Genomic DNA, 111648 nt, shown 5'->3' on the forward strand with positions numbered 1-111648 from the left:
CCGCCCAGCACACCCGGGCGGGCCCGGGGCCGGCCCCCGCCGTGGCCAGCTGGCGCTCCGCCTCGGCCGCGGCCCGCCGGCAGGCGCCCTCGGCGCCGGCCGCCCCGTGCGCCCTGGCCAGCCGGGAGGCGGCCAGCGCGCGGACCTGCGGGGGAGCGCCGCCCGCCGCCCGTACGGCCGCCTCCGCGGCGGCCACCGCGTCCTGCGGCCGGCCGGCGAGCACCGACTGGAGCGCGAGCCCGCTCCAGGCCGCGACCGCGAGCGGCCGGTCGCCTGCGCTGTGCGCCAGCCGAAGGGCCGTCAGATAGTGCCGCTGGGCGGCCCCGTGGCGTCCGGCGTCGGTGGCGGCCCAGCCGCCGAGCTGCGCCAGGTCGGCGGCCACCCGCAGCAGCCGCCGCTCGGTGCCGCGCCCGCCGCGCCCGGGCTGCCCGCGCCGCAACAGCCCGCTGACCAGCCGCAGATCGGCCTCCACCCGGTGCCGTACGGCCGCCCCGCCGAGCCGGTCGTCCAGCTGCCGCAGGCCGGTCACGCCGGCCTCCAGCCAGTCGAGCACCGGCCCGTCCACGCCGCACGAGCCGGGGGCGGGCTGCGCCGGGACCTGCTCGCGGGCGCCCGCGCCGCGGAACCTGGAGTCCTCCGCACCTGCCGCGTCCCAGTCGGCGATGGCGTCGAGCAGCGCCTGCCCGTCGGCGATCGGGAAGCCGCGGGGGTCGGCCGCCGCGTCGTCGAGCACCGACGACAGCGCGGTCAGGCTGCCCTCGGTGGTCCAGGGCAGCCCGTCGGGCATGCCGCCGTGCGCGGGCAGCCAGCGCGGCCACGGGCGGGCGTCGACCTCGCGCGCGGGTATGCCCAGTGCGCGGGCCAGCGCCCGCTGGCTGTCGGCCTCGGGGACGACACCCCAGTGCTCCCAGCGCCACACCTTCTCCCGCCGGGCGGCCATCGGCACCCCGAGCGCCCGCGCGTGCTCGGCTATCACCCGGGCGACGTCCTGGTAGCTCCAGCCGTGTCTGCGCCGCACGTAGGCCAGCGGATGTGTCGACGCGGCGGAGTCCTCGCGTGCCACGTTTGTGCCGTCCATTCACCGGTCCCTGCCGCGCCGCCCACGCCGGCGCCACGTCGTAGCGGAATCGCCTATTCGAATACCAGTCCGGAGGCCGTCCGCGCAGCGAATCCCCCGGATCCGCGGGTTTCGCGTTCCAAACCGACGCCACCCTACGGGACTACAGCAAGACAACAGGGCCGCACTTGTCCCCGACGGCCGCCAACCGATTGGCTATTGGCGATCACATGACGTAACGCGCGCCGTGGAGGGCTGCCCGCGGATGACCCCACCGCCGCCACCCTTCCGCCTTTCGCGTGGCAAGGACGACGTGGCCTTCGATACCGCTCTCGGCGACGAGGAGCTGGTCGCCGTTCGTGCTGCCCTGGGACAGGGCCGCTGGACGGAGGTCCGCGCGCTGCTCGCGCGGACCGGTGACGACTGGGACCTGCGCGGCCACCGGCTGGTCGTCCTGGGCGAGGGCCGCTCCGCGGCCGCCTGGGCCGACGAGTGGCGGCTCGCGGAACCCGAGAGCGCCGACGCCGCCGCGCTGTACGCGACCGCCGCCGTCTTCCGGGCCGTCGCCGGGCGGCAGAGCCCGGAGTCCGCCCGCGACGCCTGCCTGCACGCGGCCCGTATGACACCCGCCGACCCCTCGCCGTGGCTCGGCCTGCTCATCCTGGCCCGCCAGACCGGCACCGACGACGAGCAGGTCCGCGCCTTCGACCAGGTACGCGGCCGGCACCGCGGCCACCACCACGGCCACTACCTGATGACCCGCTGCCTGGCGGAGCGTCAGAAGACCGACGGCGACGACCCCTTCCACGAGGTGTACGAGTTCGCCGAGTGGGCCGCGGACGAGGCGGGACACGGCTCCGTGCTGGGCGCGCTGCCGCTGGTCGCCCTCGTCGAGCGCTACCACGCGCTGGCCGCCGCGGGCGCGCTGCCCCGCGACCCGACCCGGCTGCCGTACTGGACCAGCCCGCGGGCCAGGGCGAGCCTGCGCACCGCCTTCGACTGGTGGCTCGACTGGGACGGGCGCAGCCACCCGCGGCTGCTGCTCGACATCAACCACCTGGCCTTCGTGCACGTCCACGCCGGCGACATGGTGGCCGCAGCCGCGCTGTTCAACCGGATCGGTCGGGACGCGACCCGCGTCCCCTGGTCGTACTTCGACCGCGACCCCAAGAAGTCGTTCCGTGCCGCGCGCAACGCCGCGCTCGGCTTCGGTTCGTCGTAGGACCCGCTACTCCCCAGGCATCACCACCCACGGAAGAAGGACCCAGAGCCATGCTGACGGGCAGTACGACCGGCATCAGCACATACAAGGGAGAGCAGCGAGCGCTGCGCGCGGATCGGATCGGTGCGCCGGCCCTGCTGCTCTCGGTACTCGCGGCCACCGCGCCGCTGTTGGTGGTGGCGGGCGTCATCCCCACCACCTTCGCCACGATGGGCATCGTCGGGGTGCCGCTGCTGTTCGTCATCGTCGGCGTCGTGCTCATCCTGTTCAGCTTCGGCTACGCCGAGATGAGCCGGCACGTGCACAACGCCGGCGCGCTGTACGCCTACATATCCCGCGGGCTCGGCGGCACCGTCGGGGCCGGCGCCTCGTACGTGGCGCTGTTCGCGTACAGCCTCATGCAGTGCGGCAGCTACGGGCTCTTCGGCTTCGAGATCTCCAGCCAGATCGCCGTGCACTGGCACCACAACGTCGCCTGGTGGATACCGGCGCTCGGCGGCGTCGCGATCACCGCGGTCTTCGGCGCGCTGAAGATCGACCTCAACGCCAAGACGCTCGGTGTGCTGCTGCTGATCGAGACCCTGATGATCGTGGTGTTCGACATCGGCTTCCTCAACGACCCGGGCGCGCAGGGCGTCTCCACGCACGCCTTCGACCCGAGCACGCTCAGCGGTGCGGGACTGGGCACCGCGCTGTGCTTCACCATCGCCGGCTTCCTCGGCTTCGAGCAGGCGCCGGTCTACGCCGAGGAGACCAGCGACCCGCAGCGCGTGGTGTCGAAGGTGATGTTCCTGGCCGTCGGCTTCGCCACCGTCTTCTTCGCCCTGAGCGCCTGGGCGATCACCGTGGCCACCGGCCCGGGCGGTGTCATCAAGGGAGCGCAGGAGCAGGGCCCCAACCTGATCTTCGCGCTCACCCAGGACCGGTTGGGCACCGCCTTCACCGACGTGCTCAACGTCTTCTTCATCACCGGCATCTTCGCCTCGATGCTGAGCTTCCACAACGTGGTGGCCCGGTACGCCTTCGCCATGGGCCGCGACGGGCTGCTGCCCGCGGCGGTCGGCCGTACCTCGAAGTCCAGCGGCGCCCCGGCCATCGGCTCGTACCTGCAGTCCGCCGTCGCGCTGATCGTCGTCGTCATCTTCGCCGTCACCGACCACAAGCCGGTCGGCGACCCGACGGCGCCGGTGCTGCGGCTGTTCACCTGGCTGGGCAACGTCGGCGCGCTCGGCGTGGTCCTGCTGATGTGCACCGCCGCGGTCGCGGTGATCTCCTTCTTCGTCAAGCGCGGTGCCGCCCGCGTCCAGGGCTGGCGGCTGGTCACCTCCGCGCTCGCCGCCCTCGCGCTCGGGGCGATCTTCGTCTACTCGGTGAAGGACTTCTCGGTGCTGCTCGGCGCCAACCCCGGCCACGGGCTGCGCTGGCTCCTGCCCGGCATCATCGCGCTGGCCGCCGTCATCGGGCTCGTCTACGGCGCGGTGCTGCGCAGCAGGCAGCCCGAGGTGCACGCCAGGATCGGCCAGGGCAACGAGGCCTTCCAGCTGGAGAAGGCGGCCGCCGCGGAGGCGGGCGCCTGACCGCAAGGACCGCGCAGCGGCCCGCCCCGCCCGCCCGGGTGCGGCGGGCCGCTGCCGTTCCCCATCCCGTCCACCGTCGTCAGGAACCGCCATGACCAGCTGCCCAACGGACGCCGAGACCGCACCTGCCGCCGCCCCGCACCCGCTGGACCCGCTGACCGCCGCCGAGATCGAGGCCGCCCGTGCGGTACTCGAAGCCGAGGGCAAGGTCACCGGGACCACCCGCTTCCCGCTGGTGCTGCCCGACGAGCCCGACCGGCACGCGGTGCTCGCCCACCGCCCCGGCGACCCCGTCGGCCGCCGGATCAGGGCCACCCTGCTCGACACCGCCACCGGCCGCTCGGCCGAGGCGCTGGTGGACGTCACCGACGCCACCGCCGGTGTGCTGCTCTCCTACCGCGACCTCGACCCGGCGGCCGACGGCCAGCCGCCGCTGCTGTTCGAGGAGTACGAGACCTGCGACGAGATCGTCAAGGCCGACGCCGGCTGGCGCAAGGCGATGGCCGAACGCGGCGTCACCGACCTTTCGCTGGTCATCGCCGCCCCGCTGGCGGCGGGCAACTTCGGCGTCGCCTCGGAGGCCGGCCGGCGGATGCTGCGCTCGCTGACCTTCCTGCGCTGCACCGAGAGCGACAACCCGTTCGCCCACCCGGTCGGCGGCCTGGTCGCCGACGTGGACCTCACCGCCCGCCGGGTGGTGCGGCTGATCGACACCGGCGCCGTACCCGTACCGGCCGAATGCGGGCGCTACGACGCCGAGTCCACCGGGCCGGCCCGCACCGACCTGCGCCCGCTGGAGATCACCCAGCCGGAGGGGCCGTCGTTCGCGCTCGACGGGCCGGTGCTGCGCTGGCAGAACTGGCGGCTGCGGTTGGACTTCAACGCCCGCGAGGGCCTGGTGCTGCACGAGATCACCCACCGCGACGCCGGCCGCGACCGGCCGGTGCTGCACCGCGCCTCGATCGCCGAGATGGCCGTGCCCTACGCCGAGCCCGACCCGGCCCGCAACTGGGTCTGCTACCTGGACTCCGGCGAGTACCTGCTCGGCAGGAACGCCAACGCGCTGCGCCTGGGCTGCGACTGCCTCGGCGAGATCGCCTACGTCGACGCGGTCCTCGCCGACGACCACGGCCGCCCCGAGACGCTGCCCAACGCGATCTGCGTCCACGAGGAGGACATCGGCCTGCTCTGGAAGCACACCAACATCTTCGACGGCCTCTCGGTGGACTCCCGCCGCGCCCGCCGCCTGGTGATCTCCTACATCGCCACCCTCGGCAACTACGACTACGGCTTCTACTGGTATCTCCACCAGGACGGCACGATCGCCTTCGAGGCGAAGGCCACCGGCCTGCTGCAGACCTCCGCGGGGCAGCCGGGTGACGGGTCGCCGTACGCCACCGAGGTCGCCCCCGGCCTGCTGGCGCCCTTCCACCAGCACCTGTTCTGCGCCCGGCTCGACGTGACCGTGGACGGCCCCGGCAACACCGTCGAGGAGGTGGACGTCGTCCGGCTGCCGACCGGCCCCGACAACCCCAACGGCAACGCCTTCACCACCCGGGCCACCCCGGTCGCGGACAGCGGCCAGGCCGGGCGGGTCGCCGACCCGTCGGTGGGCCGGCGCTGGCGGATCGTCAACCCGGGTGCGCGCAACCGGATGGGGGCACCGGTGGCGTACACCCTGGTGCCGGACAGCGGGCCGCTGCTGCTCGCGCAGCCCGGCTCCTCGGTCGCCGAGCGGGTCGCGTACGCCACCCGGCACCTGTGGGTGACCCGCTACCGGCCGGAGCGGCGCTACCCCGACGGCGACTACCCCAACCAGCACGCGGGCGGCGCCGGGGTGGCCGCGTGGTCGCAGCCCGGCGAGGCGCTGGAGGACACCGATCTGACGGTGTGGCACTCCTTCGGCCCGACCCATCTGCCGCGCCTGGAGGACTGGCCGGTGATGCCGGTCGACGTCTGCGGCTTCAGCCTGCGGCCGACCGGCTTCTTCGACCGCAACCCGGCGCTCGACCTGCCCAAGGAGACCGGCGGCGCGTCCGGCGGGCACTGCCACGCCTGACACACCTGGGCCGTCGCCCGTGCGGGGCAACCGCTAAGCGGTTGCTCAGCCGGGGCCTTGCGGAAACTGGAACACGTTTCTACTATCACGAGTGTGACATCACCGCTGTCAAACCGGCCGCCGCAGGCTCCGGCCGCACCCGGCCCGCTGGCCGGTGTGCGGGTGGTCGAACTGGCCGGGATCGGTCCTGGACCGTTCGCGGCGATGCTGCTCGCCGACCTCGGCGCCGACGTCGTACGCGTCGACCGGCCGGACGGCCAGGGGCTGGGCGTCGAGCCGGCCGCCGACCTGACCAACCGCAACAAGCGGTCCGTGCTGGTCGACCTCAAGTCGCCGCAAGGACCCGCGGCGGTGCTCGACCTGGTGGAACGCGCCGACATCCTCATCGAGGGCTACCGCCCGGGCGTCGCCGAACGCCTCGGCGTCGGCCCGGCGGAGTGCCTGGCCCGCAACCCGCGGCTGGTCTACGGCCGGATGACCGGCTGGGGCCAGGAAGGGCCACTGGCGGCGAGCGCGGGGCACGACATCGGCTACATCGCGGTCACCGGCGCGCTCGGCCTGGCAGGACCCGCGGACGGCGACCCCGCCGCCCCCGCCAACCTACTCGGCGACTATGCCGGCGGCTCGCTCTACCTGGTCACCGGCGTCCTCGCCGCCCTGCACCACGCCCGCGAGCACGGCGCGGGCCAGGTCGTGGACGCCGCCATCGTGGACGGCACCGCCCACCTGAGCACGATGCTGCACGGCCTGCTCGCCGCCGGCGCCTGGCAGGACCGCCGCGCCGCCAACCTGCTGGACGGCGGGGCGCCCTTCTACGGCGTCTACCCGACCGCCGACGGCTCCCACATGGCCGTCGGCGCCCTGGAACAGCGCTTCTACGACACCTTCGCCGCGCTCCTGGGCCTGTCCGCGGACCAGGCCGCGCTGCGCGACGACCCCGCCCGCTGGCCGGAGTTGCGCGCCGCCGTCGCCGCCCGCTTCCTGACCCGCACCAGGGAGGAGTGGACCGCGGTCTTCGCCGGCACCGACGCATGCGTGGCGCCCGTCCTGTCGCTGGCCGAGGCGCCGCGGCACCCCCATCTGGCGGCCCGCGGCACCTTCACCGAGGCGCACGGCACCGTCCAACCGGCCCCCGCGCCCCGATTCTCCGCGACGCCCACCGCGCTGCGCCGCCCGCCCGCGCTGCCGGGCGCGCACACTGCTGAGGTGGCCCGCGACTGGGACACCCCCGCCCTGACCCGGGCGGAAGGCCCGGCCGACAGAAAGGCATGACGTTGAGCACCGAGGCCTACGTCTACGACGCCGTCCGCACCCCGCGAGGGCGCGGAAAGGCCAACGGATCCCTGCACGGCACCAAGCCGATCGACCTGGTCGTCGGCCTCATCCACGAACTGCGCGACCGCTTCCCCGGCCTCGACCCGGCGGCGATCGACGACATCGTGCTGGGCGTCGTCAGCCCCATCGGCGACCAGGGGTCCGACATCGCCCGTATCGCGGCGGTCGCCGCCGGACTGCCGGACACGGTGGCCGGCGTCCAGGAGAACCGCTTCTGCGCCTCGGGCCTGGAAGCGGTCAACATGGCCGCTGCCAAGGTGCGTTCCGGCTGGGAGGACCTGGTCCTGGCCGGCGGCGTCGAGTCGATGTCCCGGGTCGCGATGGGCTCCGACGGCGGCGCCTGGGCGATGGACCCGATGACCAGCTTCGAGGTCGGCTTCGCGCCGCAGGGCATCGGCGCCGACCTGATCGCCACTCTCGGCGGCTACTCCCGCCACGACGTGGACTCCTACGCGGCCATGTCGCAGGAGCGCGCCGCCGAGGCCTGGAAGGACGGCCGCTTCGCCCGCTCGGTGGTGCCGGTGCGGGACCGCAACGGGCTGGTCGTCCTCGACCGCGACGAGCACCTGCGCCCCGGCACCACTCCCGAGACGCTCGCCTCCCTCAAGCCGTCCTTCGCCGACATCGGCGACCTCGGCGGCTTCGACGCGGTCGTGCTGCAGAAGTACCACTGGGTCGAGAAGATCGACCACGTCCACCACGCCGGCAACTCCTCCGGCATCGTGGACGGCGCCGCCCTGGTGGCGATCGGCAGCCGGGAGGTCGGCGAGCGCTACGGCCTCACCCCGCGCGCCCGTATCGTCTCGGCAGCCGTCTCCGGCTCCGAGCCGACCATCATGCTCACCGGACCCGCCCCGGCCAGCCGCAAGGCGCTGGCCAAGGCCGGCCTGTCCATCGGCGACATCGACCTGATCGAGATGAACGAGGCCTTCGCCGCCGTCGTCCTGCGCTTCGCCGCGGACATGGGCGTCAGCCTTGACAAGGTCAACGTCAACGGCGGCGCCATCGCCATGGGCCACCCGCTCGGCGCCACCGGCGCGATGCTGCTCGGCACGCTCATCGACGAGTTGGAGCGCCGCGACCTGCGCTACGGGCTCGCCACGCTGTGCGTCGGCGGCGGAATGGGCGTCGCCACCGTCGTCGAACGCCTCTGACCCGCCCCGCCCCCGCCCCCACCCGCCGCTAACGGAGCCAACCCGACATGAGCGAGCCCACCACCATCCGCTGGGAGCAGGACGCGGACGGCGTCGTCACCCTCGTCCTGGACGACCCTGCACAGTCGGCCAACACCATGAACGCCGCCTTCGCCGCCTCCTTCGACGCCGTGCTCGACCGGCTGGAAGCCGGCGCCGACGCCATCCGCGGTGTGGTCATCACGTCCGCCAAGAAGACCTTCTTCGCCGGCGGCGACCTCCGCGACCTGATCCGCGCCACCCCCGAGGACGCCGAGCAGGTCTTCGCCGGGAGCATGCGCGTCAAGCGCGCGCTGCGCCGCCTGGAGACCCTCGGCAAGCCCGTCGTCGCCGCCGTCAACGGCGCCGCGCTCGGCGGCGGTTACGAGATCGCCCTGGCCTGCCACCACCGCGTCGCCCTCGACACCCCGGGGACGAAGATCGGGCTGCCCGAGGTCACCCTCGGCCTGCTGCCCGGCGGCGGCGGTGTGGTCAGGACCGTACGGCTGCTCGGCGTCGCCGACGCCCTGCTCAAGGTGCTGCTGCGGGGCACCCAGTACTCCGCGCCGCGCGCCCTGGCCGCCGGCCTGGTCCACGAGGTCGCCGCCGACCGCGACGCCATGCTCGCCGCCGCCCGCGCCTTCATCGACGCCAACCCGCAGGCCCGGCAGCCCTGGGACGTCCCCGGGTACAAGATCCCCGGCGGCACCCCCAAGAGCCCCGCCTTCGCCGCCAACCTGCCGGCCTTCCCCGCCAACCTGCGCAAGCAGCTGGCCGGCGCCCCCTACCCGGCGCCGCGCAACATCCTGGCGGCCGCAGTCGAGGGCACCCAGGTGGACTTCGAGACGGCCTCGGTGATCGAGGCCCGCTACTTCACCGAGCTGGCCTGCGGCCCGATCTCGAAGAACATGATCCAGGCGTTCTTCTTCGACATGCAGGCCGTCAACTCGGGCGCCGGCCGCCCCGCGGACGTCCCCGCCCGCCAGGTCACCCGGGTCGCCGTGCTCGGCGCCGGCATGATGGGCGCCGGCATCGCCTACTCCTGCGCCAGGGCCGGTATCGACGTCGTCCTCAAGGACGTCACCCTTGAAGCGGCCGAGCGCGGCAAGGCCTACTCCGCCGGACTGCTGGACAAGGCGCTGGCCAAGGGGCGTACGACCGCGGAGAAGCGGGACGCGCTGCTGGCCAGGATCACTCCCACCGCGGAACCCGCAGACCTGGCCGGCTGCGACGCCGTCATCGAGGCGGTGTTCGAGGACGCCGCCCTCAAGCACAAGGTCTTCCAGGAGATCGAGCACATCGTCGCGCCCGACGCGCTGCTGTGCTCCAACACCTCCACGCTGCCCATCACCCAGCTGGCCGAAGGCGTCGAGCGCGGCGCCGACTTCATCGGCCTGCACTTCTTCTCGCCGGTCGACCGGATGCCGCTGGTGGAGATCATCAAGGGCGAGCGGACCGCGGAGGGGACCCTGGCCCGCGCCTTCGACCTGGTGCGGCAGATCCGCAAGACGCCCATCGTGGTGAACGACTCGCGCGGCTTCTTCACCTCCCGGGTGATCAGCAACTTCATCAACGAGGGCGTCGCGATGATCGCCGAGGGCGTCCCCGCCGCCTCCGTCGAGCAGGCGGCCGCCCAGGCCGGATACCCGGCCAAGGTGCTGTCGCTGCTCGACGAGCTGACCCTGACGCTGTTCGTCCGGATCAGCCGGGAGACCCGCGCCGCGGTCGAGGCGGCCGGCGGTGCCTGGCGCACCCACCCGGCGGAGGCCGTCATCGACCGGATGGTCGACGAGTTCGGCCGCACCGGCCGCAGCGGCGGCGCCGGCTTCTACGACTACGCCGACGGCCGCAGGACGGGCCTGTGGCCGGGGCTCGCCGAGCACTTCGGCAAGCCGGACGTCGAGATCCCGTTCGCCGACCTGAAGGAGCGGATGCTCTTCTCCGAGTCGCTGGACACCGTGCGGCTGCTGGAGGAGGGCGTGCTCACCTCGGTCGCCGACGCCAACGTCGGCTCGGTACTGGGCATCGGCTTCCCCGCCTGGACCGGCGGCGTCCTGCAGTACGTCAACGGCTACCCGGGCGGCGTCGCCGGCTTCACCGCCAGGGCGCGGGAGCTCGCCGCGGCCTACGGCGAGCGCTTCACCCCGCCGGCGCTGCTGGAGGCGATGGCCGAACGCGGCGAGACCTTCACCGACCGCAGGGCCGGCTGACCGACCCGCACCCCGCAGCCGGGCAGCCCCACCTCAGGACTGCCCGGCGGCGGGCGCCGGCCAGGCCCACAGCTGCTCGTTCAGCGACCGCTGGAAGGTCGTCACCAGCGCCTGCACCACCAGCGGCTGCATCTGCGCCGACAGCGAGCGCATCGCCGCGTCCGGCTCGCCGTCCTGCGCCGGCTCCCACACCGTCTCGCGGAAGATCCGGCTGACCGAGGCCGCCGCCGCCCGCGCGTGCCGCTGCATCGCCTCCCTGGCCGCCACGATCGCCTCCAGCGGGATCGGCATGTCCAGCAGCCGCACCCCCAGGTGCAGGGTGCCGGGGTCGACCACGAAGACGTCGGGGTCCTCGGTCGGCTCCAGCACGTTCATCGCCGCCAGCCGCTCCACGTCCGCCTCGCCCAGCGGGCGGCCCGCCCGCTGCTCCAGTTGCTCGCGGCCGAGCCGCGCGCTGCCCTCCGGCAGCCAGGACGCCACCAGCGCCCGGTGGATCGCCAGGTCGTGCTCGCTGATCGCCTCGGGCAGCTGCGCGAGGTAGCGCTCGATGGCCGCCAGGGTGAGGCCGTGCTGCTGCAGCTCCTCGATCAGCGCCAGCCGCGACAGGTGCTCGGCGCCGTACCGCCCGACCCTGCGCGGGCCGATGTCCGGCGGCGGCAGCAGGCCGCGGGCGCTGTAGAAGCGGACGGTGCGGACGGTCACCCCGGCGCGGGCGGCCAGCTCGTCGACGGTCAGAGCGGTCTGCGGCACCGCAACAGTATTGCTGTGCCACCGGCACTGTGAAAGACGCCGCCGCCGCCCACCTTCCGCGCGCGACCCCGCGCCACCTCGTACGCTGGCCCGCGTGCCCCTGCGCAGAACCGCCCAGCGCGCCGCCCCGCGGCTGCTGCCGGCCTGCCTGGCCGGCGCCGTGCTGGCAGGCCTGCTGTCCTGCTCCGGCGGCAGCACGCCCCCTGCGGGCGCCCCCGGCGCGGGCGACCGGCTCTTCCCCGCGGCGGGCAACGGCGGCTACGACGTCACGCACTACGGCCTCGACCTGTCCTACGACCCCGTGTCCGGGCGCCTGGCCGGCACCGCGGCCATCACCGCCACCGCGGAAGCGGACCTGAGCCGCTTCAACCTCGACCTCGCGGGGCTGACCGTCTCCCGGGTCGGCGTCGACGGGCGTACGGCCCGGGTGGCCCGCTCCGGCACCGAGCTGACCGTACGGCCGGCCCGCGCACTGCGGCGGGGCGCCCGCTTCGAGACCACCGTGGCCTACGCCGGGGTGCCCCGGCTGCTCACCGACCCCGACGGCTCGCACGAGGGCTGGTTCCGCACGGACGACGGCGCCCTGGCACTCGGCGAACCCGTCGGCTCGATGGCCTGGTTCCCCGGCAACGACCACCCCTCGGACAAGGCCTCCTTCGACCTGACCATGTCGGTGCCCGCGGGACTGACCGCCGTGTCCAACGGCGATCTGGCCGGCACCCGTACCGCCGCGGGCCGCACCGCCTTCCACTGGCACAGCACCGCGCCCATGGCCACGTATCTGGCCACCGTCGGCATCGGCCACTACACCGTCACCCGCTCCCGCACCCCCGGCGGAGTGCCGCTGTACGTCGCGGTGGACCCGCGCTCCGACGACGCGCAGACCGCGGCGGCACTGCGCCGGCTGCCGGACATCGTGGACTGGGAGAGCGGGCTGTTCGGCCGCTACCCCTTCGGCTCCGCGGGCGCCGTCGTCGACCACCTGCCGGCCGGCCGGGTCGGCTACGCGCTGGAGACCCAGAACCGGCCGGTCTTCCCCGGCGACGGCGATGGACCCGCGGTCGACGTGCCGACGCTCGTGCACGAGCTGTCCCACCAGTGGTTCGGCGACTCCGTCACCCCGAGCAGCTGGCAGGACATGTGGCTCAACGAGGGCTTCGCGACGTACGCGACGTGGATGTGGCAGGAGCAGCAGGACGGTGTCCCGCTCTCCCGCAGCGCCGCGACCGCCTTCGCCGACCCCGCCGCCTGGGCCTTCCCGCCGGCCAGGCCGCCCACCGCCGCCGACGTCTCCGCGCAGCCCGTCTACGACCGCGGCGCGCTGGTCCTCTACGAGCTGCACAAGGCCCTCGGGGACACCGCCTTCGCCAAGCTGCTCCGCGGCTGGCCTGCCGCGCATTCCCACGCGAACGCCTCCACCGCCGACTTCACCGCCTACTGCGCGGGACTGACCAGCCGTGACCTGGCGCCGCTCTTTGCGACCTGGCTGTACGGGACCGCCAAACCCGCCCGGCTGTGACGGCCCCCCGCGCCGGTCGGCTCAGCGCAGCGGAGCGCCGACCGCGTGCATATGGCCGAGCGCCTGCGCATAGGAGTCGACGAGTCCCGTCTCGGTGTAGGGCACGCCGATGCGGGCGCAGTGCGCGCGCACCAGCGGACGCGCGAGCCGCAGGTGCGGGCGCGGCAGGCTCGGGAAGAGGTGGTGCTCGATCTGGTAGTTGAGCCCGCCGAGAAGGAAGTCCACCACCGGATTGCCGCGTACATTGCGCGAGGTGAGCACCTGGCGCCGCAAGTGCCCCCAGCGCGCCCCCTCCTCCGGCATCTCCATGCCCTTGTGGTTCGGGGCGAAGGCGCAGCCCAGGTGCAGGCCGAACAGAGCGTGGTGCAGCGCCGCGAAGGCGACCGCCTGCGGCAGCGGCAGCGCGGTCAGCAGCAGCGCCGCGTAACCCGCCACATGCGCCACCAGCAGCGAGCCCTCGACCAGCCGCCCCGCGCGGTCGAGGCGGCGCAGGTCGCGGAAGCTGGCCACCTTCAGCGCCAGCCCTTCGAGCAGCAGCATCGGGAAGAACAGCCGCGCCTGGTGCCGGGTCAGGAAGCGGGCGAAGCCCTGCCTCTCGACCGCCTGCGCCCGCGTCCACACCAGCGCGCCCACCTCCACGTCCGGGTCCTTGCCCACGTGGTTGGGGTTCGCGTGGTGCCGGTTGTGCTTGTCGCTCCACCAGGCCGCGCCCATGCCCAGCAGCAGATTGCCGTGGAAGAGCGCGATGGCGCGGTTGGTACGGCGGCCCGCAGCGATCTGCTGGTGCCCGGCGTCATGCCCGACGAAGCCGCTGCGCGCGGAGAGCACCGCGGCCGGCAGCGCCAGCGCCAGCACCCACCACGACCCCGTGCCGCCGGCCAGCACCACCGCCGTCCACACCGCGGCCAGCAGCAGCAGGTTCACCGCTATCGACACCGCGTAGTGCCCGCGGCGCCGCCGCAGCAGCCCGGCGTCGCGTACAGCTCGCAGCAGCGGCGTGAACTCGCTTGCCCCGGTGTCCCCTGTCCGCTCGGGGGGTTGGACGGTGGTCGCGACGGTCGGCATGGGCGCTCCTGGGTGACGGGCGGTGTCCGCGGTACGACCCGCACCGGGCCGTACTACGACGCTACGAACCACCGCCCGCCTCGGACCATGGCGCCATCACCCGGCTTCGCGGGGTGCCAGACCCCCGGAAAACGGGGGGATATCCCCACCTCGGTGCTGCGAGGATGGGTCGTATGACCACGGACGATCTCCGCACGGCCAGCTGGACGGCCGCGCCCCTGCCGGTCTCGCATCCGGACTCCGTCGCGCTGATCCGCCGCTATTACGGCGAGTTGATCGCTCGCTACTACGGGCGGCCGACCGACGAGGCCGAGATCTCCGAGGTGATCGCGGAGGAGCCGAGCGACGACCTGGTCCCGCCCACCGGCGCCTTCGTCGTGGCCAGGATCGGCGGCGCCGCGGTGGGATGCCTGGGGCTGCGGGTGCTGGACGCCGGGACGGCGGAGCTGACCCGGATGTTCGTCGGCGCCGAGGCCCGCAGGCAGGGTGTGGCGGCCGGTCTGATCGCGGTGGTGGAGGACCTCGCGCGCAGCACCTTCGGCACCCGGGTGATCCGCCTCGACACCCGCACGGACCTGGTCGAGGCCCGTGCGCTGTACGCCCGGCAGGGGTACCACGAGATCGAGCGCTACAACGACAGCCCGTACGCCGGCCACTGGTTCGAGAAGACACTGGCCTGACCGCCGGGCGACGACCCGCGGCCGCCTTGCCGCATGCCGCCGCCCGGCGGCGTCTACGATGCTGGCAACCGCCAAGCGTCACGCGTCTTGGCCCGGGTCTGAGGAGCGGCATCATCAGCGGCAACGTTTCGGTCGAACGCAGGATCGCCGAGGAGTTGGGCGTACGCGAAGGTCAGGTGCGGGCGGCCGTCGATCTGCTCGACGGCGGAGCCACCGTGCCGTTCATCGCGCGCTACCGCAAGGAGGCCACCGGCACCCTCGACGACGAGCAGCTGCGCAACCTGGAGGAGCGGCTGCGCTACCTGCGGGAGCTGGACGAGCGGCGGACCGCCGTCCTGGAGTCCATCGACGCGCAGGGCAAGCTCGACGACGCCCTCAGGGCGCAGATCATGGCCGCGGACTCCAAGGCCCGCCTTGAGGACATCTACCTGCCGTACAAGCCCAAGCGGCGCACCAAGGCGCAGATCGCCCGCGAGGCCGGCCTCGAACCGCTCGCCGACGCCCTGCTCGCCGACCCCGCACTGGACCCGCAGGCCGCCGCTTCGGCGTACGTGTCCGCGGACAGCGGGGTGGAGGACGCGGCGGCCGCCCTGGAGGGCGCGCGCGCCATCCTCACCGAGCGCTTCTCCGAGGACGCCGACCTGGTCGGCGAGCTGCGCACCCGGATGTGGAGCCGCGGCCGGCTGATGGCCAAGGTGCGCGAGGGCAAGGAGGAGGCCGGGGCGAAGTTCTCCGACTACTTCGACTTCGCCGAGCCTTTCACCAAGCTCCCCTCGCACCGGGTGCTGGCGATGCTGCGCGGCGAGAAGGAGGAGGTCCTCGACCTCACGCTGGAGCCCGAGGAGCCCGCCGAGGGCCCGACGAGCTTCGAGCGGCGCATCGCCCAGCAGTTCGGCATCGCCGACCGCGGCCGCCCGGGCGACAAGTGGCTCGGCGACACCGTCCGCTGGGCCTGGCGCACCCGCTTCCTGGTCAGGCTCGGCATCGACCTGCGGGTCAGGCTGCGCCAGGAGGCCGAGGACGAGGCCGTACGGGTCTTCGCCACCAACCTGCGCGACCTGCTGCTGGCCGCGCCGGCCGGCACCCGGGCCACCATGGGCCTCGACCCGGGCCTGCGCACCGGCGTGAAGGTCGCCGTCGTCGACGCCACCGGCAAGGTGGTCGCCACCGACACGATCTACCCGCACGTGCCGCGCAACCGCTGGGACGAGTCGCTGGCGACGCTGGCCCGCCTCGCCGCCGCCCACCGGGTGGACCTCATCGCGATCGGCAACGGCACCGCGTCACGCGAGACCGACAAGCTCGCCGCCGACCTGATCAAGGCGCACCCCGAGCTGGACCTGACCAAGGCCGTGGTCTCCGAGGCGGGCGCCTCGGTCTACTCCGCGTCGGCCTACGCCTCGGCGGAGCTGCCCGAGCTGGACGTGTCGCTGCGCGGCGCGGTGTCCATCGCCCGCCGGCTCCAGGACCCGCTGGCGGAACTGGTCAAGATCGACCCGCGGTCCATCGGCGTCGGGCAGTACCAGCACGACCTGTCCGAGGTGAAGCTGTCCCGCTCGCTCGACGCGGTCGTCGAGGACTGCGTCAACGGCGTCGGGGTCGACGTGAACACCGCGTCGGTGCCGCTGCTGCGCCGGGTCTCCGGCATCACCGAGGGCCTCGCGGCCAATATCGTCACCCACCGTGACGCCAACGGGCCCTTCCGCACCCGCAAGGACCTCAAGGACGTCGCCAGGCTCGGCCCGAAGGCGTACGAGCAGTGCGCGGGCTTCCTGCGCATCCTCGGCGGCGACGACCCGCTGGACGCCTCCGCGGTGCACCCCGAGGCGTACCCGGTGGTCCGCAGGATCGGCACGACCGCGGGCACCGGCATCGCCGAGCTGATCGGCAACGGCACGGTGCTGCGCAAGCTGCGCCCGCAGGACTTCGTCGACGACTCCTTCGGCCTGCCGACCGTCACCGACATCCTCGCCGAGCTGGAGAAGCCCGGGCGCGACCCGCGCCCCGCGTTCAAGACCGCGGCCTTCAAGGAGGGCGTGGAGGAGATGAAGGACCTGCGGCCGGGGATGCTGCTCGAAGGCGTCGTCACCAACGTGGCGGCCTTCGGCGCGTTCGTGGACGTCGGCGTCCACCAGGACGGCCTGGTGCACGTGTCGGCGCTGTCCCGCACGTACGTGTCGGACCCGCGGGACGTGGTGAAGTCCGGCGACATCGTGCGGGTCAAGGTGCTCGACGTGGACCTGCCGCGCAAGCGGATCTCGCTGACGCTGCGGCTGGACGACGAGCCCAAGGCGGCCGGGGCGGCCGGCGGCTCAGGGGCCGGCGCAGGCGGCGGCGAGCGCCGCGGCAAGGCGCCGCGGCAGGGCGGCAGGCAGGGCCAGGGCGACCGGCGCGGCGGCGGTTCCGCGCAGCCGCCGGCGAGCGGCGCGATGGCCGACGCGCTGCGCCGGGCGGGACTGACCGGCGGCAGGTGAAACGGGAACCGGGACGGCCTACGGCGCGTTGTGGTGGGTAGGCGATAAGCAGACAGTGAGCGGCGTCCGGCCGCCGGACGCCGTGAACGGAGGCGGGGACAATGTCGAATCGTACGAAGGTCGCCATCGGCGGTGTGGTGGTCGGGCTGATCCTGCTCCACTGGATTCCGCTGTGGCTGTTCTTCCTGATCATCGTCGGGATCCCGGTCGCCGGGTATCTGGCCCTCGACTCCTCGCAGCGCCGCAGGCTGCGCCGGGCGGGCCGGCGGCAAATCGGTCGCTGACCTGGTCGTTCCCTCGGTAGGGTGAGTCATCGGGTCAGGGCATCCGATCGAGGGGAAGACCATCCGATGAGTCACGCCACCATCACCGCGGTCAGCAGCGACACGGATCACCGGTTCAGCAAGCCCAACCGCACCACCGTCCGGCTGCTCGCCGGCCTCGGCGTGGAGGGTGACGCCCACCTCGGCGTCACCGTCCAGCACCTGTCCCGTGTCGCGCAGGACCCCACGCAGCCCAACCTGCGCCAGGTCCATCTGATCCACTCCGAGCTGTTCGACGAGCTGCGCGAGGCCGGCTACGCCGTCGCCCCCGGCGACCTGGGCGAGAACGTCACGACCCGCGGTATCGACCTGCTCGCCCTGCCGACCGGCACCCGGCTGCGGCTGGGAGCCGACGCGGTCGTGGAGATCACCGGCCTCCGCAATCCCTGCCTCCAGATCGACCGCTTCCGCACCGGCCTGCTCAAGCAGGTCGTCGGCCGGGACGCAGCCGGCGACGTGGTCCGCAAGGCCGGCGTGATGGCAGTGGTGCTGTCCGGCGGCACCCTGCGGCCCGGCGACCCGATCACCGCGGAACTCCCCGCCCTCCCGCACCGCCCCCTGGAAAGGGTCTGACCTGATGTCCCACCCCTCGTCCGGCGTTCGCTCGGTGGACGCACTGATCGCGTACGCCGCCGACGGCCGCCGGGTGAAGTACCTGCACTTCTGGGGCCACCGCCCGCAGCGGGACGGCAGCACCGGCGCCGGCTGCCTCAGCCAGTGGTGGCCCGCCCCCTTCACCGTGGACGGCGTCACCTACGCCACCGCCGAGCACTGGATGATGGCCGGCAAGGCGCGGCTGTTCGGCGACCATGACGCCGAGCAGCGCGCCCTGGCGGCCGGCCACCCCAAGGCGGCCAAGACCGTCGGCCGCACGGTGCGCGGCTTCGACGACGCCGTCTGGGAGCGGGAGCGCTTCGCCCTGGTCGCCGAGGGCAGCAGGCACAAGTTCGGGCAGCATCCGGACCTTCGGCGGTTCCTGCTGGCGACCGCGGAAAGGGTGCTGGTGGAGGCGAGCCCGCTGGACCGGGTGTGGGGCATCGGCCTGGCGGCCGACGACGAGCGGGCCGACGATCCGGCGCGCTGGCGCGGGCTGAATCTGCTGGGCTTCGCCCTGATGGAGGCCAGGGAGCAGCTCGCCGTCGGGAGCGATCCGGTGGCGTGACCGCCCGGCCCCCCGCTTGGCGGGGGACCTGGCGGCCGGCCCGCTACTTGAGGTAGGGGCCGTCCGTGCCGACCTTCCCCGGCGCGGCGTTGCTGCCGCCGAGGTCGAGCACGTACACGCGCATGTCACCCTTGCCGGGCGCGGCAATGGACAGCGTCCCGCCGGTGACGGTCCGCACGTCGCCGCTGACGGCGTCCACGTAGCGGCCGTTGGGAATCCCGCTGAAGGTCGCCGCGTCGGTCACCGTCACCAGGGCGAAGCTGTCCACCCCTGACGCGGCGTCGGTGTAGCGGCGCTTGAACGACATCCCGCCGCCGCTGACGCCTTCGGTGCTGTACTGCCCCGTCTGCAGCGCCGGGACGGCCCGCCGGATCTGGTTCAGCCGCTGGAGGTGTTTGACCAGCGGCTGCGCAAGAGTGGTGGCCACCGGACCCGACGCACTTGCGACGGTTCCGAAGTCCGACGCGGTGACCGTGCCCTCCACATGGTCGCCATAGTAGGCGCGACCGGTGGTCGCCAGCGGGCAGCTCGGCCCGCAGTCGATGGTCTTTCCTGCCTGGAACTGGATCTCCGAGCCGTAGTAGAGCGTCGGAATGCCGCGGAAGGTCCACATCAGGGCCATGTTCTCGGCCCAGGCGTCCTGCCCTCCGGTGTAGCGCACCGACGACTTGTTGGGGCCGTAGTCGTGGCTGTCGACGTAGACGACGTTGTAAGTGGCGTCGTTCGTCGAGTCGTCGGAGTCCTTGCCGTTGTTGAAGGCGTTGTGCGCGTCACCGAAATTCATGTGCATGCGCATGTCGATAATATTCATCCCGGAGAATCTGCTGTGGTCCGGGGTGTGGTAGGCGTTGCCTTCGAGGAAGGCGTTGGTGGACGTCGGCTGGTTGCCGGTGCCCAGCTGCTCCTCGTAGTTGTACTGCTCGATGGCCGCGGTCGCGTCGTCCGGGCTGTATTCCTTGCGTTCCTTCCACGTGTAGAACTGCGCCGAATGGTTGACCGACCCGCGGTTCCACTTGTCGTTGACGAAGGCGCCGACCTCGCCGAAGACGAAGAAGTTCTGCGCCTTGTCCTGGCCCCAGTCCTGCAGGACGCGCTGCTGGATCGCGGGCAGGAAGCGGCGGTTCCAGGTGACCCGCGGGATATGTACCGCGGTGTCGATCCGGAAACCGTCGACACCCATGTCGATGTACTTGTTGTAGGCGCCGATCAGGTAGTTCTGCACCGTCGGGTTCTCGGTGTTGAAGTCGGCCAGGTCGTCGGCGAGCCAGCAGGAACGCGAGTCCTCGCCCTCCCAGTTGCCGATCCAGCACTGGTGGTAGAGCGACGCGGGGAACATCCCCGAGGTGGGGCTCGGCCACTGGCAGTTGTAGAGCGTGTAGCCCTCAGGGCTCTTCTGGCCGGTGGGCTTGCCCCAGTTCAGGCAGGTGTTGCCGGACGGCTCCGCAGTCGACCACAGATCGCCGTTGTAGTAGGACTTACCGGTCTTCGGGTCGATCGTCAGGCCGTCGTACTCGAAGCCCGGCTCCTTCTCGTCGTAGTACCACGACCACTGCGCGTCCCTGACGCCGTAGACCGTGGGCACGTACAGGCCCTTGGCGCCCCACCGGGAGCTGTGGTTGTAGACCACGTCCTGGTAGATCTTGATCCCCTTGGCGTGGGCCGCGTTGATCAGGTCCTGGTACGACGCCCCCGCTGACTCCAGGCGCGGGTCGACCCGGTAGAAGTCCCAGCCGTGGTAGCCGTGGTAGTCGTAGTCGCTGCGGTTCAGCACCACCGGGGTGATCCAGATGGCCGAGAAGCCGAGTGCCTTGACGTAGTCGAGCTTCTGGACCAGGCCCTTGAAGTCGCCGCGGAACATCGGGTCGTTGTTCGCCGCGTTGCCGGAGGCCACGTTCTGGTTGCCGCCGCGGTCGTTGCCGGTGTCGCCGTCGTAGAAGCGGGCGGTCAGCACGAAGTAGATCGGGTCCTTGCGCGGGTCGGTGCCGATCATCTGGCCGGGCGTGGCCGGCGGCGGGGCGTGCCCCGTGGTGGCGGTGGCCGCGGCGGAGGCCGTCGAGGCGTTGCCCGCCGCGTCCAGGGCCACGACGGTGTAGGTGTAGGCGGTCTCCGCCTCCAGGCCGGAGTCCGAGAAGACCGTGGAGCCCGCGCTGGTCACCACGGTGCCCTTCGTCCCGCCGCTGCGGGTCACCCGGTAGCCCGTCACCGCGGTGTCGTCGGTGGACGGGTCCCAGGTCAGCACCACCGAGGTGTCGGTGGCGACGGCCTTCACCGCGGTGGGCACGGTGGGCGGCGTGGTGTCGGGGACGACGGCCGCGCAGGGGTCGGCGGCGTTCAGGGTGACCTTGGTGTCCTTGACGGTGCTGACACCGGATGACAGTGCGTAGTTGGCGCCGTTGTTGTTGTCCCAGGTGCCGTTCCCGTTGTTGAAGGTGGCGGCGAGGCCGGTCGCCCCCTGCAGGTCCACGGTCTTCTTCACCCAGCCGGTGCAGGCCGCCTCCATTCCGACGCCCGGGACGGTCGTCCAGGCCTTGCCGGTCGGTGCGTAGTGCAGGTCGACGGTGGTCCAGCCGACCGTGGCGGTGGAGTAGAAGACCGTCGCCGAGGTGCCGGGAGGCGGGTCGGTGGTGCCGCCCGCGCACGGGTCGCTGTGCGCGATGGCACCGTTCTTGACGGTGATGGTGCCGGTGCCCAGGGCGTAGTTCTTGCCGCCGTTGTTGTCCCAGGTGCCCTGGCCGTTGGTGAAGGTGGCCTGCCACCCGGTGGCCGTGCCCAGGTCGACGGTCTTCTTCACCCAGCCGGTGCAGGCCGCGTCCATGGCGACGCCCGGCACGGTGGTCCAGCTGCCGCCGTCCGGCGCCCAGTGCAGGTCGTAGGCCGACCAGTCGGACGCCGTGGTCGAGTAGTAGACGGTGGCGGTGTTGCCGGTGGCGGCCGCCGCGGGTGCGGCGCCGGTGGACAGGGCCGGCAGCAGGGCGGCCAGCAGCCCGGTGACGACGGCGAGTGCCGCCGCCAGCGGACCTGGCCCGGTTCTGCGGTGATGGCGCGGGAGAGCTCTCATCTCGGGCTCCTCGGACGGGGCCGCAACCGCGGCCGATGTCGGGGATGCCGTCTCCTCCGCGCGCCACGGAACGAACGGCCGGCTTTCTTGCGCAAGTTGCTGCAAGAACCTTCGTGAGGTTACTGGGACATGTGAGTGACGTAAAGAGGTGGGTACGGGTCGGCCGCCCCGTCGCACGTAAGGTGCTGTTCGGGTGCGGTGGTTGCATCCGATCGCACCGTTCGCAGAGGGGTGGCACGGCACATGACGGAGCGTCTGGTGGTCATCGGCGGGGACGCCGCTGGTATGTCCGCCGCGTCCCAGGCGCGGCGCCGCCGTGCGGCCGGCGACCTGGAGATCGTCGCCTTCGAACGCGGGCAGCACACCTCGTACTCCGCCTGCGGCATCCCGTACTGGATCGCCGGCGACGCGCAGGGTCCCGACGCGCTGGTCGCCAGGACCGCGGAGGAGCACCGCGCCCGCGCCATCGATCTGCGGCTCGGCACCGAGGTCACCGATATCGACCCGGAGCGCGGCCGGGTCCGCAGCCGGGACGCCGACGGCGCCGAGCAGTGGACCGGCTACGACCACCTGGTCATCGCCACCGGCGCGGAGCCCGTACGCCCGCCGCTGCCCGGCATCCAGGCGCAGGGTGTGTACGGCGTGCAGACCCTGGACGACGGCGAGGCCGTGCTGCGCGGCCTGGACCGCGCCGGGGTCCGCCGCGCCGTGGTGGTGGGCGGCGGCTACATCGGCGTGGAGATGGCCGAGGCGATGCTGCGGCACGGTCTGGAGGTGACGCTGATCGACCGGAACGAGCAGCCGATGACGACCCTCGACCCCGACATGGGGCAGCTGGTGCGCGCGGCCCTCGAAGGCCTCGGTGTGCCGGTGGTCTCCGGTACCCCGGTCCGCGCGGTGCTCACCGGCGCCGACGGCCGGGTCAGGGCCGTCGCCACCGACGACGCGGAGCACCCCGCGGACCTGGTGGTCCTCGGCCTCGGCGTACGCCCGCAGACCGGCCTGGCCGCGGCGGCGGGGCTGCCGCTGGGGGAGCACGGCGGACTGCTCACGGACCGCGCGATGCGGGTGCGCGGCACCGGGAACATCTGGGCGGGCGGCGACTGCGTCGAAGTGCTCAACCTGGTCTCCGGCGCCCTCCAGCACATCGCGCTCGGCACCCACGCCAACAAGCACGGCAGGATCATCGGCATCAACATCGGCGGCGGCTACGCCACCTTCCCCGGCGTGGTCGGCACCGCGGTGAGCAAGGTCTGCGACGTCGAGATCGCCCGCACGGGGCTGAAGGAGTCGCAGGCGCGCGCCGCAGGGCTGCAGTACGTGACCGCGGTCATCGAGTCCACCAGCCGCGCCGGCTACTACCCCGGCGCGGCCCCGATGACCGTCAAGATCCTCGCGGAACGCCGCACCGGGCGGCTGCTCGGCCTGCAGATCGTCGGCCGCGAGGGGGCGGCGAAGCGGGTCGACATCGGGGCGGTCGCCCTGACCGCGGGCATGACCGTCGAGCAGATGATCGGCCTCGACCTGGGCTACGCCCCGCCCTTCTCGCCGGTGTGGGACCCGGTCCTGGTCGCGGCGCGCAAGGCGGCCGACGCGGTGGCGGCGGCCGACGCGGCGGGCTGACGACCCGGAGGCGGTCCGCCGGTCAGGACTGCTGCGCCGCCAGCTTGTCGAGGGCTTCGAGCAGCGGCGGCAGCGAGGGGCCGCGGCCGACGGGCAGCACCTGGCCCGGGGCCTCGTCGAGCAGGACGAAGGCGACGTCGTCGGCCCTGGCGACCAGGGACCAGCCGGGACCGTCGGCCCGCAGCGAGCCGCCGGTGGTGCGGACCCGGCCGGGCGGCGGGGGAGTGCGGAGGTATTCCTCGGCATCTTGCAGAGCGCGGCGTACACCGCCGTGGGAGACGGGGTGTTCGGCCGCCTGCTCCTCGGCACCGGTGGGCGCCTCGGCCGGTGTCTCGGCCGGGTCCGCGGGCGCTTCCGGCGCTGGTTCGGCAGCCGCTTCCGCCGCTGGTTCGGCGGCCGCTTTCCCCGCGTCCGCATCCGGTGCGCCTGCTTCCGGAGCGGATTCCGTGTCCGCTCCGGATTCCGCGTCGGGTGCGTCCGCCGGATCCAGCTGGTCGCGCCACTCGTACCAGTGGACGGCGATCTCGTCGGCGCCCAGCCGCCGCTGCGCGGGTCCCCACACCGAGACGTCCGGCGGTGCGAGTGCGGGTCCGGCCTCCTCGTCCGCGGGATCGTGCGGGGCCGGGACACCGGGGGCCGAGACGGCCACCGGCAGGGGCCAGCCGGGCAGTGACGCGGCCAGGGTGCCCTCGTCCGGCGCGACTTCGTACTCGAGCCCGCAGTCCCAGGCGGCCAGCGCGCACGCGACCATGGCGGCGTCGGTGGTCGCCACGGTCCAGCGGGCGCCGCCGCCGTCCTGGCCGAACATCAGGCCGTAGCCGTCCGGCAGCGGGGGCAGGCCGAGGTGCGCGCACGCGGCCGGGTAGTCGTCGCCAAGCACCCCGGGGAAGCGCTCCGGCGTCAGCATCGCGGCCGTCAGCACGAACAGCTCGTCGTCGTCCTGCGTGCGGTCCGCCGCGGTCATGGCGCACTCCCTCTCGGTTCCGGTCCGCGCACCTTAACCAGCCGGTAACGTCCGCGTCGAGGGGTGGGGCGCCCGTGCCGGGCGAGGCGCGGGGGCAGGGCGGCGCACATTGCCGGCGCCGGGACGGCCCTCACCCTTGCGCGGTGTCGGGGCTGCCGCTCATCCGGCGGCGTCGAGCGCGGCCAACGTGCTGCGCAGCCAGCCGAGTTCGGCGCGGCTGGTGGCCCGGGCGATGACCAGCACGCCCCGCCGGAAGGGATCGTCCACCTCTTCCGCGCTCACCGGGCGCTCGTCGGCGTAGAAGAAGCTCGACGGCTCTTCCAGGAAGGCCAGCCGGCGGCGCAGCACCACGGCCTGCGCGGCGGGGTCGGCCAGATGCCGCAGGAAGGCGAGCACGGTGAACCAGCGGTTCTCGTTGCTGATGTCCAGCGGGTCCGGATCGGCGAGCCGTCGCATCAGCTCGGCCCGGCCCTCGTCCGTCAGGCTGAGGACGTGCCGCGGCGCGGCCACCGCGCCGGGCTGCGGGTCGCGGCGCAGCCAGCCCGCCTTCTCCATCCTCTTGATCGCCGGATAGAGCGTGCTCTCCGCGATCGGCTTGATGTGCCCGGTCAGAGCGGCGACGCGTTTGCGCAGCTCGTAGCCGTGCAGCGGCGCCTCGTGGAGGAAACCCAGGATCGGCAGTTCCAGCATGCCCGCCATTCTCCCACGCATCCGTAGTACAGCGTTGACGTCATACATCGGCACCGATGTATAGTCCGGATGCCGTGGGAGCACGGCACGGACACGGAGAGAGGCGGCAGTCATGCAGCAGACGGAGTTCGGCCCCGAGGGCGCGTACATCCGGTGGACCGAGTCGGAGGGCGTGGGACCGGCCCGCGTCCATGTGCACGGCCTGGGTGCGGCCTCGGGTCCCTACACGGCCCACCTGTCCGCGTATCCCGAACTCGCCGGGCGGCGCACGCTCTACGTCGACCTGCCCGGCTTCGGCATCAGCGACCGCCCGGCCGACTTCGGCTACTCCCTCGAGGACCACGCTTCGGCGCTTGCGGCGGTCCTGGACGCTGCCGGGGTGGACGGGGCCGAGGTGGTCGGGCACAGCATGGGCGGCTCGGTGGCGATCGTGCTGGCCTACCGCAGGCCCGACCTGGTCTCCCGGCTCGTCCTGGCGGAGGCGAACCTCGATCCGGTGCCGGCGCCGGGCATCACGAGCAGCGGGGTGGCCGGCTGGTCGGAGGAGGAGTTCGTGCACGGCGGCGGCTTCGCGGCCACGCTCGAACGGGTGGGCTGGCTGTGGCGCTCGACGATGCGCCTGGCCGACCCGCTGGCCCTGCACCGCAGTGCGTGCGGGCTGATCCGCGGCACCGAGCCGACGATGCGCGCCATGCTGACCGGCCTCGGCATCCCGCGCACCTACCTGGTGGGGGAGGTCGGCGACGGGATCGACGACCTGGACGGCCTGGCCGCTGCGGGCGTCCGGGTGGTCCGGGTGCCGGACTCGGGGCACTGCATCATGTTCGACAACCCGCGGGCCTACGCGGCGGCGATCAGCGCGGCCGCCTGACCGTGGACAGCGAGCAGGGGGCAGGGGAACGCGAACAGGGGACCGCGGACAGGGACCGCGGACCCCGCTCCCGTGAGCCGTCGGGCGGCTACCGCTCCCGGCCGCCGCACACCGGGCGGCGAGAAAAGCCAGGGGCCGTTCGCCTCCGATACTGGCCATGCATCATGGGGGCATGATCACCCTGCGTTCCGTTGCCCTCTTCGTGCTCGCCGCCGTACTGGAGATCGGCGGCGCCTGGCTAATCTGGCAGGGGGTGCGCGAGCACCGCGGCATCGGGTGGATGGGCGCGGGCGTTGTGGCCCTGGGCCTCTACGGATTCGTCGCGACCCGCCAGCCGGACGCCGACTTCGGCCGCATCCTGGCCGCCTACGGCGGCGTCTTCGTGGCGGGCTCCCTCCTGTGGGGCGTCGTCGCCGACGGTTACCGGCCGGACCGGTTCGACATCGCCGGAGCGGTGATCTGCCTGGTCGGGGTGGGCGTCATCATGTACGCGCCGCGCGGCGGCTGAATTCCGCCGTTTCCGTGCCCTGCGCGGTACTTCGGGCAGTGCGGCGGGCAGAGGCGGGGTTGCCGAAGTGCGCCCGGCGCGACAGGCTCTAGGGCAGGGGAGACGGAAGGCAGGGGCGATGACGGTGAGCAACAGGCTCGCATGGCTGCTCGATGACCTGACGCAGCGCGTGCCGCATGTGAAGCACGCGCTCGTCCTGTCCAACGACGGCCTGGTCACGGGCGCCAGCGGCGGTCTCGACCGGCAGGCGGCCGAGCACCTGGCCGCCGTCTCGTCCGGCTTCCACAGCCTCGCGAAAGGTGCGGGCCGGCAGTTCGGCACCGGCGGGGTCAGGCAGACCATGGTCGAGTTCGACGAGGGCTACCTCTTCGTGACCGCGGCGGGCGACGGCAGTTGCCTCTCGGTGCTCAGCGGCATGGAGGCCGATGTCGGCCGGGTCGCCTACGAGATGACGCTGCTGGTGCACCGGGTCGGGGAGCACCTGGGCGTTGCGGCCCGCGGGCCGGGCTCGCCGTTCTGACCCGGCGTCCGACCGTGCGGCCGAGCGGCCGTTGAAGTGTTCCCGCAGCCGTTGTCGGCATCGCTGAGCTGCGGGAACGGGAGTTATCCACAGGGCTGGGAACGCGTGTTCGCCGTGCGCGCTAGAGTCGTCACTGTCAGTAGTTGAGCGATGCGGGGAGTGACGACAGTGGTGACGACGAAGACGGGCGGGGCGGGCAGGCCGGGCGTGTCCGGGACGGCAGGCACAACAGGCGTGGCTGGCAGGGCGCGCAGGGCGACCGAGGTGGCCGGCGCGCGCCGGACCCGCGCGGCCGGGCTGCGCGGTGCGGCTCCTGGCGGGCCGCGGACCCTCACCCTCAACCGGGCGCGCGAGGAACTGGGCCTGGAATTCCCGGATTTCGAGCTGGCCGTGCAGCTCGGCGAGATCGTGACGGTCGGTGGCGGCACGGATCGGCCGCGGGTGACCGAGGAGGAGATCGCCAGGCTGCGGGACACCGGGGGCGGGACGCAGGCCCTGCTGGCGAGGATCCGGCTGGTCAACACCACAGAAGGCGCCGAGTTCCTGGGGATCAGCCGTGATCGGCTGCTCCGGCTGACCAGAGCCGGCTGTGTCCGCCCGGTGCGCTGGTACGTGAACCGCTATCGCGCCCTGGTCTGGCTCTATCTGGCCTGCGAGCTGCGGGACTTCGCGGCGGACAGTCCCGCGCTACTGGCCGGGCGGCTGCCCGCGGCGGTGCGCGAGTCGGCAGACGGGGAGGACTGTCGGCCGCGCGGTTGGCGGTCCCGCCGGGTCGCCCAACTGGCGAGGGACGCGTGGGACCCCTGGGAGGAGGCCGCGGTGTGGGCCGCACTGCTCGGCCCGGAGATGACCGAGTCGGCGGTGCCCGATCCGTACGAGCGCTCGCGGCTGCGCGGGATCCACCAGGTGCTGCCGCCCGGCCGGCCCGGGCCGCTGGCGGACGCCGCGCTGATCGGGCGGCTCGCCACGGCCGACCATCCGGACGAGATCGCGCTGGGCCTGGTCGCGCTGGCCGACGCGCTGGGCCGGGCCAGGGACCGGGACCCGGTGCCGCGACCGGCCTCTGCGGCTCCCGCGGCACCGCCCGTGCGGGCGGCGCAGTCGGGGCCGGTGCCCGCACCGGTGGACCCGCCCGCCCACGTGTCCACGTCCGGCCCCGCGCTCTGGCTGGCCGAGGACCGGCCGCGGCGGAGTCTGCGCAGGCTGCTGCGGGGCCGCAGGCAGGTCACCGACGGGTGAGCCCCGTGCGGGGCGGCCGGGCGCACGGGGTGCCGAGCGGGCTCCTGCCCGGCGTCCTCACAGCTCGCCGACGCCGGTGAGCCTGATCACCGCCCGGCCCTCCTCGTCGGAGGCCGCCAGGTCCACCTCGGCCGAAATGCCCCAGCCGTGGTCGCCGTTGGGGTCGGCGAAGGTCTGGCGCACCCGCCACAGGCCGTGCTCCGGCTGCTCCTCGATCTGCAGCAGTTTCGGGCCGCGGGCGTCGGGGCCGGTGCCCAGGTCGTCGTACTCGTCCCAGTAGGCGTCCATCGCGTCCGCCCAGGTGTCGGCGTCCCAGCCGGACTCCGCGTCCAACTCGCCGAGCTGGTGGTACTTCTCCAGCGCCGCCAGCTCCACCCGGCGGAAGAGCGCGTTGCGCACCAGCACCCGGAAGGCGCGGGCGTTCGCGGTGACCGGCTTGACCTGGTCGGCGCGTTCCGCGGCCTCCTCCGCGCTCTCCTCCTCGGGGTTGGCCAACTGCTCCCACTCGTCCAGCAGGCTGGAGTCGACCTGCCGGACCAGCTCACCGAGCCAGGCGGTCAGATCCTGGAAGTCCTCGGACTTGAGGTCGTCGGGCACGGTGTGCTCCAGCGCCTTGTAGGCACCGGCCAGATAGCGCAGCACGATGCCCTCGGTCCTGGCCAGCTCGTAGTACGAGGTGAACTCGGAGAACGTCATGGCGCGCTCGTACATGTCGCGCACCACGGATTTGGGGGACAGCGGATGATCACCGACCCACGGGTGGCTCTTGCGGTACACGCCGTAGGCGTGCAGCAGGATCTCCTCCATCGGCTTGGGGTACGACACGTCCTGCAGGCGCTCCATGCGCTCCTCGTACTCGACGCCGTCGGCCTTCATCGCCGCCACCGCGTCGCCCCTGGCCTTGTTCTGCTGGGCGGCCAGGATCTGCCGCGGGTCGTCGAGCGTCGACTCCACGACGGACACCATGTCCAGGGCGTAGGAGGGGGAGTCGGGGTCGAGCAGTTCGAAGGAGGCCAGCGCGAAGGTCGAGAGCGGCTGGTTCAGCGCGAAGTCCTGCTGCAGGTCGACCGTCAGCCGGACGATCCTGCCTTCCGCGTCCGGCTCGGCGAGCCGCTCCACGACACCGCCGGCCAGCAGCGAGCGGTAGATGGCGATGGCCCGCCGGATGTGCCGCAGCTGCGCGCGGCGGTCCTCGTGGTTGTCCTCCAGCAGGCTGCGCATCGCGTCGAAGGCGTTGCCCGGGCGGGCGATCACCGACAGCAGCATTGCGTGGGTGACCCGGAAGCGCGACGTCAGCGGCTCCGGGTCGGAGCCGATGAGCTTCTCGAAGGTGGCCTGCGACCAGCCGACGAAGCCCTCGGGTGCCTTCTTGCGGACCACCTTGCGGCGCTTCTTCGGGTCGTCGCCGGCCTTCGCGAGCGCCTTCTCGTTCTCGATGACGTACTCGGGCGCCTGCGCCTCGACGAAGCCCGCGGTGTCGAAGCCGGCCCGCCCGGCGCGGCCGGCGATCTGGTGGAACTCCCGGGCGCGCAGCACGCGCACCCGCTGCCCGTCGTATTTGGTGAGCGCGGTGAAGAGCACCGTGCGGATCGGTACGTTGACGCCCACGCCGAGGGTGTCCGTCCCGCAGATCACCTTGAGCAGCCCGGCCTGCGCCAGCTTCTCCACCAGGCGGCGGTACTTGGGCAGCATCCCCGCGTGGTGCACACCGATGCCGTGCCGGACGTAGCGCGACAGATTGCGGCCGAAGGCCGTGGTGAAGCGGAAGTTGCCGATCAGGTCGGCGATCGCGTCCTTCTCCGCCCGGGTGCACATGTTGATGCTCATCAGCGCCTGCGCCCGCTCGACGGCCGCGGCCTGGGTGAAGTGCACGATGTAGACCGGCGACTGACGGGTCTCCAGCAGTTCGGTCAGCGTCTCGGTCAGCGGGGTGCTGCGGTACTCGTAGCTCAGCGGCACCGGACGGATCGCCGAGCGCACCACCGCGGTCTGCCGGCCGGTGCGGCGGGTCAGGTCCCCCTCGAAGCGGGAGACGTCACCGAGAGTGGCCGACATCAGCAGGAACTGCGCCTGCGGGAGTTCCAGCAGCGGGATCTGCCAGGCCCAGCCGCGGTCCGGCTCGGCGTAGAAGTGGAACTCGTCCATGACCACCTGGCCGACGTCGGCGTCCTTGCCGTCCCGCAGCGCGATCGAGGCCAGAACCTCGGCCGTGCAGCAGATCACCGGGGCGTCGGGGTTGACCGAGGCGTCACCGGTCAGCATCCCGACGTTCTCGGTGCCGAAGAGCTTGCAGAGGTCGAAGAACTTCTCCGAGACCAGCGCCTTGATCGGCGCGGTGTAGAAGGTGACCTCGTCGCGGGCCAGTGCCGCGAAGTGCGCACCCGCCGCGACCAGGCTCTTTCCGGAACCGGTCGGGGTGGAGAGGATCACGTTCGCACCCGAGACCACCTCGATCAGCGCCTCCTCCTGGGCAGGGTAGAGCGAGATGCCCTCCCCCTGCGCCCACGTCGAGAACGCTTCGAAGAGGGCGTCGGGGTCGGCATCGGACGGCAGCTGATCGATAAGGGTCACCCCACCATCTTGCCTGTCCCAGCCGTCACACGAGGAACCGGAGGCGGCGGCCGTGATCATCGGCGATAGGGTGTGCCGTCGACCACGCGTCAACTCCGCCTCCGGGCGGCACTTCTGGGGGACGGAGCAGCACCATGATGGGACCAGCGCACTCACTGTCCGGAGCGGCGGCCTGGCTGGGCGTCGGGGCGATCGCGGCGGGCCTCGGCCACCCGATGCCCTGGCCGACCGTGCTGGTGGGCGCGCTGATCTGCGCGGGTGCCGCACTCGCCCCCGACCTGGACCACCAGGCGGCGACGATCTCCCGGGCCTTCGGCCCGCTGTCCCGGGCGCTGTGCAAGATCGTGGACGGGCTGGCGCACGCCACCTACAAGGCGACCCGCAAGAAGGGCGACCCGCGGCGGGCCGGCGGCCACCGCACCCTGACCCACACCTGGCTGTGGGCGGTACTGGTCGGCGGCGGCTTCTCGGCGGCCGCGGTCTACGGGGGCCGCTGGGCGGTACTGGTCATCCTCTTCATCCACATGGTGCTCGCGGTGGAGGGCCTGCTGTGGCGGCAGGCCAGGATGTCGAGCGACGTACTGGTGTGGCTGCTCGGGGCGACCAGCGCCTGGATGCTCGCCGACGTGCTGGACGACCCGGGCAACGGCAAGGACTGGCTGTTCACGCAGCCGGGCCAGCACTACCTGTGGATCGGCCTGCCGATCGTGCTGGGTTCGCTGGTGCACTGCATCGGCGACGCGCTGACCGTGTCCGGCTGCCCGGTCCTGTGGCCGATACCGATCGGCCGCCGCCGCTGGTACCCGGTCGGCCCGCCGAAGTTCATGCGCTTCCGGGCCGGGAGCTGGGTGGAGATCAAGGTCCTCACCCCGGTCTTCTTCGTCGTCGGCGGCGGCTGCGCCCTTGGCGCCCTGGGCATCATCGGCTGACCGCCCGCCCGGCGCACCCGCCCGGTGGGCGGGCGGCCGGCGGCGGGTCAGCCGTGCCAGGACCGCCACAGGGCCGCGTAGGCCCCGTCGGCCTCCACCAGCTGGTGGTGGCTGCCCAGCTCGCTGATCCGGCCGTCCTCGACCACCGCGATCACGTCCGCGTCGTGGGCGGTGTGCAACCGGTGCGCGATGGCGACGACCGTACGGCCGTCCAGGACCCGGGACAGCGAGCGCTCCAGATGGCGGGCGGCCCGCGGGTCGAGCAGCGAGGTGGCCTCGTCGAGCACCAGGGTGTGCGGGTCGGCCAGCACCAGACGGGCCAGCGCGAGTTGCTGGGCCTGCGCGGGGGTGAGCACGGCGCCCCCGGAGCCGACCTCGGTGTCCAGGCCGTCGGACAGCGACCGCGCCCAGTCCTCGGCGTCCACCGCGCGCAGCGCCTCCCAGATGTCCTCGTCCACCGCGGCCGCCCTGGCGAGCTGCAGGTTGTCGCGGAGGGTGCCGACGAAGACGTGGTGCTCCTGGTTGACCAGCGCCACGTGCTCGCGGACCCGCTCGGCCGGCATCCTGGCCAGCTCGGCGCCGCCGAGGGTGACCTCGCCGCTGCGCGGTGCGTAGATCCCCGCCAGCAGCCGGCCGAGGGTGGACTTGCCCGCCCCGGACGGTCCGACCAGCGCCACCCGGGTGCCGGGCGGCACGCTGAGGCTGATGCCGTGCAGGACGTCGGCGCCCTTGCGGTAGCCGAAGCGCACCTCGTCGGCGGCGACCTCGCGGCCCTGCGGGGAGATCTCCTCGTCCCCGGCCGACTCCTCGACCTCGCGCACCCCGACCAGCCGGGCCAGCGAGACCTGGGCGACCTGCAGCTCGTCGTACCAGCGCAGGATGAGGTTGACCGGGTCCACCAGCATCTGGGCGTAGAGCGCACCGGTGGTCAGTTCGCCCGCCGACACCCACCCGTTCAGGGCGAAGGCACCGCCGATCATCAGCACCGCGGTGAGGATCAGCGTGTGGGTGGCGTTGATCACCGGGAAAAGGACGGTGCGCAGCCACATCGTGTAGCGCTCCCACGCCACCCACTGGCCGATCCGCTGCCGCGACAGCTCCTCCCGGCGGCCGCCCAGGCCGTGCGCCTCGATGGTGCGGCCGGCGTCGACGGACTCGGCGAGCACCGCGGCGACCGCCGCGTATCCGGCGGCCTCGGAGCGGTAGGCCTGCGGGGCGCGGCGGAAGTACCAGCGCACACCCACCAGCAGTACCGGCAGGGCGACCAGCACGGACAGCGCGAGCGGCGGCGAGGTCACGGCGAGGGCGCCCAGCAGCAGTCCCGCCCAGACCACGGCGATGGCCAGTTCGGGCACCGCCTCGCGCATCGCGTTGGCCAGCCGGTCGATGTCGGTGGTGATCCGGGAGAGCAGGTCGCCGGTGCCCGCGCGCTCCAGGACGCCCGGCGGCAGCGACACCGACCGCACCAGGAAGTCCTCCCGCAGGTCGGCCAGCATCAGCTCGCCGAGGATCGCGCCCCGCAGCCTGACCAGCCGGACGAAATACGCCTGCACTGCCAGCGCGGTCAGGAAGAAGGCCACTGTCCGGCCCAGGTGGACGTCGTCCCGCCTGCCGTCGGACATGTCCTGCACCAGCCCGCCGAGCAGGTAGGGACCCACCATCGAGGCCAGCACGGCCACCGTGTTGACGCCCACCAGCAGGGCGAAGTCACCGCGGTGCCGCCTGGCCAGCTCGCGGACGTAGGCGCGCACCGTCGCGGGCGAGCCCACCGGCAGGGTGTTGCTCTGCTGCGGCGCGGCCGGGTCGTACTCCGGCGGTCGCACGCCGATCATGCGGTTTCCTCCATCGTTGCGGTGGCGCCCGGGGCGCCGAGGGGCGCGGGGACCGGCCCGGCGGCGGGGTCGGGCTCCCTGGTGACGACAGCGCGGTAGCGCGGGTCGGTGCGCAGCAGGTCGAGGTGGCTGCCCGCGGCCGTCGCAGTGCCCTCGTCGACGAAGACCACCCGGTCGGCCCGGTCGAGCACCAGCGGGCTGGAGGTGAGGACGACGGTCGTGCGGCCGGCCCTGACCGCGCCGAGGGCGCGGGCGACACGGGCCTCGGTGTGGGCGTCGACCGCCGACGTCGGCTCGTCGAGCACCAGCACCTCGGGGTCGGCGACCAGCGAGCGGGCCAGCGCGAGACGCTGCCGCTGCCCGCCGGACAGCGAGCGGCCGCGCTCGGTGATCCGGGCGCGCATGGGATCGGCAGCTTCCGCGGACTTCCCCGGGTCGGCCAGCGACTGGGCCAGCGCGTCCAGCACGTCGCCGCACTGGGCCGCGGCCAGCGCCTCGCCGGGCGTGACGCGGCCCGTCGACGGCACTGCGAGCAGTTCGGCCAGCGTGCCCGACAGCAGCACCGGGTCCTTGTCCTGGACCAGCACCGCGGTCCTGACCGCGGCCAGCGGCAGTGCGTCGAGCCGGTGGCCGCCGAGCGTCGCCGAGGGCTCGTCGCCGGTGCCGGAGGGGCTGTGGCCGCCCAGCCGGTCCGCCAGCCGCCCCGCCGCGTCCGGGTCGCCGCACACCACGGCGGTCAGCTGACCGGGCACGGCGCGCAGCCCGGTCAGCGGGTCGTGCAGCTCACCGGTCAGCTCGGGCAGGTCGGCGGCGTCCGCGGCGCCGTCCGCCGCCGGCGGCACACCGTCGTCCTGGCTGCGGCGCAGCGCCAGCACACGGGCCGCGCGCTTGGCCGAGGGCCGCGAGAAGGACCAGGCCATGGCGATCTCCTCGAAGTTCCGCAGCGGCATCATCAGGAAGGCCACCGAGCCGTAGACGGTGACCAGTTCGCCCACCGAGATCCGCCCGTCCAGCGCGAGCCTGGCGCCGTACCAGGCGACGGCCACCAGCAGCAGGCCGGGCAGCAGCACCTGGACCGCGCTGATCAGCGCCCACATCCGGGCGCTGTGCACCGCCGCGGTCCGCACCTGCTGCGAGGCGCGGCGGTAGCGGTCGAGGAAGAGGTCCTCGCCGCCGATGCCGCGCAGCACCCGCAGTCCCGCGACCGTGTCGGAGGCCAGCTCCGTGGCCTTGCCGGCCTTCTCCCGCTGGAGGTCGGCCCGCCGGGTCGCCGCGGGCAGCAGCGGCAGCACCGCGAGGGCGAGCACCGGCACGGAGGCGGCGACCACCACGCCCAGCTCGGGCTGGTAGACCAGCAGGGCGACGGCCACTCCGACGGTGGCGAGCAGCGCAGAGGTGAAGCGGGCCAGCGCCTCGACGAACCAGCCGATCTTCTCGACGTCGCCGGTGCTGACGGCCACCACCTCGCCCGCCGCCACCCGCCGGGTGAGTACCGCGCCCAGCTCGACGGTCTTGCCCGCGAGGAGCTGCTGCACGCGGGCCGCGGCGCTGATCCAGTTGGTCACCGCCGTGCGGTGCAGCATCGTGTCGCCGAGCGCGGTGAGCAGCCCGAGCAGCAGCATCAGGGCGCCGGCCAGCGCCAGGTGCTTGCCTGAGCCGTCCACCACGGCCTGTACGGCCAGGCCCACCGCGGCGGGGAAGGAGGCGACCGCGGCCATGTGCAGGAGGCCCCAGGCGGCGGCGAGCACCTGGCCGCGCCACTGCCGGATCTCCAGCCAGAGCAGCAGGCGCAGGCCCGATCTGGCGTCGGGCACACCGGGGTCGGACAGCGGAAGGTCGCGTAGGGACGTCATGGTGTCCTGGGGTCGGAGCGGTCGACTGGGGAGCGGAAGGACCTGCCGGACGGAATGGGAGAAACTGCGCCAAGTGCAGTCCTGAACCGTGCAACCCTCGCGAATTCGACGGCGCCCGGTCAACCCGTTTTTCCACCGCCGCCCGACTCGACGGCAACAACTTGCAGTAAGGCGACGAAAGTTCTTCCGTCAACGTCTTGACGTGTACGCACCGGCGGCGGGAAGCTCCTGGGCGGAACCCGAGGGACCGGTGTTCCGGTCACTCCCCCCACCCGGCGGCCAGGCGCGTGGCTGCCTTCGCAGGGGCACCGCTGTGCCCGCTCTCCGAAGGAGCCGCCCATGAGATCCCGTGCCCTGAACGGCCTGCTGGCCGCCGCCGTCGCGGCGGCAGGACTGTTCGCCGCCTCCGTCCCGCAGGCGCAGGCGACCCCGCCAGGCAGCAAGGACGTCACGGCGACGCTCTTCCAGTGGCGCTACGACTCGGTCGCCAAGGCGTGCACCGACCAGCTCGGCCCGGCCGGCTACGGCTACGTCGAGGTCTCGCCCGCCACCGAGAACATCCAGGGCGACCAGTGGTGGACCTCCTACCAGCCGGTCAGCTACAAGCTGCAGAACCGGCTGGGCAACGAGTCGTCGTTCGCCGGCATGGTGAGCACCTGCCACGCCGCCGGCGTGAAGGTCGTCGCCGACGCGGTCATCAACCACATGTCGGCAGGCTCGGGGACCGGCACCGGCGGCACCGTCTACAGCAAGTACAACTACCCCGGCTACTACCAGGACCAGGACTTCCACACCTGCCGGACGAACATCACCAACTACCAGGACCGCTCCAACGTCCAGAACTGCGAGCTGGTCGGCCTCGCCGACCTCGACACCGGCAGCGACTACGTGCGCAGCACCATCGCGGGCTACCTGAACCACCTGCTCTCGCTGGGCGTGGACGGCTTCCGCGTCGACGCCGCCAAGCACATGGCGGAGACCGACCTCGCGGCGATCAAGTCCAAGCTCAGCAACCCGAACGTCTACTGGGCGCAGGAGGCGATCTACGGCGCAGGCGAGGCCGTGCAGCCCGGCGAGTACGTCAACACCGGCGACGTGGACGCCTTCCAGGGCGCCTTCGACCTCAAGCGGATCTTCAGCGGGCAGCAGCTGGCCTCGCTGAAGACCTGGGGCGCGTCCTGGGGCGCCGGCTACGTCTCCAGCGACAAGGCCAGGACCTTCGTCGACAACTGGGACACCGAGCGCAACGGCTCGACGCTGAGCTACAAGGACAACGCCACCTACACCCTGGCCAACGTCTACCTGCTGGCCTGGCCCTACGGCTCGCCGAACGTCTACTCCGGCTACGAGTTCTCCAGCAACGACGCCGGCCCGCCCAACGGCGGCACCGTCAACGCCTGCTACAGCGACGGCTGGAAGTGCCAGCACGCCTGGCCGCAGATCTCCGGCATGGTCGGCTTCCGCAACGCCGTCGCCGGCACCGCGGTCACCAACTGGTGGGACAATGGCAACAACGCCATCGCCTTCGGCCGCGGCAGCAAGGGCTTCGTCGCGATCAACCACGAGGGCGGCGCGCTCACCCAGACCTTCACCACCTCGCTGCCCGCCGGCACCTACTGCGACGTGCAGCACGGCGGCGCCACCTACTCCGTCGGCTCAGACGGCAGGTTCACCGCCACCATCGGGGCGAACGACGCGGTCGCCCTCTACGCCGGCGGGCCGTGCGGCTCCACCGGCGGCACCACCGGCGGCACGACCGGCGGCGGCACCACCGACCCCGCGGCGGGCGCGTCCTTCGCGGTGAACGCCAGCACGGTCTTCGGCCAGAACATCTACGTCGTCGGTGACAACGCCACCCTGGGCAACTGGAGCACCGGCAGCGCCCTGTTGCTGTCCTCGGCGAGCTACCCGGTGTGGAAGCTGGACGTCACCATGGCCGCCGGCACCGCCTTCCAGTACAAGTACATCCGGAAGGACGGCAGCGGAAACGTGACCTGGGAGTCCGGCGCCAACCGGACGGCCACCGTCCCGGCGAGCGGCAAGGTCGTACTGAACGACACCTGGCGGAACTGACCGCCGGGGCGCTCACCGCACCGCCGATTCACCCCTCTGTGGCAGGACCCGGCACACTGTGGTCTTCCACTGATCTTGACCACAGAGGGGACCCCCACCCATGAAGGGCTTCCGCACCTTCCTGCTGCGCGGCAACGTCGTCGAACTCGCGGTCGGTATCGTCATCGGCGCCGCCTTCACCGCCCTGGTGAACGGCTTCGTCAAGGCGTTCCTGACCCCGATCGTCGGCCTGGTCAGCGGCGCCACCGGTGACTTCAGCGCCAGGACCTTCCACGCCTCGGGTGTCACCTTCCCGTACGGCATATTCATCGACGCGACGATCAGCTTCGTGATCGTCGCGGCGGTGATCTACTTCCTGGTCGTGATGCCGATGAACCGGATGCAGGAGAAGTTCTTCCCGAAGGCCACCGGCGCCCCGATGCGCGAGTGCCCGGAGTGCCTGACCGCGATCCCGGCGGCGGCCAAGCGGTGCAGCGCCTGCACGGCGCCCATAGCGCCGACCACCGTGGTCCCGCAGGGCGGCCCCGCCGACAAGTAACCGCCGCCGGTCAGCGGCAGGCGACAGGGCCGGTCCCGGGGCACAGAGCCCCTGGCCCGGCCCTTCCTTCTGCGGTACGGCCGGACGCCTCAGCAGCGGCGCGGCTCCGCCGCCTCGTCCCGGTCGAGCGCGGCGAGCAGGTCGGTCAGTGCCGCCCGGCTGCCCTCGTCCAGCGGCGCCAGGATCTCCGCGGCCGCGGTCCGTCTGGCGTGCCGCAGATCGGCCAGCGCCCGGCGGCCCCCGTCGCGCAGCTCGATCCTGATCACCCGGCGGTTGTGCGGATCGGGCACCCGGCGCAGCAGCTCCTGCTCCTCCAGCGCGTCCACCAGCGTCGTCACCGCCCGCGGCACCACCTCGAGGCGCTGGGCCAGATCGGCCATCCGCGGCGGCTCCTCGCAGTGCGCCAGGGTACGCAGCAGCCGGGCCTGCGCCGGCGTGATGCCCAGCGGTTCGAGCAGCCGGCGCTGGGCGCGGTGGAGCCGCCGGCTCAGCCGTATCAGCTGATCGGCGAGCCGGCCGGTGACCTCGTCAGCAGGCCCGTCCGTAGGACCGTTCGCAGGTGCTTCCGCGCGTGTTTCCGCGGAGGCGGCGGCCGGAGCGTGCTCGATGGTGCGGGTGTCCATGGAATACAGCGTAGCAGGAGGTAGTTCATTGTGAGCATAGGTAACAATGACCTACACTCTCCGTCGAGAGTCACGTACACCTGACCGTGCCGCCCCGTGCCGCCCCGTGCCGTCCTGTCCCGAGGAGTCCTTTGCGCCCCGAAAACGATCTCGCGTCCCGGTGGTCCCCACCGAAGAAGAAACCCACGGAACCCACCGACGTCCGCCGCATCATGCGGCTCTTCCGCCCCTACCGCGGCCGGCTGGCCGTCGTGGGCGTCCTGGTGGCCCTGTCCTCGCTGGTCTCCGTCGCCTCGCCGTTCCTGCTGCGGGCCATCCTGGACACCGCGATCCCGCAGGGCCGCACCGGCCTGCTGAGCGTGCTCGCGCTCGGCATGATCGCCACCGCCGTCGCCACCGGCGTCTTCGGCGTCCTGCAGACCCTGATCTCCACCACCGTCGGCCAGCGCGTCATGCACGACCTGCGGACCTCCGTCTACGAGCGCCTGCAGCGCATGTCGCTGGCCTTCTTCACCCGCACCCGCACCGGTGAGGTGCAGTCCAGGATCGCCAACGACATCGGCGGCATGCAGGCCACCGTCACCTCCACCGCGACCTCGCTGGTCTCCAACGCCACCGCCGTGATCGCCTCGGTCGTGGCGATGGCGGCGCTGGACTGGCGGCTGACCATCGTCTCCCTGCTGCTGCTTCCGGTGTTCGTCTGGATCGCCAGGCGGGTCGGCCGCGAGCGCAAGAAGATCGCCACCGAGCGCCAGAAGCAGATGGCGTCGATGTCCGCGATCGTCACCGAGTCGCTGTCGGTCAGCGGCATCCTGCTCGGCCGCACCATGGGCCGCGCCGACTCGCTCACCCGTGACTTCTCCACCGAGTCCGAGCGCCTGGTCGACCTCGAAGTGCGCTCCAACATGCAGGGCCGCTGGCGGATGGCCGTCATCGGCATCGTGATGTCCGCGATGCCCGCGCTGCTTTACTGGGCCGCAGGGCTGACCACGGGCCACGGCGGCTCCGCCATCTCCATCGGCACCCTGGTCGCCTTCGTATCGCTCCAGCAGGGCCTCTTCCGGCCCACCGTCTCGCTGCTCGCCACCGGCGTGCAGGTGCAGACCTCGCTGGCGCTCTTCCAGCGCATCTTCGAGTACCTCGACCTGCCACTGGACATCACCGAGCGGCCCGGCGCGCAGAGCCTGGGGACCGTACGCGGCGACGTCGCCTTCGAGGGCGTGGACTTCGCCTACGAGCCCGAGTCCGGCGCCCCGACGCTGAGCGGCGTCGACGTCGCGGTGCCCGCAGGCGGCAGCCTGGCCGTCGTCGGCGCGACCGGTTCCGGCAAGAGCACGCTGAGCTACCTGGTGCCGCGGCTGTACGACGTGACCGCGGGCCGGGTCACCATCGACGGCACCGACGTGCGCGACCTGACCTTCGACACGCTGGCCGCGGCCGTCGGCGTGGTCTCCCAGGAGACCTACCTCTTCCACGCCTCGGTCGCGGAGAACCTGCGCTTCGCCAAGCCGGACGCGACCGACGAGGAGATCCACGCCGCCGCCCGGGCCGCCCAGATCCACGACCACATCACCGGCCTGCCCGACGGGTACGACACGCTGGTCGGTGAGCGCGGCTACCGCTTCTCCGGCGGCGAGAAGCAGCGGCTGGCCATCGCCCGCACGATCCTGCGCAACCCGCCGGTGCTCATCCTCGACGAGGCCACCAGTGCCCTGGACACCAGGACCGAGCAGGCCGTCCAGGACGCCATCGACACCCTGTCGGCCGGGCGCACCACCATCACCATCGCCCACCGGCTGTCCACCATCCGCGACGCCGACCAGATCGTGGTCCTCGACGCGGGGCGGATCATCGAACGCGGTACCCACGACGAACTCCTCGCCGCGGGCGGCCGCTACGCGGCCCTGGTGCGGCGGGACACGCAACTGGCCACCAGCGCGCCGTGATCCGGGCGTCCGGGCCTTGCGGCCCGTAGGTTACCGGAGAGTAGGGTGTGGGACCGGCGGGATGTGCCCGCCGGTCAGGAGGTACGCCCCGGTGCCCGCACGTTCCGCCCACCTGCTCGCCGGCCTGCTGGCCGGCGCAGCCGTCACCCACTTCGCGCGCCCCGAGCCCTACGACGCCCTGGTGCCGTCCGCGCTCCCCGGCAGCGCCCGCGCCTGGACGCAGGCCAGCGGGGCGGTGGAGGCCGCGCTCGCCGCGGCCGTCGCCCTGCCCGCCACCCGCCGCGCCGGCGCCCTGCTCACCGCGGGCTTCTTCGTCGCCGTCTTCCCGGCCAACGTCAAGATGGCCTACGACTGGCGCCACCGCCGCACCCCCTACAAGGCCGCCGCCTACGCCCGGCTCCCCGTCCAGGTGCCGCTGGTGCTCTGGGCGCTGAAGGTCAGCCGCTCCGCGGTGGCGAACTCACCAGGATGACGTCGAGCGTGCGGGGGCCGTGGACGCCTTCGACGCGGTCGAGCTCGATGTCGCTGGTCGCGGAAGGTCCGGAGATCCACGTCATCGGGCGCCGGGGGTCGAGCCGGGGAAGTGCCCGGGGCAGCGAGCTGACGACCTGCTCGGGCGCGTGCACGACGCAGATGTGGTGGTCGGGAACGAGGCTGAGGACGCGCCTGCCCTGGTCCGGTCCCGCGTCGAGCACGACGGTGCCGGTTTCCGCGACGGCCAGCGCGCAACCGGTGATGACGCTGTCGACGGCGTCGAGCCGCTGGGCGGTCAGGGTGCCGTCGTCGTCGATCACTTCCGTGCCCGCGATCGCGCCGAGCCACGGCCGGGGCAGCCCCGGCGGTGTGACGGCGGCACGGGCGCCGCGCTCGGCCAGCAGCCGGGCGATCGTCGCCGCGAGGTCCTCCGGCGTGCACCGGTGGACCCCCGCGCGGTAGTCGGCCAGGTTCTCCGCCAGCAGGTCCAGGACCACCGCGGGGTCGTCGGGGACGTGCGTGTCGCGGTAGGTGCGGAGGGCGGGGTCGAGCCGCGGCACCTCACCTGCCGGGGCGTCGCCGATGGCGGCACGGATGCGGCCGAGCACCTGCTCGCGTGAGCTGCCTGCGGCGGAGGCCTTGTCGGCGGCGGTCATCGGGTCGTGTCCTCTCGTGCGGGCCGCCCGTGCGGAGCTTCGCCGGCGGGGCGGTCCTTCCACCAGGTGCGGAAGGACCGGCCTGGAAATCTGGGGAGGTCGCGGGCGTTGCTCCAGGCCTTCGCCGGGGTGGGGGCGGGGAGTTCGGTGGGGTGGAGGTGCCGGGTGCGGGTGGCGGTCTGCCGGGCGAGGGCGTAGGCGCTGGGGTGGTCGAGGACCCAGGTTGCGGCTTTCATCACCGCGCGTTCGAGGGCGTGGCCTCGGCGCTGCTCGGTGATGCGTTCGCGGAGGTGGACGAGGATGTCGGGGATGTCGATGGCGACGGGGCAGACGTCGTAGCAGGCGCCGCAGAGGGTGGAGGCGTAGGGGAGCGAGGCGTCGAGTTCGGTGGTGGTGCCGCGGAGCTGGGGGGTGAGGATGGCGCCGATGGGGCCGGGGTAGGGGGAGCCGTAGGCGTGGCCGCCGGCGCGTTCGTAGACGGGGCAGACGTTGAGGCAGGCGGAGCAGCGGATGCAGCGCAGGGCCTGGCGTCCGAGGCTGTCGGCCAGGGTGTCGGTGCGGCCGTTGTCGAGCAGGACGAGGTGGAAGTCTGTGGGGCCGTCGCCGTCGGTGGTGCCGGTCCAGGTGGTGGTGTAGGGGTTCATGCGCTCCGCTGTGGAGGAGCGGGGCAGGGTCTGCAGGAAGACCTCCAGGTCCTGCCAGGTGGGGATGAGTTTCTCGATGCCGACGACCGAGATCAGGGTCTCGGGCAGCGTCAGGCACATGCGTCCGTTGCCTTCGGACTCCAGGACGACGAGGGTGCCGGTTTCGGCGATCATGAAGTTGGCGCCGGAGATGGCGACCTTGGCCCGGAGGAATTTCTCGCGGAGGTGGAGCCGGGCGGCTTCGGCGAGGTCGGCGGGGGTGTCGGTGAGGTTGTCGGGGGCGGGGCGGCCCCAGGCGGCCATCTGCCGGCTGAAGATGTCGCGGATCTGGTGGCGGTTCTTGTGGATGGCCGGGACGAGGATGTGCGAGGGCCGGTCGTCGCCCAACTGCACGATGAGTTCGGCGAGGTCGGTCTCGTACGCGTGGATGCCCTCGGCGGCCAGCGCCTCGTTGAGGCCGATCTCCTGGGTGGCCATGGACTTGACCTTGACGACCTCGGTCTCGCCGGTGGCCTTCACCAGGCCGGCGACGATGCGGTTGGCGTCGTCGGCGTCGACGGCCCAGTGGACCGTGCCGCCCGCCGCGGTGACCGCGGCCTCCAGCTGGAGAAGGTAGTGGTCGAGGTGGGCCAGGGTGTGGTCCTTGATCGCCGCACCCGCTGCCCGCAGTTCGGGCCAGTCGGTGAGTTCGCTGATCGCGGTGGCGCGTTTGGCGCGGATGGTGTGGGTGGCGTGCCGCAGGTTCGCCCGCAACTGCTCGTCACGGGTCGACTCGGCCGCGGCCACCGGAAACGACGGCAACCCCAGATATGTACTGCTCATCGGATCTTTCCTGTCGTTTCCGCTGCCATATAGGGGCGTTCCTCGGTCGAGGCGAGAATCTCCGCCAGGTGCAGGGCCTTCAGCGGGGCGTCCTGGCGGCGCAGCATGCCGTCGAGGTGCATCAGGCAGGAGTTGTCGGCCCCGCACAGCACGCCGGCTCCGGTGCTCAGCGCGTTGTCGATCTTGTCTTGGCCCATGGCGGCGGACACGTCGGGATTCTTGACGGCGAAGGTGCCGCCGAAGCCGCAGCACTCCTCGGCGCCCGGCAGTTCCCGCAACTCCAGTCCGCGGACGGCCTGGAGCAGCCGGCGTGGGCGTTCGCCCAGGCCGAGCATCCGCAGCCCGTGGCAGGAGGGGTGGTAGGTGACGGTGTGCGGGAAGTACGCGCCGACATCGGTCACACCCAGCACGTCGACCAGGAACTCCGTCAGCTCGTACGTCTTCGGCACCGCTGCCGCCGCGGCGCCGGCGAGTCCTTCGTCGCGGCCCTCGTCGGCGGCGCGTGCGGCGATCCGGGGGTAGTTGTCGCGGACCATGGCGACGCAGGACCCGGAGGGGGTGACCACGTGGTCGTACCCGTCGAAGACCTCGGCGTAGCGGCGCACCAGCGGCTCTGCCTGCCGCCGGTAACCGGTGTTGTACTGGGCCTGCCCGCAACACGTCTGCCCGGCGGGGAAGTCCACCTCCACGCCCAGCCGCTCCAGCAGCCGCACCACCGCCCGCCCCGTCTGCGGGTAGAGCATGTCGTTCACACACGTCAGGAAAAGGGCTACGCGCATGGGGCCTCCGTGCCGCCCCGGCGACGGCCGGGCTGATCTCGATCACGCATGCGCTCATACTGCCGCAGTCCCCTTCCTCAGGGAAGAAGACCTCCGATGTTTGTTGATCGCGGCGCGGCAAAGGCCGCGTTCAGCGCACGCGCTCCAGCGGCCGCTCGCTCACCGGTGTGGCGGAGTGCGCCGGATCGGCGGGGGCGCCGGACAGCAGTGCCCGGATGTCGCGTACGGCGGTGCGGCCCGCGCGGTTGGCGCCGATGGTGCTCGCGGACGGCCCGTAGCCGACCAGGTGGATGCGCGGGTCCTTGAGCACCCGGGTGCCGTCCACCGCGATGCCGCCGCCGGGCTCGCGCAGCCGCAGCGGGGCGAGGTGGTCCAGGGCGGCCCGGAACCCGGTCGCCCACAAGATGACGTCGGCGTCCAGGGTGCGCCCGTCGTTCCAGGCCACGCCGTGCGGGGTGATCCGGTCGAACATGTCCTGCCGCCGCAGTATGCCGCGCGCCTCGGCCCGCTGCACGGCCTCGGTAGCGGCCAGTCCGGTCACGCTCACCACGCTCTGCGGCGGGAGCCCCTGCCTTACCCGCCGCTCGACCGTCGCGACCGCCTCGCGTCCCCACTCCTCGTTGAAGGGTCCGCTGCGGAACACCGGCGGGCGCCGGGTCACCCAGGTGGTCCGTGCCACCTCCGCCAGCTCCATCAGCAACTGCACCGCCGAGGTGCCGCCGCCCACCACGATCACGTGCCGGCCGGAGAATTCGGCGGCGCCGCGGTAGCCGGCGGTGTGCAACTGGCGGCCGAGGAAGGTCTCCTGGCCCGGGTAGTACGGCAGAAAGGGCCGGTCCCAGGTGCCGGTCGCGTTGATCAGCGCCCGCGCCGACCAGACGCCCGCGCCGGTCTCGACGCGCAGCCGCCCGCCGTCCCCCTCGCGCACCGCCGCCACGTCCACCGGGCGGTGCACCCGCAGGTCGAACTCGCGCTCGTAGCGGGCGAAGTAGTCGGCCACCACCTCGGCCGACGGCCGGTCGGGATCGGCGTCGCCCAACGGCATGCCGGGCAGTTCGTGCACCCGGTGCGCCTTGCCGTAGGTCAGCGACGGCCAGCGGTACTGCCAGGCGCCACCCGGGCCGGGGGAGTGGTCGAGCAGGGCGAAGCCGCTGTCGGGGGCCAGGCCCGCGCGGCGCAGGAAATACCCGGCCGACAGGCCCGCCTGACCCGCGCCGACGACGGCCACCTCGACCTCACGCACCGCATCGTTCATGCCTGTGCCAACCGCGGAGCAGGGGGAATGCTTCCCCGCCCGCCGTCAGCCCGCGCTCACTGCCAGCCCGCGCCCGGCGTCAGCTGGTGCCCGCGGTCGGTGCCGGCTCCGCGGGCATCCGCGGCTCGCAGGCCCAGCGGCGCAGTCGCGCGACCCGCTCCGCCGCCTCCTCCAGCCGCCACTGCGGCAGGTCGCCGTCGGCCACCGCGCGCGCCGCCGCCGCATGGATCGCGTCCCGCACGCCGGCGCCGCTGGACGGGCCGAGCCGTACGAGGTCCACGCCGGCGATCCAGGCCAGCACCGCGGCTCCCGGTACGCCCCAGCCGTCGACGATCGAGGGTGCGTCGAGCGTGTCACTCAGCACGACGCCGCCGTATCCCAGTTCGCCGCGCAACACGCCGGTGACCGCACGGGCGCTGAGCATCGCCGGCAACTGCTCGTCGTCCGGCACCGGGGTGTGCCCGGCGGTGATCGCCCGTACGCCCGCGGCGGCGCCCTCGGCGAACGGCCGCAGGCTGCCTCCTGCGGTGAAGGGGCCGAGTGCGGCGGCCACGCCGTGCATCTGGAGGTCGGTGACGAAGACGCGGGTCTCGTCGGCGCGGAGTCCTGGGCGGACGGCCAGATGGAGGTTCGCGCCCGCCGCGACGAGGCCGGCCGCCGCGGCGTTGCCGCCGCCGTCCGCGTGGTGCCGTGCCGGGGCGCCGGGGTGCCCGGTGAGCGCGTCGGGCAGCGTGGCCCGCAGCGCGTCGGCCGTCGCCCGTGCCTCGACGGCTGCGCCTGGCGTGCCGTTCTCCAGGCCGCGCAGAACCCACTCGGGGAGGCGGCCGTGGCGGCCGCGTACGGTGGGCAGCAGGCAGGAGTCGACCAGTGCGGTGAGCCGGCGCATGACGTTCACCCCCTCCGGGATGCGGCCAGAGCGGACGCGTCGCTGAATGGTACAGACCAATCGCCTCCGGCGGCAATGACCGCACTTCCCGTCCCGGGTCGGTCCTGGAGACTGCCACTTGCGGTGGCGCTGCGTGCTTCCCGCCGTCGTGGCTCGGCTCGCGGTTCCGCCCCCAGAGCTTCGCCTGGAGGTACCCCCAGCGCCCCCGGGCGACGGCCCCTTGCGGCGGGCGGGCACCCTTCGGTGGGTCATGGCTGCGCGGGGCCGACCGCAGATCAGGTGCGGCACCGCGCCCCTGAAAGACGCTCACCCTCTCCGCAGAGGGCAACCCCCGCCACGCGGCTGGGGGGAGCAGGGGCCTGGGTGCCCGGGGGGAGAATGGGGGTATGGCTGATCGCTATCGTTCGCGCGTCATCGACGTCTCCACCGGCTCGGCGGAGAACGTGTACGACCTCACCGCGGAGTGCGCGGACTTCCTCAGGGAGGCGGCCGCCGGCGGCGACGGCCTGCTCAACGTCTTCGTGCCGCACGCCACCGCGGGCGTGGCCGTCATCGAGACGGGCGCGGGCAGCGACGACGACCTGCTGGCCGCCCTGCGGGAGTTGCTGCCCGCCGACGAACGGTGGCGGCACCGGCACGGCAGCCCGGGGCACGGCCGCGACCACGTCCTGCCGGCGCTCGTGCCGCCGCACGCCACGCTGCCCGTCGTCCACGGCAGGCTGGAGCTGGGCACCTGGCAGTCCGTGGTGCTGGTGGACACCAACCGCGACAACCCCCGCCGCCAGGTGCGGCTCAGCTTCCTCGGCTGACAGCCGGCCCGTCAGCTCCGCTCCGCCGACAGGAAGTCCGCCAGGTCGTAGCCGACCGGCTCCTCCAGTTGCGCGTACGTGCACTGCCCGGGTTCCCGGTCCGGCCGCCACCGGCGGAACTGCGCGGTGTGGCGGAAGCGGTCGCCCTGCATGTGGTCGTAGGCGACCTCCAGGACCCGCTCGGGGCGCAGCGGCAGCCAGGACAGATCCTTCTTGCCGGTCCACCGGCTGGGGCCGCCCGGGAGCCGTCCCGAGGCCTGTGCCTCCTCGCTGGCCCACTCCTGCCAGGGGTGGCCGGCCACCGAGTCCATCCGCAGCGGGGCCAGCTCCTCCATCAGCTCGGCGCGGCGCCGCATCGGGAAGGAGGCGCAGACGCCGACGTGCTGGAGGCGCCCCTCGCCGTCGTAGAGGCCGAGCAGCAGGGAGCCGACCACCGGCCCGCTCTTGTGCACGCGCAGGCCCGCGACGACGCAGTCGGCGGTGCGCTCGTGCTTGACCTTCACCAGCACGCGCTCGCCCGGCCGGTAGCCCAGGTCCGGCGGTTTGGCGACGACCCCGTCGAGCCCGGCGCCCTCGAAGCGGTCGAACCAGTCCGCCGCGAGCGCCGCGTCGTCCGTGGCGGGGGCGATGTACACCGGCGCCGACGCGTCCCGCAGCGCCTCGGTCAGCGCCGCCCTGCGGTCCCGCTGCGGCGCCGCCATCAGCGACCTGTCGCCGAGCGCGAGCAGGTCGAAGGCGACGAAGCTCGCCGGCGTCACCGCCGCCAGATGGCGTACCCGCGAGTCGGCCGGGTGGATGCGTTCCAGCAGAGCGTCGAAGTCCAGCCGCCCGTCCCGCGCGATGACGATCTCGCCGTCGACCACGCAGCGCGGCGGCAGGCGGGTGCGCAGCGCCTCCACCACCTCGGGGAAGTAGCGGGTGAGCGGCTTGGTGGAGCGGCTGCCCAGCTCGATCTCGTCGCCGTCGCGGAAGACGATCGCGCGAAAGCCGTCCCACTTGGCCTCGTACTGCATGCCGGCCGGGATGGCCTTCGCGGCCTTGGCCAGCATCGGCTGCACTGGGGGCATCACCGGCAAGTCCATGCTCCGATTGTGCGCGCCCGCCGCGCACAGGGCGCGCGGGCGGAGCGTCCGGCCTAGCGTGGGGTCATGGCAGAGACGCTGGAGCTGACCGTCGGCGAACGCACCGTGAAGGTGTCGCATCCTGACAAGGTCTACTTCCCGCGGCGCGGCCTGACCAAGGCCGACCTGGTGCGCTACTACCTGAGCGTCGGCGACGGAATCCTGCGGGCGCTCAGGGACCGGCCCACCACGCTGGAGCGCTACATCAGCGGGGTGGAGGGCGACTCGTTCTTCCAGAAGCGCGCGCCGAAGAACCTGCCCGACTGGATCCCGACCGGCCGCATCTCCTTCCCCAGCGGCCGCTACGCCGACGAGATCTGCCCGACGGAGACCGCGGCCGTGCTGTGGGCGGCCAACCTCGGCACCTTCACCTTCCACCCCTGGCCGGTCCGCCGCGGCGACACCGAGCACCCCGACGAGCTGCGGATCGACCTCGACCCGCAGCCCGGTACCGACTTCTCCGACGCGGTGCGCGCCGCGCAGGAGTTGCGCGACGTCCTGGACGGGCTCGGCCTGACCGGCTGGCCGAAGACCTCGGGCGGCCGGGGCCTGCACGTCTTCGTGCCGATCGCGCCCGAGTGGACCTTCACCCAGGTGCGGCGCTCGGCCATCGCGGTGGCGCGCGAGCTGGAGCGGCGCGCGCCGGAGCGGATCACCACGGCCTGGTGGAAGGAGGAGCGCGGCGAGAAGATCTTCGTGGACTACAACCAGACCGCCCGCGACCGTACGATCGCCAGCGCCTATTCCGTACGCCCCTTCCCGCACGCGCCAGTCTCGGCCCCGCTGCGCTGGGAGGAGCTGACCGAGGTGGCGCCCGCGGACTTCGACCTGGTCACCATGCCCGAGCGGTACGCCGAAGTGGGCGACCTGCACGCCGATATGGACGAGCACGCCTTCCGGCTCGACGCGGCGCTCGACCTGGCCGACCGGGACGAGAGCGAGCACGGCCTCGGCGACCTGCCGTACCCGCCGGAGCACCCGAAGATGAAGGGTGAGCCGAAGCGGGTCCAGCCGAGCCGGGCCAGGAAGACCGGAGAGGACTGAGCCGGGCAGGGCTCAGTCGAAGGTCTCGACGTACTCCTGCGGCGGTCCGAGCTCTGGGCGGTCGCGCAACTCGATCCGGTCGCCGAAGCGTTCGAGCTCCAGCACCGTCACCGTGTTGCGGCCCGCGGCCAGCAGCGGCGCGGGCACGTAGAGGGTGGTCTGCGGGCCGACCTCCCAGTGGCGGCCGAGCAGTGTCCCGTTGACCCAGACGAAGCCCTTGCCGAAGCCCGGCAGGGCCAGGAAGGTGTCGGCCGGGGTGCCGACGTCGAGGCGGGCGGTCGCGAAGCCGCAGCCACCCGCGGGCGGCGCCACTCCGGGGGCGCGTTCGACCTCGGCCTGCGGCCATTCGTCCAGCGGCAGCCCGTGCACCGACCAGCCGTGCACCAGGCGCGGCCCGATCCGCACCCCGCCCAGGATGCCCTTGCCCTGGCCGAGCAGCGGGCCGTAGTTGATCCTGCCCTGGTTCTCCACCAGCAGGTCGAGCGCGATCCTCCGCCCGGTGCCGGTCAGCGGCAGGGCGCCGGACTCCCGGTCGAGCACGCCGAGCGGTACACCGTCGGCGAAGACCTGGGCGCGGTCGTGCAGCCCGTGCACGGTCAGCTCGTGCGTGCCGGCGGGCACCAGCGGGTGGGCGCGGTAGAGCACCAGCCCCGACGCCTGGCCCAGTTCCTCGAAGCTCGGCGGGTGCGGCCAGTCCGTGGCCGGTGCCAGCGCGGTCAGCCCTTCGAGGAGGCCCGCGCCCGGCACCGGCAGCAGCGTACGAGGCGTCAGCATCGGCGGGTCGGGCGGCAGCGGCCGGGGATCGGCGCCGGTCGCGGCGAGCAGCAGCTCGCGGAAGCGGTGGAACTTCGGGCGCAGGGCGCCGTTCTCGGCGACCGGGGCGTCGGAGTCGTAGCTGGTCACGGTCGGCTGGAGCCGTACGCCGTCGTGGTTGGCGCCGGAGCCGAGGCCGACGTTGGTGCCGCCGTGCGCCATGTAGACGCTCACCGAGCCGCCGGCGTCCAGGATGCCGGCGAGGGCGGCTGCCGCGCTGTCCACCGACCGTACGTGGTGCGGCTCGCCCCAGTGGTCGAACCAGCCGTTCCAGAACTCGGCGCACAGGAACGGCTCCCCGGCCCGCCGCGCCCGCAGCAGCGCGGCGGCCGCCGCCGGCTCTGAGCCGAAGGTGGCCGTGGCAAGGGTGCCCGGCAGGCTGCCGCCGTCCTGCATCAGCTCGGTCGGCCCGTCGGCGGTGTAGAGCAGCTCGCCGACGCCCCGGCCGGTCAGCGCGTCGCGCAACCACTCCAGGTAGCCGCGGTCGTCGCCGTAGCTGCCGTACTCGTTCTCGACCTGCACCGCGACCACCGGCCCGCCGTACGCCGCCTGCGCGGCGGTGATCCGCGGCATCAGGATGTCGAGCCAGCGGGCCACCTCGTCGAGGTAGGGGCGGTACGACGAGCGCGGCCGCATCCCGGGCATCCCGGTCAGCCAGGCGGGCAGCCCGCCGTTGTCCCACTCCGCGCAGATGTAGGGACCCGGCCGGACGATCACGTCGAGGCCCGCGTCCTGGGCGAGGTCGAAGAAGCGCCCGAGGTCGCGGCCGCCGTCGAAGCGGACCTGCCCGCGGTGCGGCTCGTGGACATTCCACGCGACGTAGGTGTCCACGGTGTTCAGGCCCATCGCCGCGAGCCGCCCCAGGCGGTCCGCCCACTGCGCCGGATGGACCCGGAAGTAGTGCAGCGACCCGGCCAGGACACGGTGCGGGCGGCCGCCGCGCAGCAGTTCGCCCTGCGGGTACGACAGCAGGGCCGGCGCCGAAGGCTGCGCAATGTGCCGCGGATCCGTCCCCGGCTCGGACGGCGCCACGCCCATGGCCACGCCGCGGAAGGACACCGAGACCTGCTCGCCGGCTGACGGCTCCACTCCCACGACCTCCCGCTCGCCCCACCCCACGCCTCCGCGCGGCCTGGTGGAACTCTGGCAGAGAGATGTTATCGATGCCAAGAGCCTTCTGTCGCAATATGGCCTGGTGATGAGATCTCATCTGCTCGGTGTATGCGATCGGTATCACCTGCCGAGCGCCGTGTGCGACCCGCCCGGCCACGGCAGCAGAGTGGCGGGAATCGTCATAAGCCTGTCCTTGCCGCCATCACGCGCCGCGCCGACGATGAACGCATGACCAGCCGACGAATCGTCTTCGCCGTCTTCCCTGGCTTCCAGCTGCTCGACCTCGCAGGCCCCAACGAGGTCTTCGTGCAGGCCGCACGCGTGACGGCGCGGGCGGGGAAGGGGACCGACGTCGTCATCGACACGGTGGCCGCGACGCCCGGTCCCGTGGTCAGCAGCGGTGGCCTCGCGGTCTCCCCGACCCTGACGACCGGTGAGGTCACAGGACCGGTGGACACCCTCGTCGCCGTCGGCGGCGGGGGCGTCCACCAGGCGTGCCAGGACGCCGCGTTCGTGGACTGGTTCGCCCGCACGTCCCGCCGGGCGCGCCGCACCGCCTCGGTGTGCAGCGGCACCTTCCTGCTCGGCGCGGCCGGACTGCTCGACGGGCGGCGGGTGGTCACCCACTGGTCGAAGTGCGAGCGGCTGGCCGCCCTCTATCCCGGAGTCGCCGTCGACCGCGACCCGATCTTCGTCCGCGACGGCGACCTGTGGACGTCGGCGGGTGTCACCGCCGGAATAGACCTCGCCCTCGCCATGGTCGAGGCGGACGACGGCCCCGAGGTGTCCAGGGCCGTCGCCAGGCAACTGGTGATGTTCGTCCAGCGCCCCGGCGGCCAGGCGCAGTTCAGCGCACAGCTGGCAGCCCAGCGGCCCGAGCGGCAGTCGCTGCGCGACGTCCTCGACTGGATCGCCGACCACCTGGCCGGCGACCTCAGCGTGCCGGCGCTCGCGGCCAGGGCCGGTATGAGCGAGCGCCACTTCACCCGGGTCTTCCGCGCCGAGACCGGCCGCACCCCGGGCGCGTACGTCGAGAGCGCCCGGGTGGAGGCCGCCCGCCGGCTGCTGGAGTCCACCGCCACCACCGTGGAGGCGGTGGCCCGCGCCTGCGGCTACGGCACCCGCGAGACCCTGCAGCGCAGCTTCAAGCGAGCCGTGCAGGTCACGCCGGGGGAGTACCGCAGGCGTTTCGCGCCGCACTCCGCCCTGCTCTCCGCCCCGCCCGCCGCCGCGCGCTGAGCCGGCGCGTCACGTATCCCGGCCGGGTGCCCGGCCAGAAAGGCCCACCGCCATGCGCATCGTCTTCCCGGTCTTCGAAGGGCTCACCGCCCTCGACGCCGTCGGCCCCTACGAGGTCCTGCGGATGCTGCCGGACGCCGACGTCGTCTTCGCCGCCGCCGAGCCCGGGCCGGTCACCGACGGGGCCGGCATGCTCACCCTGACCGCCACCGCGGCCCTCGCGGACGTCACCGAGGCCGACGTCCTGGTCGTACCCGGCGGCCCGGGCGCCCGTGCGAACGTCGGCAACGAGGAGCTGCTCGAATGGATCAGGCGGATCGCCGCCACTGCCGGCTGGACCACGTCGGTCTGCACCGGCTCGCTGCTGCTGGGCGCGGCGGGGCTGCTCGACGGCCTCAGGGCCACCACCCACTGGAGCGCCACCGACCTGCTGGAGGCGTACGGCGCGCGGTACACCGAGCAGCGGGTGGTCGAGCAGGGCCGGGTCATCACCGCCGCGGGCGTGTCGTCCGGGATCGACATGGCGCTGCGGCTGGCCGAGCTGATCGCCGGTCCGGTCGCGGCCCAGGCCTTCCAGCTGGCCATCGAGTACGACCCGCAGCCGCCCTTCGACGCCGGGTCGTACAGCAAGGCGCCGCAGGCCGCGAAGGACTACCTGGCGTCGCGCTGAGCGCCGTCGCCGTCCCCGCCGCGGCCCACGTCGTCCCCGTCCCCGTCGTCCCCGCCTTCGCCGCCGTCCCCGCCTCCGCCGTCCAGCGGGCCGGTGCCCGCCGCGGCCGCCGGTTCGGTTTCGGGACCGGGGCTCAGCGACTCGACCAGCGGCAGGACCCGATGCGGTACGCGCTCGCTCAGCGCTATCTCGGTACGCATGCGCACCACGCCGGGCAGCCGGCCGAGCCGCTGGATGACCCCCTCCAGATGCGCGTTGTCCCGGGCGACGACCCGGGTCAGCAAGTCGCCGCCGCTGCCGGTGATGGAGAAGGCCTCGACGATCTCCGGCACCGCCGCGAGCGCGTCCCCCACGTCGTCCAGATGGCCGTGCGCGACCTCGATCCGCACGAAGGCCAGCACCGGGTGCCCCAGGGCGACCGGCGACACCCTGGGACCTGCCATGACGATGACCCCGTCGCGCTCCAGCCGCTCCAGCCGCGCCTGGAGGGTGCCGCGGGCGACGCCCAGGATGCGGGCGTACTCGCGGACGCTGGTACGCGGCCGGTCGAGCAGCAGCCGCAGTATGCGGGCGTCCAGGGCGTCCAAGGGCATGGGAGCGCGGCCTCCTCGCCGTCGTCGGGATGTCATGATCACCGTACTGATGGCCCGGGCCTGACCGACTACTTTGAGCCATCACCGCAGCAAGTACCCGCCCGCGGTACCCAACGGCCCCGGACGACCGCCGCATCGACGGGCCACTGGCGGACCCGGGGGCGAGTGCCCGAGCGTCAGGTACTACTCTCAGCCGCCGTACAGACATCAGGCGGAAGAGGTACGGCAGTGGCCGGGCACGTTTACATCGGGTCGTTCACTTCGGCGGGTGGGCGCGGGCTCACCACGGCCACCGTCGACCCGGACACGGGAGCGCTGGTCGCGCTCGGGGACACCGCCGACGTGCCCAACCCGTCCTTCCTCACCGCGTCCCCCGACGGCAGGACGCTCTACACCGTCAGCGAGACCGAACCCGAGGGCGCCGCGGCCGCGTTCTCGCTCGCCGACCCGGCGGCCCCCAAGCTGCTGGGCGCCCCCGTCGCCGTGCACGGCGGTTCCCCCACCCATCTCACCGTCCACCGCGGGCACCTGCTGACCGCCAACTACGCCGAGCCCGGCAGCGTCAGCGTGCTGGCGATCGCTGCCGACGGCAGCCTGGGCGCCCTGCGCTCGCTGCTGGAGCACGAGGGCGACGGACCGAACCAGGAGCGCCAGCGGGGACCGCACGCGCACGCCGTGCTGACCGACCCCAGCGGCCGCTGGGCGGTCAGCGTGGACCTGGGCACGGACTCGGTCCGGGTCTGCGAACTCGACCCGGCCACCGGCGAGCTGGAGATCGAGCGGGAACTGGGCCTGCGCTCCGGCATCGGCCCGCGCCACCTGGCCTTCCACCCGGCGGGCGGCCACGCCTACGTGATGAACGAGCTGGACTCCGTCGTCACCGTCTGCACCTGGGACCCCGAGCGCGGCAGCCTGCGCCCGGTGGCCGAGACCCGGGTGCTGCCCCAGGGCGTGGAAGGCGAGAACTACCCCTCGGAGCTGGTGGTCTCGCACGACGGCCGGTTCGCGTGGGCGGCCAACCGCGGCCACAACAGCATCGCGGTGCTCGGCCTCGGCGCCGGCGGCGAGAGCCTGGAGCTGCTGGAGACCGTCCCCTGCGGCGGCGACTGGCCGCGGGACCTGACCCTCGACCCCTCGGGCACCCGGCTCTACGCGGCCAACGAGCGCTCCGGCGACGTCACCTGGTTCGACGTCGACCCGGCCACCGGCGTCCCCAAGCAGGCCGGCTCGCTGGACGTGCCCGCCGCGTCCTGCGTGCTCTTCGTCTGACGGGCACACCTGAAGGCACCCCTCCCGGGCGGCGGTCCCGGGGTCCCGGGCGACACGGCGGCGGGCGGCCCCTCCAGGAGGGACCGCCCGCCGCTTTGCCGCCCTGCGCCGTCAGTGGATGGGCGCCCCGTGCTGCTGCAGCGAAAGGCCCAGCGCGGCCGCGTACTGCGTGACCACCAGCTTGCCGACCGCCGGGTAGGGGCCCAGGGCGTCGGCGCCCGAGCAGCCCGCCTCGGCCGCGGCGGTGTGCAGCAGCTGGGGGGCGATCTCCGGGCCGATCAGGCAGGGCGCGAGGGCCAGCGTGCCGGACCCGGAGGACCGCAGCTGCTCGGCGGCCTGCGCGATGGCGCCGTCCTCGTCGAGCGCCGCCGCCAGCACCGGCACCGCGAGCCTGGCGGCCAGCAGCAGCCCGGTCACGCCCGCGGCCTGCGCGGCCTCCTCGCCGCCGACGGTGGCCAGGATGATGCCGTCGGCCGCCGTCGCCACCGTGAACAGCCGCGCCCGGTCGGCGCGGGCCAGGCCCGCCTCGGACAGCCTGACGTGCAGTGCCTCGGCGAGCAGCGGGTGCGGGCCGAGCACCTCGGTCAGCTCGACCTGCGCCTTGCTGTCGGCCACGGCCTGCCGGACGCGGCGCAGCACCGACGCCTCGGGGCCGGCCAGCAGCGGCACCACGACCGCCGCGGTGTCCTCGCCCGCACGCTCGCCCGCGACCTTGTCCAGCACGCTGCGCAGGGACGGGAACTCGCTGTCCTGGTCGCCGTCGCCGTCCACGAAGCCGATCCGCGGGTCGAGTCCGGACAGCTCCGAGCGGGCGATGCTGACGACCTCCTCGGCCAGGCTGAGCGCCGCGCTTGAGGGGGTGCCGGGGACGGCCAGGACCAGCACCGGGGCGCCCTCGGGCGCGGCCAGCGCCTCCGGTCGGCGGTGGCGTCCGGTCTGGCGCGGGCGCGGCATGCGAACGGGGAGGCCGGAGGCGGGGTCGCCTGTGGTAGTGCTCATGGCGACGCATGCTAACGCCTTGCGGCGCGGTCCTGCTCAGCCGGGTACGAGACAGGTCAGACCTGTCCAGAAGTGTCCGTTTCCCCGATGACGTTCGGTCACCCGTTCACTATCGTATGCGTCTGAGCAGCGGCTATCGCCGAACGGCGTGCAGCATCGCACCGTCGACCGGCAGCGCCAGCGCGCCGCGGTGCAGTGCCCGCGCGATCAGCAGGGCGCCGTCCAGCGGGTCGCCGGCGGCGGGCACCAGGACCGCGTCGGGCAGCAGCCACTCGGCCTGGTCCCGCAGCGGGCCGAGCAGCGGCTCGCCCATCTTGAACAGCCCGCCGGCCAGGCCAACCTCGATCTCGCCCGGCTGCTGCGGCCGGGCCGCGGCGGCCGACTCCAGGATGTGCTGGGCCGCCTGCCGCAGGATCTCCGAGGCCACCGGGTCCTGTGCGGCGCACCTGGCCACGTCGGGCGCGAATGACGCCAGTACGGCGGGCCGGTCGGTGCGCGGGTAGAGCACCGAGGGCATCGCGCCCGCCGGGCCGAACCGCTCCTGCGCGCAGGCCAGCAGCGCCGCGGAGCCGCCCGCCCTGCCGTCGTACGCGCGCATGGCGGCGTCGAGGCCGGCCCGGCCGATCCAGGCGCCGCCGCCCGCGTCGCCCAGCAGATGGCCCCAGCCGTCGGCTCGCCGCCAGACCTCCCCCGAGGTGCCCAGCGCGATCAGGCCCGTGCCCGCCGCGACCACGACACCGGGGCGCAGCCCCAGCGCGCCCGCGTAGGCGGTGACGGCGTCACCGGCCAGGGCGAGCGCCCGTACGCCGAAGGCGTCCTCCAGCGCCGCGGGCAGTCTCGCGCGCAGGTCGTCGCCGAGGGTCGCCATGCCTGCCGCGCCGACGCAGGCCGCGGCCAGCGAGCCGGCCGACACCTCGCGCAGCAGCCCCGCCGCCCGCGGCAGCACCCGGTCGAGCAGGCTCGCCGCGTCGATGCCGTGCGCGCCGGTCGCCACCGGCCGGTCGTCGGCGACCGGGCCGGGGCCGCCGGAACCGTCGGCCCGGGTGACGGCCACCCGCACCCCGGAGCCGCCGGAGTCGACGCCGAGCACCCACTGCGTTGTGCCGGGCACGGCTCAGCCGAGCCCGCGGGAGTCCTGCTTGAGGGCGGTGTCCACCGTCAGGGCGGAGGCGACGACCATGCTCAGCAGCGGATCGGCGAGCTGCCGGTGGATCTGCAGCACGTAGTTGTCCGCGGTGGTGAACATCGTCTTGGCCAGGCCCTCCCAGGTCTTGGTGATCCGGGCGATCTCGGTGTCGGTGTGGTCGACGATGGCGAAGTTCCAGGCCCGCCAGTTCTCCGCCTTGATCGCGCCGATCTGCTGGCCGTTGTACATGAAGCCGAACTTGATCTTGCCGAAGGCGTTCTGCTGGACGATCTCGCCGAGCGGCTCACCGTTCGCCCGGTGCACGAGCACCTTGGACTTGATGAACTTCGCCGGCCGGGTCAGCACCAGGTGCGGCTGCCCCTGGGCGTCCCTGACCTCCAGCTTGTGGGTGAGGAACTGGTCGACGCTGGAGACGAAGCGCAGCACCTTCTTCGCGGTGCTCTGCCCGACCTCGACGACCGAACCCAGGGTGCGGCCCTGCTGGTCGAAGACGCTGTACTCGTTGACCAGCTCGATCAGCTTGGCCTTCTGGTTGACCACCAGGACCGGCTCGGTGAACAGCGTCCCGCCGCCGTACGCCGTCGGCGACACGCCCGCCTGCTGCTGCACCTGCTGCTGCACCTTGGCCGGGTCGGGGGTGCGGCTGACGTTCAGCTCCCAGGCGCTGCCCCCGCCCTGCTGCTGCTGCGGCACCTGACCGGGGTTGGTGTGCTCGGTCCACTGGGAGCCGTCCCAGTACCGGAGCAGGTTCGGAGTGCCTTGCGGGTCCGCGTACCAGCCCGCCGGGGTATTCGAATGCGTTGTCACCCGGGCAGAGTACCGTCAAGCGCCGGTCAGCGGAGGTCTCCGTTTCACGGGCTGGGCGCCGGTCCGCGGCCGTCCCCGCGCGGTCGTGGGCGGACGCGCCGGGCCGGTAGGGTGATCGGCCGTGGCAGCACGAGAGTTGAGCGAACTTGTCGAGCCGGGATGGGCCGAGGCGCTGCGCCCGGTGGCCGGGCGGGTGGCGGCGATGGGGGACTTCCTGCGCGCCGAGATCGCGGCGGGCCGCACCTACCTGCCGGCCGGTGCGAACGTCCTGCGGGCGTTCCAGCAGCCCTTCGACGAGGTGCGGGTGCTGATCGTCGGCCAGGACCCGTACCCGACCCCGGGCATGGCCGTCGGCCTCAGCTTCTCCGTGGCGCCCGAGGTGCGCCAGCTGCCGGGCAGCCTGGAGAACATCTTCCGCGAGCTTTCCACGGACCTGGGCCTGGCCAGGCCCTCCAACGGCGACCTGACCCCGTGGACCCGGCAGGGAGTTCTGCTGCTGAACCGGGCGCTGACCACCGCCCCGCGCAAGCCCGCCGCCCATCGCGGCAAGGGCTGGGAAGAGGTCACCGAGCAGGCGATCCGCGCACTGGCCGCGCGCGGCAAGCCGCTGGTGTCCGTGCTGTGGGGGCGCGACGCCCGCAACCTGCGGCCCTCCCTCGACGGCTACCCGGCGATCGAGTCGGCGCACCCCTCACCCATGTCGGCCGACCGCGGCTTCTTCGGCTCCCGCCCCTTCAGCCGCGCCAACGACCTGCTGATCCGCCAGGGCGCCCAGCCGGTGGACTGGCGCCTGCCGTAGCGCGCCGTTCCCGGCGTCAGGAGCCGAGCTTGCGCAGCGCCACGCCGTAGAGGCGGTCGGCGGAGAAGTAGCCGGCGCGGCGCGAGTCGTGCGAGCGCGCCGGGTTGTCGCCCAGCACCACCAGCCGCCCCGCCGGTACGCGCGTACCCGGTTCGGAACGCAGCGCGGGCACGGCGTCCCGCGGGATCGGGTCGCCGGGCACCGCGGTGACGCGCTTGATGATCCAGGGGGCGTGCACCGTCCTGTCCTGGTCCGCCATTCCGGGCGGAAGCGCCGCATGCGGCGGTGCCTGGTGCCCGCTGAGCACGACCACCTGTCCCGCGCGCAGCGCGTCGGCAGGCGTCCGCCGCACGAGCACCCGCTCGCCGGGCCGGTACGTCGGCAGCATGCTCTCGCCGTGCACGGTCACCACCAGGTAGCGCCCGCGCAGCCACAGGGCCGCCAGCACGGCGGCGGCGACGAGAACAGCGAGTACCGCCAGGACGTCGGTCACTGCAGGGCTCCCGTCGGCTCCATGTCGTCGTCGCGGTAGCCGGCCGCCTGGCGGGCGAAGAGCCGGGCGTACACGCCGCCGTCGGCCAGCAGCGCGGTGTGCCCGCCCTCCTCCGCGACGACACCGTCGGTCAGCACCACGATCCGGTCGACGTCCCGGATCGCGCCGAGCCGGTGCGAGATCATCACGCTGGTACGCCCCGACCGCAGCTTCCTCAACTGGCGGTGCACCTCGTACTCGGCCTCCGGATCCAGGCCGGAGCTGGGCTCGTCGAGGATCATCAGGTCGCGGTCGCGACGCAGGAAGCCGCGGGCGAGCGCGAGCCGCTGCCACTGCCCGCCGGACAGCAGCACCCCGTCCGCGTCCTCGTCCTGCTCGGAGGCGAATCCGCGGCTCAGCAGGGTGCGGTAGCCGTGCGGCAGGGTCGTGAGGGTGTCGTGGATGTCGGCCTCCCGCGCCGCCCGCACGACGCGCTCTTCGTCACCGGCGAGCGCGAGGTCGCCCACCGCGATGTTCTCCGCCGCGGTCAGCTCGTAGGACACGAAGTCCTGGAAGACCGCGCTGATACGGTGGCGCAGCGCCTGCGGCGGTACGTCGCGGATGTCCACGCCGTCCCACAGGATCGCCCCGCGGGTCGGGTCGTAGAAGCGGCACAGCAGCTTCGCCAGGGTGCTCTTGCCCGCCCCGTTGCGCCCGACCAGGGCGACCGTCTGGCCGTGCGGGACGAACAGGTCGACCCCGCGCAGGATCCACGGGTGGTCGTCGCTGTAGCGGAACCAGACGTCGCGCAGCTCGATGCCCCGGCGCAGGGGCGGCAGGTCCCGGTCGGTGCCGGGCAGCGGTAGGTCGGGGCCTGCGGCCACGATCGAGACCTCGTGCTGGAAGTTCAGCAGGTGCTCATAGGCCATCACGCCGGCCGCCACGACGACGTTCAGCGCCCCCTGCACCCCGGCGATCGCCGCCACGAACATCGACACGTCGCCGATGCCGAGCCGTCCGTCGCCGGCCGCGAGGATCGCCCAGACGAGTCCGGCTCCTGCGACACCGGCGGAGGCGGCCGCCAGGCCCGACTGGATGAGCAGCTCCTGCCGGTCCACCCGGCGGCGGGCCGCGTTGGCGGTGCGCAGCTCGGCGAGCATCCGAAGGCGCAGGAAGTCGCCGAGCGCGAACAGCCGGATCTCCTTCGCGGCACTCGCGGTCGACATCAACTGCGCGTAGAAGGCCTCGCGGCGCTCGGCCGGACCGATCCGCCAGAGCATCGCGGTGCGCCGCCGCGACAGCCGCATCTCGATGAGCAGCGCCGGCAGTGCCGCCAGCAGGACCAGGACGGTGAAGGTGGGACTGATCAGCGCGAGCGAGCCGACGAAGCCGACGACGGTCACCAGGCCGCTGGCCGCCGACATGGTGGTGTCCACCAGCCGGCCGGGGTGGCTCGCGCTCTGCTGGGCCAGGCGGAGGCGGTCGAGGAAGGCCGGGTTCTCGAAGGCGGCGAGCCCCGTGGAGCGGGAGACCGCCGCGAACAGCTCGTCCTTCGCGGACGTCGCCGTCCGCCTGTCCACCTCGGCCCGCAGGTACTGCCCGGCGTGCGAGGCCACCGCGACGGCCGTGGTGACCGCGGTGATCGCCAGCGCCAGGCCGAGCAGCGAGCCCGTCCTGTGCTGCGCGACATGGTCGAGCACGGCCCTGGTCAGCCACGCCACCGTGATCGGCGCCGCGGAACCCACCAACGCCACTGCCAGATAACCCAGAAGGTGCGCCGGCGCGGACCGCCACACCCGCGACATGGTGCGTACCGCGCTGCGCAGCAGTTCCCGCCGCGTCGGCGTGATCCGCAGCCCGTCGTCGGTCACGCCGGCGACCCCACGGGCAGCCGGGAGATCTTGCCCTCCACCGCGAGCAGCCGGCCTTCCCCGGAGACTTGGTAGAAGGTCGGGAACACCTTGAGGCCGAAGGCATTGCCCATCGTGAGGTCATCCTCCACGATCACCTGCGCGACCGGCGACAGCGCCGTGACCAGCTCCTCGGGGTCGCCGGAACTGGAGTCGAGCACCGCCACCACCTGACGCCGGTCCTGGCCCGCGGCCCAGGAGGCGATCTCGGGGAGCTGCGCGCGGCACCCTGCGCAGTTGGCGGACAGGAACGCCACCACCGCGCCCTCGGGAAGCAGCTCCCGCGTCACCTGGTCTCCGTCCAGCGTCGTGGCGGCGAAGTCACCGACCAACTCACCCTTGTCCAACGATGCGAGGCTCGTGGCAGGTCCGGCGCCCATCAGGTCGACGGCCTCGTACAGCGCGTCCATCAGCTTCGTGTGTTCGCGGAGCCGGCGGATCACCCCCAGGGTCAGCACCAAGGTCAGCAGGCAGAGGACACCGAGGAGGGACACGACGGCAATCAAGAGGGGCATGAAGTACTCCGTGTGAAAGGGAAGGATCAGCCGTGCCCGGCGGTCGGGCGGGCCGCCGGGCACCTGTCACCGCGAGGACCGGGCCTGGCTGCCGTACGAGCCCTCGCCAGCGAGCGCGGTCACCTAGCTGCAGGCAATCTGGCGCGAGCAAGCACCGCAGCTGGTGTGGCCGTTCGGGTAGTAGCAGCAGAGTGCACCGGCGGGCCTCGGGCCGCAGCCGGCAGCGGCTCCGCACGTGATGTCGCAGTCGGCGGCCCGCGCCACGGTGTGCGGCGCAACCATCTCGAGCAGCCGGTCGGCAATCTTGTTCATGAGGCGCATGGAATCTTCCCTTCGGTCACGGGGCCGGGCGGGTTCCCGCCCCGTACGGTGCGGGTGCGCCGGATCGCGCCGTCGCCCCACCGCTCGGGGCAGCGTGGGCCAGGGCTGTGATCGGTTTCTCAATGAATTCTCAACGGCCCGCCGTTCGCCTCGCCCCGACCGCCTGGGGCGCCCGAAGCGCGGCGACGCGGACGCGGACGCGGTCGGCCTGGGCGTCGCCGAGGGCCTCGTGGAAGTCGGCGGCCCGCTGCCAGGCGGCGGCCGCGGCGGCCGGGTCACCGGCCCGCACATGGGTCTCGCCCAGCCGCACCAGGGTCTCCGCGGCCGGGTGCAGGTCGTCGCAGCCGTGGAAGAGCTCCGCCGCCCGCTCGAAGCCCGCAACCGCCCCCGCGGTGTCGCCCCGGGCGTCCAGGATGTAGGCGATGCTGTCCCACGCATGCCCTTCGCCGTCCGGGCACTTGAGGTCGGCCAGGATGCGCTGCGCCCGCCGGCACGCGTCGAGCGCCGCCTCGTACTCGCCCTCGTGCGCCCGCAGCCACCCCGCGTTGTTGAGCGCCCGCGCCGCCGCGACGCTGTCGCCCGCCTGCAGGAACAGCTCGCGCGCCCGGAGCGTCGGCCCCAGCGCCCGGCTCGGCCGCTCCCTGCTCAGCGGACCTGCCAGGCCCAGCAGGACGTACGCCTGCAGCGCCGGCTCCCCGAGGTCCTCGTACAGCTCGATCGCCCGCTCGAACTGCTCGACCGCCTCACGGTCGCGGCCGAGCCTGACCAGCGCGCGGGCGGTGTTGTTGCGGCAGTGGGCCTCGCCCAGGCTGTCACCGAGCCGCTGTGCGGCCGGCAGCGCCACCGCGTGCACCCGCAGCGTCTCCTCCCACAGCCCGCGCCGCTGCATGAACTCCGCGAAGGAGCAGGCCAGCTGCCACGCGTGCCGGTCGAGCCCGGCCCCCGTCGCCATCGCGAGCAGGGCGGGCACCGCCACCGACTCGTCCGCGTACCACCGCAGCGCCTCGGCATGGTCGGCGAACCGCTCCACCACCGCACCGGGTTCCGGCGCCGCGAGCGGCAGGCCGTCGCGGTGCGGGTAGCAGAGGGCGCCCGCCGCGCCCGCGGAGTGGAGGCAGTGGTCGAGCAGCCGCCTGACGGCCGCCTGGCGCTCCGCCAGGCTGTCGGCGCTCAGACCCTTCTCCACCGCGTACACCCGCAGCAGCGCGTGCAGGTGGAGCCGGCCCGGCGGGTGTGTCTCGACCAGGTTGGCGCCGCTCAGGTGCGCGGTCAGCTCCCGGGTGTGCTCCACCGGGAGGCCGGCCAGGCTCGCCGCGGCCGACAACGACAGATGCGGCCCCGGATGCTGCCCGAGCCGCCGGAAGAGCCGCGCGCCGGCGGCGGAGAGCTCCCGGTAGGAGCGCCAGAAGACCCTGCGCAGATCGATCGCGGGGTCGCTGTGCGCGAACGGCTCCAGGTCCGTGTCGGTCTGCTCCAGGTCCGCCGCCACCTCGGCCAGGGGCAGGTCGGTGCGCCGCGACAGCTGCGCCGCGACGATGGCCAGCGCCAGCGGGAGCCGGCCGCAGCGCCGGATGATCAGATCGGCGGCCGCCGGCTCCGCCGCCAGCCGTGCCTGGCCGAGCCAGGCCGCCAGCAGGTGGTGGGCGTCCGCGTCGGGCATGACGTCCAGTTGCAGCAGGTGAGCACCCGCCGTGACCGCCAGGCCCGACAGCTCGGACCTGCTGGTGACCAGCGTCAGGCAGCCGGACCCTGCTGCCACCAGCGGCCGCACCTGGGAGGCGCCGTGGGCGTTGTCCAGCACGACCAGCACCCGGCGGTCGGCCAGCAGGCTGCGGTAGAGCCCGATCTGCGCCTCGAAACCCGACGGCACCTGTGCCTCGGGGACTCCGAGGCCCGCGAGGAAGCGGGGCAGCACCACCGCCGCGTCGGCCGGGTCGACGGTGCTGAGGTCGGCGTAGAGCTGCCCGCCGGGGAAACGGTTCCGCTGCAGGTGCGCCCAGCGCAGCGCGACGGACGACTTGCCCACCCCGGGCGGCCCGGATATCGCGCAGACCGCGGCGGCCGCCGGGTGCTCGTCGGCCGTGATGGCGGCCAGCCGCGCCAGCTCCGCGCTCCGCCCGACGAAATGCCGCAGGCCGACCGGCAGTTGCAGTGGCACCGGCCGTACGGGCTCGGCCGCGCCGTCGGACCGCAGCAGCATCCGGTGAACCTGCTGCAGCGACGTCCCCGGCTCGACGCCCAGCTCGCCGGCCAGCGTCCGCCGGACACGGGCGAAATGCGCCAGTGCCTCGGCGGTCCGCCCGCAGGCGTGCAGCGCCTCGATCAGGGCGGCCGCCAGCAGTTCGTCCAGCGGGTGCTCCTCCGCCAGCGGCGAAAGCGCCGTCGCCGCCGCCACGGGGTCGCTGCCGGTGACCGTGCGCGCCCAGCGCAGCTGGGTCTCCTTGCGCTCGTCGCGCATCCGGTGCCGGGCGCGCTCCGCCCACTCGCCCGGCAGCCCGGTCAGCGGGTCGCCGCGCCACAGCGCCAGTGCCTCGCCCAGCGGCGGCGCCGGATCGGGCGCCGCCGCGGCCTCCTTGGCCAGGCCGCGGAAGCACAGCACGTCCACCGCCGACTCCTTCACGTCGAGCAGGTAGCCGCCGACCCTGCGGACGACCGCGCCGTCGTCGGCCAGCACGTCGTGCCGGATACGGGTGATGACGGTGTGCAAAGTGCGCCGGGCGCCGGGCGGGACCGCCTCGCCCCAGATCCGGGCGAGCAGCGACTCGACCGGCACCACCCGGCCGGCCTCCCACGCGAGCGCAGCGAGCGCGAGCGCGACCTGCGGCGGCCGCACGGGCCTTGACTGGCCGGAACGTTCCACCTCTACCGGCCCGAGCAACCGAATCAGCACGACGGCCCACCCCCTTGCCTGCGGACCATCGAGAGTAACCCAAGTAATTTGGTCACCGTAATATCATGGTTTGAACCATAGAGCCCGTGGTGAAGGGTCGCAGCGCTGCGACCAGCAGCGACAGCATCGTCCTGAAGCCTTGTCAGACCCGTCGGAGGGCGTCTAGGTTCTGTCCATGCAGTACGTTGACGTTGCCGGCAGGCTGCTGCTGATCACGGTCTTCGCCCTCGCTCTGGCGGGGAAGGTCTCCAGCCGCGACGCCTGGCAGGAATTCGTGCAGTCGGTCAGATCGATGGCGGTGATCGACCGCGGGAAGGCACCCGCGGCCGCGGTGGCGACCGCGGCGGCCGAGGCCGCTGTCGTCGTGCTCGCCGTGATCCCGCTCCGCCTCGCGGGGACGGCCGCCTTCCTGCTCGCGGCCGGACTGCTCGGCTGCCTCACGGTCGCCGTCGCCAAGGTCGTCCGCCGGGGTGCCGCCGTGCCCTGCCGCTGCTTCGGCGCCTCGCAGACCCCGTTGGGCGTGGCGCACGTGGTGCGCAACCTCATCCTGGTGGCGACGGCCCTGCTGGGCCTCGCCGGCTCCCTGGCGCACGGTCACCTCGACGTGGCCTTCTGCGCGGTCGTCGCCGTCTTCGGCGCCGGGCTCGGGCTGCTGATGGCCCGGTGGGACGACCTGGTCTCACTCCTGCGGGTCTGACACCGCCCCGGCCCGCGCGACGGCCACCGCCTGGCGATGGAATCCGGCCGTCGGGTCGTAGTCCTCGGCGCCGGGCGGCGGCTCACCCGACTCCCACGGCAGGGCGTAACGCTGGAAGAGCTCGGCACGCAGCCGGTGGACCGGCATCGGCGCCCCGGGCAGCAGCATGGCCACCGACGCGCCCATCAGCAGCGCCCTCAGCAGCCGGTACTCCTCCTCGGGGTCGGCCGCGCCCCAGCAGATCATCGTGTCCCGCAGCAGCTGCGCGAGCCGCTGCTGCTCGGGGCACTGGATGAAGCCCTCCTCCTGAAGGATCGAGGCCATGTGCGTGCGCATCAGCGTGGTGTGGCCGGTGCTCACACCGAGCATCGCGTCGATGGCCCTGGCCAGCAGCTCCTGGCCGTCGTCGGTACGCGGCTCGCGCTCCAGTGCGGCAGCCAGCTCACCGGCCATCAGCCGGTGCACGGCCGACTGCAGAAGCGCCCGCTTTCCCGAGAAGTAGTAGGACACCAGGCCCCTGGCCGAACCGGCACGCTGCGTGATGTCGGCCAGCGTGGTGGCCTCGTAGCCGCGCTCCTCGACCAGTTCGACAGTGGCTTGCAGCAGCCGTTCCCGGGAACGCCTGCGCATCGCTTCATTGACCGAAGCGCTCCGAGGGGACATGCTTTACTCCTGCGTTGACTGGCTGCGAGCCAATATACTCAACGCATCCCGCCGGGCCAGTGCCCGCACGGGTTACGGGGACGGGCGCCGGTCCCGGCGACGCGGGGGATCGCCGGGACCGGCGCCCGCCGCGTCCCGCGGCGACGTCAGGCCAGCAGGTCGAGCACCCCGCGCAGCGCGTCGGGCCGGCCGGCGGCCGGCAGGTGGTCCACGAAGTGCACCGGGCAGCCGAGCGCGGCCGCGCCGCCGTCGGCTTCGCGGTCGTCACCCACCATCAGGGTGTCCTGCGGCGCCACCCCCAGTGCCTCGCAGGCCGCCAGGAAGATCGCCGGGTCGGGCTTCTGCCGGCCGAACTCGTAGCTCAGCACGAAGGCGTCGACCAGCTCGGCGAGACCGTGCGCGGCGAAGACCGGCCGCAGGTCCCAGCCGATGTTGCTGACCACCGCCACCGGGACGCCCCGCGCCCGCAGCTCTGCCAGCACCTCGGCGGCGTCCGGGTACGGGCGCCAGGCCGCAGGCGACATGTGCCGGTCGTAGAGCACGTCGTGGATGTCCCAGGGCAGTCCGCTGGCCCGGGACTGCACCCTGTACGCGTGCCGGTGCAGCTCGGCGGTCAGATCGCGCTGCTCCCAGGCGGCCTCCGCCTCGGGCCGCCAGCCGGCCGGCGTCGCCCCGCCGGGCTGGGCGCCGAACCGTTCCAACCGCTCGGCCCAGTACGCGATCTCGTCGTCGGGCGCTTCGACGCCCGCCGCCTCCAGCGCCCCGCGCAGCCAGTCGGCGCACGGCTCGATGCGGAAGACGGTGCCGGAGAAGTCGAACATGCAGCCTTTGGCCTTCATCGCCTCGCCTGTCGCCGTGGTCGCGTTGCCGGGGCCGGCCCCGCCGTCTGTCCGAGGGCCGGACCCGGCGTCCTGTGCCCGTCCTTGCTCCGGTGCGGGACCCGCCGGCCCGGTCACCAGGTCAGCGCGCCCAGGCCGGGGCCGAACGCGATCAGCAGCGGCACGGCCGGCACCAGCAGGGCGCAGGCGCTCATCCGCACCCGGCGGGCCAGTGGCAGCCGCGGTGCCGGGTCCAGCAACCGGTGCACCCGGCCGGGCAGCGCGGCCAGCGGTACGGGAGCCGGGCCGAAGACGCCGCGCTCCTCGTTCAGTTCCACCAGGGCCAGAGCCGTGGTGAGCCGGCCGAAGCGGCGCGAGGCGGTGTCGTCGGCGGCCAGTTCGACCAGGTGGTGCACCTGGTCGCGGAAGGCGGCGAAGACCGGTACCTGCGGGAAGCCGCCCGCGAGCGCCCCCGCGCAGTGCAGCAGCACATCGTGCCTGGCCCGCATGTGCCCCTGCTCGTGCGCGAGCACCGCGTCGAGCTGGCGGCCCTTGAGGCGGCCGAGCGCCGCCGTGGTGATGACCAGCCGCGGCTCCGCACCCGAAAGCCACCAGGCGTCGGACCTCGGGTCCTCCAGCACGACCAGGCGCTCGCCCGCCGGCACCTCCTCACCCGGCAGCCGCGGCGAGCGCTCCCGCAGCTCGGCCCGGCGCTGCCTGCGCCTGCCGCGTGCGGTGCGGATCTCGCGGGTGAGCATCGCCACCGTCCACAGCCCGCCCAGCGCGAGCGTCACCGCAAGCGCGCCCGCGCCGCGGCCGTATTCGGACAGGCCGTACGCGTCGACCACGCCGTGCGGCGCGAAGGCGAAGACGTGGCCGCGCACGGCCGCCCACGCGGCCGAGGCGGTGAGCGCCAGCGCAGACAGGCAGCACAGCAGCACGGCGGCGACCACGCACTGCCACACCCACAGTGCCAGCACCGGTTCGCGGTCCGGCCACTGGGCACGGGACAGCAGTCGCGGCGCCATTGCCGCCGTCAGTGCGCCCAGGACCAGCAGCACGAACGGGACCGTCATGACGATCACCCTAGGAGCGCGCGGTAAGCGGCGGGGGCGCCCGGCACCCGATGTGACGCATCCCTCACAGGAGCATGCGGGCCGCAGACGCCGCAAGGGCCGCGGTGCGGCTCCCACCGACGCGGGGCACCGCTTCGGCGGCGCGGTCGAAGGCCGCGGCGTCGGAGGTCAGAGCGTCAGGGTGAGGGTCAGAGGGTCGGGGTCAGAGGGTCAGCAGCATCGCGAACATCGCCAGGGCCATCGCCACCCGGCACGCCGCCGCCACCTCGGGGGCGTGCCGCAGGCGTATCGCGCCGCCAGGGGGCACGGGGACGGTGGAATGGGCCGGGTGGGGGCCGGTCGGCATCGCCAGCCGGCTGCCGGCGTGCAGTACGTACCCGGCGAAGTACACCAGCAGCAGCCCGGTCAGCAGCGGGGCGCCCGCGCTCGTGTGGGCGGCATGGCCGGTGCTCGCGGGACCCGCGCCCGCCATCGCCGCCGCCATGTAGACCATCGCCCCGGCGCACACCGAGTGGTGCATCTGGTGGCTCGTCGGGAGCGGGGACGGTCGCAGGGTGTGCACGGCGACGGCGGCGAAGACGACCGCGAGCATCGCCGTACTCCAGCGCGGCGGGTCGAAGACCGACAGCGGCACGGCCATCACCGCCATCCCCACGCCGAGCAGCGCCTCGCTCCGCGCCTCCCGGCGCAGCACGCACGAGACCGCCGCGGCGGCGCTGAGCGCCACGAGCAGCCAGGCCACCATCGGCGGTCCGTGCATCGCCCCTCCCCCCTCGGACCCGCGGACCGCCCGGTGCGACGGCGGCCCGAGGACAAGCTGCCCGGTCACGGCGGCGCACACGCAAGCGCACTGGCGTGGAAGGGGGAGCGCGTTCCCGCCGCGCGCGCCGCACCGGCCGGGGCGCCGTACCGGACCGCGGACCGCCGGTCAAGGCGCGGCGCCCCGGCGCACAGGTCCGCACCGTGCCCCCGCGGCCGCGGGACGGGCTCGGTTAGCCTGTCGGCCATGGACACCGCCGCCGGCCCCGGCTTCCGCCCCGCCACCGCAGAAGACGTCCCCGCGCTCGTCGCGCTGATCGAGTCCGCCTACCGCGGCGACGCGAGCCGCGCGGGGTGGACGACGGAGGCGGACATCCTCCAGGGGCAGCGCACCGACCCCGAGGGTGTGCTCGCGGTCATACGGAACCCCGACAGCAGGCTGGTCGCGGTCGAGGCCGGCGGCGAGCTGGTGGCCTGCTGCCAGCTGGAGCACCGCGGCGACCACGCCTACTTCGGGATGTTCGCGGTGCGCCCCACGATGCAGGGGGCCGGGCTGGGCAAGGTCATCATCGCGGAGGCGGAGCGCTTCGCCCGCGACGAGTGGGGCGTGGCCGAGATGCACATGACGGTGATCTCGGTCCGTGCGGACCTGATCGCCTGGTACGAGCGGCGCGGCTACACCAGGACCGGGCAGACCACCGCCTTCCCCTACGGCGACGAGCGCTTCGGTCTGCCGACCCGCGACGACCTGGAGTTCGAGCTGCTGACCAAGAAGCTCGGCTGACCCGGAGCCGCCCGGTCAGGCAGCGGGCTCGGCCGGCAGGTCGGTGGCGACTCCGTCCAGCCGCAGTGCCCGGGCCAGCGCCCAGTCCTGCGCCGTGTTCACCGTCCAGGCCATCACCGCGATGCCCGCGGCCTGGCAGCGGCGTACGACGTCCAGATTCAGCTGGGTGAGGTCGAGGCTGACCAGCCGCGCGCCGACTGCCTGCGCGCGGGGCACGATGTCAGGGCCGAGCTTTCCGGCCACCAGCACGGTGGGGACGTCCGGCAGCAGCGAGTGGATCTCGGCGAGCGCGTCGTCGTGGAAGGACAGCACGCTGACCCGCTCGGTGGCCCCGCGCTCGCGGAGGGTGTCGGCGAGCGCGCGGGCCGCCGCGGTGTCCTTGATCTCCGCCTGGATCGGGCGGTCCACCGCGTCGAGCACCTCCTCGAAGACCGGCACCCGCTCGCCGAGACCGGCGTCCAGCGTGCGGATCTCGGCCAGCGTGAGGTCGCGGATCAGCCCGCTGCCGTCCGTGGTGCGGTCCACTTCGGCGTCGTGCATCACCACCAGCGCGCCGTCCTTGCTCAGGTGCAGGTGCAGGTCCAGCTCGACCTGGTCCAGGCCGGCCTGCTCGGCGCGGCGGAAGGACCGCAGGGTGTTCTCCGGCTCGACGCCCATGACGCCGCGGTGACCGACAGTGAGGAAGCTCATACCGGCACCATATGCGGCCCGGGCGACGCGGGGCCGAACGCACCGTGACGAGTCGGCGCAACGGGATATGCCGCTGAATCACACCTCTCAAACCGGGCAACGGCCGCAAGAACACCCGCGGAAGGGCTATCGGGCGGGATGATCTGCTTCGGGCCGCCTTGAAGCGGGAACAATCTCATGGATACGGTGTGGCTACGGCAAATTTTTCAGCAGAGGAGCGGTCATGGGTGAAGTTCTTTCGTCGGCGACGGCTCGCGCCGACCGGATATCCGGGGACGACGTGATCGGTCACCCCGCGTGGGCGACGCTCAAGCAGGCGGTCGAGGCCGTCAGGCCCTGGCAGCTCAAGGACGGCTCGATCGACTTCGATGCCGAGGGCGCACCCTCCCGCGAGGACGCCGAGCGCACCGTCGAGCGGGTGGCGGACGCGGTCGGGCAGCTCACCGCCGTCCTGCCGCACGACGCCGACTACCACCGCGCCCTGGCCGCCGACCTGCGCCGCTGGGCCGGCGAGGGATTCGGCGTCCCCGACTTCCTCGACTCCCTGCTGGCCTTCCAGCCGTCCGCCGACCGCCTCGACGGCCGCCGCCATGTGGTCGTCTTCCCGATGTACACGCAGAACGGCAACCCGGACCGGAACCTGGAAGCCGTCGCCCTGCGGGTGACCTGGCCGGACTGGCTCGCGGAGCTGGAGCGCACCCGCTACGACAACCCGCAGTTCGTACCGATCACCTTCGAGGACTTCACCCCCGGCTACGACACCAACTCCGCGGTGCTCTTCCCGGAGACCGTCGCCGTGCGCAAGCCCCCGGAGCGCTGGAGCTGGGGCGCGATCTTCTGCGACCGCGAGGCGGCCCGCTTCCGCGCGGTGACCGCCGCCGCCGTGGACACCCTCGGCCTGGAGCTGCCGCCGGAGGCCGCGCGGCTGGTGGACGACCAGGAGCTGGCCCAGCAGACGTACGTGCTCTGGGACATGATCCACGACCGCACCCACAGCCACGGCGACCTGCCGTTCGACCCGTTCATGATCAAGCAGCGGGCGCCCTTCTGGATGTACGGGCTCGAAGAGCTGCGCTGTGACCTGACCACCTTCCGCGAGGCCGTCAAGCTCCAGGCCGAGGGCCACCCCATGGGGCTCGGCGTGCAGTACGCCATCCTCTTCGACCGGCTCTTCCGCTTCCCGGTCACCGGCGAGCGGGTCCGCAACTACGACGGACTCGGCGGTCAGCTGCTTTTCGCCTACCTGCACAAGCACGACGCCGTACGCTGGACGGACAACACCCTGCACATCGACTGGGAGCGCGCACCGCAGGTCACCAACCAGCTCTGCGCCGACATCGAGACGCTGTACCGGGACGGTATCGACCGCCCCAAGCTTGTGCACTGGTTCGCCGCCTACGACCTGGTCGCAAGCTATCTCTCGCCGCATCCCGGCTCGGTCTGGGCCAAGGGGCCGGACGCCCTGGACCTGACGCTGCCCCCGCGCAAGCTCGTGGACGACGTGCTGGCGGACGAGTTTCCGCTCAGCATGTTCTACGAAGCCCTTGCCAAGAAGCTCCGCGAGGTGATCGCCTCCACCAAGGGGATCACGGGCGAGAGCCCGGCACGGAGCGCCGCGTGACCGGTGCGGCCGAGGAGGCGGACATGACGACGGACACGTATTCGGGCGGTCTTGACGGAGCGGTGATCGCGGTGGCGGGTGCCGGCGGACCAGCCGGCCGCGCCGTACTGCAGCGGCTGGCCCGCGCGGGCGGCCATGTGGTCGCGGCGGACGCCGACCCCGAACGCCTGGCAGAGGCCGTCGACGCGGCGCGCTACGACGCCGGCGGCGCGGACATCACCGGCGAGATCGTCGACCTGCTCGACCTGGAGGCCAGCCAGGACTGGGCGGGCCGGATCGAGAAGGACCACGGCCGGGTCGACGGCCTGGTCCACCTGGTCGGCGGCTGGCGCGGCTCCGCCTCCTTCCCGGAGACCGAGCTCGCCGACTGGGACGTCCTGCACAAACTGCTGATCCAGACGGTGCAGCACACCTCGCTCGCCTTCCACGACGGCCTGATGCGCAGCCCCGGCGGCCGCTATGTGCTGATCAGCGCGGCCGGCGCCAGCAGCCCCACCGCGGGGAACGCCGCATATGCGGCGGCGAAGGCCGCGGCCGAGGCCTGGACGCTCGCGCTCGGCGACTCCTTCAGCAAGCTCAGCGGCCCCGACGGACCCACGGCGGCGGCCACTGTCCTGGTGATCAAGGCGCTGGTGCACGATGGCCTGCGGGCCGAGCGCCCGCAGGCCAAATTCGCCGGTTTCACCGATGTACGCGATCTCGCCGACGCGATCGCGGACGTCTGGAACCGCAACGCCGACGATGTGAACGGGACCCGCCAGTGGCTGACGCCCCAACCGTGACCGACCCGACCGACCGCACCGGCCCCGCGGGTCCCGCAGCGCCGCCGACCGACGCCGTACGACGGCACGACCCGGCCTCGCGCGGCTTCGCCAGCGACAACTACGCGGGCGTCCACCCCGAGGTGCTCGCCGCCCTCGCGCTGGCCAACGGAGGCCACCAGGTCGCCTACGGCGGCGACGAGTACACCGCGCACCTCCAGGAGGTCTTCCGGCGGCACTTCGGCCCCACCGCCGAGGTCTTCCCGGTCTTCAACGGCACCGGTGCCAACGTGACCGCGCTGCAGGCCGTCACCGAGCGCTGGGGCGCGGTGGTCTGCGCCGAGTCCGCGCACATCAACGTGGACGAGTGCGGGGCGCCGGAGCGGGTCGGCGGGCTGAAGCTGCTCACCGTGCCGACCCCGGACGGCAAGCTCACCCCCGAGCTGGTGGACCGGCAGGCGTACGGCTTCGACGACGAGCACCGGGCGCAGCCGCAGGTCGTGTCGATCACCCAGACCACCGAGCTGGGCACCTGCTACACGCCCGAGGAGATCAAGGCGCTCTGCGACCACGCCCACCAGCTGGGCATGGCCGTGCACCTGGACGGCGCGAGGCTGGCCAACGCGGCGGCCAGTCTGGGGGTGCCGCTCGCCCGCTTCACCACCGAGGCCGGCGTCGACATCCTGTCCTTCGGCGGCACCAAGAACGGCCTGCTGCTCGGTGAGTGCGTGGTCGTGCTCAGCCCCGAGCGGGTCCGCGCGCTGCTGCATCTGCGCAAGCTGTCGATGCAGCTGGCGTCGAAGATGCGCTTCGTGTCCGTGCAGTTCGAGGCGCTGCTGGCCGGCGACCTGTGGCTGCGCAGCGCCGAGCACGCCAACGCGATGGCCCGCAGGCTCGACGCCGCGGTGCGCGGCATCGACGGGGTGCGGGTGATGCGGCCCGTGCAGGCCAACGCGGTCTTCGCGCTGCTGCCGCGCGAGGTCAGCGAGCGGCTGCAGAAGCGCTACCGCTTCTACTTCTGGGACGAGTCGACGGGCGAGGTCCGCTGGATGTGCGCCTTCGACACGACGGAGGACGACGTGGACGGCTTCGCCGCGGCAATTGCCGAGGAGATGGCCTCGGGCGCCTGACGCCGGGACCGCGTCTCTGAATAGATATACGGAGCACGGTAATTCGATTGAACGGAGGATCGGTGGCTCTCTAGGGTTCGGCGCATGGAACCGATCCCGGAGACCTCCGGCCTCTCCGCATATCTTGCTGCCGACGACGTCATAGACCACCACGACCCGGTGGTGCGGGAGACCGCTGCGCTGCTGGCGGAAGGCACCCACACTGCGCATGATTATGCGGAGGCCGCCTTCGAATACGTCCGCGACGCGATCCCGCACTCCTTCGACTCGGGAGACCCGCGGGTCAGCTGGCGGGCGTCCGACGTGCTGGAGCAGCGCAACGGCATCTGCTACTCCAAGTCGCACGCCCTGACCGCGCTGCTGAGATCCCGCGGCATCCCCGCCGGGCTCTGCTACCAGCGGCTCACCGAGGACGACGGCTCGGACCCCGCTCTGCATGGCCTGATCGCCCTGCTGCTGCCAGGTGCCGACCGCTGGAGCCGGCTGGACGCCCGGGGCAACAAGCCCGGCGTGGACGCGCGCTTCTCGCCGGCGGAGGAGCGGCTGGCCTTCCCGGTGCGCCCGGAGCTGGGGGAGTGCGACTACCCGCTGGTCTACGCCGCCCCGCTGCCGGCCGTGGTGGCCTGCCTGCGGGCCGCGCCCAGCAGCTCCGGGATCGTGGTGCCGACCGCCCTGCCCGGGGCTTCCTAGCCTGCCGCCAGCTGCTCGCGGTCCCGCTCCGCCGCCACCTCGGGTGTCGGGGCGGTGCCGCCGAGGTGCGAGGGCAGCCACCACCGGTCGTCGGGGCCGGAGGGCCGGCCCGGGTACGTACGCTGGGCGTCGTCCAGCAGCTCCTGCACCCGCAGCCGCAGCCGACGGGTCAGGGCGCCCGCCCTCTCGTCCGCGTGCGGCCGCATCTGCTCGCCGATCCGCAGCGAGATCGGGAACCTGTTGCGGCCCAGGCTGCGCGGGCGGTCCTTGGTCCACAGCCGCTGGGAACCCCACAGCGCCATCGGCAGCAGCGGCACCCCCGCCTCCATGGCCAGCCGGGCGGCGCCGGACTTGAACGACTTGAGGGTGAAGGACTGCGAGATGGTCGCCTCGGGGAAGACCCCGATGATCTCGCCGCTGCGCAGCGCCTCCAGCGCGTGCGCGTAGGCGTGCATGCCCTCGGAACGGTCCACCGGGATGTGCTTCATGGCGCGCATCAGCGGACCCGACACCTTGTGCCGGAAAACCGACTCCTTGGCCATGAAGCGCACCAGCCGCTTGGCCGGCAGCGTCGTCAGCCCGCAGAACATGAAGTCCAGGTACCCGATGTGGTTGCTCACCAGCAGCGCGCCGCCCTCGCGCGGCACGTTCTCGGTGCCCCTGATGTCGAACCGCAGGCCCTGCACCTTGAACATGGTGCGGGCGAAGCCGATCACCGGGGGATAGACGAGTTCGGCCATGGCGGAGCACCTGCTCTCTCCGGGGTGGCGCTCCCGGCGGAAGTTACGCGCCCGTAGGTTCTCGGGCCGCTGAGCGATGGTGCCCCGGAGGCAGGGCCGCTGTCACCCCGGGCGGCCGTGCCACGGGGAGATTCTTCTCACGTCACGCCGATGTCACCCCTGTGCCCGGTCCGCGTCGCGGGCCCGCCGCCCGGTCAGCCGGCCGTACGCCGTAGGACCAGGTACATCTCGCAGCCGAGGCAGTAGGCGAAGGCCGCGTTCAGGAAGGCGGCGGCCAGCGCGCAGCCGGTGGCCGCCATCCCCAGCCACTGCGGCCCGGCCAGGTAGCCGACCACCCCGACGGCCGCGAAGGCCAGCCCCACGGCCTGGGCGAAGCGTGGCGGCGCCGCGTCCTCGGTGGCCGTGGGCGGCCCGATCCTGGGGCGTATCAGGGTGCGGAAGACCCAGCCGTACGGCGAGCGCTGCACACCGGCCACGGCGCCCACGGCGAAGAGCGCGGCCTGCACCGCGAGCAGCGGGCCGCTGCCGGTGACCAGGACCACCGCGAGCACCGCGGTGGTCAGGGCCGCGCCGAACCGGGGGCCGCGTACGTCGATGTCCATGACGGGAATGATGACCTACCGGCGGGCGGTCGTGACCGCGGGAATCATTGCGGTCGTATGAACGCTGACTTGCGGGAATACAGTGCGGTTCGCGCGCGGGTGACAATGCGGCGCGGTGAGGGTGGCGGCGGAGGAGGAGCGGTGATGACGGGTCTGGTGGTCTGCCTCGCCGTGCTCGCGGCGGCGAGCGCCTTCGGTGTCCTGCACCGGCGGCGGGACGGGAGGGTCCGGGTGGGTGCCAAGGACGGCGGCGAGCGGCTGACGGCGGCGGATCTCGGCGGGCCGCTGGGGGAACGTGCCACGCTCGTGCAGTTCTCCAGCGCCTTCTGCGCGCCCTGCAGGGCGACCCGGCGGGTGCTCGCCGAGGTCACCGGCATGGTCGAGGGGGTGCGCCACGTGGAGATCGACGCAGAGGCGCAGCTCGATCTCGTACGGCGGCTGCACATCCTCAAGACCCCGACCGTGCTCGTCCTCGACGCGGACGGCTCCGTGGTCCGCCGGGCGTCGGGCCAGCCCCGGCGTGCCGACGTGATCGCCGCGCTGGGCGCCGCGGTCTGACAGGGCCTTTCGGCGCGGCGCGGTCCTGCCGCGGGCGGGGTGCCGCGCGGGCGTAGGGCAGGTCACAGTGGAGGAACCTTGCCAAGCGGCGGCGCTCTCTGTGTACTGGCGAGTAATATATCCGCCGGGGTACTCACCGCGACGCGTGCTGCGTTCCGGCGGGGAGCCGCAGCCACAGGCGCCTATGCTGCCAATTCCGGGGCACTTGCCAGGGCGCTGCCGGGGCAGTTGACGAAGACGTGCAGGACGAAGCAGTAGGAGAGCAGGCGTGAGCTTGAGGATCGTAGTCGCTGTGAAGTACGTGCCCGACGCCACCGGCGACCGTCACTTCGCCGATGACCTGACCACCGATCGCGACGCGGTCGACGGCCTGCTGTCGGAGCTGGACGAGTACGCCGTCGAGCAGGCGCTGCAGATCGCCGAGTCGGCGGAGGGTGCGGAGATCACCGTGCTGACCGTCGGTCCCGAGGACGCCAAGGACGCGCTGCGCAAGGCGCTGTCGATGGGTGCGGACAAGGCGATCCACGTCGAGGACGACGCGCTGCACGGCACCGATGTGATCGGTACGTCGCTGGTGCTGGCCAAGGCCATCGAGCACGCCGGGTACGACCTGGTCGTGACCGGTATGGCCTCCACCGACGGGACGGCGGGTGTGGTGCCCGCGCTGCTCGCGGAGCGGCTGGGTATCCCGCAGGTCACCCTGCTGTCGGAGGTCGCGGTGGCCGGCGGCAAGGTGACCGGGCGCCGCGACGGGGATGCGGCCAGCGAGCAGCTGGAGGCGTCGCTGCCCGCGCTGGTGTCGGTCACCGACCAGTCGGGCGAGGCCCGCTACCCGTCCTTCAAGGGCATCATGGCCGCCAAGAAGAAGCCGGTGGAGGCCCTCGACCTGTCCGACCTGGGCATCGACGGGGCCGAGGTGGGCCTCGTCGGCGCCTGGAGTGCCGTGCAGGACGCCACCGCCCGCCCGCCGCGCACCGCGGGCACGATCGTCAAGGACGAGGGCGAGGGCGGCAAGCAGCTCGCGGCCTACCTCGCGGAGCAGAAGTTCATCTGATGGACGGCCCCGCCCGGCGCCCTTCGCCCGGGCAGGGCAGCGACCGCAGGCCCGCCCCCGCCCCTCACTTTCCGCAGGAGAACGATTCCCATGGCTGAAGTCCTCGTCCTCGTCGACCACGTGGACGGTGCCGTCCGCAAGCCGACCCTCGAACTGCTGACCCTGGCCCGCCGGATCGGCGACCCGGTCGCGGTCCACCTCGGCCCCGGTGCCGAGACGGCCGCCCCGGTGCTCGCCGAGCACGGCGCGGTCAAGGTACTGGCCGCCGACGCGCCGGAGTTCACCGACTACCTGGTGGTGCCCAAGGTGGACGCGCTGCAGGCCGCGGCCGCCGCCACCTCGCCCGCCGCCGTCCTGGTGGCCTCCTCCGCCGAGGGCAAGGAGGTCGCGGCCCGCCTCGCGCTGCGGCTCGGCTCCGGCATCATCACCGACGCCACCGACGTGACCGCGGGCGACGACGGCCCGGTCGCCACCCAGTCGGCCTTCGCCGCCGCCTTCACCACCCGCTCCCGGGTCAGCCGCGGTGTGCCGGTGATCACCGTCAAGCCGAACTCGGCGCCGGTCGAGCCCGCCCCCGCCGCCGGCACCGTGGAGCCGCTCGCGGTCACCTTCGGTGAGCTGGCCACCGGCACGAAGGTCGTCGCGCGCACCCCGCGCCAGTCCACCGGCCGCCCCGAGCTGACCGAGGCCGCGATCGTGGTCTCCGGCGGCCGCGGCGTCAACGGCGCCGAGAACTTCTCGGTCATCGAGGCGCTCGCCGACTCCCTGGGCGCGGCCGTCGGCGCGTCCCGGGCCGCGGTGGACGCCGGCTGGTACCCGCACACCAACCAGGTCGGCCAGACCGGCAAGTCGGTCTCGCCGCAGCTCTACATCGCCAACGGCATCTCCGGCGCGATCCAGCACCGGGCCGGCATGCAGACCTCCAAGACCATCGTCGCGGTCAACAAGGACGCCGAAGCACCCATCTTCGACCTCGTCGACTACGGCGTCGTCGGCGACCTCTTCCAGGTCGTCCCCCAGCTCACCGAGGAGATCACGGCCCGCAAGGGCTGACCCTCCCCGCCGCGGCCCCCGTACGCGCCGCGTACGGGGGCCGCGGCATGCCCGTGCGGGTGTTGACCGGCGGAACGCCTCGGACTAGCGTCGCTTCAACGATTTGTTGAAGCCTGGGGAGGGTGGCCCATGCCGCAGCCGGCCGGTACGACACTGACCGACGCCCACGTCGCCGGGATCGGCGCGTCACTGGCAGCCACGGACGCCGAACTGGCCCGCCGCTACCCCGGCGACCCCGGCACCCGGCAGCCCGTGCACACCGTCTACGTGCCCGCCGACGCCTTCACCGCCGGGACCGTGCGGGAGTGGGGCGACCGGGCGCTCGCGGCCCTCGACGAGCACGCGCCGGATTCCGGGGCGCTCGCCGCCGTGCTCGGCCTGCCCGGCGGCCTCGCCGCCGAGGTCCACGACCGGGTGCGGGACAAGCTGCGCCGCGAGCCGGTCGAGGACCTGCGGATCGACTTCGAGGACGGCTACGGCGCCAGGCCCGACGCGGAGGAGGACGCCGCGGCGGTGGCCGCCGCGCGCACGGTCACCGCGATGACCGCCGACGGCACCGCGCCGCCCTGGATCGGCATCCGCATGAAATGCATGGAGGCCGCCGTCCGCGACCGGGGCATCCGCACCCTCGACCTCTTCCTGACGGCGCTGCTCGACGGCGGCGGGCTGCCGGCGGGGCTGGCCCTCACCCTGCCGAAGGTGACCTTCCCCGCGCAGGTCGCCGCGATGGCGGAGCTGTGCGGGCAGTTCGAACGGGCCGTGGGACTGCCGGACGGCAGGATCGGCTTCGAGATCCAGATCGAGACCACGCAGTCCATCCTCGGCCCGGACGGCACTGCGACCGTGCCCCGGCTCATCGACGCTGCAGCCGGCCGCGCCACCGCACTGCACTACGGCACGTTCGACTACAGCGCCGCCTGCGGGATCAGTGCCGCCCACCAGGCCCCCGACCACCCGGCGGCCGACCACGCCAAGGCCGTGATGCAGGTCGCCGCCGCAGGCACGGGCGTACGGCTCTCCGACGGCTCCACCAACGTGCTGCCGGTCGGCCCGGCCGAGGCGGTGCACGACGCCTGGCGGCTCCACTACGGCCTTGTACGGCGCTCGCTGGCCCGCGCGTACTACCAGGGCTGGGACATGCACCCGGCGCAGCTGCCGACGCGTTACGCGGCCGTCTACGCCTTCTACCGGGAGGGCCTGGACGCCGCGGCGGCGCGGCTGGCCGGCTACGTGGCCAAAACCGCCGGCGCGGTGCTCGACGAGCCGGCGACGGCCCGCGCGCTCAGCGGCTACCTCCTGCGCGGCCTGGACTGCGGCGCCGTGGACCCCGCGGAGGTCGCCTCCCGCACCGGCCTGACCCGCGCCGAGTTGGACGCGCCGGCCGGACGCTAGCCCGCCGGGCGGATCCCGTCCGCCCGGCAGGCGCCGGCGCCCGTCAGTACGCCGGCGGGATCTCGCCGGAGCCGCGGGCGATCAGCCGGGCCGGCAGCTCCACGCGGCTGGGCTCCTCCGAGGTCGCGCCGTCCAGCCGGCGGAAGAGCAGTTGCGCGGCGTTGCGGCCCAGGCCTGCGGGGTCCTGCGCGACGACCGTGACCGGCGGGTCGAGCAGGTCGGCGAGCTCGAAGTCGTCGAAGCCGACCAGCGCGACCGGCTGCGGGCGGCCGGACAGGACGCGTACCGCGGTGACGGTGACGCGGTTGTTGCCCGCGAAGAGCGCGGTGACGGGCTCGGGTCCTGTCAGCATGGTGGCCAGCGCCGCCCTGACCCGCTCGGGGGTGGTGGGGCCCATCGCGTACCAGTCGGGGCGCACCGGCAGCCCCGCGTCGGCCATCGCCTCCCGGTAGCCGCGCAGCCGCTCGCCCGCGGTGTGGATCCCGGGCTGGTCGCCGATGAAGCCGATCCTGCGGTGGCCGTGCGCGATCAGGTGCGCGACGCCGGTACGGGTGCCGCCGGCGTTGTCGGTGAGGACGACGTCCGCGTCGATCCGGCCGGCCGGCCGGTCCACGAACACCGTGGCCACGCCCGCTTCGATCTCCGGGATGAGATAGCGGTGGTCGTCGCTGGCGGGCACCACGACGAGGCCGTCGACCCGGCGGGCGCAGAAGGCCAGCACCAGCTCCTGCTCGCGGCGCGGGTTCTCGGTGCTCGAACCGGTGAAGAGCAGGGCGCCGTGCGCGCGCGCCACGTCCTCCACGGCGCGGCTGAGCGACCCGTAGAAGGGGTCGGCGAGGTCTTCCAGTACCAGCCCGACGCTGGCGGTCCTACGGGTGCGCAGCAGGCGGGCGCTGTCGTTGCGCCGGAATCCGAGGGCGTCGATGGCGGACTGGACGCGCGCCACGGTGTCGGGCGTCACACCCGGTTCCTCGTTCACCACCCGGGACACCGTCTTGAGTCCGACGCCCGCCCGGGCGGCGACATCCTTCATAGTGGGCCGGGGGACACGTCCAGGAGTATGGGTCACGGTCGTAGTATTCCCTGCGGCAAGAGATGGACAACGTTGTCACGGTCAGGCGAGACTACCCCTGGGGCCGCCGTCGCGGAACCCGGGCGACACAACGACGAAGGAGACCCCCGAACGATGCACCCCCACGGCGCGATCGGTCCACTCGTGGCCGCACTGGACATCGGCGGTACGAAGATCGCCGGGGCGCTCGTCGACACCGAGGGCCGCCCCGTGGCGCGGTCCCTGCGGCCGACGCCCGCGGGCCGGGACGGCGAGACGGTGATGCAGGCCGTCGCCGAGGTCGTCGCGGAGCTGCGCGCCGCGCCGCAGTGGCCGGCCGCGGTCGCCGTGGGCATCGGCAGCGCGGGTCCCGTGGACGCCCTGCACGGCACCGTCAGCCCGGTCAACGTACCCGGCTGGCGGGACTTCCCGCTGGTCCCGCGGGTCGGCGAGGCGGCCGGCGGCCTGCCGGTGGTGCTCACCGGCGACGGCGTCGCGATGACCGCGGCCGAGCACTGGCAGGGCGCCGCCCGCGGCTACGACAACGCGCTGTGCATGGTGGTCTCGACAGGCGTCGGCGGCGGCCTGGTGCTCGGCGGCGCCCTGCTGCCCGGGCCTACCGGCAATGCGGGCCACATCGGCCACATCAGCGTCGACCTCGACGGCGACCCGTGTCCCTGCGGCTCGCGCGGCTGCGTCGAGCGCATCGCCAGCGGCCCCAACATCGCCCGCCGCGCGGTGGAGTCCGGCTGGCTGCCGCCGGCCGGCACCGAGCCGACGGCGGCCGCCGTCGCCGAGTCCGCGCGGGCCGGTGACCCGCTCGCGATGGCGTCCTTCGATCGGGCCGCCCAGGCGCTCGCCGCCGGTATCGCGGCGACGGCGACCCTCGTCGAGATCAACGTCGCCGTGATCGGCGGCGGAGTCGCGGGCGCAGGACCGGTGCTCTTCGACCCGCTGCGCGACCACCTGACCCGTTACGCCACCCTCTCCTTCGCGGCGGGCGTGGACGTGGTCCCGGCCAAACTGGGCACGGACGCCGGCCTGGTGGGCGCCGCGGCCGCGGCGGCCCAGGTCCTCGGCCTCGCGGGCTTCGTGGCCGGCTGACCGCGATACGCGGGTGGTGACGCGGGCGGCCGTCCCGGTGCGCTGAGCGCCGTCCGGAACCGGGTCCGGTCGGCGGGCGGCCAGAACTGCCTCCGTCCGTGGCGGCCCGGCGGGAAGCCCTGGGGCCGGCGGCCGGTCGGTCTTGCTGTCGCCCGACGGGCTGCCGTCCGCGCTCGTGGCGGCCAGCGGCCGGGTGCGGGCCCGGGTTGGCCCGGCGGGAAGCCCCGGTCGGGCGTTCGGTCTTGCTGTCGCCCGACGGGCTGCCGTCCGCGCTCGTGGCGGCCAGCCGCCGGGTCCGGGCCCGGGTCGGCCCGGCGGGAAGCCCCAGTCAGGCGGTCGGCCTTGCAGTCGCCCGACGGGCGGGCGGCCTCCTCGACGGTGGCCGCCGCGCGTACTCCACCCGTTCAGCCGCGCCTGGCGGAGCCCGGTGAGGACGCGGGTGTCGGGGGCACCTGCTGCGGCGATGACGCCGGGACGGGTCGCGCGGCAATTGCCGTGGCGGCCCCGGACACCGCGGCCTGCCTGCGGGCGAGGCGGGCCAGCAGCAGGATCGCGGCGGCGCCGGCGAGGCAGGCGGCGGCGCTGAGCAGGAAGGCGTGGTTGGCGCCCGCGGCCAGTGCGGCGGCGGGGGAGTGGCCGTGGGCGGCGGTCGCGACGGCGACGGTCAGGGCGACGCCGAGCGCGGAACCGACGTAGCGGGCGGTGTTGTTGGCGCCGGAGCCCATCGCGCTGCGCTCGGCGGGGACGCTGGCGACGGCCAGCCGGGCCAGCGCCGCGTTCAGGATGCCGCTGCCGACGCCCGCCACGGCCAGGCCCGGGAAGAGCCGTCCGTAGGAGCCGCCGACGTGCATGCCGTACAGGGAGCCCTGGCCGAACGCGGATATCGCCAGGCCCAGGGCGGCCTGGGTGTCCGCGCCCATGTGCGGGGCGAGCCGGCGGGAGAGCAGCGCGAAGAGCGCGGAGACGCCGGACCAGACGACGAAGAGCAGGCTGGTGGCGATCGCGCCGGTGCCGAGCACCCCTTGCACCATGGTCGGCAGGTAGCTGAACAGGCCGACCACGGCCAGGCCGGTGGTCAGCGCGCCGACGCCCGCGGCGAGGAAGGTCGGGCTGCGCCACAGCGCCGGGTCCAGCATCGGTTCCGCCACCCGGCGCTCCACCGCGGCGAAGACCGCGAGGACGACGACGGCCGCGGCCAGCGGGATCAGCACGGCGGGCCGCAGCCACCCGCCGCGGCTCTCGCCGAAGCCTGCGACCAGGGCGGCCGTGCCCGCGCCGAGGGTGACCGCTCCCGCGAGGTCGAGGCGGCGCGTGTGCGCGGCACGCGATTCGGGGACCGCGGCGGTGAGCGCGGCCACCGGCACGGCGAGCAGCGCCAGGCCCCAGTACAGCGAGCGCCAGCCCCAGACCTGGGTCAGTACGGCCGCGTAGACCGGGCCGACCGCGATCCCGCCGCCGACGGTCGCACCCCACACGCCCAGCGCGCGCACCCGGTGCCGGCCGGCCGGATGGGTGTCGGCGATCAGGCCGAGTCCGGCCGCGAGCACGGCGGCGCTCGCCACGCCCTGCAGGATCCGGCCGGCGAGGAAGACCGCGGTGCCGGGGGCGGCGGCCGACAGGGCGGTGGCGAGCACCAGCAGGACGGCGCCCGCGCCGAACGTACGCCGCCGCCCGCGGGCGTCCGCGACGCTGCCCATGGTGAGCAGGAGGGCGGCGAGGCCCACCGGAGTGCCGGTGAGCATCCAGGTCTGGGCGACCGCTCCTGAGTGCAGCCCGTGTGCGGTGTCGGCCAGCGTGGTGGCGGGGGCGGTGAAGGCCATCAGCGTCAGCAGGGTGCCGAGGCCCACGGTCAGCAGGGTCGCCGCGGCGCCCGGTGCGGCGCTCGCTCCGGCCCCCGGGCCGGGTCCTGCCGGGTGGTGGGGCGAGGCGGCGTCGGGAGCCGCGGTGGTCGGTGCGGCCTGGGCGTCCATCAGGTTCCTCCGCAGGGCGGTCGGGCCGGGAAGCATGGGGTAGGTCTGATCAACGAACTGACTCTCGGGGGCTGAGCCTAGCATGTGAGTCTGTTCACCGAACCTGACGGTATGGTGGGCCGTATGGCACTCGGCACCGATTACGCGCAGCAGGACTGCACCCTCGCCCGCGCCCTGGAGGTGGTCGGCGAGCGCTGGAGCCTGCTGATCGTGCGGGACGCCTTCTACGGGGTGCGCAGGTTCAATGACTTCCTGGTCCACCTGGACATCCCGCGGGCCGTGCTCACCGCGCGGCTGGCGGCGCTCACCGAGGCCGGAGTGCTGCGCAAGGAGGCATACCAGCAGTCGCCGCCGCGGTACGACTACGTCCTCACCGACGCGGGGCTCGATCTGTGGCCGCCGCTGCACGCGCTGATGCGCTGGGGCGGCAGGCACGCGTCGCGGGGCGAGCCGACCAGGACCTTCCACCACGCGGCCTGCGGCTCCCGGCTCGACATGACCGGCGGGTGCCCGGCCTGCGAGGTGGCGCAGGTGGCTCCCGCCGACGTCGAGATGCGCTGGGTGTCCGACGCCGGCCGCCCTGGCCGTGTCGACCAGGTGGCTGCCGCACTGGCCACCACGTCCCCGCTGCTGCGCCCGGTGCGCGGCGCCGCCGGGGCCGACGCGTTTGCCGGGGGCGATGATCCGGGCAATTCGTAGGGGTCTACGGAGAAGGGGGCACCGTGATCATCTGGGTGAACGGGGCGTTCGGCGCGGGCAAGACCAGCGCCGCACGGGAGATGCTCGACCTCGTACCGGAGAGCACTCTGTACGACCCCGGCGTGCTCGGGGGCTGCCTGCGGCAACTGCTGCCGGAGAAGCGGCTCCAGGAGGTCACCGACTACCAGGAACTCCCCATCTGGCGGCGGCTGGTGATCGAGACCGCCGCCGCGCTGCTGGCCGACGTCGGAGGGGTCCTCATGGTCCCGATGACGCTGCTGCGGCAGGAGCACCGCGACGAGGTCTTCGGCGGGCTGGCCTCCCGCGGGATCGATGTCCGGCATCTGCTGCTCGACCCCGGAGAAACGATCCTGCGCAGCCGGATCGCCGCATGGACGCAGTACTCCGACCGCTCCCCGGTGGGCGACGCCGCCCGCCGCTGGGCGCTGGAACGCATCCCCGACTACCTCGACGCGCTGCCCTGGCTGGCGCGCGACGCCCATGTGCTGGACACGGCCGACCTGACGCCGCGGGAGACGGCGCTGCGGCTCACCGAGGCGGTCGGCCGGGGCGCCGGGGCCTGCGGCATCGTGCAGACCCCGGAACCGCGGACCGAGACGGTGGCGGCCGGGGTGCTGCTCTTCGACGACGCCGACCGCGTGCTGCTCGTCGACCCCACCTACAAACCCGGCTGGGAATTCCCCGGCGGCGTCGTCGAACGCGGCGAGTCACCGGCGCGGGCCGGACACCGCGAGGTCGCCGAGGAGTTGGGCATCGAGCTGACCGGCGGGCTCGAACTCCTGGTCGTCGACTGGGAGCCGCCGCAGCCGCCCGGCCACGGCGGGCTGCGGCTGCTCTTCGACGGCGGCCGGGTGCCGACCGCCGACATCGGCCGGCTGCTGCTGCCGCCCGCAGAACTGCGCGACTGGCGCTTCGTCACCGAGGACGAGGCCGCCGGGCTGCTGCCGCCGGTCCGGCTCGACCGGCTGCGCTGGGCGCTGCGCGCCCGTGAACAGGGCCGCCCGCTCAACCTGGAAGCAGGCCACCCCGCCGAATGACCCTCGACCGGTCCCGCCCCTCGCACCCCGCGGGGCGGGACCGCCACCCGTGCTGCCCCTCGGGACCGGCTCAGCCCGCCGCCGGCGCCTTCGACGCGGCATAGCGCTGCAGGAAGACCGCCTCCGCCAGCGACAGCCGCTCCAACTCCTGCGGCGACACGCTCTCGTTGACCGCGTGGATCTGCGCCTCCGGCTCGCTCAGCCCGATCAGCAGGATCTCCGCCTCCGGATACAGCGTCGCCAGCGTGTTGCACAGCGGGATCGAACCACCCTGGCCGGCGATCGCCAGCTCCTGCCCGTACGCCTCCCGCATCGCCTCGGCCATCGCGGTATAGGCCGGGCTCGTGGTGTCGGCCTGGAAGGGCTGGCCGATGCCGGTCTGGGTCACCTCGACCCGGGCGCCCCAGGGCGCCGCCGCCTTCAGGTGCGCGGTCAGGGCCTGCGAGGCCTGATCCGCCGTCACGCCGGGCGGCACCCGGACGCTCACCTGCGCACCCGCCGCGGCCTGCACCGAGGGTGTGGCGCCGATGATCGGCGGGGCGTCGATACCCAGCACCGTCACCGAGGGGCGGGCCCAGATGCGGTCGGCGACACTGCCGGTACCGACCAGCTCCACCCCGTCGAGCACCTTGGCGTCCCGGCGGAAGTCCTCCTCCGGGTAGCTCAGCCCGGCCCAGGTGCCGGAACCGTCCAGCCCCTCGACGGTGGTCGCCCCCGAGGCGTCCCGCAGCGAGTTGAGCATTCTGATCAGCGCGGCGAGCGCGTCGGGCGCCGCCCCGCCGAACTGCCCCGAGTGCAGGTTGCCCTCAAGCGTGGCGACATGCACGTCGAGCCGCACCATGCCGCGCAGCGACGAGGTCACGGTCGGCATCCCCACCCGGAAATTACCCGCGTCGCCGATCACGACCGCGTCGGCGGTGAGCAGCTCGGGGTGCGCCTCCGCGTACCTTTCGAGCCCGCCCGTGCCCTGCTCCTCCGAACCCTCCACGATCACCTTGACGTTCACCGGGACACCGCCGTGCTCCCGCAGTGCCCGCAGCGCGGTCAGGTGCATCACCACGCCGCCCTTGCAGTCCGCGGCACCCCGGCCGTACCACCGGCCGTCACGTTCCGTCAGCTCGAACGGCGGCGACAGCCACGCCGACTCGTCCAGCGGCGGCTGCACGTCGTAGTGCGCGTACAGCAGCACCGTCGGCGCGTCGGCAGGGCCGGGCAGCAGACCGTAGACCGACTGGGTGCCGTCCGGCGTGTCGAGCAGGGCCACGTCCTGGAAGCCCTCCTCCCGCAGCGCGGCAGCCACCCAGCCTGCGGCCTTCTCGCTCTCGCTGCGCGGGAACTGCCGCTCGTCGGCCACCGACGCGTACGACACCAGCTCTGCCAGCTCGGTACGCGCACGGGGCATGAGTGAGGCCACGGTCTCGGACAGCGGAACGGACGGCATGGGCTGCTCCTTGCAGGAATCGGGGGACTGCTGTGGTGGTTGGTGCACACATCGGGTCGCTGCCGATGGTGCCACAGCGAGCTGACCGCGACGGGCGCAATAGGATGCCCTGAGCAGGGGCGACGACAGCCGGACAGGCGAGCGGGAGCGGAAACAGACGTGAGCGGTGAGCAGGCGGCGCAGGACAGCGGTGCGGGGGACGGCGGAACGCCGACGGTCTGGGACGTCGTCGTGATCGGCGCAGGCCCCGCGGGAGCGTCGGCGGCCCATGCCGCAGCGGTCAGCGGCCGCCGGGTCCTGCTGCTGGAGAAGGCCGAACTCCCCAGGTACAAGACCTGCGGCGGTGGCATCATCGGCCCGTCGCGGGACGCGCTGCCGCCCGGTTTCGAACTGCCGCTGCGCGACCGGGTGCACGCGGTCACCTTCAGCCTCAACGGCCGGCTGTCCAGGACCAAGCGCTCCCGGCAGATGCTCTTCGGGCTGATCAACCGCCCCGAATTCGACGCCGCCCTGGTCGACGCGGCCCGCGAGGCCGGCGCCGAGGTGCGTACCGGAGTGACCGTCTCCCGGGTGGAGCAGCACGGCCCAGGTGTGCCCGACCGGCGCACGGTGGCGGTGATCGTGAACGGCAGCGGGGGAGCGGCAGGCAAGCGCGACGAGGAGATCGTCTACGCCCGCGCCGTGGTCGGCGCCGACGGCAGCGCCAGCCGGATAGGAGCCCATGTCGGGGTCAAACTCGACCAGGTCGACCTCGGCCTGGAAGCCGAGATCCCGGTGCCGGCCGCCGTGGCCGAGGACTGGAGCGGCCGGGTCCTCATCGACTGGGGTCCGCTGCCCGGCAGTTACGGCTGGGTCTTTCCCAAGGGCGACTCCCTCACCGTGGGCGTCATCTCGGCCCGCGGCGACGGCAGCGCCACCAAGCGCTACCTGGACGACTTCATCGCCCGCCTCGGCCTGGCCGGCTTCGAGCCGAGCGTGTCCAGCGGGCACCTCACCCGCTGCCGCGCCGACGACTCGCCGCTGTCCCGCGGCCGGGTGCTGGTCTGCGGCGACGCTGCGGGCCTGCTCGAACCCTGGACCCGCGAGGGCATCTCCTACGCGCTGCGCTCGGGCCGGCTCGCGGGGGAGTGGGCGGTGCGCATCGCCGAGGCGCATGACGCGGTGGACGCCCGCCGGCAGGCGCTCAACTACGCCTTCGCCGTCAAGGCCGGCCTGGGCGTCGAGATGGGCGTCGGCCGCCGCATGCTGACCCTCTTCGAGCGGCGCCCCGGGCTGCTGCACGCGGCCCTGACCACCTTCCCGCCGGCTTGGAGGGCCTTCGCAGGGATCACCCGCGGCAACCGCTCGCTGGCCGAGCTGGTCCGTACCCATCCGATGGCCCGCCGGGCGCTGGACAGCGTGAGCCGGGCCTGACGGCCTCCTCCGCGGCGGCAGCCGCGGGCGGCGCGCACGGCCCGGCGCCCCGGCGTCACCTGCCCGCGCCCTCGCTGCCGCCCTCGGCTTCGCCGGCCTGCCGTATCCGGAAGACCGGGTGCTTGGGCGCTATCGCCCGCAGCTCCTCATCGGTGGAATCCGGACCGACGCCGCCGAAGAAGACGCCCACCTCGGCCTTCCAGCGCTTGAGGTAGCCGCGCAGTATCGGCGTCTTGTCGTCGTCGGAGATCTCCACCGCGGTGAACTCCTCGACCTTCTTCCCCAGGTGCAGCTGCCCGCCGCCGGCCGCCCGCATGTTGTGCGTCCACTGGACGTGGCCGCGGGGGGCCACCAGATAGCGCTCGCCGTCCAGCGTCAGGACGTTGACCGGGGTGGTGCGCCACTCCCCGCTCTTGCGGCCGCGGACCGCCAGCACCCGCGAGCCCCAGACGCTGACGCCGCGGCGGGTCAGGAAGGCGACGGTGCGGTTGAGGACGTTGACGGTGAACCAGCCGGGCTTCTGAACGTGCTGGACCTGCTCGGACATGACGGCCTCTCCAGTTTCTGTGAGCGGTGCTCTCGCTTGAGAACAGTGTGCCTTCCTTTCCTGCCCAAAAGCAAGAGCACCGCTCTCTATTTTTTTCGGGGCTCTCGTTCTTGGTCATTGCTCTTAGTGATGGCACACTGGGGCCATGGGTGCGATCAGAGGAGCCAGGGAACGGGCCAGAGCGGAGATCACCGCGGCCATCAAGGAGGAGGCGGCGCGGCAGTTGGGCACGCACGGACCCGCCGGGCTGTCGCTGCGCGCGGTCGCCCGCGAGCTGGGGATGGCGTCCTCCGCTCTCTACCGCTACTTCCCCAGCCGCGACGACCTGCTCACCGCTCTCATCATCGACGCCTACGACGCGGTCGGCGCGGCGGCGGAGCATGAGCTGGCGATGCTCGACCGGAGGCAGCCTGCCGCGCAACCGGTCGAGCGCTGGGTCGCGGTGTGCCGTGCGGCCCGCGACTGGGCGGTCGGCCATCCCCAGGAGTACGCCCTGATCTACGGCTCGCCGGTGCCCGGCTACTCGGCGCCGCAGGACACCGTGGGACCCGCCTCCCGGGTCGGCCTCGCCTTGGTGTCGGTGGTCCGGGACGCCCACACCGCCGGCCTGCTCGGCGAGCCCGCCGGCCGGCCGCTCGCCGGTCCGGTGCGCGCCGACGCGGGCCGGCTCGCCGCCGAGCTGGCCCCCGAGCTACCGATCCGGGTGATCGCCGCGCTGGTCGCCGCCTGGGCGCAGGTCTTCGGCATCGTCAGCTTCGAAGTCTTCGGGCAGTTCAACCGGGTCGTGGAGGCCCGCAGCGAGTTCTTCGAGCAGGCCGCGGTCGCGCTCGCCGCCCAGGTGGGGCTGCGGACGGACGGCGGCGCGCGGGACGGCGCGATAGCCGCGGGCGCCTCGGCGGGCTCGGCCGGCCGCGGCGCCGGCGGCGTACTCCCGGCGAAGTAGCCGCGCCGCCCCCGAGCAGCGGACGCGGGTGCCGAGGGTCGCGGTCTAGCGTGGACGCATGACGTACGAGGCGCAGCCGAAGCCGCCCCGGCGCGGGCACTTCCCCGCAGGCCGGGGCCATCACGGCAGGCCCTCGCTGTGGGTGCCGGCGCTGGCGCTGGCCTTCGTGCAGGTGGTCGGCTCCAGCCTGGCCGGGCGCCACCAGACCGTACGCCTCGACCTGGACTGGCTCGGCTATCTGCTGCTGCTCGCCGGCCCCGCGCTGCTGCTGCTCCGCCGCCGCAGGCCGGTCGAGGTGGCCGCGGGCACCGCCGTGGTGACGCTGCTCTACACCGTCCTCGGCTATCCCTACGGGCCGGTCTTCGCCAGCCTGGTGGTCGCCTTCTTCAGCGCGGTGGCCGCAGGGCACCGCAGAGCCGTGCTCGTCATCGCCGGCGCTGCCTTCGCCGCCCACGCGCTGGTCGGCGAGTGGCTCTACCGCTGGCTGCCGCCGTCCGGCGACAGCCGGACCTCATGGCAGGAGCTGTCGGGCGCCGCGGCCTGGCTGCTCGCCGTGCTGGCCGGGGCGGAGCTCTTCCGGGTGCGGCGCGAGCGCATCGCCAGGGAGCGGCGGGAGCGGGCAGAGGCGGAGCGGCGCCGGGTGGACGAGGAGCGGATGCGGATCGCCCGGGAGCTGCACGACGTGCTGGCGCACAGCATCTCGCTGATCAATGTGCAGGCCGGGGTCGCCCTCGCGCTGATCGACGAGCGGCCCGAGCAGGCCCGCACCGCGCTGACCACGATCAAGGCGGCGAGCAAGGAGGCGCTGGGGGAGGTGCGCCAGGTGCTCAGCACGCTGCGGGCACCCGGCGAGGCGCCCCGCGCGCCCGCCCCCGGACTCGACCGGCTGCCCGAACTGCTGGAGCAGGCCGCGGCCGCGGGCCTGCACGCCGAGGTGGGCGTCGAGGGCGAGCCGGTGCCGCTGCCCCCGGGTGCCGACCTGGCCGCCTTCCGTATCGTCCAGGAGGCGCTGACCAACATCGTGCGGCACTCCGGATCGCGCACCGCGCGGGTGGGCCTGGGTTACCTGCCCGGCCTCGTGCAGGTACAGGTCGACGACGACGGTCCCGCGGTGGCCGGCAGCGAGAGCGGCGGCGGCAACGGCCTGGTCGGTATGCGGGAGCGCGCCGCGGCGCTGGGCGGCACCGTCGAGACCGGCCGGCGCCCCGACGGCGGCTTCCGCGTCCTGGCCCGCCTCCCCCTCGGCGCCGCCGAGCCCCCCGTCCCCGAGCCCCCCGTCCCCGAGCACCCCGTCCCCGAGCCCCCCGTCCCCGAGCCCTCCGCCCCCGACGGCACGCCGACCGCCGGCCCGGCCCCGGCCCCTGGCACCCGCGCGGACACCGGCCCGAACGGGCCGCAGGCGGGACCCGCCGACCCCGCCGGACACACCGACCCCGCCGGAGAACGCGGCTCAGGGACCGGCCAGGAGCAGCAGACCACCGACCGGGAGGCCGGGATACCCGCCGGCGAGGAGCGCCCATGATCCGCGTTGTGCTGGCCGACGACCAGGTGCTGGTGCGGGCCGGCTTCCGGGCGCTGCTCGACGCGCAGAGCGACATCGAGGTCGTCGGCGAGGCCGCCGACGGGCAGCAGGCGCTGCACGCGGTGCGGGAACTGCACCCGGACGCCGTGCTGATGGACATCCGCATGCCGGTCATGGACGGGCTGGCCGCCACCCGCCGCATCACCGGGGACGCCGCGCTCGCGGGGGTGAAGGTGGTGGTGCTGACCACGTTCGAGCTGGACGAGTACGTCTTCGAGGCGATCCGCGCCGGCGCCTCCGGCTTCCTGGTCAAGGACACCGAACCGGCCGAGCTGCTGCGGGCGGTCCGCGCCGTGGTGGACGGCGACGCGCTGCTCTCGCCCGGCGTCACCCGCCGGCTGATCGCCGAGTTCGCCGCCCGCTCCAAGGAGCCGGCGGCGGTCGGCGCCCTCGACCAGCTCACCGACCGCGAACGCGAGGTGATGGCGCTGGTCGGCATCGGCCTGTCCAACGAGGAGATCGCCCGCCGCCTGGTGGTCAGCCCGCTCACCGCGAAGACGCACGTCAGCCGGGCCATGGTCAAACTGGGTGCCCGCGACCGCGCCCAACTGGTCGTCCTGGCCTACGAGTCCGGTCTGGTGCGCCCCGGTTGGCTGGGCTGACCCCGCCGCCCCGCCCGTACGGCCACCCGCACTCGAGGCCCGCCGACGAACCGCCGCCGGCCCGGCCCCGCACGATGAAGTGCGGAACCGGGCCGGCGGCGGACGGCGTACCCACACCCCCGCGGGCACGCCGTAGGTCAGTCGCGCCCGGCGCCCCGGCCGCGGGAACCGGAACCGGAACCCGAGGACGATGCGGAAGAGGACGAGGCCGAAGAGGACGATGCGGAAGACGACGCAGCCGCCACCTCACCGTCGCCCCGCGCGGCCCGCCGCGCCTCGTCCTCGGCCGAGGACGCGACGAGGATGCCGTAGGACGGCCGCCGCCTGCGCAGGCCCGACAAGGTGAGCAGCAGCCCGGCCACACCGATGCCGGTGACCACCCACAGCGCCGGCCGGTAGCTGTCCAGGACCGCCTGCTTCCCGCCGCCGGGTCCGCTGGTGTGCGCGGTGACCACCGCGGTGACGACGGCCAGGAAGATCGCCCCGCCGACCTGGAAGGAGGTGTTGAGCAGGCCGGAGACCATGCCCTGCTCCTCGTCCTTGACACCGTTGGTGGCCTGGATGTTGAGCGAGGGGAAGGCCAGGGCGAACGCCGCGCCGAGCAGCAGCATCGACGGGAGGATGACGGCCGCGTAGCTCGGGTGCAGGTCGATCCGCAGGAAGAGCGCGTATCCGGTGACCAGCGCCAGGAAGCCGGCGGCGATCACCCGCGGGGTGCCGAACCGGTCGACGATCGGCCCCATCCGGGTGGACAGGATGGCGACCAGCGAGCCGGCGGGCAGGAAGGCGAGCGCGGTCTGCATGGCGCTGTAACCGAGCACGTTCTGCAGGTACTGCGTGACCAGGAACTGGAAGGCCACGTAGGAGCCGAAGAAGGTCGCGGCGCCGAGATTCGCCCGGACCTGGTTGGACGAGCGCAGTACGCCGAGCCGGATGAGCGGGTGGGCCGACCGCAGCTCGGTCAGGACGAACGCGGTGAGCAGCACGGCGACACCGGCGAAGGAGCCGAGCGTACGGGCCGAGGCCCAGCCGGCGCTCTGGGCGGAGACCACGGTGAACACCAGCAGCAGCATCGATGCCGTGCCGCTGACGGCGCCCGGCAGGTCGTAGCCTCTGCCCTTCGTGTTCTCCCGCGGGGTCCTGGGAATCAGCTTGAGGCCGGCGATCAGCGCGATCAGCGCGACCGGCGCGGGCAGCAGCATCGTCCAGCGCCAGCCCGCCTCGGTCAGGAAGCCGGAGAGCACCAGGCCCATCGAGAAGCCGGTGGCGCCGCAGCTGGAGTAGATGGTCAGGGCGCGGTTGCGCACCGGACCCTCGGCGAAGGTGGTGGTGATGATCGACAGGCCGGCGGGCGCGGTGAAGGCGGCGCTCAGGCCCTTGATGAAGCGGGTGGCGATCAGCAGCGAGCCTGAGTCGACGAGGCCGCCGAGCAGCGAGGCGACGGCGAAGACGCCGAGTGCGACGAGGAAGACGCGGCGCCTGCCGAGCAGGTCGGCCGCCCGGCCGCCGAGCAGGAGCAGGCCGCCGTAACCGAGGATGTAGCCGCTGACGACCCACTGCAGGGAGTTGGTGGACAGGTGGAGGTCGTCGCCGATCGAGGGGAGCGCCACGCCGACCATCGACACGTCGAGTGCGTCGAGGAAGAGCGCGCCGCAGAGCACGAAGAGGGTGCCCCACTGCAGGGCACTCCAACGCTCTTCGGCCCGGGGGACGGTAGTTGACGGAGAGGTCATGCGCCGAACATTACATGCATGCGCATCAGATGCAAGCGCATTTAATGTCCGTGCATCGGGGTCCGTTTTCTGCTACCCTGCGGGCATGACCATGGACAAGGGTGAGCGGGCGCTGGAGCGCGAGTGGCGGGAGATCCTCGCCATCCACGCGCGCACCGCGTGCGAACTCGACCGTGAGCTGCATCAGTACGGGCTCTGTGCGAGCGACTTCGAGGTGCTCGACGTCCTCGCCGGCGACCCGGAGGACGGCGGCTGCACCTTCCGCGTGCAGGAGCTGGCCGACCGCGTGCATCTGAGCCAGAGCGCGCTGTCCCGGCTGGTCGCCAGGCTGGAGAAGGAAGGCCTCGTCAACCGGGGCATCTGCAGCGAGGACCGGCGCGGCGTGTACGTGGGGATCACCGACGACGGCCGGCGCCGCTACGAGCAGGCCCGCCCCGGCCACCGTGCCGTGCTGGAGCGGATGCTCGTCAAGCCCGCCCAGGTCTGACCCGCTCCCGCGGACGGCAGGCGGGAGCGACGTAATGCGGGGCGCGGCTCAGGTGTGCCGGGCCGCGGAGCCGGTGGCCGTGCCGCCCGACGCGGTGGCGCGGCGGCGGGCGATCCTGGCCGCGCAGCCGAGCAGCACGGCGTTGATGACGGCCGAGACAAGTGCCGAGGCCACCGCCAGCGTCCAGCCCGTCCAGCCGAAGGCCGTCGTCCGGACGTCCAGTCCGCCGGCGGTCGCGGCGAGCGACCACAGCAGCGGCGTCCAGGGCAGTGTCACCACCAGCAGCAGGAACGCGATGGGCGAGGCGTGCCGGTGCGAGACCAGCGCGGTGTCCAGGAGCAGCAGCACCGTCGCGATGCCGACCACCAGCAGGTAGATCCGGGACACCCGCTCCCTGTGCACCGGGCGGGTGGCGTTGATCAGCCAGGTCGGTATGCGCATCGCTCCTCCTCGGGCGTGACGCGGGGAGCGGACCCCCGCGGCGGCCCCCAGCATCCCCCAGCCCGGCGATTCCGGCGCCTGTGATGTACGTCAAGCATCGTGCGGCCGCACCTTGAGCGGCCCGCGCGGTGCCGCCTCAGGCGGTGCGGCCGCTGTTGCGTACCGCGTACGCGATGCCGGCCGCGACCGCGGCCAGCGCCGCCACCGTGGTCAGCGCGATCGGCAGCCCCGCGGCGTCGGTGAGGAAGCCGATCGAGGGCGGGCCGAGCAGCATGCCCCCGTAGCCGAAGGTGGAGGCGGCGGCCACGCCGCTGGGGCCGGTCAGCGCGCCGGCCCTGGCCATGGCGGTCGGGAAGCTGTTGGCCAGGCCGAGGCCGGTGAGCGCGAAGCCCACGATGACCAGCGGGATCACCGGTGCCAGGGCGCCGAGCAGCATGCCGCCGGCCGCGGTGAGCCCGCCGAACACCAGGACCCGGGTCTGGCCGAGGCGTTCCAGCAGTGCGGTGCCCGACAGCCGGCCCAGCGTCATGGCCGCCGCGACCGCCGCGTATCCGGCCGCCGCGATCCCCGGGCCGCCGTGCAGGTCCTGCTGGATGTGCAGCGGTCCCCACTCGGCGAGCGCGCCCTCGCCGTAGGACGAGCAGGTCGCGATCAGCCCGAAGACGGCGACCAGCAGGGTGGTGCGCCGCGGGCTCGTGGTCCCGGAGGCGGCCGCCCCGGCCGTGTCGACGGCTTCCGGCTGTCCCTCGATCGGGTGGGCCAGCAGGACCCGTCCCACGAACGCGACGGTGATCAGGCCGAGCACGGTGAGCAGCAGCAGGTGGTTGGCCGGCGACAGGTGCGGCGCCAGCAGTCCGCCCAGGCCTGCGCCGACGAGGCTGCCGCAGCTGTAGGCGGCGTGGAAGCTGGACATCACCGGGCGGCGCAGCGCCGCGACCAGTTCGACGGCGGCGCTGTTCATGGCGACGTTCAGACCGCCGTACGATACGCCGAACACCAGCAGGACCAGGCCGAGTGCGAGTGCCGAGTGCGTTCGGGGCGGCAGGGCGATGCTCAGCGACATCACCACGCCCATGGCCACGGTGACCCGGTCGCTGCCGAACCGGCGGCAGAGCCGTCCGGTCAGCATCATCGTCGCCACCGCGCCCGCGGACACGCCGAGCAGAGCCAGGCCCAGCTGGCCGGCGGAGGCGCCGACCTGGGCCTTGATGGCGGGGATGCGTACCACCCAGCCGGCGAAGAGGAAGCCGTCGACAGCGAAGAAGACGGTCAGGGCGATGCGCAGGCGGCGCAGGACAGGGCTGGTTGCGTGAGCTTGGCGGGATCGGCCCAGGGTCGTCCCTATTTTGTTTACCGTCGGCACAAAGTCAGAATAGGGGGGTGACACAGATTCGGACAAGGCTTGAGCGAGGCCGCGGTGCACTCGGTCCCGCGCTCTCCCTCGTGCACACCGGCCGCGCGGCGACCCGCGCACTGCTGACCGCCGAGCTGGGGGTGACCCGCGCGACGGCGGGCGCGGTCGCCGCGGAGCTGGAGGCGCTGGGGCTGATCCGGGTGGACACCCGGCCCAGCGGTCCCTCCGGCGCGCAGGGCCGCCCCTCGCACCGGCTCGACGTGGCTCCGCAAGGGCCGGTCGTGCTGGCCGCGCAGGTGCACGCGGACGGCTTCAGGGCCGCGCTGGTGGGCCTGGGCGGGGAGATCGTGGCCACCGCGCCCGGCAGCATGACCGTGCCGGCCGACCCGGCGCACGTGCTCGGCGCGGTCGTCGAGGCGGGCGCGGGGCTGCTGCGCGGCTCCGGGCGGATCTGCCTCGGCGCGGGCCTGGCGGTGCCCTCCGCGGTCGCGGAGCCCGAGGGCACCGCACTCAACCCGCTGCACCTGGCCTGGCCCGCGGGCGCCCCGGTGCGCGATGTCTTCGCGGGCCAGATCGCCCGGGTGGGCATCCTCGGCCCGGACGGCGAGCCGGTCGCGTCCTTCGTCGGCAACGACGTCAACGTCGCCGCGCTGGCCGAGCACCGGCACGGCGCCGGGCGCGGCGCGCAGGACCTGCTGGTCGTCGCCTCGGGCCACCGCGGCGTCGGCGGCGCGCTGGTGCTCGACGGCCGCCTGCACACCGGCAGTTCCGGGCTCGCCCTGGAGGTCGGCCACCTCACGGTGCAGCCCGACGGGCGCCCCTGCCACTGCGGCAGCCGCGGCTGCCTGGACGTCGAGGCGGACCCGCTGGCCTTCCTCGAAGCGGCGGGCCGGGTCCCCGGCCCCGAGGTGTCGCTGCTCGAACAGTGCCGCGACCTGCTCCGTGCGGAGTACGGCGACCCGGCCGTCAAGGCCGCGGCGCACACCCTGATCGACCGGCTGGGCCGCGGCCTGGCCGGCATGGTCAACGTCCTCAACCCGGACCGCATCCTGCTCGGCGGCCTGCACCGCCACCTGCTGGACGCCGACCCCGAGGCGCTGCGCGCGGTGGTGTCCGACCACAGCCTGTGGGGGCGCAGCGGCGGCGTGCCGGTGCTGGCCTGCGCGCTCGACCACAACAGCCTCGTCGGCGCGGCCGAGTTGGCGTGGCAGCCGGTGCTCGACGACCCGCTGGCCGCGCTCGGCGGCTGACGGGACGGGACGGGGCGGGGCGGCGCGTACTCCGCGGGGAGCAGGCCGGGTGCCGCTGGCCGTACGACGATTTCGGCGGCGGGAAGAGCCAGGCTCGGTGGTGTCGGGAGAACCCGGCACGACCGAGGAGATGACGGACATGAACACCCTGGCCTGGCACGACGGCGGCCCCGGCCCGTGGATCCTCTTCCTCCCGCTGATCTGGGTGTTCGCGGTGGCCGCCGTGATCACCGTGCTGCGCCGCACGGTGTGGCGCGGCCGCGGCGGACCGTGGCAGCAGATCAGGCCGGGGGCGACCGGCGAGCACAGCCCGATGGCGGTGCTCGGCCGGCGCTTCGCCGCCGGCGAGATCGACGAGGAGGAGTACTGGCGGCGGATGTCGGTGCTGGAGGAGCACTTCGCCCGCGACCCGCGCGGCCCCGGCGGCAGGAACGCGGCGCTGTGAGCGGCCTGACCGCAGGCCGCGCGGGTCGTGGTCCGGTCACCGGATGAGCTGCCCGGCCCGCAGTCTGCGTGCGGCGCTTCGGCGGGTGTTGCCGGGTGCGGCGGTCAGGCCGCGGCGGCGACGGCGACGGCGATCGTCTCGGGCACCGGCTCGGGCTCGGGCAGCGCGCGGTCGAACGGCATCGCGGTCCGCAGCGGGACCAGGGTCGGCACGGCGAGCGGGGTGCGCAGGACGAACCACACGACCTTGCCGGCGTCCTCGGGCAGCAGGTCGGTGCCCCAGCTGTCGCTCATCGCCTCGACCATCGTCAGACCGCGCCCGGTGGTGGCCATCGGCTCCACCGGCCGCAGCTGCGGCAGCCGCGGGTCGTTGTCGGTGACGGCCACGGTGAGGCGGTCGTCGGCGAGCGTCAGCCGTACACCGCACTTCTTGTCCGGCCTGGCGTGCCGGTGCACGTTCGCCAGCAGCTCGCTGGTGGCACCCGACGCGGGCTCGATCAGCGGATCGAGTCGCCAGTAGCGCAGCTGTGCGGACACGATGCGGCGGATCTGCTGGATCCGGTACGGGTGCGCCTCGAGTTCGAGGGTGCACTCGCGTTCCGTTCGGTGGGTCGGGTCGGTCCTGTCGGTCTTGTCGGCTTGCATGATCACGGCTGCGACTCCCTCCGCGGCTGGGCAGGGCCCCGCACATGCGAGGGTCCGGCGTTTCGCCGCTCCGATGGGAACACCTGAGCGAAAATGCGTAGAGTGACCGCTACGGCACTCCGTGATGCGATATCAGCGTCACCCGATGTGAGGAATCCCGCAACTCGTCGGGTAGGACGCCTCCGACCAGGCCTTTCCGCGTCAGGGCCGGGTCGAAGCGGAATGCCGGGCCGTCCGGCCGCACCGCCGACCGGCGGGTTCCTTACTCCGGAGCGACATCGTCGGGGCCGGTCCGCGCCAGGGCCGCCAGCGTGGTCAGCGCCCGGCGCAGCACCGGCGGCGGGGGAGAGGCGAGCCCGATGCGCACCGCGGCCGGCGTCCGGTGCGGCCCCACCGCGAAGGACGCGGCCGGGGTGACCGCGATGCCGTGCCTGGCCGCCGCGGCCACGAAGGTGTCCGCACGCCACGGTGCCGGCAGCTCCCACCAGCAGAAATACGATCCGGGGCCGGATGCCGTCGCCAGGCCGGCCAGGGCTTCCGCCGCGATCTGCTGCCGGTGGCGCGCGTCGGCCCGCTTGGCCGCGGCGATCGCGGTGGCGGTGCCGTCGGTCAGCCAACCGGTCACCGCCGCGAGGGCGTAGCCGGCCGCGGCCCAGCCGCCGGAGCGCAGGGCGGCCGTCACCGGCGCGGTGAGCCCGGCCGGTGTGACGGCGAAGCCCGCGGTCAGGCCGGGCGCGAGCCGCTTGGAGGTGCTGTCCGCCAGGATCACCCGCTCCGGTGCGTACGCCGCAAGCGGTGGCGGCGCGTCCTCGCGCAGGAAGGACCAGATCGCGTCCTCGACAGCGGTGAGCCCGGTCTCCCGCAGGACGGCGGCCAGTTCGGCCCGTCGGCGGTCCGGCATGGTGACGCCCAGCGGATTGTGCAGCGTCGGCTGGACGTACACCCCGCCCAGCGGCGCCGCCCGGTGTGCGGCGGCCAGCGCGCCCGGCAGCAGGCCTTCGCCGTCGCACTCCAGCGGCACGAGGGTGACGCCCAGCCGGGCCGCGACCGCCTTGACCACCGGGTACGTCAGCGCCTCGACGCCCAGCCGGCCGCCGGGCCGCACCAGCGCGGCAACGGCGGCGGCGATGGCCTGCCTGCCGTTGCCCGCGAAGAGCACCCCGTCGGGCTCCGGCGCCCAACCGGGCCTGCCCAGCACCCCGGCGACCGCGGCGCGCGCCGCCGGGGTGCCCGCCGCGCCGGTCGGGCGCAGCGCGGCGGCCAGCACGTCGGGCCGTGCCAGCCGGGTCAGTCCGGCGGCCAGCAGCTCCGACTGTCCTGCGGTGACGGGGTAGTTCAGCTCCAGGTCCACCCGGGCCGCCGCGGGCTCCGCGAGCGCCGGGTCCGCCGCGGGAGCCGCGGCGCGCACGAAGGTGCCGCGGCCCACCTCGCCGGTGACCAGGCCGCGGCGGGCGAGTTCGGCGTAGACCCGGCTCGCCGTCGACTCGGCGACGCCGTGCCGCCGCGCGAACGCCCGCTGCGTCGGCAGCCGGTCGCCGGGCCGCAGCCGCCCCGCGGCGATCTGCGCCGCCACCGCGTCGGCGGCCTGCCGGAAGTCCCGCGCCATGTCCACGCCCCCGCTGTGAGGTCCACGTCCCGCGCCACCCTATTGCACCGAGATCAAATCAAGCCATTGCCCGCGCAAATGCCCCGCGCATAGCATCGGGACATCGGCCTGAAGAGGGGAAACCGCAGGTGAGCAGCGCTTTCATCAACGGCATCACCATGACCTACGACGACACCGGTGCCGGCGGCGGCACCGCCCTGCTGCTCGTGCACGGGCACCCCTTCGACCGCACCATGTGGCGCCCGCAGCAGGACGCGGCGCCCGGCCACCGGGTCGTCACCCCCGACCTGCGCGGCTACGGCGCCACCCAGGTCGTCCCCGGCGTGACACCGCTGAGCACCTTCGCCCACGACCTCGCAGGACTGCTCGACCACCTCGGGGAGCGGCGGGCCGTGCTGTGCGGGCTGTCGATGGGCGGTCAGATCGTCCTGGAGTTCCACCGGCTCTTCCCCGAGCGGGTCGCCGGGCTCGTCCTCGCCGACACCTTCGCGCAGGGCGAGACCGACCAGGGCAGGAAGGAACGCAACGAGCGCGCCGACCGGTTGCTGCGGGAGGGCATGTCCGGCTACGCCCACGAGGTGCTGGACTCGATGGTGGCGCCGGCGACCGTCGTGAACCTGCCCGACGTGGCCGGGCACGTGCTCGGCATGATGCTCGCCGCCCCGCCCGAGGGCGCCGCCGCCGCGCTGCGCGGCCGGGCGGAACGCCCCGACTACACCGCGATGCTGCCCGCGGTCGCCGTGCCCACCCTGGTCGTGGTCGGCAGGGACGACGTCTTCACCCCCGTCGCCGACGCCGAGTTCCTCCACCGGCGCATCCCCGGTGCGCGGCTGGCCGTCGTCGAGGGCGCCGGGCACCTGCCCAACCTGGAGCGCCCCGCCGCCTTCAACGACGCTCTCGCGGGCCTGCTCGCGGCCGTGGCGCAGAGCGCGGGGACGCCCAGGATGTGACGGAATTCTGACGTCGTGGAACCGGCCCTGGCCAGATGGCCGCCGGCGTGCTCGAATCGATCCATGGACGACCGAACGCCGCCGGTGAGGGCACCGGAAGACCCCCCGATCCCCGAGCCGTCGGAAGCGGGCCGCGGCACCCCCGTCGGCCGGCGGGTCGTGCTCGGCATGCTCGGCCTGGGCGCGGTCGGCGTGGCCGTCGGCGGCGCCGTGCAGGACCGGCTGGACTCCGTTCTGGCCTCGGTCAGCGCCAAGGACCCTACGGGCGTGACCGGACTGCTGCCCGGCGGCGGCGGATTCCGCTTCTACTCGGTGTCCGACTCCATCCCGCACCGCGGCGAGAGCGACTACCGGCTGACCGTCGGCGGCCTGGTCGAGCGGCCCGCCGGCTACCGGCTCGCCGACCTGCGCGCCCTTCCGCAGACCCGGCTGGTCCGCGACGTGCAGTGCGTCACCGGCTGGCGGGTGCCGAAGACCGCCTTCTCCGGGGTGCGGCTGTCCACGCTGCTGGACGCGGCCGGGGTGAAGTCCGGCGGCACCGCCATCCGCTTCAACTGCTTCGACGGCGTCTACACCGAGAGCCTGACCCTCGAACAGGCCCGCCGCGCCGACATCCTGGTCGCGCTCACCATGAACGACAAGCCGGTCACCGCCGCCCACGGCGGTCCCGTCCGGCTCTATGCGGCGCCCATGTACTTCTACAAGTCCGCGAAATGGCTGTCCGGCATCACCGTGACCGAGGACGTCCAGCCCGGCTACTGGGAGCACTACGGCTACGACGTCGACGCGTGGGTCGGCAAGTCGAACGGCCGTGGTGATGACCCCACTTCGTGACACCGCGGTGGCGGCCAGGCTGCGCCGCTTCACCCCCGCGGAGACCTGGGTGCACCGCTCGGTGACCTGGCTGCTGGGCATCTGCGTCCTGACCGGCGGCTGCCTGTACTTCCCGCCGCTGGCCGAGATCGTCGGCCGCCGCAGGACCGTGGTCACCCTGCACGAGTACTCCGGGATCGCCGTGCCCGTGCCGGTGCTGCTCGGCCTGCTCTCCCGCGCCTTCCGCCGCGACCTGGGCCGGCTCGGCCGCTTCTTCCCGCACGACTGGCGCTGGCTGGGCACCGCCCTGCGCCGCAGGCGGCGGGAGCCGAGCCTGGCGGGGAAGTTCAACGCCGGCCAGAAGCTCTACGCCGCCTTCGCCACGGGCGCGCTGCTGATCATGGCGGGCACCGGGGTCCTCATGTGGTTCCCCCGGCTGGCGCCGCTGGTGTGGCGCACCGGGTCGACCTTCGTGCACGACTGGCTGGCGCTGGCCTTCGTCGCGGTCATCGCCGGGCACGTGTGGTTCGCGAGCATCGACCCCGAGGCGCGGCGCGGGCTGCGCACGGGCTACGTACCGCGGTGGTGGGCGCGCGAGGAGCACCCGCTGTGGCGGCCGGAGGCGCCGCAGGACCCGCCGGCGGAAGGCCCCTGACGGGACGTCGGCATCCGCAGGGAGCCGGCACCGTCCCCCCACGGCTCCGCGGCAGTTCTGTTACGGCCAGGACACCCGGCGGTCGCCCCGGCGACACCGGGGTTTCGCGGCCCGCACCTAGCTTCGCGGTATGACGACGTCTCAGACGGCCCCGGCGCCGCAGGAGGCCGCGACCCCGGCGGCGCCCGCCGCCGCACCGGCGACCAGGCCGGAGGCGTACCGGCCGCGCCGCCGGCCGCGGCTGCTGGGCGGCGGACCGCGCCGGCTCGCCGCCCGTACGGTGGCGGCCCTGCTGGCCCTCGGCGCGCTGTGCGCGGTCGCCGTGGCGGGCGCGGTCGGCGTACGGGGCGACACCGCGCGGCTGCACACCACCGTCGCCGAGCGTGCCGCGGTGGCCGCGCAGCTGCGCTTCGCGCTCGCCGACCTCGACGCGCAGCGCGCCGACACCCTCGCGCCCGGCCGCTCCGCGAGCGACCTGGACGTCATCGTCGGCAACCAGCTCAACGCCCTGATCACCGCGCAGCAGCGCCGCAGCCAGGTCAGCGACCTGCTGCGGCAGCTCGGCGCGGACCGCGGCCAGGGGCAGGCGGTCGCTGACCTGCTCAACGGCCTCGGCCGCTACGACGACCTCAGCGGCCGCGCCGCCTACGTCGCCGAGCAGGACCCCGACCCCGTCGCGGGCCACCCGCCGCGCTTCGCGGTGGCCATGAACGTGCAGGCCGGCAACGTCATGCGCGACCAGCTGCTGCCCGCGGCCGACGCGCTGTCCGCGGCCTACCAGCGGCAGGCCGACGACCAGCGGGCCGCCGCCCACGACGCCGCCGTCCGCTGGGGCCTGGTGCTCTGGGCGCTGGGCCTGGCCGTGATCGCGGTGCTGCTGTGGTGGCAGTGGGAGATGGCGCGGGACTACCGCAGGCGGTTCAACCCGGCCCTGCTGGTCGCGACCGCCGCGGCACTGGCCGTCACCCTCGCCGGCGGCCTCGCGCTGACCGCCACCGCGGACGCCGTGAACGCCGCGGGCGAGCAGGGGCTGCGGCCCTGGACCAGGCTCGCCGAGGCCCGCGCGGTCGCCGCACAGGCGGCCGCCACCGAGAGCCGCTGGTTCGTCCACGACTCGGCCTTCGGCGCCGCCGACCAGAAGCAGTTCGACGGCCTGGTCAAGCGCCTCGACACCCTGCTGGCGCCGGCCGGCTACGCCACCGGCGCCGAGCGCCCCGCCTACCAGGACGTGCTGGCCCGCTACGGCCACTTCCGCGCCGACGACGACAGGCTGCGCGCGCTGAAGCGGTCCGGCGACACCGAGCAGGCGGCGGCGGTGCTCACCGAGGTCGGCCGCGGCGACGTGGCCTTCGACTTCTGGGACTTCGCGACCACGCTGGACGCTCTCGCGGGCCGGCAGCTGGACGACTTCTCCGCCCATGCCGGCGACGCCCGGCACTCCCTCGACGGCTGGCCCGAGGTGCCCGCGGGCGCGCTCGGCCTGGCGGCGGTGCTGGTGCTGGTCGGCGTGCGGCGCCGGTTCGCCGAATACCGCTGAGGCAGGCCCGCGGCGCCCGGTCCCGGCCGATCGGCCGGGACCGTACTTGTCGATTCCGGTCCTGTGCGGGTAGAAGTGACAGGAGTATCGATTCGCCGGTTGGGGGACCGCGTGCAGCTTGCCCGCCCCGGCCTTGCCTGGACGAGACGAGAGCACAGAGTGACCACCGAACCATCACCCGCGGCCGAGGAGCCGTCGCTGCCCGACGACGTGTGGGAGCAGTTCGCCAACGACTCGGAGCGTGCGATACGGGTCAGCGCGCCCAAGGAGCCGTCGGCCCGGGCCAGGATCGTCGCCCGCCGGCTGCGCGAGGAGGACGAGCGGGCCGCCGAGGCGGAGCCGCGCCGCTGGCGCCGCCGCCCCCAGCCGCCGCACACCCCCTCGCAGGCCGCCGCCGCGTGGCGTCCCGACAGCCCTCCGCAGAAGCCGCCGATGTCGCCCTCGATACGCAGGCTGCGCGCGCTGGCGGGCATCGTCCTGGTCGCCGCGGTGGTCCTGGTCCTGCTCTCACCCGACCGCGCCTGGTCCTGGATATCCGGCTGATCCGGCGGGGCCGTGGCTGACCCGCCACGGCCCCGCCGGCCCGGCCTCAGCCCTCCGTGGCGGGCTCGCCGGCCACGATCAGGTCCGAGAGGTGCTCGGAGATCTCCGCACGCAGCACCTCGGGGATGCCCGCGTCCGTCACCAGGGTGTCCACGTCCTCCAGGGCGGCGAAGGAACTCAGGCCCACCGTGCCCCACTTGGTGTGGTCGGCGATCACCACCACCCGGCGCGCGGAGCGCACGAAGTGCCGGTTGGTCTCCGCCTCGGCCAGGTTCGGAGTGGACAGGCCCGCCTCCACCGAGATGCCGTGCACACCCAGGAACAGCAGGTCGAAGTGCAGTGCCTGGATGGCCCGGTCGGCCACCGGGCCGACCAGCGTCTCCGAGGGCGTACGCACCCCGCCGGTGATCACCACGGTGGCCGTCGCCTCCGCGTGGTTCGCACCGGGCCGCCGCTGGCCGGACTGGAAGACGTCCGCCACCCGCACCGAGTTGGTGACCACCGTCAGGTCGGGCACGTCCAGCAGGTGGTGCGCCAGCGCGTAGGCGGTCGTGCCGCCCGCCAGGGCGATCGCGCTGCCCGGCGGGACCAGCGCGGCCGCCGCCGTCGCGATGGCCTCCTTGGCGCCCAGCTCGAGGCCCGACTTCGCCTCGAATCCCGGCTCGTGACTGCTCGCCTCGACCACCGGCACGGCGCCGCCGTGCACCTTCTCGACCACGCCCTGCCGGGCGAGGGCGTCGAGGTCGCGGCGCACCGTCATGTCGGACACGTTGAGCCTGCGGGTCAGTTCGTTGACGCGTACTCCGCCGCGTCGGCGTACCTCGTCCAGGATCAGTGCCCGGCGCTGCTCCGCGAGGAGGTTCTGGTTGTCGCTCACCCGTGACCTCGTATCGTCCGTCTCGTTGTGTGCGATGCCGTCTACCGGCGCGCTGCGGTCATCCTTCCACGCACCACGCCGTCCGGTGTATGCCGGGCCACAGGTCGGAACGCCTTTGCGGGCGCGGGGCCGTGCCCGCGCATCACGACTGCGGCACGCAAGACCCCGCCGGAGGCTGACCCGCGGCCGGCGCGGGTACACCCGGGAAGGACGGGACACGGGAGGCGGACGTGACGGCCGGGACGGATGCCGAGACCCCGCGGGCGCCACTCGCCCTGGAACTGCTGGTGCACGGCGTCGGCGGCACCACGCCCGAGCGGATGCTCGGCGACCCGCGCACGGTGTGCCTGGCCGGCGACGACACGGCCGGCGTGCACCGCCGCGCCTGCGACGCGGACGCCGAACAGCACCCGGAGCGGCACCACGAGGCGCCGGTGCCCGAGGCCTACTGCTGGTCCAACCTCACGTCGGGCAACGGCAGCAGGGCGCTGTGGCTGCTGCTGCTCCCCTTCATGATCGCGAACCTCGCCCACTGGATGCGGCCGCCCTCGCACCGGCAGCGGTCGGCCCGCGGCTACGGAGCGGCCGTGCGGCTGCTCGCCCTGACCTTGACGGTGCTGCTGGTCGCGGCGGCCTGCGAGGTCGCGCTCGACCTGGTCGGCTGGCAGTGCGCGGGCAGCGCCAGGTGCGTACGCGGCAGCTCCTGGCTCGGCTTCGCCGCCGCCGGGCGCGGCGGCTGGTGGAGCGAGCCGGGCCGCAGGCTCGCCCTGGCGGCGCTCGTGCCCGCCGCGCTGACCGCACTGCTGTGGTGGCTCTCGCACCGCACCTGGTCCGCCTACGAGTCGCAGCGCCCCGCCCCCGGGGCGGCCGCCGCTCCCGGCACACCGGCGCTGGCGATGCCGGGCTTCTGGTACGGCCGCCGCTCGGTCGCCCGGCTGCGCTCCGCCCACACCGCGGCGGCACTGCTCACGGTGGCCGCCGCGGTCACCGTCCCCGCGCTGCGCCACGACCGCGGCGGCGCCCGCTTACCGCTGCAGGTGCTCGGCTGGACGCTGGCCGCGCTGATCGCCGCCCTCGCCGCGGCGGCCGTCACCGTCACCTGCCGCGCCGCCCGCAGCGAGGCCGGCCTCGACGACGCCACCGACCACGGCACCAGCCGCGCCCTGCTCGCCGGCGCCCTCGCTGCCCTGGCGGCCGCGGCCCTCTACGCGGGCTGGCACCGCCCCGCCTGGGCCTCGACGGGCCGCCTGCCCGCAGCGCAGGCCGTCACGGCCCTGACGGTCCTCCAGGGCGCCCTGATCGCCGCCCTGGCGGTCCTTGCCGCCCTCCTCCACCACTCCCCGCCCCACGACCCCGAGGACGGCTCCCCGGGCGCCGCGGCGCCGTCAGCCGTGGCCGGGCCGCCGTCCCAGGCGGACGGGGTGGGCGTCGGGTCGGGCGCGGAGCCGTCAGCCGTGGCCGGATCGTCTCCCCAGGCGGTGCCGTTGCGCGGTCTCGGCGGGCCGGCGGTCGGGCTGCTCGGCTGCGGGCTGGGCGGGGTGCTCACCGGTGGGGTGGCGCAGCGGGCGGCCGACTGGCTGGACCGGGGGCGGACGCCCGGCGAGGCGGGGAGCCCGCTGGCCGGGCCGCCGGCCGTACTCACCTGGGAGGCCTCGGTGATCCCCGTCGTGCTCGGACTGCTCGCGGTGACCGCCGCCGCCGTCGTGTGGCGGCTGCGGCGCCGGGAGCGCGCGCTGCGCGGCGAGGTCGAGGCGGCCTACTCCGACGAGCAGCACCGGCCGGCCCGCACCCGGCAGATCGCCGGCGCCGTCGCCCGCGCCGGGCTGACCGACAGCGCACCGCTGCTCGTCGCCGTGGTCTGTGCGGCGGCCTTCGTCCTCGGGGCCGCCGCGGTCACCGGCGCCCTGACGGGCGGCGGCACCCCGGGGGAACGGGCCGCCGGCGCGCCCGCGGTGGTGGCGGCGGGCGCGGGCGCGGCGCAGGCGATGGGCTCCTGGCTGGTCGGCGCCGGCGTCGTCGCCCTGGTGGCACTCGGCCGCCGCGCCTACCGCGACCCCGCGGCCCGCAGAACCGTCGGCATCCTGTGGGACGTCGGCACCTTCTGGCCGCGCGCCGCCCACCCCTTCGCACCGCCCTGCTACGCCGAGCGCGCCGTACCCGACCTGAGCTGGCGGATGGAGTCGTGGACCGCGCGGACCGGCGGGCGGATCATCCTGTCGGGGCACTCGCAGGGCAGCGTGCTGTCCGCCGCCGCGGTCTGGCAGCTCGACCCCGAGACCCGCGGCCGGGTCGCGCTGCTCACCTACGGCTGCCCGCTGACCCGGCTCTACGGCCGCTGGTTCCCCGCGTACTTCGGGCAGCGGTCGCTGCACGGGCTGCACCGCGACATGCACGCCTGGCGCAACCTGTGGCGGCGCACCGACCCGATCGGCGGCCCGGTCGGCATCCCGGGTCCCGGCGAGCCCGTGGACCGCGGACCGCTGCTCGACCCGGTGGCGTACGGCCGCAGCGCCCGCCACCCGCTGCCGGAGCCCGTACGCGGCCACTCCGGCTTCCAGGCCGATCCGGCCTTCGCGCGGGAACGCGCCGCCCTGCTGGCCCAGGTGGTGCAGGAGGGCTTGCGGGGGAGCGGCAAGGCGCTGCCGGCTCAGGGCAGTTCCGGCAGGTCCTCCGGGTAGAGCAGCTGCAGCTCGTCGTGTGTCGGCTCGGTGACATGCGCCAGCCGCATCGCGTGCCGCTCCACCATCGCCTCGAAGGTCTGCCGCGCCGCCCTGCCGTTGCCGAAGGCCGGACCCTTGGGCAGCGCGGAGAAGTACTTCAGCAGCGCGTCGCCCGCGTCGTCGCCGAGCCGGTACTCGTGCTCGGCGGCCTGCGACTCCACGATGCTGAGCAGCTCGTGCGAGGTGTAGTCGCCGAAGGTGATGGTCCGCGAGAAGCGGGACGCCACACCGGGGTTGGACGCCAGGAAGCGCTCCATCTCCGCGGTGTAGCCGGCCACGATCACCACCACCGCGTCCCGGTGGTCCTCCATCAGCTTGACCAGGGTGTCGATGGCCTCCCTGCCGAAGTCCCGCCCGGCGTCCTCCGGCGCCAGCGCGTAGGCCTCGTCGATGAACAGCACGCCGCCGCGCGCCCGTTCGAAGGCCTCCTGGGTGCGGATCGCCGTGGAGCCGATGTGCTCGCCGACCAGGTCGACCCTGGCCACCTCCACCAGGTGGCCGCGCTCCAGCACGTCGAGCGAGGCCAGGATCTCGCCGTAGAGCCGCGCCACGGTCGTCTTGCCGGTGCCGGGGGAGCCGGTGAAGACCAGATGGCGCCGCGGCGAGGGCGCCTTGAGCCCGGCCTGCTCCCGGCGGCGGCCCACCGCGATCATGTCGATCAGGGTGCGCACCTCGCGCTTGACGCTGTCCAGGCCGACCAGCGTGTCCAGCTCGCCCAGCACCTCGGTGCTCTCCCGCGCCGCCGGTACGGCCGGCTCGCTTTCCGCGGGCCGCTGCTGGGGCACCCCGCCGAGCAGGCCGTACGACTGGGCGGCCGGCTGCCGGTCGGTGGCGGTGGCCACCGGGACAGGGGCCGGCTCGGGCGCGGCGGTGCGGTCGCTGGTGCAGTCCTCGGTGACCGGCCCGGGCTCGGCGAACTCGTAGCCGCCGCGCGCGCAGCGCTCGGTACGGCAGCGGGTCAGCGTGGAGCGGCAGCCGTCGATGATGTGGAAGCCGTAGCCCTTGCTGCCGGTCACCCGGCACCCGGTGAAGGTGCCGCGGCCCTCGGCCGACACGTAGACGCCGGACTCCGTCGCGTTGGTGACCGTGCAGCGGTCGAGCGCCGGGTCGGCGCCCTTGGTGACGATCACACCGGTCGCGGTGTCGTCGATGGTGACCTGCGCGAAGGTGCCGCCGCTGCCGTGGTCGCGGAACCAGGCGCCGGTCGCGGCCTCCCTGATCCTGCAGTCGTCCAGCTGGACGTTGGCGCCGTCGCTCACCGACACCGCGGTGTTGCGGATCTGCGAGAAGTCGCTGTCCACGACGTCCGCCCGCGAACCGCGGTCCAGCACGAACAGCGCGTCCGGCACGTCGTGCACCCGGCAGGCGTCCAGTATGGCCACGGCACCGTCGCTGACCCACACCGCCGGATAGTCGCCCGTGCTGTCGTGCACCTCGCACTGGTTGGCGTCCGCCCTGGTCCCCGGGTCCCACACCGAAAGGCCGTTGCGGCCGAAGCGGCGGACCGTGCAGCGGGTCAGCGTCAGCACCGAGCGGGCGCGCAGGTCGACGGCGTTCTCCGGGATGTCGTGGATGTCGCAGTCGGACATCGCCAGCACCGCGTCGGAGTCCAGCGAGACGCCGTCGCCGGTGGTGCGGTGCAGCTGGCAGTCGGTCAGGTGCCCCGACGCCCGCTGCGACAGGTGCAGCCCGGTGCCGTGGATCTCGTAGATCTCGCAGCCGAGCGCCTCGATCGAGCTGTGCTCCCCGGTGACGGACAGGCCCGAGCCCGACGCGTGGTGCACCCGGCAGCGCTCCAGCCTGGGGCTGCCGCCGCCGCGTACCGCGACGCCGCTCTGCCCGGCCGAGACCACCTCGCAGTCCTCGAACAGCCCGCCGGCCGCGTCCAGCACGCTGATGCCGAGCCCGGCGGGGTTGTCGACCGTGCAGCGCCGCACCGTGGGGCGCGCGCTGTCGCGCACTTCGAGGCCGACGGCGGAGCGGGTGCTGATCCGCAGCCCCGTCAGCTCCGGGGCGCAGGCCTCCACCAGCAGCGCGGCGGCCGTGCTGTCCTGGCCCTCGATCAGCAGGTCGTGCACGCCGGCCGCCGCCCGCACCGTCAACGCCACCCCGGAGGCCGGCGCGATACGGACCGTGCCGGGACCGTCCGCGCAGCGCAGGGTGACCGCGTGGTCGATCACCAGATTCTCCCGGTAGGTGCCGGGAGCCACCGACAGCACGTCTCCGTCGCCGGCCGCCTCCAGGGCTGCCGCCACGGTGGCGTACTCACCTGTGCGGCGGCGCCACCGCGAACTGCTCGGGTTCGTGACCTGCACCACGCCATGTGCCATCGGGCTGCTCTTCCCCACCTCTTGCGTCTGCCGACCGGGGGATCAACCGTAGCGCGCGCGGCGGCCGGTCGTTGACGACAACCCGTCAGGTGGACACCGCCGGCGGCCGCGACGGACGGCGCCGGGGCTCAGCCGCCCGTGCCGGCCCGGCCCCAGTCCTGGCCGACCCTGGCCCACTCGCGCTCCCAGGAGTCCATTCTGCGCCGCATCAGCCGCCACACCAGGACCTGCCGGGTCATCAGCATGGCCCCGGCGGCCGCGGAGCCGGTGGCCACACCGGCGAGCACCGCGTGCGTGGACGCGGTGGCCCGGTCCAGCGGCGGCGGCACGAGCCCGCCGGCCTTGTCGGTCCACAGCAGCAGCCGGTCGCCGTGCCAGACCTCCAGGCCCACCGGAACCGTCCCCGTGTGCGCCGTGCGGTCCGGTGCGATCCAGCGCAGCACGTCGCCATGCCGCGGGTCCGTGTCGGCGCCTGCCGCGGCTATCGCGGCCGCAGCCTTCGACGCACCCGGAGCCTGGGAGGCGCCGGACTCGGCGGGGGACTCCACCACGGCGGCGGGTACCAGGGTCCGCTCCGCCCGCTGGGTGCGCGCCACCCGTTGCAGGGCGCGGTCGACGGACTGGCCCGCCCACCAGCCGATCAGCGGGACGGTGCAGATCATGAGCGCGGTGAACACGCCGAGCCACGCCTCGACGATGTCGGACCGGCGGCGCAGCGGATTGCGCCGCCACCGCCAACCACGCTTGGTGAGCCTCTTGGGACGAGCCATGGCCGACCACCCCCTTCACCCGTTCAACTACCGCAAACGGCGCGACTCATGCGTGTGAACTCGCATCCCGCAGGGGCCGCGGGCAGGACGCATCGACGCGTTACTCCAGTGTGGTCAACGCATCGCCGATGCGCAGGGTTCCGGAGTGCTCGGGTATCAGATTCTGGCCGAAGAGCACCTTCGAACCGACCCTGCGGTGCCGGGCCAGCGTGCGCAGCGGCTCCTTGCCGCGGGCGCCGCTGCCCTGGTCGGTGGTGGTGACCACGCAGCGACCGCAGGGCTTGGGCACCCGGAAGGCGACCTCGCCGATCCGCACCCGCCGCCAGCCGTCCTCGGCCCAGGGAGCGGTGCCGTCGATCACCACGTTCGGCCGGAAGCGGTTCATCGGCAGCGGCCCCTCCTCGGCCCGGTCGCCCGCGGCGATCAGCGCGTTGAGCGCGTCGAGTGAGGCGGTCGTGGTGACCAGCAGCGGATAGCCGTCGGCGAGGCTGACGGTCTCCCCGGG

General features: G+C 73.6%; 99 protein-coding genes and 1 pseudogene (1 of these 100 only partly in view). 54 read left to right on the forward strand and 46 right to left on the reverse strand.

The features are described 5' to 3' along the window. Positions 1-1078: NsdA family TPR-like regulatory protein (locus NFU81_RS08575; protein ID WP_251486909.1), on the reverse strand; the 1078-nt coding region annotated here is incomplete at its 3' end. A 244-nt stretch (positions 1079-1322) separates the two neighbouring features. On the opposite strand from NFU81_RS08575, the gene NFU81_RS08580 reads away from it, so the two are divergent. The 6 genes from NFU81_RS08580 (at position 1323) to NFU81_RS08605 (ending at position 10632) form a co-directional block, all read left to right on the forward strand. Then, on the forward strand, positions 1323-2279 hold the full coding sequence (locus NFU81_RS08580) for a hypothetical protein (protein ID WP_251486914.1): 957 nt from the start codon (positions 1323-1325) through the stop codon (positions 2277-2279). A 50-nt stretch (positions 2280-2329) separates the two neighbouring features. Continuing rightward, entirely contained in the window at positions 2330-3856 is a 1527-nt protein-coding gene (locus NFU81_RS08585) for an APC family permease (protein ID WP_251486915.1), read from the forward strand. A gap of 91 nt (positions 3857-3947) precedes the next feature. After that, positions 3948-5915 (forward strand): primary-amine oxidase, encoded by a 1968-nt coding sequence (locus NFU81_RS08590; RefSeq protein ID WP_251486919.1) that lies wholly within the window; start codon positions 3948-3950, stop codon positions 5913-5915. 93 nt (positions 5916-6008) lie between these two features. Further along, complete coding sequence (locus NFU81_RS08595) at positions 6009-7187, forward strand: CaiB/BaiF CoA transferase family protein (RefSeq protein ID WP_251486922.1); 1179 nt, start codon at positions 6009-6011, stop codon at positions 7185-7187. Between the two features lie 2 nt (positions 7188-7189). Continuing rightward, positions 7190-8404 (forward strand): acetyl-CoA C-acetyltransferase, encoded by a 1215-nt coding sequence (locus tag NFU81_RS08600; RefSeq protein WP_251487327.1) that lies wholly within the window; start codon positions 7190-7192, stop codon positions 8402-8404. A 47-nt stretch (positions 8405-8451) separates the two neighbouring features. Continuing rightward, a complete protein-coding gene (locus NFU81_RS08605; protein ID WP_251486925.1) occupies positions 8452-10632 on the forward strand; it encodes a 3-hydroxyacyl-CoA dehydrogenase NAD-binding domain-containing protein in 2181 nt (726 codons plus the stop codon). Between the two features lie 33 nt (positions 10633-10665). On the opposite strand, the gene NFU81_RS08610 is transcribed toward NFU81_RS08605, so the two are convergent. Then, positions 10666-11382 carry a MerR family transcriptional regulator gene (locus tag NFU81_RS08610; protein WP_251486928.1) on the reverse strand — a complete coding sequence of 239 codons (717 nt, stop codon included), beginning with the start codon at positions 11380-11382 and terminating at the stop codon, positions 10666-10668. Positions 11383-11476: 94 nt separating this feature from the next. Here NFU81_RS08610 and NFU81_RS08615 point away from each other — a divergent pair, with 94 nt between their 5' ends. Beyond that, on the forward strand, positions 11477-12901 hold the full coding sequence (locus NFU81_RS08615; protein WP_251486931.1) for a M1 family metallopeptidase: 1425 nt from the start codon (positions 11477-11479) through the stop codon (positions 12899-12901). Between the two features lie 21 nt (positions 12902-12922). On the opposite strand, the gene NFU81_RS08620 is transcribed toward NFU81_RS08615, so the two are convergent. Next, a complete protein-coding gene (locus NFU81_RS08620) occupies positions 12923-13966 on the reverse strand; it encodes a fatty acid desaturase family protein (protein ID WP_251486934.1) in 1044 nt (347 codons plus the stop codon). A gap of 173 nt (positions 13967-14139) precedes the next feature. Between NFU81_RS08620 and NFU81_RS08625 the strand changes: the two genes are divergently transcribed. From NFU81_RS08625 to NFU81_RS08645, 5 genes are all read left to right on the forward strand, one after another. Continuing rightward, the gene (locus NFU81_RS08625) at positions 14140-14646 is read left to right on the forward strand and encodes a GNAT family N-acetyltransferase (protein WP_251486937.1); all 507 of its coding nucleotides are present in this window, start codon (positions 14140-14142) and stop codon (positions 14644-14646) included. A gap of 113 nt (positions 14647-14759) precedes the next feature. Then, complete coding sequence (locus tag NFU81_RS08630) at positions 14760-17120, forward strand: Tex family protein (RefSeq protein WP_251487330.1); 2361 nt, start codon at positions 14760-14762, stop codon at positions 17118-17120. Between the two features lie 101 nt (positions 17121-17221). Further along, positions 17222-17404, forward strand: a complete 183-nt coding sequence (locus tag NFU81_RS08635) for a hypothetical protein (protein WP_251486941.1) — start codon at positions 17222-17224, stop codon at positions 17402-17404. Between the two features lie 66 nt (positions 17405-17470). Further along, complete coding sequence (locus NFU81_RS08640; protein WP_251486944.1) at positions 17471-18016, forward strand: MOSC domain-containing protein; 546 nt, start codon at positions 17471-17473, stop codon at positions 18014-18016. A 4-nt stretch (positions 18017-18020) separates the two neighbouring features. After that, positions 18021-18605: an NADAR family protein gene (locus NFU81_RS08645; protein ID WP_251486947.1), complete on the forward strand. Its 585-nt coding sequence runs from the start codon at positions 18021-18023 to the stop codon at positions 18603-18605. A gap of 43 nt (positions 18606-18648) precedes the next feature. On the opposite strand, the gene NFU81_RS08650 is transcribed toward NFU81_RS08645, so the two are convergent. After that, positions 18649-21663, reverse strand: coding sequence for a carbohydrate binding domain-containing protein (locus NFU81_RS08650; RefSeq protein ID WP_251486950.1), 3015 nt, complete (start codon positions 21661-21663; stop codon positions 18649-18651). Positions 21664-21906: 243 nt separating this feature from the next. Between NFU81_RS08650 and NFU81_RS08655 the strand changes: the two genes are divergently transcribed. Then, complete coding sequence (locus NFU81_RS08655; RefSeq protein WP_251486952.1) at positions 21907-23286, forward strand: FAD-dependent oxidoreductase; 1380 nt, start codon at positions 21907-21909, stop codon at positions 23284-23286. Between the two features lie 22 nt (positions 23287-23308). Here NFU81_RS08655 and NFU81_RS08660 read toward each other — a convergent pair whose 3' ends face one another. Together NFU81_RS08660 and NFU81_RS08665 are read right to left on the reverse strand one after the other, a co-directional pair. Further along, the gene (locus NFU81_RS08660; RefSeq protein WP_251486955.1) at positions 23309-24250 is read right to left on the reverse strand and encodes a hypothetical protein; all 942 of its coding nucleotides are present in this window, start codon (positions 24248-24250) and stop codon (positions 23309-23311) included. Between the two features lie 159 nt (positions 24251-24409). Then, the gene (locus NFU81_RS08665; protein ID WP_251486958.1) at positions 24410-24940 is read right to left on the reverse strand and encodes a PadR family transcriptional regulator; all 531 of its coding nucleotides are present in this window, start codon (positions 24938-24940) and stop codon (positions 24410-24412) included. A 112-nt stretch (positions 24941-25052) separates the two neighbouring features. On the opposite strand from NFU81_RS08665, the gene NFU81_RS08670 reads away from it, so the two are divergent. The 4 genes from NFU81_RS08670 to NFU81_RS08685 all read left to right on the forward strand — a co-directional run bounded on the left by NFU81_RS08670 (position 25053) and on the right by NFU81_RS08685 (position 28078). Further along, positions 25053-25811, forward strand: coding sequence for an alpha/beta fold hydrolase (locus NFU81_RS08670; protein WP_251486961.1), 759 nt, complete (start codon positions 25053-25055; stop codon positions 25809-25811). A 172-nt stretch (positions 25812-25983) separates the two neighbouring features. Beyond that, complete coding sequence (locus NFU81_RS08675; RefSeq protein WP_251486964.1) at positions 25984-26319, forward strand: YnfA family protein; 336 nt, start codon at positions 25984-25986, stop codon at positions 26317-26319. Between the two features lie 118 nt (positions 26320-26437). After that, positions 26438-26839 carry a roadblock/LC7 domain-containing protein gene (locus NFU81_RS08680; RefSeq protein WP_251486967.1) on the forward strand — a complete coding sequence of 134 codons (402 nt, stop codon included), beginning with the start codon at positions 26438-26440 and terminating at the stop codon, positions 26837-26839. Positions 26840-27073: 234 nt separating this feature from the next. After that, the gene (locus NFU81_RS08685) at positions 27074-28078 is read left to right on the forward strand and encodes a DUF6397 family protein (protein ID WP_251486970.1); all 1005 of its coding nucleotides are present in this window, start codon (positions 27074-27076) and stop codon (positions 28076-28078) included. Between the two features lie 57 nt (positions 28079-28135). Here NFU81_RS08685 and NFU81_RS08690 read toward each other — a convergent pair whose 3' ends face one another. Next, complete coding sequence (locus tag NFU81_RS08690) at positions 28136-30649, reverse strand: DEAD/DEAH box helicase (protein ID WP_251486973.1); 2514 nt, start codon at positions 30647-30649, stop codon at positions 28136-28138. Between the two features lie 134 nt (positions 30650-30783). Here NFU81_RS08690 and NFU81_RS08695 point away from each other — a divergent pair, with 134 nt between their 5' ends. Then, positions 30784-31578: a metal-dependent hydrolase gene (locus tag NFU81_RS08695; protein WP_251486975.1), complete on the forward strand. Its 795-nt coding sequence runs from the start codon at positions 30784-30786 to the stop codon at positions 31576-31578. A gap of 47 nt (positions 31579-31625) precedes the next feature. Here NFU81_RS08695 and NFU81_RS08700 read toward each other — a convergent pair whose 3' ends face one another. After that, on the reverse strand, positions 31626-33410 hold the full coding sequence (locus NFU81_RS08700) for an ABC transporter ATP-binding protein (protein WP_251486978.1): 1785 nt from the start codon (positions 33408-33410) through the stop codon (positions 31626-31628). After that, positions 33407-35263, reverse strand: a complete 1857-nt coding sequence (locus NFU81_RS08705; protein WP_251486980.1) for an ABC transporter transmembrane domain-containing protein — start codon at positions 35261-35263, stop codon at positions 33407-33409. The genes NFU81_RS08700 and NFU81_RS08705 overlap by 4 nt, the downstream gene beginning before the upstream one ends. A 339-nt stretch (positions 35264-35602) precedes the next feature. Here NFU81_RS08705 and NFU81_RS08710 point away from each other — a divergent pair, with 339 nt between their 5' ends. Beyond that, a complete protein-coding gene (locus tag NFU81_RS08710) occupies positions 35603-37336 on the forward strand; it encodes a carbohydrate-binding module family 20 domain-containing protein (RefSeq protein ID WP_251486982.1) in 1734 nt (577 codons plus the stop codon). A gap of 100 nt (positions 37337-37436) precedes the next feature. Next, entirely contained in the window at positions 37437-37874 is a 438-nt protein-coding gene (gene mscL, locus NFU81_RS08715; RefSeq protein ID WP_251486983.1) for a large conductance mechanosensitive channel protein MscL, read from the forward strand. An 89-nt stretch (positions 37875-37963) separates the two neighbouring features. Here the strand turns inward: mscL and NFU81_RS08720 are convergent, their stop codons facing one another. After that, the gene (locus NFU81_RS08720) at positions 37964-38497 is read right to left on the reverse strand and encodes a MarR family winged helix-turn-helix transcriptional regulator (RefSeq protein ID WP_251486984.1); all 534 of its coding nucleotides are present in this window, start codon (positions 38495-38497) and stop codon (positions 37964-37966) included. Positions 38498-38709: 212 nt separating this feature from the next. Between NFU81_RS08720 and NFU81_RS08725 the strand changes: the two genes are divergently transcribed. Together NFU81_RS08725 and NFU81_RS08730 are read left to right on the forward strand one after the other, a co-directional pair. Then, on the forward strand, positions 38710-40443 hold the full coding sequence (locus tag NFU81_RS08725; RefSeq protein WP_251486986.1) for an ABC transporter ATP-binding protein: 1734 nt from the start codon (positions 38710-38712) through the stop codon (positions 40441-40443). A gap of 61 nt (positions 40444-40504) precedes the next feature. After that, entirely contained in the window at positions 40505-40915 is a 411-nt protein-coding gene (locus NFU81_RS08730; RefSeq protein WP_422665168.1) for a DoxX family protein, read from the forward strand. On the opposite strand, the gene NFU81_RS08735 is transcribed toward NFU81_RS08730, so the two are convergent. From NFU81_RS08735 to NFU81_RS08755, 5 genes are all read right to left on the reverse strand, one after another. Continuing rightward, entirely contained in the window at positions 40881-41573 is a 693-nt protein-coding gene (locus tag NFU81_RS08735; protein WP_251486990.1) for a LutC/YkgG family protein, read from the reverse strand. The genes NFU81_RS08730 and NFU81_RS08735 overlap by 35 nt on opposite strands. Continuing rightward, the gene (locus NFU81_RS08740) at positions 41570-43039 is read right to left on the reverse strand and encodes a lactate utilization protein B (protein ID WP_251486992.1); all 1470 of its coding nucleotides are present in this window, start codon (positions 43037-43039) and stop codon (positions 41570-41572) included. The genes NFU81_RS08735 and NFU81_RS08740 overlap by 4 nt, the downstream gene beginning before the upstream one ends. Next, the gene (locus NFU81_RS08745; protein ID WP_251486994.1) at positions 43036-43818 is read right to left on the reverse strand and encodes a (Fe-S)-binding protein; all 783 of its coding nucleotides are present in this window, start codon (positions 43816-43818) and stop codon (positions 43036-43038) included. Before NFU81_RS08745 ends, NFU81_RS08740 begins: the two co-directional genes overlap by 4 nt. A gap of 130 nt (positions 43819-43948) precedes the next feature. Then, entirely contained in the window at positions 43949-45073 is a 1125-nt protein-coding gene (locus NFU81_RS08750) for an NAD(P)-binding domain-containing protein (RefSeq protein ID WP_251486998.1), read from the reverse strand. Positions 45074-45152: 79 nt separating this feature from the next. Next, positions 45153-45959 carry a glycoside hydrolase family 3 N-terminal domain-containing protein gene (locus NFU81_RS08755; protein ID WP_251487333.1) on the reverse strand — a complete coding sequence of 269 codons (807 nt, stop codon included), beginning with the start codon at positions 45957-45959 and terminating at the stop codon, positions 45153-45155. A gap of 386 nt (positions 45960-46345) precedes the next feature. Here NFU81_RS08755 and NFU81_RS08760 point away from each other — a divergent pair, with 386 nt between their 5' ends. Next, positions 46346-46768: a YjbQ family protein gene (locus NFU81_RS08760; RefSeq protein ID WP_251487002.1), complete on the forward strand. Its 423-nt coding sequence runs from the start codon at positions 46346-46348 to the stop codon at positions 46766-46768. Positions 46769-46779: 11 nt separating this feature from the next. On the opposite strand, the gene NFU81_RS08765 is transcribed toward NFU81_RS08760, so the two are convergent. Beyond that, on the reverse strand, positions 46780-47850 hold the full coding sequence (locus tag NFU81_RS08765) for an ATP-dependent DNA ligase (RefSeq protein WP_251487005.1): 1071 nt from the start codon (positions 47848-47850) through the stop codon (positions 46780-46782). Between the two features lie 66 nt (positions 47851-47916). On the opposite strand from NFU81_RS08765, the gene ligD reads away from it, so the two are divergent. Then, the gene (ligD, locus tag NFU81_RS08770) at positions 47917-48933 is read left to right on the forward strand and encodes a non-homologous end-joining DNA ligase (RefSeq protein WP_251487008.1); all 1017 of its coding nucleotides are present in this window, start codon (positions 47917-47919) and stop codon (positions 48931-48933) included. Between the two features lie 12 nt (positions 48934-48945). Here the strand turns inward: ligD and NFU81_RS08775 are convergent, their stop codons facing one another. Next, a complete protein-coding gene (locus NFU81_RS08775) occupies positions 48946-50784 on the reverse strand; it encodes a glycoside hydrolase family 35 protein (RefSeq protein WP_251487336.1) in 1839 nt (612 codons plus the stop codon). Between the two features lie 303 nt (positions 50785-51087). Between NFU81_RS08775 and NFU81_RS08780 the strand changes: the two genes are divergently transcribed. Both NFU81_RS08780 and NFU81_RS08785 read left to right on the forward strand, forming a co-directional pair. Next, positions 51088-52098 (forward strand): GlxA family transcriptional regulator, encoded by a 1011-nt coding sequence (locus tag NFU81_RS08780; protein WP_251487011.1) that lies wholly within the window; start codon positions 51088-51090, stop codon positions 52096-52098. 52 nt (positions 52099-52150) lie between these two features. After that, on the forward strand, positions 52151-52768 hold the full coding sequence (locus NFU81_RS08785; RefSeq protein WP_251487014.1) for a DJ-1/PfpI family protein: 618 nt from the start codon (positions 52151-52153) through the stop codon (positions 52766-52768). Positions 52769-52902: 134 nt separating this feature from the next. Here the strand turns inward: NFU81_RS08785 and NFU81_RS08790 are convergent. Beyond that, positions 52903-53361, reverse strand: a pseudogene (locus NFU81_RS08790) (Lrp/AsnC family transcriptional regulator); the annotation flags it as partial. A gap of 228 nt (positions 53362-53589) precedes the next feature. On the opposite strand from NFU81_RS08790, the gene NFU81_RS08795 reads away from it, so the two are divergent. Beyond that, positions 53590-54630, forward strand: coding sequence for a lactonase family protein (locus tag NFU81_RS08795; RefSeq protein WP_251487017.1), 1041 nt, complete (start codon positions 53590-53592; stop codon positions 54628-54630). A gap of 111 nt (positions 54631-54741) precedes the next feature. Here the strand turns inward: NFU81_RS08795 and NFU81_RS08800 are convergent, their stop codons facing one another. From NFU81_RS08800 to NFU81_RS08810, 3 genes are all read right to left on the reverse strand, one after another. Beyond that, positions 54742-55629, reverse strand: a complete 888-nt coding sequence (locus NFU81_RS08800) for a sirohydrochlorin chelatase (protein ID WP_251487020.1) — start codon at positions 55627-55629, stop codon at positions 54742-54744. A gap of 133 nt (positions 55630-55762) precedes the next feature. Then, complete coding sequence (locus NFU81_RS08805; protein WP_251487022.1) at positions 55763-56740, reverse strand: N-acetylglucosamine kinase; 978 nt, start codon at positions 56738-56740, stop codon at positions 55763-55765. Between the two features lie 3 nt (positions 56741-56743). After that, entirely contained in the window at positions 56744-57583 is an 840-nt protein-coding gene (locus tag NFU81_RS08810) for an LURP-one-related family protein (RefSeq protein WP_251487024.1), read from the reverse strand. 121 nt (positions 57584-57704) lie between these two features. Here NFU81_RS08810 and NFU81_RS08815 point away from each other — a divergent pair, with 121 nt between their 5' ends. After that, positions 57705-58382 carry a uracil-DNA glycosylase gene (locus NFU81_RS08815; RefSeq protein WP_251487026.1) on the forward strand — a complete coding sequence of 226 codons (678 nt, stop codon included), beginning with the start codon at positions 57705-57707 and terminating at the stop codon, positions 58380-58382. 16 nt (positions 58383-58398) lie between these two features. On the opposite strand, the gene NFU81_RS08820 is transcribed toward NFU81_RS08815, so the two are convergent. The 5 genes from NFU81_RS08820 to NFU81_RS08840 all read right to left on the reverse strand — a co-directional run bounded on the left by NFU81_RS08820 (position 58399) and on the right by NFU81_RS08840 (position 64433). Continuing rightward, the gene (locus NFU81_RS08820; protein WP_251487028.1) at positions 58399-58875 is read right to left on the reverse strand and encodes a S26 family signal peptidase; all 477 of its coding nucleotides are present in this window, start codon (positions 58873-58875) and stop codon (positions 58399-58401) included. Further along, positions 58872-60725: an ABC transporter ATP-binding protein gene (locus NFU81_RS08825; protein ID WP_251487030.1), complete on the reverse strand. Its 1854-nt coding sequence runs from the start codon at positions 60723-60725 to the stop codon at positions 58872-58874. Before NFU81_RS08825 ends, NFU81_RS08820 begins: the two co-directional genes overlap by 4 nt. Next, on the reverse strand, positions 60722-61279 hold the full coding sequence (locus NFU81_RS08830; RefSeq protein WP_251487033.1) for a thioredoxin domain-containing protein: 558 nt from the start codon (positions 61277-61279) through the stop codon (positions 60722-60724). Before NFU81_RS08830 ends, NFU81_RS08825 begins: the two co-directional genes overlap by 4 nt. Positions 61280-61402: 123 nt before the next feature. Next, the gene (locus NFU81_RS08835) at positions 61403-61591 is read right to left on the reverse strand and encodes a hypothetical protein (RefSeq protein ID WP_251487038.1); all 189 of its coding nucleotides are present in this window, start codon (positions 61589-61591) and stop codon (positions 61403-61405) included. Between the two features lie 139 nt (positions 61592-61730). Continuing rightward, positions 61731-64433 (reverse strand): AfsR/SARP family transcriptional regulator, encoded by a 2703-nt coding sequence (locus NFU81_RS08840; protein WP_251487044.1) that lies wholly within the window; start codon positions 64431-64433, stop codon positions 61731-61733. 232 nt (positions 64434-64665) lie between these two features. Here NFU81_RS08840 and NFU81_RS08845 point away from each other — a divergent pair, with 232 nt between their 5' ends. Next, on the forward strand, positions 64666-65187 hold the full coding sequence (locus NFU81_RS08845; protein ID WP_251487046.1) for a MauE/DoxX family redox-associated membrane protein: 522 nt from the start codon (positions 64666-64668) through the stop codon (positions 65185-65187). On the opposite strand, the gene NFU81_RS08850 is transcribed toward NFU81_RS08845, so the two are convergent. From NFU81_RS08850 to NFU81_RS08865, 4 genes are all read right to left on the reverse strand, one after another. Then, complete coding sequence (locus NFU81_RS08850) at positions 65170-65850, reverse strand: TetR/AcrR family transcriptional regulator (protein WP_251487049.1); 681 nt, start codon at positions 65848-65850, stop codon at positions 65170-65172. The genes NFU81_RS08845 and NFU81_RS08850 overlap by 18 nt on opposite strands. Before the next feature lie 146 nt (positions 65851-65996). Further along, positions 65997-66689, reverse strand: a complete 693-nt coding sequence (locus tag NFU81_RS08855) for an HAD family hydrolase (RefSeq protein ID WP_251487052.1) — start codon at positions 66687-66689, stop codon at positions 65997-65999. A gap of 113 nt (positions 66690-66802) precedes the next feature. Further along, positions 66803-67744: a M56 family metallopeptidase gene (locus NFU81_RS08860; RefSeq protein WP_251487055.1), complete on the reverse strand. Its 942-nt coding sequence runs from the start codon at positions 67742-67744 to the stop codon at positions 66803-66805. Positions 67745-67946: 202 nt separating this feature from the next. Continuing rightward, complete coding sequence (locus tag NFU81_RS08865; RefSeq protein WP_251487058.1) at positions 67947-68504, reverse strand: DUF5134 domain-containing protein; 558 nt, start codon at positions 68502-68504, stop codon at positions 67947-67949. A 246-nt stretch (positions 68505-68750) separates the two neighbouring features. Between NFU81_RS08865 and NFU81_RS08870 the strand changes: the two genes are divergently transcribed. Continuing rightward, positions 68751-69287 (forward strand): GNAT family N-acetyltransferase, encoded by a 537-nt coding sequence (locus NFU81_RS08870; RefSeq protein ID WP_251487059.1) that lies wholly within the window; start codon positions 68751-68753, stop codon positions 69285-69287. A gap of 15 nt (positions 69288-69302) precedes the next feature. Here the strand turns inward: NFU81_RS08870 and NFU81_RS08875 are convergent, their stop codons facing one another. Next, positions 69303-69977: a glycerophosphodiester phosphodiesterase gene (locus NFU81_RS08875; protein WP_251487062.1), complete on the reverse strand. Its 675-nt coding sequence runs from the start codon at positions 69975-69977 to the stop codon at positions 69303-69305. Between the two features lie 223 nt (positions 69978-70200). On the opposite strand from NFU81_RS08875, the gene NFU81_RS08880 reads away from it, so the two are divergent. The 4 genes from NFU81_RS08880 to NFU81_RS08895 all read left to right on the forward strand — a co-directional run bounded on the left by NFU81_RS08880 (position 70201) and on the right by NFU81_RS08895 (position 74179). Continuing rightward, positions 70201-71598 carry a DUF6421 family protein gene (locus NFU81_RS08880; protein WP_251487064.1) on the forward strand — a complete coding sequence of 466 codons (1398 nt, stop codon included), beginning with the start codon at positions 70201-70203 and terminating at the stop codon, positions 71596-71598. A 23-nt stretch (positions 71599-71621) separates the two neighbouring features. Beyond that, positions 71622-72380 (forward strand): SDR family oxidoreductase, encoded by a 759-nt coding sequence (locus tag NFU81_RS08885; protein WP_251487067.1) that lies wholly within the window; start codon positions 71622-71624, stop codon positions 72378-72380. Beyond that, a complete protein-coding gene (locus tag NFU81_RS08890) occupies positions 72359-73489 on the forward strand; it encodes a threonine aldolase family protein (protein ID WP_422665169.1) in 1131 nt (376 codons plus the stop codon). The genes NFU81_RS08885 and NFU81_RS08890 overlap by 22 nt, the downstream gene beginning before the upstream one ends. Before the next feature lie 84 nt (positions 73490-73573). Beyond that, complete coding sequence (locus NFU81_RS08895) at positions 73574-74179, forward strand: transglutaminase-like domain-containing protein (protein WP_251487071.1); 606 nt, start codon at positions 73574-73576, stop codon at positions 74177-74179. Here the strand turns inward: NFU81_RS08895 and NFU81_RS08900 are convergent. Continuing rightward, positions 74176-74919, reverse strand: a complete 744-nt coding sequence (locus NFU81_RS08900) for a lysophospholipid acyltransferase family protein (RefSeq protein ID WP_251487075.1) — start codon at positions 74917-74919, stop codon at positions 74176-74178. The two genes, NFU81_RS08895 and NFU81_RS08900, sit on opposite strands and share 4 nt — an antisense overlap. A 194-nt stretch (positions 74920-75113) precedes the next feature. After that, entirely contained in the window at positions 75114-75521 is a 408-nt protein-coding gene (locus NFU81_RS08905) for a DUF4395 domain-containing protein (protein ID WP_251487078.1), read from the reverse strand. 144 nt (positions 75522-75665) lie between these two features. Here NFU81_RS08905 and NFU81_RS08910 point away from each other — a divergent pair, with 144 nt between their 5' ends. The 4 genes from NFU81_RS08910 to NFU81_RS08925 all read left to right on the forward strand — a co-directional run bounded on the left by NFU81_RS08910 (position 75666) and on the right by NFU81_RS08925 (position 79578). Beyond that, on the forward strand, positions 75666-76079 hold the full coding sequence (locus tag NFU81_RS08910; protein ID WP_251487081.1) for a TlpA family protein disulfide reductase: 414 nt from the start codon (positions 75666-75668) through the stop codon (positions 76077-76079). 268 nt (positions 76080-76347) lie between these two features. Next, positions 76348-77133, forward strand: coding sequence for an electron transfer flavoprotein subunit beta/FixA family protein (locus tag NFU81_RS08915; protein WP_251487084.1), 786 nt, complete (start codon positions 76348-76350; stop codon positions 77131-77133). 90 nt (positions 77134-77223) lie between these two features. Then, positions 77224-78186: an electron transfer flavoprotein subunit alpha/FixB family protein gene (locus tag NFU81_RS08920; RefSeq protein WP_251487087.1), complete on the forward strand. Its 963-nt coding sequence runs from the start codon at positions 77224-77226 to the stop codon at positions 78184-78186. A gap of 129 nt (positions 78187-78315) precedes the next feature. Further along, the gene (locus NFU81_RS08925; protein WP_251487090.1) at positions 78316-79578 is read left to right on the forward strand and encodes a DUF6986 family protein; all 1263 of its coding nucleotides are present in this window, start codon (positions 78316-78318) and stop codon (positions 79576-79578) included. 43 nt (positions 79579-79621) lie between these two features. Here NFU81_RS08925 and NFU81_RS08930 read toward each other — a convergent pair whose 3' ends face one another. Further along, positions 79622-80611 carry a LacI family DNA-binding transcriptional regulator gene (locus NFU81_RS08930; RefSeq protein WP_251487093.1) on the reverse strand — a complete coding sequence of 330 codons (990 nt, stop codon included), beginning with the start codon at positions 80609-80611 and terminating at the stop codon, positions 79622-79624. Between the two features lie 153 nt (positions 80612-80764). Between NFU81_RS08930 and NFU81_RS08935 the strand changes: the two genes are divergently transcribed. Next, on the forward strand, positions 80765-81733 hold the full coding sequence (locus tag NFU81_RS08935; RefSeq protein ID WP_251487096.1) for an ROK family protein: 969 nt from the start codon (positions 80765-80767) through the stop codon (positions 81731-81733). Between the two features lie 404 nt (positions 81734-82137). On the opposite strand, the gene NFU81_RS08940 is transcribed toward NFU81_RS08935, so the two are convergent. After that, entirely contained in the window at positions 82138-83739 is a 1602-nt protein-coding gene (locus tag NFU81_RS08940) for an MFS transporter (RefSeq protein WP_251487099.1), read from the reverse strand. Between the two features lie 87 nt (positions 83740-83826). On the opposite strand from NFU81_RS08940, the gene NFU81_RS08945 reads away from it, so the two are divergent. Continuing rightward, complete coding sequence (locus NFU81_RS08945; RefSeq protein WP_251487101.1) at positions 83827-84402, forward strand: winged helix-turn-helix transcriptional regulator; 576 nt, start codon at positions 83827-83829, stop codon at positions 84400-84402. 23 nt (positions 84403-84425) lie between these two features. Continuing rightward, positions 84426-85460: an NUDIX hydrolase gene (locus NFU81_RS08950; RefSeq protein ID WP_251487105.1), complete on the forward strand. Its 1035-nt coding sequence runs from the start codon at positions 84426-84428 to the stop codon at positions 85458-85460. A gap of 70 nt (positions 85461-85530) precedes the next feature. Here NFU81_RS08950 and NFU81_RS08955 read toward each other — a convergent pair whose 3' ends face one another. Then, entirely contained in the window at positions 85531-86901 is a 1371-nt protein-coding gene (locus tag NFU81_RS08955) for a dipeptidase (protein ID WP_251487109.1), read from the reverse strand. Between the two features lie 159 nt (positions 86902-87060). Here NFU81_RS08955 and NFU81_RS08960 point away from each other — a divergent pair, with 159 nt between their 5' ends. After that, entirely contained in the window at positions 87061-88314 is a 1254-nt protein-coding gene (locus NFU81_RS08960) for a geranylgeranyl reductase family protein (RefSeq protein ID WP_251487112.1), read from the forward strand. Between the two features lie 55 nt (positions 88315-88369). On the opposite strand, the gene NFU81_RS08965 is transcribed toward NFU81_RS08960, so the two are convergent. Beyond that, positions 88370-88861: a nitroreductase family deazaflavin-dependent oxidoreductase gene (locus NFU81_RS08965; protein WP_251487115.1), complete on the reverse strand. Its 492-nt coding sequence runs from the start codon at positions 88859-88861 to the stop codon at positions 88370-88372. Positions 88862-89006: 145 nt separating this feature from the next. On the opposite strand from NFU81_RS08965, the gene NFU81_RS08970 reads away from it, so the two are divergent. The 3 genes from NFU81_RS08970 to NFU81_RS08980 are packed head-to-tail and all read left to right on the forward strand — an operon-like array spanning position 89007 to position 91988. After that, positions 89007-89804, forward strand: a complete 798-nt coding sequence (locus NFU81_RS08970; protein WP_251487118.1) for a TetR/AcrR family transcriptional regulator — start codon at positions 89007-89009, stop codon at positions 89802-89804. 58 nt (positions 89805-89862) lie between these two features. After that, the gene (locus NFU81_RS08975) at positions 89863-91326 is read left to right on the forward strand and encodes a sensor histidine kinase (RefSeq protein WP_251487120.1); all 1464 of its coding nucleotides are present in this window, start codon (positions 89863-89865) and stop codon (positions 91324-91326) included. Next, positions 91323-91988, forward strand: coding sequence for a response regulator transcription factor (locus NFU81_RS08980; protein ID WP_251487123.1), 666 nt, complete (start codon positions 91323-91325; stop codon positions 91986-91988). The genes NFU81_RS08975 and NFU81_RS08980 overlap by 4 nt, the downstream gene beginning before the upstream one ends. A 137-nt stretch (positions 91989-92125) precedes the next feature. Here NFU81_RS08980 and NFU81_RS08985 read toward each other — a convergent pair whose 3' ends face one another. Beyond that, positions 92126-93721: an MFS transporter gene (locus NFU81_RS08985; RefSeq protein WP_251487126.1), complete on the reverse strand. Its 1596-nt coding sequence runs from the start codon at positions 93719-93721 to the stop codon at positions 92126-92128. Between the two features lie 85 nt (positions 93722-93806). On the opposite strand from NFU81_RS08985, the gene NFU81_RS08990 reads away from it, so the two are divergent. Then, positions 93807-94208, forward strand: a complete 402-nt coding sequence (locus NFU81_RS08990; RefSeq protein WP_251487127.1) for a MarR family winged helix-turn-helix transcriptional regulator — start codon at positions 93807-93809, stop codon at positions 94206-94208. Between the two features lie 48 nt (positions 94209-94256). Here the strand turns inward: NFU81_RS08990 and NFU81_RS08995 are convergent, their stop codons facing one another. After that, positions 94257-94649 (reverse strand): SCO4225 family membrane protein, encoded by a 393-nt coding sequence (locus NFU81_RS08995; protein WP_251487130.1) that lies wholly within the window; start codon positions 94647-94649, stop codon positions 94257-94259. A 136-nt stretch (positions 94650-94785) separates the two neighbouring features. Further along, positions 94786-96012, reverse strand: coding sequence for an MFS transporter (locus NFU81_RS09000; protein WP_422665170.1), 1227 nt, complete (start codon positions 96010-96012; stop codon positions 94786-94788). 17 nt (positions 96013-96029) lie between these two features. Here NFU81_RS09000 and NFU81_RS09005 point away from each other — a divergent pair, with 17 nt between their 5' ends. Beyond that, positions 96030-97253, forward strand: a complete 1224-nt coding sequence (locus NFU81_RS09005) for an ROK family protein (RefSeq protein ID WP_251487132.1) — start codon at positions 96030-96032, stop codon at positions 97251-97253. A gap of 139 nt (positions 97254-97392) precedes the next feature. Beyond that, on the forward strand, positions 97393-97698 hold the full coding sequence (locus tag NFU81_RS09010; protein ID WP_251487134.1) for an SHOCT domain-containing protein: 306 nt from the start codon (positions 97393-97395) through the stop codon (positions 97696-97698). A gap of 104 nt (positions 97699-97802) precedes the next feature. Here the strand turns inward: NFU81_RS09010 and NFU81_RS09015 are convergent, their stop codons facing one another. Beyond that, positions 97803-98342, reverse strand: coding sequence for an ATP-binding protein (locus NFU81_RS09015; protein WP_251487342.1), 540 nt, complete (start codon positions 98340-98342; stop codon positions 97803-97805). 262 nt (positions 98343-98604) lie between these two features. After that, positions 98605-99948 (reverse strand): aminotransferase-like domain-containing protein, encoded by a 1344-nt coding sequence (locus tag NFU81_RS09020; protein ID WP_251487345.1) that lies wholly within the window; start codon positions 99946-99948, stop codon positions 98605-98607. Between the two features lie 158 nt (positions 99949-100106). Between NFU81_RS09020 and NFU81_RS09025 the strand changes: the two genes are divergently transcribed. From NFU81_RS09025 to NFU81_RS09045, 5 genes are all read left to right on the forward strand, one after another. Beyond that, positions 100107-100898 carry an alpha/beta fold hydrolase gene (locus NFU81_RS09025; RefSeq protein ID WP_251487348.1) on the forward strand — a complete coding sequence of 264 codons (792 nt, stop codon included), beginning with the start codon at positions 100107-100109 and terminating at the stop codon, positions 100896-100898. A 63-nt stretch (positions 100899-100961) separates the two neighbouring features. Further along, on the forward strand, positions 100962-101732 hold the full coding sequence (locus NFU81_RS09030) for a molybdopterin-dependent oxidoreductase (protein WP_251487138.1): 771 nt from the start codon (positions 100962-100964) through the stop codon (positions 101730-101732). After that, positions 101716-102366 (forward strand): cytochrome b/b6 domain-containing protein, encoded by a 651-nt coding sequence (locus tag NFU81_RS09035; protein WP_251487140.1) that lies wholly within the window; start codon positions 101716-101718, stop codon positions 102364-102366. The genes NFU81_RS09030 and NFU81_RS09035 overlap by 17 nt, the downstream gene beginning before the upstream one ends. Positions 102367-102496: 130 nt before the next feature. After that, the gene (locus NFU81_RS09040; protein ID WP_251487143.1) at positions 102497-103903 is read left to right on the forward strand and encodes a hypothetical protein; all 1407 of its coding nucleotides are present in this window, start codon (positions 102497-102499) and stop codon (positions 103901-103903) included. Positions 103904-104062: 159 nt separating this feature from the next. Continuing rightward, entirely contained in the window at positions 104063-104446 is a 384-nt protein-coding gene (locus tag NFU81_RS09045) for a hypothetical protein (protein WP_251487146.1), read from the forward strand. A 46-nt stretch (positions 104447-104492) separates the two neighbouring features. Here NFU81_RS09045 and NFU81_RS09050 read toward each other — a convergent pair whose 3' ends face one another. Continuing rightward, positions 104493-105323 (reverse strand): DeoR/GlpR family DNA-binding transcription regulator, encoded by an 831-nt coding sequence (locus tag NFU81_RS09050; RefSeq protein ID WP_251487149.1) that lies wholly within the window; start codon positions 105321-105323, stop codon positions 104493-104495. A gap of 320 nt (positions 105324-105643) precedes the next feature. On the opposite strand from NFU81_RS09050, the gene NFU81_RS09055 reads away from it, so the two are divergent. Then, positions 105644-108001, forward strand: coding sequence for a hypothetical protein (locus NFU81_RS09055; protein WP_251487351.1), 2358 nt, complete (start codon positions 105644-105646; stop codon positions 107999-108001). Here the strand turns inward: NFU81_RS09055 and NFU81_RS09060 are convergent. From NFU81_RS09060 to NFU81_RS09070, 3 genes are all read right to left on the reverse strand, one after another. Then, the gene (locus NFU81_RS09060; RefSeq protein ID WP_251487152.1) at positions 107971-110373 is read right to left on the reverse strand and encodes a right-handed parallel beta-helix repeat-containing protein; all 2403 of its coding nucleotides are present in this window, start codon (positions 110371-110373) and stop codon (positions 107971-107973) included. The genes NFU81_RS09055 and NFU81_RS09060 overlap by 31 nt on opposite strands. A 128-nt stretch (positions 110374-110501) precedes the next feature. After that, positions 110502-111143 (reverse strand): Rv1733c family protein, encoded by a 642-nt coding sequence (locus tag NFU81_RS09065; RefSeq protein ID WP_251487155.1) that lies wholly within the window; start codon positions 111141-111143, stop codon positions 110502-110504. A gap of 100 nt (positions 111144-111243) precedes the next feature. After that, positions 111244-111648, reverse strand: the final stretch of a protein-coding gene (locus NFU81_RS09070; protein ID WP_251487157.1) for an MOSC domain-containing protein. Its footprint extends 423 nt past the window's final position; 405 of the gene's 828 nt are visible here — the last part of the coding sequence; the start codon falls outside the window, past its right edge — the gene reads right to left on this strand; the stop codon is at positions 111244-111246.

It is taken from the genome of Actinacidiphila cocklensis (genome assembly GCF_907177275.1).
GTDB lineage: Bacteria > Actinomycetota > Actinomycetes > Streptomycetales > Streptomycetaceae > Actinacidiphila > Actinacidiphila cocklensis.

What these genes read in the sequence shown, in the direction of transcription:
- NFU81_RS08580 (WP_251486914.1), top strand. Translation starts at nt 1,323, where the DNA reads ATGACCCCACCGCCGCCACCCTTCCGCCTTTCGCGTGGCAAGGACGAC.
- NFU81_RS08585 (WP_251486915.1), top strand. Translation starts at nt 2,330, where the DNA reads ATGCTGACGGGCAGTACGACCGGCATCAGCACATACAAGGGAGAGCAG.
- NFU81_RS08590 (WP_251486919.1), top strand. Translation starts at nt 3,948, where the DNA reads ATGACCAGCTGCCCAACGGACGCCGAGACCGCACCTGCCGCCGCCCCG.
- NFU81_RS08605 (WP_251486925.1), top strand. Translation starts at nt 8,452, where the DNA reads ATGAGCGAGCCCACCACCATCCGCTGGGAGCAGGACGCGGACGGCGTC.
- NFU81_RS08620 (WP_251486934.1), bottom strand. Translation starts at nt 13,966, where the DNA reads ATGCCGACCGTCGCGACCACCGTCCAACCCCCCGAGCGGACAGGGGAC.
- NFU81_RS08625 (WP_251486937.1), top strand. Translation starts at nt 14,140, where the DNA reads ATGACCACGGACGATCTCCGCACGGCCAGCTGGACGGCCGCGCCCCTG.
- NFU81_RS08635 (WP_251486941.1), top strand. Translation starts at nt 17,222, where the DNA reads ATGTCGAATCGTACGAAGGTCGCCATCGGCGGTGTGGTGGTCGGGCTG.
- NFU81_RS08640 (WP_251486944.1), top strand. Translation starts at nt 17,471, where the DNA reads ATGAGTCACGCCACCATCACCGCGGTCAGCAGCGACACGGATCACCGG.
- NFU81_RS08645 (WP_251486947.1), top strand. Translation starts at nt 18,021, where the DNA reads ATGTCCCACCCCTCGTCCGGCGTTCGCTCGGTGGACGCACTGATCGCG.
- NFU81_RS08650 (WP_251486950.1), bottom strand. Translation starts at nt 21,663, where the DNA reads ATGAGAGCTCTCCCGCGCCATCACCGCAGAACCGGGCCAGGTCCGCTG.
- NFU81_RS08655 (WP_251486952.1), top strand. Translation starts at nt 21,907, where the DNA reads ATGACGGAGCGTCTGGTGGTCATCGGCGGGGACGCCGCTGGTATGTCC.
- NFU81_RS08660 (WP_251486955.1), bottom strand. Translation starts at nt 24,250, where the DNA reads ATGACCGCGGCGGACCGCACGCAGGACGACGACGAGCTGTTCGTGCTG.
- NFU81_RS08665 (WP_251486958.1), bottom strand. Translation starts at nt 24,940, where the DNA reads ATGCTGGAACTGCCGATCCTGGGTTTCCTCCACGAGGCGCCGCTGCAC.
- NFU81_RS08670 (WP_251486961.1), top strand. Translation starts at nt 25,053, where the DNA reads ATGCAGCAGACGGAGTTCGGCCCCGAGGGCGCGTACATCCGGTGGACC.
- NFU81_RS08675 (WP_251486964.1), top strand. Translation starts at nt 25,984, where the DNA reads ATGATCACCCTGCGTTCCGTTGCCCTCTTCGTGCTCGCCGCCGTACTG.
- NFU81_RS08680 (WP_251486967.1), top strand. Translation starts at nt 26,438, where the DNA reads ATGACGGTGAGCAACAGGCTCGCATGGCTGCTCGATGACCTGACGCAG.
- NFU81_RS08695 (WP_251486975.1), top strand. Translation starts at nt 30,784, where the DNA reads ATGATGGGACCAGCGCACTCACTGTCCGGAGCGGCGGCCTGGCTGGGC.
- NFU81_RS08700 (WP_251486978.1), bottom strand. Translation starts at nt 33,410, where the DNA reads ATGATCGGCGTGCGACCGCCGGAGTACGACCCGGCCGCGCCGCAGCAG.
- NFU81_RS08705 (WP_251486980.1), bottom strand. Translation starts at nt 35,263, where the DNA reads ATGACGTCCCTACGCGACCTTCCGCTGTCCGACCCCGGTGTGCCCGAC.
- NFU81_RS08710 (WP_251486982.1), top strand. Translation starts at nt 35,603, where the DNA reads ATGAGATCCCGTGCCCTGAACGGCCTGCTGGCCGCCGCCGTCGCGGCG.
- mscL (WP_251486983.1), top strand. Translation starts at nt 37,437, where the DNA reads ATGAAGGGCTTCCGCACCTTCCTGCTGCGCGGCAACGTCGTCGAACTC.
- NFU81_RS08720 (WP_251486984.1), bottom strand. Translation starts at nt 38,497, where the DNA reads ATGGACACCCGCACCATCGAGCACGCTCCGGCCGCCGCCTCCGCGGAA.
- NFU81_RS08725 (WP_251486986.1), top strand. Translation starts at nt 38,710, where the DNA reads ATGCGGCTCTTCCGCCCCTACCGCGGCCGGCTGGCCGTCGTGGGCGTC.
- NFU81_RS08730 (WP_422665168.1), top strand. Translation starts at nt 40,505, where the DNA reads ATGTGCCCGCCGGTCAGGAGGTACGCCCCGGTGCCCGCACGTTCCGCC.
- NFU81_RS08735 (WP_251486990.1), bottom strand. Translation starts at nt 41,573, where the DNA reads ATGACCGCCGCCGACAAGGCCTCCGCCGCAGGCAGCTCACGCGAGCAG.
- NFU81_RS08740 (WP_251486992.1), bottom strand. Translation starts at nt 43,039, where the DNA reads ATGAGCAGTACATATCTGGGGTTGCCGTCGTTTCCGGTGGCCGCGGCC.
- NFU81_RS08745 (WP_251486994.1), bottom strand. Translation starts at nt 43,818, where the DNA reads ATGCGCGTAGCCCTTTTCCTGACGTGTGTGAACGACATGCTCTACCCG.
- NFU81_RS08750 (WP_251486998.1), bottom strand. Translation starts at nt 45,073, where the DNA reads ATGAACGATGCGGTGCGTGAGGTCGAGGTGGCCGTCGTCGGCGCGGGT.
- NFU81_RS08755 (WP_251487333.1), bottom strand. Translation starts at nt 45,959, where the DNA reads ATGCGCCGGCTCACCGCACTGGTCGACTCCTGCCTGCTGCCCACCGTA.
- NFU81_RS08760 (WP_251487002.1), top strand. Translation starts at nt 46,346, where the DNA reads ATGGCTGATCGCTATCGTTCGCGCGTCATCGACGTCTCCACCGGCTCG.
- NFU81_RS08765 (WP_251487005.1), bottom strand. Translation starts at nt 47,850, where the DNA reads ATGGACTTGCCGGTGATGCCCCCAGTGCAGCCGATGCTGGCCAAGGCC.
- ligD (WP_251487008.1), top strand. Translation starts at nt 47,917, where the DNA reads ATGGCAGAGACGCTGGAGCTGACCGTCGGCGAACGCACCGTGAAGGTG.
- NFU81_RS08775 (WP_251487336.1), bottom strand. Translation starts at nt 50,784, where the DNA reads ATGGGCGTGGCGCCGTCCGAGCCGGGGACGGATCCGCGGCACATTGCG.
- NFU81_RS08780 (WP_251487011.1), top strand. Translation starts at nt 51,088, where the DNA reads ATGACCAGCCGACGAATCGTCTTCGCCGTCTTCCCTGGCTTCCAGCTG.
- NFU81_RS08785 (WP_251487014.1), top strand. Translation starts at nt 52,151, where the DNA reads ATGCGCATCGTCTTCCCGGTCTTCGAAGGGCTCACCGCCCTCGACGCC.
- NFU81_RS08800 (WP_251487020.1), bottom strand. Translation starts at nt 55,629, where the DNA reads ATGAGCACTACCACAGGCGACCCCGCCTCCGGCCTCCCCGTTCGCATG.
- NFU81_RS08830 (WP_251487033.1), bottom strand. Translation starts at nt 61,279, where the DNA reads ATGCCCCTCTTGATTGCCGTCGTGTCCCTCCTCGGTGTCCTCTGCCTG.
- NFU81_RS08835 (WP_251487038.1), bottom strand. Translation starts at nt 61,591, where the DNA reads ATGAACAAGATTGCCGACCGGCTGCTCGAGATGGTTGCGCCGCACACC.
- NFU81_RS08845 (WP_251487046.1), top strand. Translation starts at nt 64,666, where the DNA reads ATGCAGTACGTTGACGTTGCCGGCAGGCTGCTGCTGATCACGGTCTTC.
- NFU81_RS08850 (WP_251487049.1), bottom strand. Translation starts at nt 65,850, where the DNA reads ATGTCCCCTCGGAGCGCTTCGGTCAATGAAGCGATGCGCAGGCGTTCC.
- NFU81_RS08855 (WP_251487052.1), bottom strand. Translation starts at nt 66,689, where the DNA reads ATGAAGGCCAAAGGCTGCATGTTCGACTTCTCCGGCACCGTCTTCCGC.
- NFU81_RS08860 (WP_251487055.1), bottom strand. Translation starts at nt 67,744, where the DNA reads ATGACGGTCCCGTTCGTGCTGCTGGTCCTGGGCGCACTGACGGCGGCA.
- NFU81_RS08865 (WP_251487058.1), bottom strand. Translation starts at nt 68,504, where the DNA reads ATGCACGGACCGCCGATGGTGGCCTGGCTGCTCGTGGCGCTCAGCGCC.
- NFU81_RS08870 (WP_251487059.1), top strand. Translation starts at nt 68,751, where the DNA reads ATGGACACCGCCGCCGGCCCCGGCTTCCGCCCCGCCACCGCAGAAGAC.
- NFU81_RS08875 (WP_251487062.1), bottom strand. Translation starts at nt 69,977, where the DNA reads ATGAGCTTCCTCACTGTCGGTCACCGCGGCGTCATGGGCGTCGAGCCG.
- NFU81_RS08880 (WP_251487064.1), top strand. Translation starts at nt 70,201, where the DNA reads ATGGGTGAAGTTCTTTCGTCGGCGACGGCTCGCGCCGACCGGATATCC.
- NFU81_RS08885 (WP_251487067.1), top strand. Translation starts at nt 71,622, where the DNA reads ATGACGACGGACACGTATTCGGGCGGTCTTGACGGAGCGGTGATCGCG.
- NFU81_RS08895 (WP_251487071.1), top strand. Translation starts at nt 73,574, where the DNA reads ATGGAACCGATCCCGGAGACCTCCGGCCTCTCCGCATATCTTGCTGCC.
- NFU81_RS08900 (WP_251487075.1), bottom strand. Translation starts at nt 74,919, where the DNA reads ATGGCCGAACTCGTCTATCCCCCGGTGATCGGCTTCGCCCGCACCATG.
- NFU81_RS08905 (WP_251487078.1), bottom strand. Translation starts at nt 75,521, where the DNA reads ATGGACATCGACGTACGCGGCCCCCGGTTCGGCGCGGCCCTGACCACC.
- NFU81_RS08910 (WP_251487081.1), top strand. Translation starts at nt 75,666, where the DNA reads ATGACGGGTCTGGTGGTCTGCCTCGCCGTGCTCGCGGCGGCGAGCGCC.
- NFU81_RS08920 (WP_251487087.1), top strand. Translation starts at nt 77,224, where the DNA reads ATGGCTGAAGTCCTCGTCCTCGTCGACCACGTGGACGGTGCCGTCCGC.
- NFU81_RS08925 (WP_251487090.1), top strand. Translation starts at nt 78,316, where the DNA reads ATGCCGCAGCCGGCCGGTACGACACTGACCGACGCCCACGTCGCCGGG.
- NFU81_RS08930 (WP_251487093.1), bottom strand. Translation starts at nt 80,611, where the DNA reads ATGAAGGATGTCGCCGCCCGGGCGGGCGTCGGACTCAAGACGGTGTCC.
- NFU81_RS08935 (WP_251487096.1), top strand. Translation starts at nt 80,765, where the DNA reads ATGCACCCCCACGGCGCGATCGGTCCACTCGTGGCCGCACTGGACATC.
- NFU81_RS08940 (WP_251487099.1), bottom strand. Translation starts at nt 83,739, where the DNA reads ATGCTTCCCGGCCCGACCGCCCTGCGGAGGAACCTGATGGACGCCCAG.
- NFU81_RS08945 (WP_251487101.1), top strand. Translation starts at nt 83,827, where the DNA reads ATGGCACTCGGCACCGATTACGCGCAGCAGGACTGCACCCTCGCCCGC.
- NFU81_RS08955 (WP_251487109.1), bottom strand. Translation starts at nt 86,901, where the DNA reads ATGCCGTCCGTTCCGCTGTCCGAGACCGTGGCCTCACTCATGCCCCGT.
- NFU81_RS08965 (WP_251487115.1), bottom strand. Translation starts at nt 88,861, where the DNA reads ATGTCCGAGCAGGTCCAGCACGTTCAGAAGCCCGGCTGGTTCACCGTC.
- NFU81_RS08970 (WP_251487118.1), top strand. Translation starts at nt 89,007, where the DNA reads ATGGGTGCGATCAGAGGAGCCAGGGAACGGGCCAGAGCGGAGATCACC.
- NFU81_RS08975 (WP_251487120.1), top strand. Translation starts at nt 89,863, where the DNA reads ATGACGTACGAGGCGCAGCCGAAGCCGCCCCGGCGCGGGCACTTCCCC.
- NFU81_RS08980 (WP_251487123.1), top strand. Translation starts at nt 91,323, where the DNA reads ATGATCCGCGTTGTGCTGGCCGACGACCAGGTGCTGGTGCGGGCCGGC.
- NFU81_RS08985 (WP_251487126.1), bottom strand. Translation starts at nt 93,721, where the DNA reads ATGACCTCTCCGTCAACTACCGTCCCCCGGGCCGAAGAGCGTTGGAGT.
- NFU81_RS08990 (WP_251487127.1), top strand. Translation starts at nt 93,807, where the DNA reads ATGACCATGGACAAGGGTGAGCGGGCGCTGGAGCGCGAGTGGCGGGAG.
- NFU81_RS08995 (WP_251487130.1), bottom strand. Translation starts at nt 94,649, where the DNA reads ATGCGCATACCGACCTGGCTGATCAACGCCACCCGCCCGGTGCACAGG.
- NFU81_RS09010 (WP_251487134.1), top strand. Translation starts at nt 97,393, where the DNA reads ATGAACACCCTGGCCTGGCACGACGGCGGCCCCGGCCCGTGGATCCTC.
- NFU81_RS09015 (WP_251487342.1), bottom strand. Translation starts at nt 98,342, where the DNA reads ATGCAAGCCGACAAGACCGACAGGACCGACCCGACCCACCGAACGGAA.
- NFU81_RS09020 (WP_251487345.1), bottom strand. Translation starts at nt 99,948, where the DNA reads ATGGCGCGGGACTTCCGGCAGGCCGCCGACGCGGTGGCGGCGCAGATC.
- NFU81_RS09025 (WP_251487348.1), top strand. Translation starts at nt 100,107, where the DNA reads ATGACCTACGACGACACCGGTGCCGGCGGCGGCACCGCCCTGCTGCTC.
- NFU81_RS09030 (WP_251487138.1), top strand. Translation starts at nt 100,962, where the DNA reads ATGGACGACCGAACGCCGCCGGTGAGGGCACCGGAAGACCCCCCGATC.
- NFU81_RS09035 (WP_251487140.1), top strand. Translation starts at nt 101,716, where the DNA reads ATGACCCCACTTCGTGACACCGCGGTGGCGGCCAGGCTGCGCCGCTTC.
- NFU81_RS09040 (WP_251487143.1), top strand. Translation starts at nt 102,497, where the DNA reads ATGACGACGTCTCAGACGGCCCCGGCGCCGCAGGAGGCCGCGACCCCG.
- NFU81_RS09055 (WP_251487351.1), top strand. Translation starts at nt 105,644, where the DNA reads ATGCTCGGCGACCCGCGCACGGTGTGCCTGGCCGGCGACGACACGGCC.
- NFU81_RS09060 (WP_251487152.1), bottom strand. Translation starts at nt 110,373, where the DNA reads ATGGCACATGGCGTGGTGCAGGTCACGAACCCGAGCAGTTCGCGGTGG.
- NFU81_RS09065 (WP_251487155.1), bottom strand. Translation starts at nt 111,143, where the DNA reads ATGGCTCGTCCCAAGAGGCTCACCAAGCGTGGTTGGCGGTGGCGGCGC.